Source organism: Clostridioides sp. LIBA-7602 (assembly GCF_056688945.1).
The window spans coordinates 461370-576712 of record NZ_CP196991.1 but is presented as its reverse complement, the minus strand read 5'-3'; the positions used below and the strand labels follow the sequence as shown (position 1 = coordinate 576712).

The window sequence follows — 115343 nt, the reverse complement described above, 5'->3', positions numbered from 1 at the left end:
TACATGTAAATCCTGCTGCAACGCAAAAACCTATTATAGCTACTACAATAGTAGTTAAAGGTTCAAAAGGCAATCCTACAATTGATATTAGTACTATCAATGCAATGTATACTGCCATAGCAATTGCACATGTACCCCAGTTTCCAGACAATTGAGCTTTGGACACTCTTTTTAATTCTTGCCTTGATACCATAAAAAACACCCCTCTCATTTCATATAAAATTTCTTTTAAAAAATACATAAGTAAATTTTTAACGCATAATATAATATTAATATATCATATTTTCGACTATATAACACACAATTATTCACCATGTTTTATCAAGATATCTCATAATTGTATTACTAGTTTTATATAGTCAGTATTACCAAATATATCAAATTAATTTGGCTAATAGTACAATAAAATAATCAAGTAGGTCGTATTAAATACCCTGATAAAATACGTTACCTATAAAATATAATTTATATTTTTAGAATAAAATAAACTATCCTCCAAACATTTTATTATATGTTTAAAAGATAGTTTTTGTGTCTTTAAAATAAATTAAATTGTATATATTCCTTCACATAATGTTTGTATATTACTAGGTGGTTGCCATTTACCATCTTTTTTAGTATATGTAATTAAAGTTGTAACATCCTTAGTTGGCTTTTTATTGTAAAGGTCTATAATCATTTTTGCCATATCATCTTGAACTTCTTTTTCTTTTTTGTTGTAATTCTTTTCATCAGTTACATATGATTTTACTAAATTATTTGCTTCAGACATTACTTTACTAGTATCTAATGCTTTACTTACAACTTTTAAAGTTATCTTATCCTTACTAGAAGAGTCTACTGTTACAGTCTTTTCAACTCCTTGGATTAACTTAACAATTGTGTTGTATATCTTTTCAGCATTTTCTTTACCATAAAGAGGTGTCAATTGAGCTAACATTGAAACCTTGTCCTTGCTATTATAAGTTTGAATTTGCTTATATTCAACTTCTGTTAATGCGTCAGAAATTCCCTTTTCGTCATATTTATACATTTCTAGTGCAGCTAAATTGGCTTCAAAATTTGATTTTACTTTTTCTTCTGCATTAGAACACCCTATAGTTAAAACTAAAACTAGAGCCATAATCGAAGATAATATTAACTTTTTTACCATTTTCATACAAATATCCTCCCTCAACTAAGATAATAAAAAAATTTATTTATCAACATTATAACATAATTTTGTCTAATCATAGACTTATTTTGAAATTTTTACCACTGCCAGTCCATTCCAATACCGTTTTCTTTTGCTTTATCATATATTCTTTTTGCTGTTACGACATCTTGTACACCTATTCCGACAGTTTTAAACACAATTATTTCATCATCATTTTCTCTTCCAGGGATAGTTCCATTTATAACATTACCTAAATCACCGCTAAAATCATCTTTACTTATTTTACCTTCTTCTAATGGAATTAGTATATCTCCTGATTCAGATAAAACTGCATCTGTTGATTCAAAAAATATCTTAGATGCTCTAGTTAAGCAATTTGGGCACAACTCTTGCATATCTGGCATATATGAACCTACTGCACTTACTAAAGCTCCTTTTTTTACTAAGTTTCCATTAAGTACTGGTTGTTTTGATGGAGTAGCTAGAACTATTATATCTGCATTGTCTATAGCTGCATCAGAAGATTCAACTGCAATTATTTTAGTATTATATTTACTTAATTTTAAATTCATTTCTTCAGCAAACTTTTCTCTACTTTCCTTGTTTCTACTAAAAACTCTCACTTCATCCAAAGTTCTAGCTTCTATCATAGCTTCAAGTTGTGGCTCACCTTGTCCTCCTAGACCAATTAAAGCTCCTATCTTAGAATCTTTTTTAGCCAATACATCTATAGCTGCTCCAGATGCTGCTCCAGTACGAATCTGAGTTACATAAGTCCCATCTAAGGCTGCACTCACTTCTCCAGTTTCGCCATCTAATAATAATACTGTTGCTGGAATTACTGGTTTACCTTTTTGAGCATTTTTAGGAAATACAGATACAATTTTTATTCCCCCACATCCCAATTCTTCTACATATCCTGGCATAAATAACATACTAGCATCTTGACTTGGAACTTGTATATTGGTTCTCAAAGGATTTACACTTTTTCCTTCACAATAAATTCTAAAAGCTTCCTTGTCAGCCTCAATTGCATCTCTCATTGTAAATACTTTTTTTATGTCGTCTTTTTTTAAAAGTAGCATTTTTATACCCCCAATTTTAATAAATCTCTATGCTAGATATTATAGCATAACATTTAATTTAAGTTTCTATTTCAAATTAAATAAATCTACATATTCTGGTTTTAACATATAGCTTATTAATTTTTTGTTTATTGAAAATTCTGGTATTCCTGCTGCATATGGAGTTATATCATATAAATCAAAATACATAACTAAATTCTCATCCTGTAAATAAAAGTTTTGATTTTCTTTTATACCTTTGAAATTGTATATTCCGATATTTTCTTTATCCTTTTTTTCCAACTCAGCTATTTGTCTTTTAATTTCTTCATCTATAACTTCCTTATATTTAGTGTTATCTTTAAATAAGTCCATTAGTTCTAAAAATTTTCCTGTTCTCATATCCACATTGTATGCTATATCTTGATAAAATCCATGTGCACCACCACTATAAGTATAATATCTTACTTTTATACTAAGAGCAGAGTCAGTATTCTTTTTAAGTTCAAAATCCACATTTGCAACAAACTTATTTTCTTCATCAGGATTATCCTTAAGATATTGTTTTGCTTCTGTATATGATTTGTTATAAAATTCAAAGATATCATTTTTTATTTTATCATTTGTAGACCTTTCAACAATCTTATTTGAATTTGTTATTATAGGCATATTTATAGTACTTTCTAGATATTCATCATTTTTCACTATTGTTTTACTTCCTATTGTACTTACTGATAAAGTTTGTTTACTCTTTGTGTTATCTTTTGGCAATGATTGATTACTCATAACACTTACTGCTTCTTTATTCCTATTTAGATTAATTGAAGCATCTTTCCCTAAATTATTATATATATGGTCATGTTTAATTGCTAAAACAGCTATTATAGTCAAGGTTAAAACAAATACATATCTTAAAACTTTAGCTTTCATATCGCCTTTAAAAAATTTCATATTATCATTTTCCTCCTAAATATAAATCTCTCTTCTTATATTTGGAGTTTCTAGGGTTTTTTATCCATATAATTTAATAAAAGATTAATTTTTTATTTACAAAAAATTAATCTTTTCGTCTTTAAATATTAAGATGTCTCATCAAACAGTTTGAAATTTCAGCAAGTGGTAATTGTAATATAACAGAACCCCTATCAAAAGCCACCATTGGCATGCCATATACTATGCAAGAACTTTCATCTTGACCAATAGTAAATGAACCACTTTCTTTCATTTTTAAAAGTCCATTTGCACCATCAGAACCCATGCCTGTAAGTATTATGCCTATTGAATTTTTACCTGCTACTTCTGCAACTGAATCAAATAAAACATCTACTGACGGACAATGACCACTTATTCTTTCACCTTTTTCACAAGTTACATAATATCCGTCTTTATTCACATGTAATTTCATCTGATAGCCTCCAGGTGCAATTAACACAGTTCCCCGTTCTACTCTATCATTATTTTTAGCTTCTCTTACATTCATAACACACTGCTTGTCAAGCCGTTGTGCATACATATCAGTAAATATAGCTGGCATATGTTGAACTACAACAACTCCTGGTGTCGATTTTGGTAAGTCTTTTATAATTTCAAGTATTGCCTCTGTGCCACCTACAGATGCACCTATAGCAATTACCATATTATTAAAATGTTCCACATTACCGCCTCCACAAAATCATATATCAAAAATACTCTTTTATTTTTTATAGACAGCAGGTCTTACATATTTATATTTGGTATTGCTTCTATTAATTATCTCTGCATGACCTACAAATAAAAAGCTATCTTGTTTAGTTACACTATAAAATTTATTTATGAGTTCTTCTCTAGTTTTTAAATCAAAATAAATCATAACATTTCTACAAAAAATCAAATCAAAATGTTGATACGAGAAATCGTTCATTAAATTAAATGGTTTAAAAACCACACTTCTTCTAATCTTATCACAAACTTTAAATGTACCATCTTTGTTGTCTATGAAATACTTCTTCTTCCATAAATCAGGAACATTGTTAACATTTAATTCTGTATATGTAGCTCTTTTAGCTTTTTCAAGTGAATTCATTGAAATATCAGTAGCTATAATTTTAATATTCCACAAATCTTTATTATGTCCAAAATAGTCATCTAAGGTCATAACTATTGAATACGCTTCTTCTCCACTAGAACAACCTGCACTCCATATATTCAAGTTTTTTAATTTATTGTTTTCTTCCCAAAAAGGAAGTATATTATCATGTATAAACTCAAAATGCTGGGGTTCTCTCATAAAAAAGGTATGATTAGTACTCAGTCTATTTATTAGGTTTATAGCTTCATTTCCTGTCTTGTCTTTAAATAATAGATTCATATACTGACTAAAAGAACTAAACTTTCTTTCTCTCATTGTATTATATAACCGACCCTCAATTAATGCTCTTTTTTTGCTTAAATCAATACCATATTCTTTTTTTATATGGTTTACAAGAATTATAAATTCTTCATCAGTGAGCTTTATCATGCAAAAAATTCCTCCTGCTAATTTGTCAAAACTAACTACATGTTGTTAATCAAAAACTTTTGAATATCTAAAATTAGTATAGAATTATCTCCAACTTTTGCGATTTCTTTTACATCTTTATTCGTATTTATGTTGTTAGAATCGGTTGTCTCTAATATATTTAATTTCTTTATTTGGATAACATCGACAACTTTATCTACAATAATTCCAACTTGATACTCATCAACCTTTGTAATTATTATACATGTTCTCTCATTATAATCAGTCTCAGGAAGATTGTATTTTATATGCATATTAGTAATAGGTATTATCCTTCCTCGTAAATTAATAACTCCACTTATATACTTTGGAAGACATGGTACATATGTTATTGATTGAAATCTTATAGTCTCAATCACATTTTCTAATTCTATTCCATAAAGAACATCATTAACATAAAATGTTAATACTTGTTTAATAATTTCATCTTTAGACATACTTTAAATCCCCTAATATATTTCCATAATGTTATCTGCATCTATAATCAAGCTTATACTTCCATCTCCAAGTATTGTACATCCTGATAATCCATTGTTTTTCATATTGAACCTGTTAAAATAAACTGGAAATGGCTTTACAACAACTTGTTGATTTCCTATTATTTCATCAACAAAAATACATGCTGCTTTCTGCTCATTTTCAATAATTATCATATTACCATGCATTAGATTAGTTACCTCTGTTTGAATATTATATATTTTATGCAACCTTATAATAGGGATACATGCTCCATATATCATAATTAACTCTCTTGTATTACCTTCTGTAACTATTTGGTTTAAATCTGTGAGTTTAAACGTTCTTCTTATTGATGATATTGGTAAAGTAAATAGCGAATCTCCAACTTTAAACTCCATACCTTCTACTATCGAAAGAGTCAGTGGTATTTTCATAGTAAATGTTGTTCCTTCATCTTGTTTGCTTTTTACTTCAATTGAACCTCCAACCTTTTCAATACTTTTACGTACAATATCCATGCCTACTCCTCTACCAGAAAATTCAGTTACAGATTCTTTTGTAGAAAATCCTGGAGTCATAATCAAAGAATTGACCTCATCATCAGTATATTCATTGCTTGAATGTTTAAGGATACCTTGCTCTTTGGCTTTTGCTAAAATCTTATCTTTCATAAGACCTCTACCATCATCTGAAATACTTATTACGGCTTCTCCACCTAAGTTTTCAGCAGATAGAACTATCTTTCCTACTTCTTCTTTACCTTTAGCTATCCGTTCTTCAATAGGTTCTATTGCATGGTCCATAGCATTTCTTATAAGATGCATAAATGGTTCTGCTAAATTATCAATTACATTTTTATCTACTTCTGTTTCTGCACCTATAGTTATTAATTCTACATTTTTATCCAATTTTTTATTCATATCTCGTACAATTCTATGCATTTTTTGAAATACACCAGCAATTTGAATCATACGCATTGACATTACTATGTCCTGTAATTCATCGGTAAGCTTATGCAATTGTCTAGTTGCTTTATTGAAATTATCTATATCAACACCTGTAGAGTTCACACTATTTACAACCATTGATTCCATAATTACAATTTCTCCAACTATATTTTGAAGTAAGTCTAATTTTTCTAAATTTACACTCATAATACTCTGTTTACTTATTGGCAAATGTTCATTCTCATCACTTAGACTGTACTTTTCTATGTCTACTTTTTCTTTTAAAATATTTTCTTGTGATTCATATTCTGTTGTATAAGTGTTTTGATACTCTACGCTTATTTCCTGATTATTTTTTAATTTATTTTCTATTTCACTATTATCCAAGGTTCTTTTTACTTCTATATCTTTTTCACTAATATTTAGGTATTCTTTTACATAGAGATTCTCTTGTATAGTTCTATAAACTATGCTTTTGTCATCTTTAGCAATAAACTGTATATAAAACCCATATTTTTTAATATATTCTGCTGTTTCTGTATTTGTTTCCACATCTCTAGGATAAAATTCTAGAAATTTACAGTAGTCCCTTATTTCAAATATAAGCATAAAAGCTCTTACATTTTCCATCATGCAATCTTGTTCAAAGATTATTTTTGCTATATCAGAACCTTCTTTATATGAAAAAACTGAATCTATTATTTCTTTATCATCTGTACCTTCTAAGCTTATATTTTCTTTTGGTTCCATAGAGCTTGATATCTCCAAAGTACTTACATAATCTTTAATTGTTTCTATAAAGTTAGAGTAATCAGAAGATATGCAATCTCCTGACTGCAACTTACCTATATCACATCTTATAAAATCCAAAGATTGAAAAACTAAATCAAACAAAAAGTCATTGTCTAAAACTTCTATTTTTTCTTCACGTATGACATAAAACAAGTCTTCTACACTGTGTGCCAAAGCGGCTATGTTGTCTAGCCCCATCATAGAGGCTGAACCTTTTATCGTATGCATTATTCTAAAAGTTTCATTAATATTGCTATAATTAAATACTTTTTCTTTTTCTGTTTGAATCATAATTTCATCTAATTGTTCAAGTAATAGACTTGTCTCAAATATAAACATATCTAACATTGGTCTCATACTCGGTTCAATATAATTCATATTTATCACCTACGGCCTCAAATAATTTTCTATTTTCCGTTATATACAATATCTCATAACTTAAATCCACGATGATTCTCTTATCTCACTTTCTTTTAGATGAAATTTTTCTACTAGTTCTTTTAAAATTTGTGCTTGAGCCGACATCTCTTCTGAAGCTGCTGCACTTTCTTCTGCTGTTGCTGAGTTCATTTGGACTACTATAGAAATTTGTTCTATTCCAGATAAAATCTGTGTAATTGCTACTTCTTGGCTATGTACAGACGAAGAAATTCCGTTAATATAATCAGTAGTTTTTTCTACACCGTTTACCACTAAATCTAACGCTTCTGCAGTCTCTTTAGCAATTTTAACACCATTTTCTACTGTTTTAATGGCTTCTTCTATAAGAATTGCTGTATTTTGAGCTGCTTTTGCACTTTTACCAGCCAAAGACCTAACTTCATCTGCTACAACTGCAAATCCTCTACCATATTGACCTGCCCTTGCTGCTTCAACAGCTGCATTTAATGCAAGAATATTAGTCTGAAAAGCTATCTCATCTATTGTTTTGATTATTTTTGATATTTCACTGGATTTTTCACTTATTTCATCCATTGAAGTCATCATATCATCCATACATCTGCTTCCAAAACTAACTTGTTGTGCTGATTGGTCAGATACTTCACATGCAAGACTAGCACTATCTGCACACTTCTTAATTCCATCTGATATCTCATTAATTGTGGAAGCTAACTCTTCTACTGAGCTAGCTTGTTCAGTAGCACCTTGTGAAAGAGCCTGAGCACCTGCTGCTACTTGTTCAGATGCACTTGCAACTTGTTCTGCTGATAAATTTATTTCAGAAAAATCATTATTAAAAGAGTTTATTATACTTTCTAATGATGTTTTAATTGATTTAAAATCTCCTATAAATTCTTGGTCTATCTCTACTCTTAAATCTCCTTTTGCAATACTAGTCAGTGTACTGTCTATAAGGTCTATATAGTTTAAAAGCATACTTTGCATCTTTTTAACGGAACCAACTAACATTCCTATTTCAGATTTACTTTCTTCAACATCTATACTTGTTCTTAAGTCTCCAGATGCAATTCTTGAAAAGTGTCTTTCTACTTTATTAATAGGAATCACTATCTTTAATTTTATTACTGTATATTCTATTATTGTCAGTATTATTAGTAGAGAAAGTATAAATATGGTTCTTAGTATTAAACTTTGTAATTCTTTTTTGACTTCTATAATTTCATTATTTGAACGAGTAGCTATATCCTCTTGAAATTCATTTATCAAAGAATCCATTCTTTCTTGAGAATTTATATACTCACTACCAAAAATTATACTCTGAGCCATGCTCTTATCGTTATTTTCAACTGCTTTCATAGCACTTTGTTCTGTTGGAGCCAAAGAATCTGATATTTCTTTTGCTTCTAAGATTTTATTAGATTCGCTCTTTGTAAGACCAATTCTTTCTAATTTATCTAAAGCCGACTCTCTTGTTTTTCCATATAACTCTTTTTCATAAATATCTTTATCCTTTTTATCACCTGTAAATACATATCTTCTTAATACATCACTTACTTCTCTCGTTGTATCTTTTATATACTGACTTTGAGTTCTCAAATTATTCATATCATTAATGCTTTTTTCTACTTTTTCGAATGCCTTATAAGATGAAATTGAAGAAAAAATCCCTGCTAGAACAGCCATTACTATAATAATTAGCAATACAATTGCCAATTTAGAAAGCTTTACTTCTCTTTTCATATCTATACTCCTTTATAAAGTAAGTTTATTAAGATATTAGTTTATATCTTTTTTAATCCTTTCATTGTACTTACTACGCTACAATCTTTGCCTAAATTTTTACCCTCATACATTGCTTTATCTGCTAAGGATATGTTTTCTTCTAATGATATATTTGAGTTTACTTCTACTACACCTAATGTAATAGTGCATTTTATCTTGTTTTCTTTATAGTTGAATTCAAAATTTTTTATCTCTTTGCGAATTCTTTCTGAAAGTATTTTAGCACCTTCCATCGAAGTATTTGTAAGCATTATTAAAAACTCTTCTCCACCCCATCTTGAGACCGTATCAATCTGTCTACAATTCTTTTTTATTATACTTGATATTATTGTCAACACGAAATCCCCTGCTTCATGACCATAAGTATCATTGATAACTTTAAAATCATCAATATCGCCTAGAATAAGAGATATAGATGTCTCATTAAACTTATTAATTTTTCTTTGTTCCATAAGTTGATTAATTATATGTCGTCTATTGTAAAGGCCTGTAAGATAATCTCTTACAACGAGTCTATTCAATTTTTCAAGAGAAGATTCCAGCTCATTATTTATTTTTTTTAATTTATCTTGAGATTTCTTTACTTCAAGATGAGCCATAATACGAGCTTTTAATTCTGTCATACTAAAAGGCTTCACCATATAATCTATTGCACCTGCACCAAACCCCTTTACTATATCTGTATCTGCATTTTTTGAAGTTATAAATATTATAGGTATATCTGCTGTGCGAAAATTAGATTTTACTTCCTTACAAAAATCAAATCCAGAGTTATCTGGTAAAATTATGTCAAGTAAAATAATATCCGGTATACATTCTTCAATAAACTCTTTTGCTTCTATTGCATTAAATGCTTTTTTCACCTTAAAATTATCTTTTGTAAGTGTTTTATCTATTAAATCACACATTAGGACACTATCATCAACGACTAAAATTGTTCCTTGTTGCTTATTTTCCATATACAAACCTCTCTTAAACATAATATATTCAGATTTTAATAACTTAAAATTCTTATACTTAATAATTATACCACTACATTCTCAAATGTTCCCATCACAATCTCTTTATAATAACCTTTTAATTATATCTCTGTGCTACATGATAGTGCAATTATATTTATTAACTACTTCATCTATTAAAATTTCTTCTTTATCTGTCAAAAGTTTATCTAAATCTAGTAAGGTAATTATTTTACTCTCTATTTCTCCAATACCACTTACAAAATAATCTGAATATTCAAGAGTAACTCTTGGTGGAAGAGATATTTGACTTTTTTCTAAGCTTATTATCTCATCAACTTTATCAACCATAAATCCAACTAACAAATCTTTTGTTTCAATTACTACTATATATATACAATTAGTAATAATTAAATCAATTTTTTTAAGTCTCAAACGCATATCTATTATTGGAATGATTTTCCCTCTTAAATTTATTATACCTTTAGAATATGTTGGGAGTTCTGGAATAAATATAATTTCTTGATTTCCAACAATTTCTACAACCTTTTCAATCTCAATTCCAAAATCTTGCTCATCTACTTTAAATTTTAGATACTTAATTCCCTCATCAACTAACCTATAATCTAAATATGGGTCATCTGGAAATCTCATTTAACTCCTCCCTCCTAAATATACTCTCAATTAAATCTATATTATATTTTCTTTTTACCTTTATTTATTGAATCTACAAGCAATTCACCTGTCCCAGTACAAAAACGTATTGTCCTTCCATAATTCATACCTGTGTCTTCTGCTATTATTGGAATATTTAGCCCTAGAAGTGTTTTTTTTACTGCTTCAACATTTCTCTGACCTATGCTTGCAATTGATGAATTGCTATTTCCTAAAAACATTTGAGCTCCTCCAGCAATTTTTGCTTTTATATATATTCTATTTGCACCTATATGCTCCATAGACTTGATAAGCTCATTTATTCCTGTATCAGCAAATTTGTATTTATTTTCAATGTTAATGGCATCTTTACTATATGGCAACATAACATGTAACATTCCACCAATTCCTGCTACCTTATCTATCAAACACACTCCTACACAAGAACCAAGCGCATAGGTAACCAAAACATTTGGCTTATAAGCTATCTTCATGTCTGCAATGTTTACTACTATCTCCTTATTCATACTTCTAATCCCAATCTCACCAAGATTTCCTTAAGTGAGCCCATTTCTGGAATCATCAAAATATGACTAGTAAAATAATTACCACTCATTTTGAACTTATTTTCTATAAATAAAACTTTGTCACCAACATCTGAAAATCTTATCATAGGTACATTTAGGACAGCTCCAACCATATCAATACACATATCTGGAACTGAAATACTTATAGTCATGTCTAACATAGATGCTATAGCATTTACATATGAACTTGCCATAATATTTCCTATTTCTTTGATTGCTGAAATTTCAATATCTTCAATCTCATCTAAAATAGATTCTTCTTTATTAAAAAGAGAATTTAGCATAATTTGAGTTATTGATTCATCCAACAAAAACATAAACATTCCATTAATATCACCTTTCATATCTAGTAAAATACATGCTACTTTGTTTTCTGGACCACCAAGCAAATTTGTCGCTTCGTTATATTCAAGTATCTTTACCATTGGTATTAATACTTCTATATTGCTATTTATCATAGATGCAAGTGAAGTAATTGCATTCCCAGAGCCTATATTACCAATTTCTCTAAGAGCATCTATATGAGCATCATCAAGTTCTAAATAATTTATAATATAAACCCCTCCTTTTATTATTGCATTTATGTACTTTTCACTGAATCAGTGCGTATTTACATTCTTATTTTAAGGCATTGTTCACAACTTTGACCAATGTATCCGTTTTAAAGGGTTTTACTATAAAGTCTAATGCTCCAAGTTTTATAGCTTCTACAATCATATTTTCTTGTCCTATTGCAGAACACATCACCACCTTAGCATTTGAATCTAACTTTTTTACTTCTCTTAACACCTCTAAACCATCTTTTTTTGGCATTGTAATGTCAAGTAACATCAAATCAGGCTTTTCATCTTTAAATATATTACAAGCTTCTTCTCCGTCATTTGCTTCTACTAAATTCTCATAACCACTTTTACTCAGAGCTTCTTTAATCATCATTCTCATAAAAATAGCATCATCTACTATCAAAATTTTATTTTCCATAAAACTAACTCCTCCATATGTACAACAATAAATGCCTTTATTTTCAGTTATTATCTATACTATCTGACTATTTTTCGCTACATAATAAATGTATTTCATTGATAAATAAAAGTAATTATTTATGCCATATTATATTCAACCATATTAACACAATTTGTCAATGAAAAAACTTATATATATATTGTAATATATGTTTGGCATTTTGACGAGTTATTAAAAATATAATTGTATAAAACATAAAAGGTTGTCAGAAGTAATCAAATTAAGATAGAAATAACTTTATATTTTTTTATGTTTGTATGAAAAAAAATTTCAGATTCATCAAAATTATTTCTGTCTATTTATTTTTATAGTCTGCCGAATCTGTAATTTATCAAAAACGAAAATAGCTTCTAACACTACTCAAATATTCAATTACAAGTTTATTTGCTCTCTTCCAATATAGCTTCTAGCTTACTTAACATTCAATAAAGAGTTGTTTACTTATTTAATTATATTTCTATATATGTATTATCGATTAAATTGGATTTAGCTTTATAGATTATTTTTTATATTTTTTTTAATTATATATTCATAAATCCAAAACTATTATCTTAATTTGTCCCTATATTTTTTTCTTTTCTATATTAAAAATTGCAAGATACATCCTGATAGTTATAAGTATCTTATTTCAAGTAAAAGTATTAAATATATAATAAAATAACATGTCTATACAAGTTCAAAGTGATATTGCTATTGTGAAGCATAAAAAAAGCAGTAAACCTTTTATAGATTCACTGCTTATAGTTATAAATAATAAAACATCATACAAGCATCATAGCTTTCTCTACTTATCTCTATTAATATAAAGTATAATACTTTAGAGTACTAAATGTATGCTTTTCTATCATTCTTTACTTTCTTTAAAATTCATTTTAGAGTATCTCTGAAAATACATTCTCATAGTCTACATTATGAAAAACACTGCCTATTAGAATATTTCCTATTAGAACATTTCGTCGCCACTCTTAAACCCAAAAGCTGGATGAAAATCAAATTTCACTGCACCTACAGCAACGTTTGGTCCAACAGCCTTTTTAATTCTGTAAATACCTTCATTACCAAAGCCAGCACATAATTCAATAGCTGTACATCCTTTTTCTACCATTTCTTTAGCTACAACTTCTGCTTCATCATAATTTTCCACACCAATAACATTCATATTGATAGTATCAGATGGAATAACTGCTCTTTGCTTCTCAGCACTAAGACCTTTAGCAACATAAATAAATGCACATTCAAACATAGGAAAATCCCCTTTCACAGTTCATGTATAAAAATTTTTCATAAAATTTTCAAACATTCTATTGTCTTGCTTCTAACATTTACTAGTTCATAATAACCCTTCATTTGACATGTGTCAATAACAAATTACATCTACCAAATATAGTACTGGTAAATCTACTTTATTCCTATGTAAATGTGAATTTCATGTTTATTATCATCATATGTATTACCTTGATATTCTTCAAAATCACTACTATAAGTTCTATCAAAATCCATTTGCCAAAATTCAACCCAGAAATCTCCTATCGCTTTGTGAATATCTCCTACTACAGTAAACTTTGCATACTTACCTGCTGGTATAACTTTACTTATAATAATTTCTCCAACAGCATCATTGGTATTTAATTCATCTAAATTATTGTCTTTATCAGCATTACTATTTACTTCACAACATGCAACAAAGTTATATGGATTTGTAAAATCTCCTTGGTAATCTGTATATAGACCTATTGTCTTTTCATTCTTTTTACCTTTTATAGAGTTATATATACCTTTCCCCATAAATTTCTTCCATGACTCACCTATATCTTTTAATGCTTGTCCATCTTGGTTTGTAGTCTCTTTTGATATTCCTACAACTATTTTCTCGCTTATATTTACTATTTCATAATCCATACTTTATACCTCACTTTGTTTTTATTAATGTGTTTTAGTTTTAAACTTATTTAATTCAATTATAATTTATAATATACGACACCTTTATGTCATATTTTTAATATAATTAGACTTAGTGAGATATTATGTAATGAATAAATTTTAAATAACCATTTTAATCCAATTATTATATTATAATGAGTAAATTTTAGACAACTCTTTTAGTCTAGTTATTACATTATCTCTAACTTCTTTAGGTTCAAGTATTTCAACATTATCCCCAAAGGATAAAATATAACCATAAATCCACTCACCAATAGGAAATTCAGCAATCACATCATATGTATTATCTTTGTTTTTAGTTATTAAATCTTTATTAAAATCATCAAACACTCTAAAAAGCATCTTCTCTTTAAATCTCAATTTCAAAGTTATAGTATTTTCCTTAATCACTTTAGAATCATTAAAACATACATCTTCTACTATTTTTCTTGAAAATACGTCTTCTTTTACATCTAAATTTTTTATCCTGCTAATTCTAAATATCCTAAAGTCATCCTTTAATTTGCAAAATCCATATAAATACCAAGTCTTACTCTTATACATAAGTTTCATAGGTTCAACAGTTCTATTTGTCTGACTTGATAGGCTATTTACATAATTAAAATTTATAGTATTACGTCTTAAAATAGCTTCTTTTATTTTTGTAAATTTATCATCTTCATTAAAATTACTTCCCCATTCAGTAAAATCTATTTCAATCCAGTTTGCAAAGTTCTGCTCTCCAAATATTGAACCAATTTTATTTACTACTGAATTTATTTCTGGATACTTTGTTGCCTGTAAAGTTTTGAGTGCCACTATTAAACTCTCTTTATCTTCTTTTGATAATATGGTCTTATCTATAGAATACTCTTCTATTAAAGATATTCCACCTCCCTTACCTTTTGTCATATATACTGGCACTCCTGACATAGACAAAGTTTCTATATCTCTATATATGGTTCTTGTAGAAACTTCAAATCTCTCTGCCAACTCTTTAGCAGTTACTAGTTTTTTATTTAATAGTATTACTATTATTTCTGTTAATCTATTTATTTTCATTCATTACCACCTACTAGAATCATTAAATTTATTTAATCTAAGTTAGTCATACTAATTTTTAATGTTTATTTAAACCTTAAAATACTTTCATTCACTTGAAAATTTCAATTTATCATTTCTTAATTTTATATTATTTATTTTAAAGCTTTTTATCTATTATTCCTACAATATTTAAATAATTTTTCACGAATAAAATATATTACAGTATATTGAAAAATATGTAACATTTTACATTTTTTTCGTTGACAATGTTAAATTTTTGTTTTATCCTTAATTAAGGACATGTTAATGACATTTCTGAAACTTGTTTGAAATAGTTATATATTACATAGGAAAACGTATTACACTTGAGAAAGCGTATTTTTTATTTCAAATAAGTACAATACTTATTCTTTTGGGGAGGAAATCATGGAAAGTAATAAAAAACATTTTATTCAAGTATTTTTAACTTGCTTAATATTAGTAGTAATATGTGAATTTATAGGGCAAAGAACTATAGCTATTGGAAAAGCTTCTATAGTACTATTTCCTATGCTCTATGCAGTTATAATTGGACTTATAATAACACCAGATTTATTAGGGAAAAAAATTAAAGCACTTAAAAAAGCTATTGGGGAAAAAGAAATAAACATTGCTGGGGAAGTTGTTGGAATTGCACTAGTAATGCTTGGTATAAAATATGGTACTACAGTTGGTCCAAACATTGATAAGATAATTCAAGCTGGACCAGCATTCATCGCTCAAGAGTTTGGTCATATACTTGCACCAATCGTTGCATTACCTCTTGCCTTAATATTTGGTATGAAAAGAGAAGCAATTGGAGCTACTGCAAGTATAAGCCGTGAACCTTCTTTAGGAGTTATATCTGAGAAATATGGAATAAATTCTCCAGAAGGTAGTGGTGTACTTGGTACATATTTAATGGGTACAGTTCTTGGTACTATATACTTTAGTGTGCTAGGTTCAGTCTCTATCTATAGTGGTCTTCATCCATATGCTTTGGGAATGGCTTGTGGTGTTGGTAGTGGAAGTATGATGACAGCGGCTGCTGGTTCATTGTCTACTATGGTGCCACCTGAAATGGCAGATACAATACTTGCCTATGCAGCAACAAGTAATATGATGTCCAGTATAACAGGAATTATATTCTTAGTTTTTGTATCCTTACCATTTACTAATCTTATGTACAAGATTTTAGAACCTAAATTTGCTAAAAATAAAAAGACTAAAGAAATTGAAACAACAGAAGGAGAGTGCTAATAAATGTTTGCTAATTTAAATTTAAAGAAAAGTTCATATCAATTATTGGTTATGTCTGTTATTGGAGTTATAATTCTTATAGGGCAAAGAATTAGCGTTGGGACATCTATAGTTACAGCTCTTCCTGGAATGGTCATGTTAATATTAGCTGCTATGGCTGCTATGATTGTAAAAGATTTATTTCCTAAATCAATCTTTCCAGCCTTTGGATTTGCAACTATAATAGGTCTTTTACTTAGTATGCCATATAGCCCAACATCTGAAGTATTCTTAACAAACACTAATAATATTAACTTTATGGCTGTAACTACTCCATTACTAGCTTTTGCAGGAATTTCTGTTGGAAATAAAATAGAATCTTTAAAAGAAATGTCATGGAAAATAGTTATAATATCACTTATTGTTTTCACAACTATATTCTTCGCATGTGCGAGTATAGCTCATATAGTTTTAAGTATTCAAGGTAAAATATAGGAGGAATTTATTATGAACAAAGAACAATTAAAATCTCTAGTAATAAAGACTATAGATGAAAATAGAGAAAAAATATTAAAAGTAGGTCAAGGAATATATAATAATCCAGAATATGGATATAAAGAATTTAAAACTACAGAAGCTGTTTCAAACTTCTTTGAACAAGAATTAAACTTATCTGTAGAGAAAAATATAGCTGTAACAGGATGTAAGGCAGATGCAAATTCTAATAAAAAAGGTCCTCATATATCTATACTTGGAGAATTGGATGGCATATCATGTAAAGAACATAAAGATGCTAATGAAATAGGTGCTTCTCATACTTGTGGACACAACATTCAAATAGCTGGAATGTTAGGTGCAGCTGTTGGTTTAGTAAAAAGTGGTGTCTTAGAACATCTAGATGGTAAAGTATCTTTTATGGCTACTCCAGCTGAAGAATTTATTGAGTTGGAATATAGAGAACAATTGAAAAAAGAAGGAAAAATAACTTACTTCGGTGGAAAGCAAGAGTTAATAAAAAGAGGTTATTTTGATGATATAGATATATCTATGATGTTTCACTCTTCTGATTTAGGAGAAGATAAAGCTTTAGTTGGTCCTGAAAGTAACGGATTTGTCGGAAAAAAAGTTAAATTTATAGGTAAAGAATCTCATGCTGGTTCTGCTCCACATGATGGTATAAATGCTTTAAATGCAGCAATGCTTGCTATAAACAACGTAAACGCACTTAGAGAAACGTTTAAAGAATCTGAAAGAGTTAGATTCCACCCTATCATCACAAAAGGTGGAGATATAGTAAATGTTGTTCCTGCTGATGTCCATATGGAATCATATGTAAGAGCTAGAACTATAAACGGTATGATTGATGCTAATTCAAGAATAAATAAAGCCTTAATGGCTGGTGGAATGGCAGTTGGAGCTGAGGTTGAAATAACTGAAATTCCTGGTTACTTACCAATATTACGATACAAAAATCTTGATAATTTATTTAAAAATAATCTTGAAGATTTGGGTCTAGAAGGAAAAGTTGTTGATGGTGGAGATTTTACAGGTTCTTTCGATTTTGGTGATGTATCTCATATAATGCCTACTCTTCATCCTATGATTGGTGGTGTAAAAGGTGCTCTTCATACAAGAGATTTTGAAATAGTTGATGAAAATTTAGCATATATAATCCCTGCAAAAGCAATGGCACTTACAGTTGTAGACCTTCTTTTTGATAATGCTAAAGATGCTAAAAGCATATTAGATGCCTTTACTCCAGTTATGACTAAAGAAGAATATCTAACATTCTTAGAAAAGCATGATAAAACTTTATAATTATATTTTTCTAATATGAAAGATGGTATACGCTCTAAAAGCTATACCATCTTTTCTTATCTTTCTCTTTATTTGTAGAATACCTTATTACCGACTTTTTACTTTTCAAATAAAGCACGTCTCATAAATCACAACTAAAATAAAACATATTATTCTTAGTAAAATCCTTAATATTATTTAGAAAAAATATAACAAAGATATTGACCCTCACGTATAGTGATAGTATACAGTAGTAGTTAGAGATAGGGTTAATAAGTAAATGCTATTTCTTGCAAAAATAATATTAGCTAGGTCTCAATTACAGAGTATGAAAGAAGGTGAATTAAAATGATGACAGTAAAACAGGTCTCTTCACTAACTGGTATTAGTATACGTACTCTACAGTTTTATGACGAAATTGGTTTATTTAAACCTACAAAAATAACGAGTGCTGGATATCGATTATATGATGAAAAAGCATTAGAAGTTTTACAACAAATTCTATTTTTTAAAGAACTTGATTTTACATTAAAAGAAATTAAAACAATCATGGAAAATCCTAAATTTGATAGGGTAACCGCATTTGAGAATCAACGAGAACTAATTCAAATAAAACGAGATAGATTAAATGCTCTATTAGAGCTACTTGATAAACTTATAAAAGGAGAAAACTGTATGGATTTTAAAGATTTTAATATGAATGAATATTTTCGTATATTAGCTGAGTTTAAAGAGACTCATACTGATGGAATTATCAAGCAATTTGGAAGTGTTGAAAACTTTGATGAAATGATTTCAGAAATGAAGTCTAATGAAAACAAAATAGCTGATATGGCAACTAAACAGTATGGAAGTATAGAAAAATACACAAAAGCTATGGAAAGTAATCTTAAAAATTTTGTGTCTAATGGCCCTACTATAGACCAATCAGAAGTATTCAACCTTATAAAAAAAGGCGATGATATTACAAAAAAACTTACAGAGAATCTAAGTAAAGATGTTACATCTTTAGATGTCCAAGAATTAGTTGGAGAGCTAATTTCCTTTACTGATGAAATTAACAACGGTATTGATATGGGAGATAACTATTGGTTTATTATGTCTGAAAATTATATATCAAATCCTACATTTATTGAAATTAATGATAAGAAATATGGAGATGGGGCATCAAAATTTATTGGGTTTGCCTTAAAAGCATATCTTGAAAAGTAACAACTTTACACTACAGTTATTATTTCATCTTATAAGTTGCTAATCCTATAAAGAATTAGTGCTAGCCCCACAAAACTCACAAAAAAGTAGCATCTGTAGATAATGCAAATATTTACTGGTGCTACTCACTTTAAAACTTTTAAGACTCTGTTGAAGTATAAATATAAGTATGATATATTCTTTCTAACTATACAAATTTCTATTTTAATTTAAGGTGGTGAAAAAATGTTTAATGCAGGAAACCTAATTGTAAATAATTGGTTATACCCTATTCAAGACGGTTTTGTCTTGATTGATACTGGATATGAAAATGGTTTTAAACATTTCAAAAAACAAATATTCAAATCCAACATAAAAATCAAAGACATTAGATACATATTTCTAACTCATGCCCATGATGACCATGCAGGTTTTATAAATCAGATTTTAGAAGAATCTCCTAATACAAAAATTGTCATGCATGATAAAGCTTTAAAAGCTCTGTATAAAGGACAAAACTCTTTTATTGGTGGATGCACAAGTCGTACCGCTTTTCTCTTTTGTCAAATTATGAAACTGTTTGGAAAAGGTGGACATTGTTTTCCTACACTAAAGCAAGAGTTTGAAAAAAGATGTATTCTTATCTCTGACAATAATCTAAAAGAAATTGAAAAAGAATTAAATGGAAAAATCATAGAAACACCTGGACATACTTCTGATTCAATTTCCCTACTACTTAATAATGGTACTTTATTTTGTGGAGATTCTGCAATGAATGGCTTTCCAAGTATTCATAAAATCACCATATTTGCAGAAAATAAAATGGAATTTGCTCAATCTTGGGAAACAATTATAAATACAAAACCCAAGATGATTTATCCTGGACATGGAAAACCATTTGAACATAGTAGATTAGAACAAAATCTTCACTATGCACGTAAAATAAAGTTATATCCTCTGCACAATTCAAAAGATATTCATAGATTTTTATAAAAAATATAAAACACATTACTTTTATTAATCTTTAAACTGTATCTAGATATAATTTTTTATCCCATATATAATCTCAAAAATACGATACTCTTATTTTTAGAGTTATAAAAGAAAGTACACTCTATTAAAAAATAATAAACTTAGATTAAGGAGCTGATACTATGGATATACACAAATAAAAAATCAATTTTGAAATGCCAATCAAAATTGATTTTTTATTTCTAAAGATTCTATACATTTTTGGTAGAATATAGTAAAATATCTAACTAATTTATACGATAGCATCCTTTCCCAGCTTCCTTTGCTGAATAAAGAGCTTCATCTGCTTTACTATACAGCTCCTCAAAATTGATAATGTTTTCATCACAAATAGAGCATCCTAAACTGATATGAAATACATAATTATCCCTTGATAAATCTTCCATATCATTTAATACTTCAAATAATTTTTCAAATCGTATCCTACACTTCTCTTCGTTGGTTAATTCTACAGAATAGATAGCAAACTCATCACCACCTAATCTTAATGCAATACTATCATAAAACACATTACTTATATTTTCAGCCACAGCTTTTAAATAATAGTCTCCTACTATATGACCATAAGAGTCATTAATGTACTTAAAATCATCTATATCAATAAGAATAAAGGCACCATATTTTTTCTTAGACATGAGTTTTTCAATCATCTCAACTCCAGAACCTCGATTATATATACCTGTCAATAAATCAATTTCCGATTTTTCTCGATACTTAATATAGTTTTCTACACTTTCAATACGGTCATTTAGAATAAAGAAATTGACACCAACAGCTAAAAAATAAAATGTAACTAAATCAACTAAGTCTGCCATAAACATATTGATATCCTTTGCTATAAAACAACAGATACCATAAACTATAGCAGTTACTGTTATATAAAGAACTATTCTCCAAGGTTTATCTAATATAAATAGAGGAAGTACACATATAAATACCATGATTGTAATTGATGGTTCTGTTTTATCTAAAAAAGTTCCCATCAAAATACCCATTATCATAACTGGTGTTAATACTCCATAAAAAATATAGGTTATATATCTAGTGTGTTCTTTTAAATAGAATCTACAAAGGATATGAAGAATAATAAAATATCCAAATATAAGAAAAAATTCTGTATTAAATGTAACTACTTCTGATAAAATCAATCCAAATATAAGAACCATAGCTGAAATGGTAAGCCCTACTAGAGATAAGCCACTCAAACTATAGTAATTTCTAAGTCTAATTTCAGATTGATACAAATCCATCTTCTTTGCTCTAAAACTTCTTAATATTGTCTCTAGCATCATATCCTCCTTATACATCACCTACACTTACTTATGAATCATTTAATACTTCTATCAGTACAAATACTATCAATACTCTTATAAATAAAATCTTATGTTACTGATTAATTTAAAAAGTGATTTAACTATAGTATTTTTTATAGTTTAAAGGATTTTTCTAAGAATTTATAATTATAAATGGTTTATATTTCCATTAGACTTTCGATAAAAAGATGCTAATATTAACATATATTTTAGATAAACCTACAAATATCTTAATTTTAATTTAATATTCCTTTACTTATTACTCGGATATATTATATCATTTCAATATACAAAAGTCATCAAAAAGAGACACACAGTAAAGAGATACACTCTCATATAAATTTTATAATCCTAATTTGCATAAATTGTTTGTATAGGTAATCTTTATAATATATATATATTACAAAGAACTAATAATTGATTTTTTCTTTTCAATTTTGAACCAAATCTACACTCTAATTATTCTAATGGCTTAATCTTATCTTAGAGCATTACTTTAATAACTTAATCTTCCACTAGCTTTTTATAAAATTTTGTTTTAAAATTAATTTTAAAGCGTATATATTATTCAAATACATTAGATATAGTTCGTCATTAATCTACTTAAAGCATATTTAATTAACACTACCCATCCAGAAAATTCAGAAAATTGCATTGACATAGTTAAAAGTTTATTTTATACTTTTTTTAGGACATATTGTGGACACGTCTTAAATCGACAATGGTAATTTTAATTATAAGCTTGACCACAATACTTATTTTTTAATTATATTTTTAAACATTAGGGAGGATATTATGAATGATAACGTAGTTAAGAAGAAAAACTTTTTTGACAGAACATTAAACAGAATAGAAACTGTTGGTAATAAACTACCAGACCCAGTTACAATATTTTTAGGGCTATGTGTACTCTTGCTTATACTATCTAGTATAGTTGGCTCTATGGGTATATCAGTAGTTCATCCTGGTACAGGTGAAACTATAACAGCTGTAAATTTACTGACTGTAGAACAACTTCAAATTCTTTTAGGAAATATAGTTAGTAACTTCCAAGGATTTGCTCCTTTAGGACTAGTTTTAGTAACTATGATAGGTGCTGGTGTATGTGATAAAACTGGACTTATGACAGCAACAATCAAAGCATCAGTAAGCAAAATTCCTGAAACAAAAGTAACTCTTGTTGTAATGACTATAGGTATGCTTGCAAATATTGCATCAGATGCAGGTACGATACTATTTCCACCATTGGCTGCACTTGTATACCTTGGTGTTGGTAGACATCCACTTATAGGTTTATTTTCTGGATATGCAGCAGTCTGTCTAGGATTTGCCGCAAATATCATGATAAGTGTCAATGATATACTTGCTGCAAGTTTTACAGTTCCAGCAGCTCAAATGATTGATTCTGGATTTCAAGCTAATGCAACAATGAACTTATTTTTTATGATAGCATCAACTTTTGTTCTAATACTGTTGGCAACATGGGTAACAGAAAAAATTGTAGCACCTAGATTTGGTAAGTATGAAGGAAATGCAGAATTAGATGTTGATGGTAGTCTTAATGATGTAGAAAAAAAAGGTCTTAAAAAGGCTGGTATAAGTATATTAATATATGTAGCAATCATAATAGCTCTTAGTGTAATTGGTAAAAAACCATTCTTAGCTGACCCAGAAACAGGAGATTTACTATCAAATAATGCTCCTCTTATGAAAGGTATGGTACCTATCATAGCATTAGCATTTTTTATACCTGGTGTTGTATATGGAAAAACTATTGGTAAAATAAAGAAGGACAAGGACGTTGTCTCTATAATGGCTAGTGCAATGAGTGATATGGGCGGATATATAATACTAGCATTTGCAGCTTCACAATTCCTACAATTATTTACAAATAGTAATTTAGGTCTAATACTGGCTGTAAAAGGTGGAGAATTTTTAAAATCAGCAGGCATAAATGGGCCTTTATTATTGATAGGATTTATTATCTTGTCTTGCTTTATAAATTTATTTATAGGTAGTGCATCTGCAAAATGGGCTATCCTTGCACCTATATTTGTACCAATGTTTATGATGGTTGGATATAATCCAGCACTTACTCAAATGGCTTATCGTATAGGTGATTGTATAACAAACCCACTTAGCCCATTATTTCCATACTTCCCTATTATACTAGCATTCACGAGAAAATATGATAAAGATGCTGGTATGGGTACTGTAATAGCTAACATGATACCATACTCAATCTCATTCTTAATAGTGTGGACTATATTATTGATATTATTTATGGTATTTAATATTCCATTAGGACCTGGAATACTACCTTCATATAGTATGTAATTTATTTAAATCTTTCTAAAAGGAGAAAAATTTATGTTAGATAAAAATAGACTTATAAATAATTTTATGGATATGGTTAGAATTGATAGTCCATCTAATCAAGAATTAGAAATGTCTAAATGGCTAGTAAACTACTTAAAAGAAAGAAATATAGATGCCATTATAGATGATGCTGGTGAAAAATATGGTGGTAATACAGGTAATGTTATTGCCTATATAAAAGGGGAAGAAGGAAGCCGACCACTTTGTTTATGTGCACATATGGACCAAGTTCAACCTTGCTTAGGTGTAAAGCCTGTACTAGATGGTAATGTAGTTAGAAGTGATGGAACTACTACACTTGGTGCAGATGATAAGGCTGGAATAGCTGCTATACTTGAAGCTTTAGAACATGTTATTACAGAAAAAATACCACATAGAGATATTTATCTTTGTTTTACAATCTGTGAGGAAGCTGGTATGCATGGTGTTAAAAACTTCAACCCTGACAATTTACCTTGTAAAGATATGGTGATTTTAGATTCTGGTGGAGCTATTGGTTCGATAGCATATAAAGCTCCTGCTCAACAATCTATAAAAATCTCTTTTTATGGAAAGAAAGCACATGCTGGTATAGAGCCTGAAAAAGGTATAAATGCTATATTGGTAGCCTCTCATGCAATAAGTAATATGCATATAGGTAGAATAGATTCCTTAACTACTTCAAACATAGGTAAAATAGAAGGTGGTGGGGCTACAAATATAGTAACTGACAAGGTTACATTGACTGCTGAAATTAGGTCTCATATACCTGAGACATTAGAATATGAGCTTAATCATATGGAAAAATGCTGTAAAGATGCTGCATCTAAATTTAATACTACTTATACTTTTGAATATAATATGTCCTATCCTAGTTTTGAACTTAGTAAAGATAGCCATGTTTTCAAGTTGAGTGAAGAAGCAATAAGAAAAGTTGGTGTTGTTCCAAATCCAATGGTAATTGGTGGTGGAAGTGACGCAAATATATTAGCTAATCTTGGATATAATTGTGCTATATTAAGTCTAGGTATGTATGATGTTCACACAGTTAATGAATATGTAAATATAGATGAATTATATGATACTGCTAAAATAGTTTACCATATGATTAAATTATAAATATTACAATACATCTATTTAAATTATAAAACTAAAAACCTATGTATCTTCAACTTTATAAGTTATATCTTAAAAGGTTGTTTTACATAGGTTTTAGTATTTCATATAATAATTTATCACAGTAGTTTATATGGTTTTTTAGAACAATATTTCAGTAATATTTTTTGGTCTTCCTCCACCAATACTAGTTTCTTTAGCACATATTCTACCTAGGTCTGCACTCACTATTTTATTTAATATACGTCTTGCACTTCTTTCGCTTACATTAAGATATTCTGCCAATTCTTTTGAATCATAAATTTTACTTTTTCTATTTTCACTTATAGCAATAATTTTTGCAACTGACTCACAACTCATTCCCGTCTTTTTAGATATATCTATTACTTTTTCATCAGATAACATTAAAGAGTAATTTAACTCATTTTCTGAAGCTAAAGGACCTCTTATGTTTTCATCTTCATCTACTAAATATATGCCAATTTCTTTTGAATCTATAGAATGCCTTAATGCTTTATGTGCATTATTTTCAGCTTGATATGCAGTTACTCCAGTACCAATTCCTATACTAAGAGAAAATCCCATATCTTTTATATCTCTCTTTAGTTTAAATAACTTGTCATAATTATATTCATTATCAGCTACCCCTTTATGAACAAATACAACATAATCATTCCTTCCAAATAAAAATAGGGAACCTTGAATACTTCTCACATAGTTTACTACAAGCTTATCCATATCCGATTTTTTTATCATGTCAGAATAATAGTTATCTATCTTTTCTTTATAATCTATTATACTAAGGATTTCAACAGCAATTTGAGAAAATCTAGCCTTACTTAGAGCATATTCACTCTTTACTTTCTCATAGCTTTCTTTGATTAATTGTATAGTAGCTTGTAGTCGAAATACTGGATAACCTCTTTCTTTTAACTCATTGTATACTGCACCAAAACCAGTTAACATTATGTCTGTTTTCTTTTCTTCAAATAGCTTTATGTGCCATTCTACAAGCTCAGATTCTCCAACTTCCAAAGAAAATGGATTACAAAACACACTTGTAGCTTTAATATCAAATTCTTTAAGTGCATCTTCTACTACATATTTATCTACTACATCTATACTGAATTTATCTAACTTTATATTTACGCTTTTGATTGCCCAAAATGCTTTCATTATACTTGTCCCACTTCTTGGTACAAATGAATGTGGTTTACTTATCTCATACTTAGATTTTATAAATTCATAAACTGCACATCCTGTAAATATAATAGCATCACATTCATCTTCACATTTAGAAATAACTTCTATTGTATCTACCACTTTTTCTCTTACATATATTTTAGTTTCTAAATCACTGTCTATCTGTTTTAAATCATCCTTTATCTTAAAGCCAGAGTCTGAAGGACCTATAATACCCACTATCATAAACTTCGCTCCTAATCCATAGATTTTATACTTTCTAAAAATTATACCCTCATTGCTTTCTCTTTTTATCTAATTTATTATCTCACATTCTATATTTATGGTAAAGAACTTATACACAAACATCTCTAGATAAATTTTTTACTAAAAATTTGAATTTTAGAAATTACAAAATTTGTATATGTTTAAACTTGGATTTGAATTTTAAACACTACAGAGTCTGTACATGTTTAAACTTAAATTTAAATTTTAAATACTACAGAGTCTGCATGTGTTTAAACTTAAATTTGAATTTTAAACACTACAAAGCCTGTACATGTTTAAACTTAGATTTGAATTTTAAATACTACAGAGTCTGCATGTGTTTAAACTTAAATTTGAATTTTAAACACTACAAAGTCTGTACATGTTTAAACTTAGAAATGTTATTTTGTTAAACATATACAGACTATTTTTACAAGATTTTTAGATTCAATTTATTTGAAATATTCTTAAACAATTTACATAAATCGATTATCTTAAGTTATAACCAATTGACTCGCTTGATTGTTATATAATAAATTCTCAAAATCATCACTTGGGATTGGCTTACAATAGTAATAACCTTGGATTATTACACAATCTAAACTCAATAAAAATTCAGCTTGCTCTTTTGTCTCTACACCTTCTGCAACTACATTCATATTTAAATCTTTTGCCATATTTATAGTATGTTTTAAAACTATTTTTTCTCTTTCTGTAATTTCTTCATCATTAAAAAAACCACAGTCAATCTTTAATGTATCAATATTAATATTTTTTAACATGTTTAATGAAGAATAAGCTGAACCAAAGTCATCCATATTTAAAACAATACCATCAGTTCTAAGCTCGGCTATTATCTTAGCAAATAATTTTATATTTTTAATAAATAAACTCTCTGTAAGCTCTAATTCCAAAAACGATATTGGTATATTATATTTTTCTATTAGGGTTAAAACTATTTCTCTAAAGTGTGGATTATGCAAATGCAATCTTGATACATTTACAGATATAGGAACTGGCTCTTCACCTGAATCTATCCATTTTTTAATCAAGAAACATGCTTGTTCCCATACATACATATCCAATTTAATGATAAATCCATTCTTCTCAAATAGAGAAATAAATTTTATTGGAGGTATTATACCTTTTTCTGGATGAACCCATCTAACTAATGCCTCTGCCCCAACAATTTTATTTATCTTAAGATTATACTTGGGTTGTAAATATACTTGAAATTGTCCATCTTCAAGTGCATATTCCATTTCTCTTTCCATCTGTTTTTCTTCAAGTGCATCATTTCTTATAGTCTCATCATAAAACATATAATGATTTATACTCTGTTTTTTTACTTTCTTATGTGCATACCCCGCCATTTCACAAGCATTTGTAATTGGTATATGATTATCTAAAATTCTATAAATCCCAAAACATGGTACTAACATATATTCAAACTTTTTCATATTTAAATTATTAGTAATTTTATAAATTAATTTATGAATATCTCTATCTGAATAACTCTCATAAAATATGTAAAATACATCTGCATACATACGGCAACATATATCATTAGAATCAAGGTTTTTTTGAATCAATTCTGCAATATATATTAATGTTCTATCTCCTTCTCTAATACCATAAATGTCATTGATTACTTTAAATTTATCTATATCCATCATTATAATAGCATACTGTTTATCTGGATATTCTTTGAGTAATAGAGTTGTTTGTTGACAGAAACCTTCATAACTATATAAACCTGTCAACATATCCTTCTGATTTTTATGTATTTGCATAAGATAATCTATGTTTTTAATAGCAACTAAAATATGTGTCTGTTCATCACCTAACTTGTTTTTGTTGGTAATCTTTAGTACACAAATTGATGCCCAATAGTACCTTTTATCTATTCCTAGACGTCTATACTCAAAACTTAACTCTAAATCGTCTTGTTCATTGTTACAGAAATTATCAAGCGACTTTAAAAAATTATTTCCATCAAACAATATTCTATCACCAGGATGGATTAAATATTTTTTAATATATAAAAAAGTTTCCTCCATATTTTCCTTCATAGGGAAACTAAAAATATTATTTTCTGATTGATAAATTTGCGTAATTAAATTTTGTTCTATGGAAATAGCTAAGATTATATCATATGTATTATATGCCAATTTTTTATAAGCCTTAGAATAACCCTCACTCACTACATTATCAAAATACACCTCATTATCTAAGTCTCTATGCTTAAATAAAATATCGTTAGTAGAATCACTTAGATTATTCATTTCCTCTATTTCATTATTCTTCAACTTCTTCTTATTATAGTATCTTTTCTTATCTTGGTACATTCTCTCATCAGCAATTTTAGTCAATCTATATATGTCGATATTATTTTCACTCCAAATACTTCCTATAGCTACACTATATACCATAGTTTCCTTAAATTCTTCACTTAACCAAATTACTAATTCTTCAAAGAGTTGTTTTGAGATATCTTCACATAATACAACAAACTCATCTCCTCCAATACGGTAAACATTATGAGAATGAAAGTATTTTCTTATTGTTACACAAGCTGATACAATAGTAGAATCTCCTCTAGCATGTCCAAAGCTATCATTAATGTCTTTTAATCCATTTATATCTATAAATACAACACCCATGGATTTAACTTTATTATTGTCAAAATTATCTATATATTTAATATATTTATTTCTATTATATGCTCCAGTCAAGAAGTCATAATAACTCATATAATTTAATTTATTTTCTACTTTCCTTTTTTTCATCTCAGTTAATAAGAAATAAGATAGAGATGTTAAAAGAGAAGTGTCTCCAACAGCCTTTTGTGGATTGTCAACTCCAATAAATCCTATTATTTTATTATCTTGTTTTAATGAAGAAGCCATTAAACTCTTAATGTTTTGAGGTTTTAAAATTTCATACTCCATTGGCTGTGTTTCCCTTATACTCTCTATATTATCAATTATCACAAAGCCTTTTTGCTGGAATAATAAAAACCAATTTTTTAATTCATTAATATCAAGATTTTCCAATGATTGCCTCTGTTGCTCAACACCTTCGTTACACCATTCATATGTATTGGTTATTTTTTTTCCATCTTCAGAGACTTCAAAAACATATGCTCTATCAGCTTTGTGGAATTTCCCAATATTACTTAGCACTAGATTTACAGCATCAGAAAAATTAGATTCTGTTATAAGATGTTTAATACATCCAACTAGTAGCTCCTTTATTTCTAATTTTTCTGCTATTGACTTACTTATATTTTCCTTTTCCGTAATATCAAGAGCTATTTCTAATCGTGCATATTTACCTTCCCATTTAATCAACTTATCCTTTAATATAAAATGTCTATTTGTTCGAGTATTTGTATTTTCCCATATATAATATTTATCTTCTTTCAAAATGGAGTTTGTGCAAAATTCGCAAGGAGAATCTTTACCTTGTAATGCTTCATAACACTTTCTATTAGAGATATCATCAAGCCCCATTGTCTTTTTTCCAATTTTATTAATATATAAAAGTTCATATGTGTCCAAAGAAGAAACATATACAATTTCATCCAATTCATCTACTAAGTTTATCATCTTCATTTATGTATAACTCCTTTTATCCAGTTTGAGTTTTTGAAGCTTTAAAGTTTTGCTATACATTTGGTGATGATATTATACTTTTTTATAGTCGAAAATATCATCTTAATAACGTTATATTTTTTGATAAATAGAACGCACCATTATGTTAATTATAGAATAAAGTTTTGTAATACTTAATTTAATACATATATATAGTAATATCTTATATTTAGCTATTCCAAACACGCAAATTATAAATATTTCTATAGAATAAATAGTTTAATCATACAGAAAGATAATACCTTATCTGTTTAAAAATATGCAAATTACTACTACAATTAATAATTGGTTAAAGTACCCAATTATAATAAATTCTCCATATTATTCCTATAGATATATTATATAATATCACAAAGATTGATATAAAAATAAAAAAAATAACTTTTTATATCAATATATATTGTTTAAAAATAATCTATTATGCATAAATAAATTTTCTATAAAAGATAATGTTTATATTAGATTAATCTTCAATTTGAAATGTATTTTATTTTTTTAATATATATATTTTATAATGCAAAAAGAGCTATATATATTTAAGATTAGATAACTTGATTTTATATCTATTCATTATAAAGTATATATAGCTCTTTCTATTCGTTTTAAAATATTTATATTTGCTCAAATGACAAATAATTTTTATCCAATTACTATTCATCTTAATTTAGCAACTATTCATCTGCCATACGATAACCCACTCCAACTTCAGTCAAAATATACTCTGGCTGAGCAGGGTTCTTTTCAATCTTTCTCCTTATACTTGCCATAAATACTCTAAGGGACTGATTTTCACTTTCATAGTAATTTCCCCAAACTTTATCTATTATAAATTTATGAGTTAAAACCCTCCCTGAATACTTAGACATCAATTCGATAATCTTATATTCAATTGGAGTTAAATGTATTTCTTTATCATTAATTGAAACAGTATGATTTTCATAATCTATCTTTAGATTTTTAACTTCAAAATTCTTTGTAACATCATTACTGATATTACCTTGTTGAGCCTTATTTCTAAGTGCTACACGAACCCTAGCTAAAAGCTCTGTTACACTAAAAGGTTTTGTCAAATAATCATCTGCTCCTCCATCTAAAGCCTCAACTTTATCTCTCTCATGTTCCCTTGCTGAAACAACAATTATTTTGTTATTTTTGGCACACGATCTAACTCGTCCAATTACCTCAATCCCATCAATATCTGGCAGACCTAAATCTAAAATTATTAAATCTGGGTCAAGAGAATGTATGAGCGATATAGCTGTCCCTCCATTATCAGTCTCTACACACCTATAGTTTTGAGTTTCAAGAGACACTTTTATAAATTTACAAATTGGCTTATCATCTTCTACAACTAGAACCAATGGCTTTATTTCCACTCGTCTTTCGCCTCCTCTTCATATATAGGTATACTAAATCTAAATGTAGCTCCTCCAGAAGGATTATTGAAAGCGACAATTTCTCCACCATGAGCTTCTACTATAGACTTACATATCTCTAATCCAAGACCAATACCTCTTCTTTCAAGATTTCTAGATTTATTCTTAGTGTAAAATCTATTAAATATATTATCAATATCCTCATTTGGTATTCCTTTTCCATTATCTGAAACTTCAAATATAACTTGATTTGATTCTTTACTTACAGTTAATTCTATTTTAGAATTTTTAGGTGTATGTCTTATAGCATTATCTATTAAGTTTACTAAAACTTGCTCTATTAACAGTACATCCACATGAACTACTATTATCTCTTCTGGAATATTAGTTTGTATATCTCTATTATTGGCAAATTTCTTAACTCTTAGTATGGATTCAGCTATTATCTCATCAACAACCTCTGGTCGTTTTTCAATATCTAACTTGCCTTCATCTATTCTAGTCATACTAAGTATATTCTCTACAGAATGAGTTAGCCAACTTGTATCTTCATATATATTTTTCAATAATTCTACTCTAGTTTCTTTATCTATAACATCATCATTTTCAAGTATAGTTGAAGATGAACCTAATATACTTGTAAGTGGTGTTCTCAAATCATGAGAAATTGACCTAAGTAAGTTTCCTCTTAATCGCTCTCTTTCTGCGTCAAGGTTCGCTTTTTTATTCTTTTCAAATAAATTTTCTCTATCAATTGCCAACGCGACTTGTGTTGAAACTGCTTCTAACAATATCTTTTCATTTTCTGTAATAATATCTATTTTAAAACATGCAATACCTATAACTCCAAGAACATTTGACTCTTGACCCTTTATAGGAAAATAGTATGCACTGCTCCTTTTACAATATTTTGTTCCTATTCCAACTGGCTCGCCTGTCCTAAAAGCTTCTTTTATGGCTTCCTTCTCTAATACTGAATGGAATATGTTCTCACTACCATCATTATTACAAATATAAATACTTGGCTTGCCTAAATTATTATCATCATCTGCAATAGTTACTATAACAGTTCTATTTAACATGTTTACTAAATTAGACCCACAAAATTCAATAATTTGGTTCTTATTTTTTGCTTTAAGTAATGTTTTATTATTCTCATAAAGCAATCTTATCATTTTTTCTCTTTTATGAGAAAGTCTCACTTCTCTTTTTATTCTAGAAGTTAAGGTACTTGTTATAATAGCTGCCATCAGCATAATACAAAATGTTATAGGGTAATCTTTCCTATACGCTAAAAAAGTATATAATGGGTGTGTAAAGAAAAAGTTAAATGATAGCACTCCTATTACTGAAGAAAGTATTCCAAAAAAATACCCATACGTTATACTTGTAGCAAACAGTACACCTAATATATATACCAGTATAATATTAGATTCATTAAAACCTATCTTTTCAAAAACTACTGATATTCCAGTAGCAATTATCATAACCAATATAGTTTTTATGAAGTCCTTAATAATCACCTTTTTACTGAGATAATCATCTTCATCATAATCATACTCTTTTAAGTCTTCATGATGTAGTCGTTCCTTTTTCATCTACTACAATTCCTCCTTATTGTTACTGTTTAAATTGGCTCTATTGTATATAATACAATTTTATCATAATAAATTCAATCAATACATTTAATTAATGTACTTAAATTACTAAAAGGTGCTGTCTTAAAATGAAAGTAAATCTCGATTTCAAAACAGCACCTCTATATATTTAAATTACTAATTTAATTTTACATACTTAAATTACTAGTTTATTCAATTTTATAAATTATAATATCTTAATATTTGATTTCTAGAACATTCTTATCCAACGAGCATAAATATAAAGTGGGCACATATACCTGCACATAAACCACCTATTGTATGTGAAAGTATTGCTTTACCAGCCAATGGTCTTGCTTCTAAAGCATCCATCATACCTATATGTGTACTTAGGTATCCACTCCAACACATACCCATTGCTGTAAATACTGCTATATCGTTAGGAGTTATAGCACCTGATTTTATAAATTCTGGTACTAAAGATATCGCTGCTCCAACAGCTCCTAATGCAGTTACAGGGAATGCTATTGCTTCTGGTGATGTGAATCCAAATAATGGCTCTATTATGAAACTAATTTTATCACCAATAGCAGGTAATAATTTTATACCTTCATATGCAGCACCTGTGTAAACAGCTTGACCTGTAGCAGGGTCTGTAGATGGTCCAAAAGTTAATAACATAACTAATGTACAAACTACTAAAACTCCTGGTATTATAGCCATACCCATTTCAACACCTAGCTTACCACCTTCAAGTATAGCATCTAATCCTCTTTGGAATACATTACCATCTCTTATTTCTCTAAACTCTTCAATTTTTGTACCTTTTTCATTTACTTGCTTTTCAGTATCGCTTTTAGGGTCATAATTATAATACTTTTTAGTAAAAGTCAACATAATTCTAACACTAATAATACTACCTATTATTGCCCCAACATTACCTATTATAGCTGGTAGTACATATTCTTTACCTTGAGCTATCATAAAAGTTGTTACAATAAGCCCCATACCAAAGGCTGTTCCTAAGTTACATAAAGCAGGTATCTGATACTTCTTAAAATATTGTGTAAATGTTTTGTCTTTAGCAAATGGTATAATAGCTGGATTATCAGATAAATATGTTGCAACTACTCCTGCTATACTAGCACCAGGTAAGCCCCATATAGGTCTCATAAGACCTTTAAATATCTTATTAACTAAAGATATTACTCCGAATTCTGAAAGCAATGCACTAAGTGCACCTGCAAGAACTGCCATAGCCATTATTAAAAATACTGTATCTAATAAAAGCGCATGTGCTGTACTCATTATTACTTTAAACATCATACCTGCACCCATGATGCTTCCTACATATCCAAATCCTACCGCCAATAGTACAATAAATACGAAGGTTTCCATACTTACTGCCTTGACTCTTCTCTTATCCGACAGCTTTTCCATCTTGAAATCTTCCCCCTTTTAATTTAAATTAAGGTTTCTAGCATTGGTACAAATTTTTTGGTACAAACTGAACACTAAAACTTACACCCATAATGCAAGTTGTCAGTTTTTTGAAATAAAAAAAAACTATTTCCATAGAATAAGAATATCTTATCTAATTTGGATATTCTTATTCTATTTTATGTTATTATATTATCATCCTTTTACCTAAAAGTCAATTTTTTCTATTTTTGTGGCTTAATTTTATTTATACCCTTCTTATATTTTTCATTTTCTTTTATTTTTGTAAACATTCCATATAAGTTTACTTTTCTAAATACTGTAGTTATAAATACTAGTCCCAACGCAATTGAACTTGCACAGGATAATGTACTTACACCATACTCTACTGCTTTGATATAATTGTTTGTCAAGGCAGAATACATAGTATTATATATTCCATAGCCTGGTACTAATATTATTAAGCAACATACACTTAATGTAGTTGCTGGAGTCATATAAATCCTAGCACATAACTCGCAATATATTGCAAAGCATACTGTAGCTATAAAGAAACATAGATTTTCGGTTACTCCCATATTCAAACAAAATTTATATGAAAACCAAGCGATACTCCCACCTATCCCTGACAGTATCAAATTCTTTCCTTTCATATTAAATAGTACTCCAAAGCTTAAGGCTGTAAAAAAAGCCGCTATTACTTCTATAAATAAATGCATTTATATCCCCCCTAACTTGAAGTACAATCCAAGTACCAAGAACATTCCTACTGCTATAGATACACCTATAAAAAATACTTCTGCCAACTTTGCAAGACCAGAAATCAATTGTCCATCCAATAAATCTCTTAAAGCATTAGTCAGCGCTAGACCAGGGACTAATAACATTATCGCTCCTGCTATCAGATGGTCTATAGTCTTTATAAACCCAAGCTTCAAGATTATAATAGAACAAAGGGCTATAATAACTGCCCCAATTGCATTTACAAAGAAATCATTTAATGATGATTTATTTAAGTACATAGTAACGAACTTAGTCAGAATTCCCACAGTAAATGCGGCTATAAACTCTTCTATATTTCCTCCAAATAGTATAGAAAAAGTTGCTGCTGCAATACCTGCAAAAAATATTGTTATCAAATCTGAATAGTAGTTATCTTCACTTATCTCGTCTAAAATTTTCTCACATAGTTCAATGTCTAAATTATTTATGCTTATTGCCCTTGATAATGAATTAACCTCGTGAACCAGATTTAGGTCTACTCTTCTTGAACTTATTCTTTTAATTGCTGAATGTAATTTTCCATCTACAAACACAGACGCCATTACAGCTGTTGGAGTCGCAAATACGTCTACATGGTCTATCCCAAAAGATTGACATATTCTAGCTATCGTTTCTTCAACTCTATAAGTTTCTCCTCCGCTTTGCAACATAGCTTTACCTGCGTTTGAGGAAAAGTTTAAAATTCTATCTATATCCACAAAACATATCTCCCATTCTTTTATAGTATTATTCATATTTTATTACAAGATGTTGTTTATTTAAACTAGTTTAAATAAACAATATCCAATATTTACATTTTATGAAAAAATTTGTTTTTTATGCTTGTCAAAACTAAATTTTAAAGTTATTTACAGCATAAAATGGCTGAATAATATATAACAAACACTTTCAACCATTGATATAATCTTTTAAATTGTACAAACTTCTCTGCAATAAAACTATCTATTTTTTGATTTTTAAATCTCTATAAATTTTACATCAACGTAATAGCTGTATATTTATAGTATAAAACATCACTCTTATGATACAAAATATAATTTGTAAATTTATCTATGTAAATTATCCATAACTTTATAAGTTACTTTCATATTGCTTCATATATATCTACCATACATCAATAAATGATACTTCATATATTAATTTATGTAACAACATAATATTCTACTTAAATTCATAAAAATCTATATCCAATATAATGCAACTCTTATTTTAACATCATCCATTACACAAAACAACATATTAAAAAGTAAAATACAAAATATCCACTATAAACCTTATTTTAATACTGAATATATATTATAATATATTTAATATAACTTAAATATAACTTAAATATAAAGAAAGGAGGCAATATATGCTAAGAAAAGATAAGGTTCTATTATCACTACATAAATTATGTGAAAATATAACTTTAAAAGACCTTCAATCAGAGAAAATTGGATTTACTACAATAGAAGTTGCTAACCATTCATCTCTTGATAGAAGTAATACCAGTAAAGAATTAAATAACTTATTTAATGAAAAAAAAGTTATAAAGATACCTGGCAAACCCATTTTGTTTTTACATGCTGGAATTATTGAAAATTTAATTGGTCATACTTTAGACAGCTCTGAGTTTTCTATACGTAATTGTAATGAACTGCTTGAATCAAGTAAAAATGATTCAGAAGATATTTTTTCAACATTACTTGGACACGATTCTAGTCTTAAGCTAGCTATAGAAAAAGCTAAATCTGCTATACTCTATCCTCCAAAAGGTCTTAATACATTACTCATAGGACCTACTGGTGTTGGAAAAAGTACATTTGCTGAAACAATGTACAAATATGCTGTAGAAAGTAGTGTCTTTTCTTCTGAAAGTAAATTTGTTGTATTTAACTGTGCTGAATATGCAGAGAATGCTAACTTACTCTTAAGTAATTTATTTGGTTATGTTAAAGGTTCTTTTACTGGTGCTAATAAGGATAAATTCGGGATAGTCACACAGGCTGATGGAGGTATATTATTTTTAGATGAAATACATAGATTACCCCCAGAAGGTCAAGAGATGCTTTTTCTTTTGATGGACAAAGGCATATACAGACGATTAGGAGAATCTGATATCGTACATAAAGCTACTGTTTTTATTGTGTGTGCCACAACAGAAGATATACATTCTTCTCTACTTGGGACTTTTTTAAGAAGAATCCCAGTTACAATTAACCTACCTTCTTTACAGGATAGGTCCTTAAAAGAAAGATTATCTCTTATTAAATATTTCTTTATTATAGAATCTAAATATACTAATGCAACTATAAGAGTTCACAAAGATGTAATTAAATCTTTACTTCTTTATGATTGTTTTGGTAATATTGGTCAACTTAAATCTGACATACAACTTATGAGTGCAAGAGCCTTTTTAAATTATAAGACTGGTTTAAAAGAGAATATAGAAATAGATTTGTCCCTTGTTCCTGATTACATCTATACTGGTCTTTTAAAATTGAATGAAAATCGCAGTAATCTAAATAAATTATCAGAACTTGATTACATGCTTTTTTATGAATTTAATGGTAACAATTTAGAGGTTGAATATACAAAAGAACTGTCTAAATACAATATAGATACACCAAATAATGGGTTTAAATATTCTACAGAGATTCCTTATCTAGAAAATGATATAAGGAGTATGTTTATAAATTACATGGAGAAATACTCTACAAAATTACTTTCAATATCTTCAGTAACTCACTCTGATTATACAAGTAATGAAATTTTTAAGGTAATTAATCCAAAGATTTACTATGCTGTTGAACATTCTTTAAAAGAAGCTGAAAAAATATCGAGAAACAAATATACAAAACAAACTTATATCGCTCTTTCAATGCATATAAGTGCACTTATAGAAAATATAAATCAAGACACATATAATCCTAAGTACAATCTATATAATGATAAAATTTTCTTAGATAAAGATTTAAATATAGCTAAAATAGTTTTAAGTATAATTGAAAACGACTTACAAACATCTTTACCTAAAGATGAGGTAAAATTTATATCCATGTTCCTAAATAGCACATATCTTGAACAAAATAATCAATCTGAAAGTATAGGTGTCATAATACTTGCTCATGGAAATTCAACAGCCAGTAGTATGTGTGATGTAGCAAATTCATTACTTGGTACAAATCACTGTAATGCAATTGACATGCCTCTTGATGTAAAGGTAAGCACTATACTCGATAAAGCTATAGAATTGGTAAAAGAATGTGATGAAGGCAAGGGAGTGCTTCTTTTAACAGATATGGGCTCTCTTATAGCTTTTGGAGAACTTATTTCAGAAAAAACAAAAATTAGAATACGTTCTATTGAGATGGTGTCTACCCCAATAGTTTTAGAAGCAGTAAGAAAAAGTACACTACCAGAAATGACTTTGGATGAATTAGCTAATTCTTTAAGTTCTTTAAATCCATATATTGGACGAGCTGCAATTGACTCAACAGAAATAAATTATCCTGAGAAGTCAAAAGAGTATGCCATAATAACGACTTGTATAACGGGTTATGGTTCAGCTATGAAGATAGCAGATTTTATAAACTCTTCACTTAAAAGTATCAATAAGTACAATATTAATTTAGTTCCTCATAATATAGAGAGTTTTAAAATGTATAGGAATAAATTTAGTAATACTAAAATCTTGGCAGTTGTTGGCAGTGTAGATTTTAATGTAGCTAATACCCCATTTATACGCATAGAGGAACTCCTAAATGGGTATGGTCTAGATATGTTGAACAAGATAATAGAAGGTACATTTAACGCCAATAGTATTACTAATATAAAAGAAACAAATCTATCATATAACAGCTTAATAATAAATTTTATGTCTCAAAACTTAGAGCTTTTAGACTCTGTTAAGTTATTCAACTATGTCAATTCATCATTATTTTCAGTAATAGAACTAATAGATGAAGGTCTAAAAAGTAAGTTTAAGCTAGGATATATACTTCACTGTTCTTTTATGATAGAAAGATGTTTTAAAAATGCAACTTTTCCATATAATAACATTAATGAGTTAATTAGTAAAAATTATGAATTGTATAATTTAATAAATGAGGCCTTTAAGCCAACAGAAGCTTATTTTAATATTTCAATACCAGATGAAGAAATTGCTTATATAATAGATATGATTAATGAGTATCTCTAGATAAATAAAACTTACAGCACCTACTTTGTGCATGTTAATTAATATATGAAACGGAGGATGAGATTTTGAAAAGAAAAATTAAACAGTTAATAGTACTTGCATTAATTTTTATATTTATAACTCCTGGATTTGCGTTTGCAGATACTCCACCAGTACCAAACTCTTCAAGAGCTGCACTACTTATAGACCAGGAAACTAAAAGAATATTATTTGAAAAAAACAGTGATGAAAAGATGCCTCTAGCAAGTTTAAGTAAGATGATGACTTTTTTACTTGCAATAGAAGCAGTCAATAAGAATCAAGTAAAAGAAACTGATATGGTAAAGATAGACAAGTCTACAGCTTCAGTAGGTGGGTCTACTTGTAAACTTAAAGATGGTGATGAAATATCTCTAGGAGAGCTTATGCAAGGTCTTATGCTTGTATCAGGAAACGATGCTGCTATGGCTATAGCAAAGTATGTTGGTAAAACTGAAAAGAATTTTGTAAATATGATGAATAAGAAAGCTGAAGAAATAGGAATGATTGATACGTATTATTTTAATCCAAATGGGCTTCCTATATACACTGACCCAGAGCATAAGGAAGCACCTATTGAGAATATATCAACAGCTCATGATATAGTCGAGCTTGGAAAGTATATGTATGACCATTATGAAAATCAAGTTACTAGAATAACTACTATGCAAGTGTATAATGATACTAAGAAAGATTTTACACACTATAACACAAATCCCCTATTAGTTTCAGTGCCTGGTGTTGATGGAATAAAGACAGGCTATACAGATAATGCTGGTTATTGCCTTGCATTTTCTATGATGGTACCTAAAGACGATAAAAATGAAAGAAATCATAGATTAATAGGAGTTGTTCTTGGTGATGGTAATAAGAAGAATAGAATTTCTTCTTCTGCTACTTTATTGAAGTATGGTAAAGACAATTTCCATTCTAAGAAGATAGCTCATAAGGGGGACATTATAGAGACTCCTTGTGTTGATGGTGTTGATGATTTTAAGATAACGGTTAAAGTTGATAAAGATTTGTATGGGGTTGTTTCCGATAATGAGAATATACACCCTAAGATAGTGTTTAAAAATATGAGTTATCCTATTCATAAGGGAGATATTGTTGGTGTTGCAAAGTATTACAATGATTCTGGCAAGTTTGTTGGTAGTGTTGATGTGAAAAGTGAAAGTAATATAGGATGTATTCCTTTGAAGGATAAGATTAAGATTAAGGTTGCTAAGATAAATAGAAAGCTTGAGGTTAAAAATTCTGTTTGTTTTAAGGCTTAGGTTAGATGAGATTTATGAGAGACTCCACTTTATGGTGGGGTTTTTTGTTTTATACAAAAAATTAAAATAGTGGCAACAATTGAGGATGTGAGGGAGAGTTGCCACTATTTTGTATAGGGTATTATATTATGTTTTTAAGCTAGTTTTACTATCTTCTATGTTTATATAATAACTCTTGTGTGTGAATTTAATAGATAATTCATATGAAAATTATGTGAAGTTTTGCATTAAATTACACTTTAAACATATCTCTTAAATAGTTACTTATATCTCTAGATTTTATAAATTCTTTAATTAATTGTTTTCTTAAAGTATTCATAAAAAATCTCCTTTTCAACATTTGATTATACTTAAACAGTTACCATAAATAAAACTTTTATTACTCTCGAAGCTCAAATTATTTTACATTACTTATTATCCCTTTTACTTTATAGAATAAGTTGTATATACACTTATAAAAAAGCACCTTATACTATAAATTTATTATTTTATAGGAAAGGTGCTTTTATTAATAATTTTTACTATAAACTTGATATATTAGAATTTAAACTAATAATTTAAATTTAAATATCTAATTTATCATAAAATTCAATAGTCTTTGAAAAAGATTTATTGGAGCTGTATATGCTTCTACTTCTACTTCTACTGCTGTTCCTGCATTATATCCTGCTTTCGCTGCATATCTTACTTCATATGTTCCTGGTGATAACCCTGTTATCTCTGTTTCTCCTGTTACTACACTTGTCCAGTCTTGATCTGTTTTTAATTTATATTCCATTGCATCTGTCACACCAGTTATTTTTCCATCATTATCATCCGCTGTTGTTGGTGATGTTGCTGACAATCCTGTTGGTGCTCCTTGTTCTTGGTTTGCTACATATGCTTTTACTTCTACTTCTGCTGCTGTCCCCGCATTATATCCTGTTTTCGCTGCATATCTTACTTGATACACTCCTGGTGATAACCCTGTTATCTCTGTTTCTCCTGTTACTACACTTGTCCAGTCTTGATCTGTTTTTAATTTATATTCCATTGCATCTGTCACACCAGTTATTTTTCCATCATTATCATCCGCTGTTGTTGGTGATGTTGCTGACAATCCTGTTGGTGCTCCTTGTTCTTGGTTTGCTACATATGCTTTTACTTCTACTTCTGCTGCTGTTCCTGCATTATATCCTACTTTCGCTGCATATCTTACTTCATATGTTCCTGGTGATAGCCCTGTTATCTCTGTTTCTCCTGTTACTACACTTGTCCAGTTTTGATTTGTTTTTAATTTATATTCCATTGCATCTGTCACACCAGTTATTTTTCCATCATTATTTGCTGCTGATGTTGGTGTTGTTGCTGACAATCCTGTTGGAGCTTCTTGTTCTTGGTTTGCTACATATGCTTTTACTTCTACTTCTGCTGCTGTTCCTGCATTATATCCTGCTTTCGCTGCATATCTTACTTCATATGTTCCTGGTGATAGCCCTGTTATCTCTGTTTCTCCTGTTACTACACTTGTCCAGTTTTGATTTGTTTTTAATTTATATTCCATTGCATCTGTCACACCAGTTATTTTTCCATCATTATTTGCTGCTGATGTTGGTGTTGTTGCTGACAATCCTGTTGGAGCTTCTTGTTCTTGGTTTGCTACATATGCTTTTACTTCTACTTCTGCTGCTGTTCCTGCATTATATCCTACTTTCGCTGCATATCTTACTTCATATGTTCCTGGTGATAGCCCTGTTATCTCTGTTTCTCCTGTTACTACACTTGTCCAGTTTTGATTTGTTTTTAATTTATATTCCATTGCATCTGTCACACCAGTTATTTTTCCATCATTATTTGCTGCTGATGTTGGTGTTGTTGCTGACAATCCTGTTGGAGCTTCTTGTTCTTGGTTTGCTACATATGCTTTTACTTCTACTTCTACTGCTGTTCCTGCATTATATCCTGCTTTCGCTGCATATCTTACTTCATATGTTCCTGGTGATAGCCCTGTTATCTCTGTTTCTCCTGTTACTACACTTGTCCAGTTTTGATTTGTTTTTAATTTATATTCCATTGCATCTGTCACACCAGTTATTTTTCCATCATTATTTGCTGCTGATGTTGGTGTTGTTGCTGACAATCCTGTTGGAGCTTCTTGTTCTTGGTTTGCTACATATGCTTTTACTTCTACTTCTGCTGCTGTTCCTGCATTATATCCTGCTTTCGCTGCATATCTTACTTCATATGTTCCTGGTGATAGCCCTGTTATCTCTGTTTCTCCTGTTACTACACTTGTCCAGTTTTGATTTGTTTTTAATTTATATTCCATTGCATCTGTCACACCAGTTATTTTTCCATCATCATTTGCTGATGTTGTTGGTGATGTTGCTGACAATCCAACTGGTGCAATTTGATCTTGATCTTGACCATTTTCTTTTATTGTTATTTCTGTTATTGCTCCTGCATTATATCCTGGCTTTGCTGCATATCTTACTTCATATATTCCTGGTGATAAATCTGTTATTTCTGTTTTCCCTGATTCTACTTTTATCCAATCTTGATCTGTTTTTAGTTTATATTCCATTGCATCTGTTACACCAGTTATTTTTCCATCATTATTCGCTTCTGATGGTGCTATTACTTCCAAACTTCCAGGAGCTTCTTGCTCTTGATCTTCTGCATATGCTGGTATTTCTATTTCTTTTATTGCTCCTGCATTATATCCTGATTTTGCTGTATATCTTACTTCATATATACCAGGTGATAATCCTGTTATCTCTGTTTTTCCTGATTCTACTTTTATCCATGCTGAATTTGGTTTTAATCTATATTCCATTGCATCTGTTACACCACTTATTACTCCATCACTATTTGCTGCTGATGTTGGTGATGTTGCAGTTATCCCTGTTGGAGCAGCTTGATTTTTATTACTTGAAGAACTTCCTCCTGATGAACTTCCTCCTGAAGAAGAACCTCCTCCATGTGAACCTCCTCCACTTGAAGAACTTCCTCCTGATGAGTTAGAACTTGGATTATTTCCACTTATAGATGGAGAATTATCTCCCTTAACACTACTTATTGAACCCTTATTATCTATAGTAGTTCCTTTAGAATTATTTGTAACTGTAGTTATCTTTCCACCATTAGTCACTTTTACTTGACTTGCTCCAGATGCTACTGTTAAACTACCAATCTCACCTTTAGAATTATTCTCTATCTTAGCTCCATTTTTATCATTAACCTTTAAGTTAGTTATTTTTCCATAGTTAATGAAAGTTCCGTCTTTAACATCATCTATAACTACATCGTCTACTTTTGCATAGTTATTTACATCCCCATTAGGCATGTTTATAGTTACAGTCTTTGTATATGTACCATTTAAGTTTACTGTTACTGCTTTATCAGTTTGTATTGTAAATGCTTCTTTAACCTCACTAGTTGGTTTAAAGTTTATAACATCATTAGCAGTAGCTTTATCTAAGGCTGATTTTAACTCAGAAATTGTCTTAGCTTCAACTGTGCTTACTTCTTGTAATGATTTCATTTCATTAAATGCTGTCTCATTGCCATTTCCACCAACTTTAGTTATTTTGTCAAAACTCTTAGAGTTAACTAAAGATTTTTGCGAAGCTGATAAATTCTTTCCAACTAGAACTACTGGTGATTGGTTCTTAGCTCCTAATACACCTACTGCTAATGCATCTATAAGTTGGTCTTGTTTAGTCATACCATCTTTAGTTACATATGCATTTTTTAAATCTGTCTTTTTATAGAATTCTTTTACTACCTTTGCATTTGTATCATTTCTATCTGTTCCACCTAATCTTGTACTATTTGGCAGTTTATTTTTAACAGCTTCAGAAACTGAACTCTCCCCACCAACTACATAAGATTGAGTTATTCCTGCATCTTTTATAAATTTATCTGCAGCTGCTGTTCCATTTTTAGAATCAGCAAGTATTACTGGCATGTTGTTTTGAGCAGCTGGTGCTCCCACGCTTACTGCATCTGCAAGTCCTTTTTCGCCATTAACTACAGCTATTTTCTTAACATCACTTATAGCATCTAATCTCTTAGCTAATTCTAAAGATGTTTGGTATCTTTCAGCTCCAGAGATTCTTTCAAAAGATATTTTCAAATCTTTTATTTGTTTTTCTATATTTGTACTTAATACAGAAGTTCCACCTATTAAGTATATTTTTTTAGCTTTTAATCTTTGTATTTCTGCTTTTGTCTTATCATTTAATTTATCTTTACCTGTTAAAAGTATTGGAGCATTTTTTGCCTTTGCAAATGGTGTTGCAGATAAGGCATCTGCTATAGATGAGTCATTTACTACTACTACTTCATCAGCATTTTTCCATCCATCTTGACTTATTTTAACAGCAGTCTCATATCTTTCTTGTCCTGTTAAATTTGTTGCTACAGTTTGTGCACTAGCTATCCCTGCTGTTGAACTTCCAGCTATCATTGTAACTGTAAGCATAGCAGCAATCTTCTTTGGTATTTTCATTATATTTTTCCCCCTTATCCATTTGATAACACTTAAATTTTTCAGCTTTGTTCCCGTTCTAATTCTAAGGGATACTTAATGCCTAATTTTAAAGAGGTTTTCTAACTATAATGATTTCATAATTAATATATAATTTATTTACTATTTTTTTATATTGCAGTTATCATAAAGGAATAAAGAAGTTTTCTAATTAATTGAAAAATTAGTAAATTTAGATTTTAAAGTGAATTTAATTTTTTTGTTAATGAATTGTGGTAAAAAAGAGAATTTTGCACAAAAAAAGTAGCCTTTAGAATTAAAAGTACTACTTTATTTGCAAATAAATTTTATTATTTATACTTGTAATTATATATTAAATAACCAATTTTATCCATATGAAAAATAAATAATTATGATGTTTTTTTAATTATTCTTTATATTTTAATTTAAATTTAAATTACTTTTATAAAGATAATATAAAATTCTATCATTCCATCACAAATTTCAACCCTGTATCCAAAATTATTTTCTTCAAGTATAGTTCTCACTATAGTAAGACCAAGACCCGTGCCAGAAAGTTCTTTACTTCTCGACTTCTCTAAAACATAAAAAGGCTTCCATATATTCTCAATATCATCTTCCATATCATAATCTATACCATTTTTTATAGATAACACAACATTCTCATTCTCTTTAAAAAGATTAATCTCTATTTCATTATTACTAGTATACTTTATCGCATTGCTAATCAAATTATTAAATACCATATCTATACTATCTTTATCTGAACTTATTCTAAGTTCTTTATCATCTATACTACACTTAACTTTTATACTACCTCTATCAATTAAAAGCTCATAATTTTTTAAACTTTTATACAATCTTTCCTTTAAGTCCACTGGATGCAAATTAACTTCTCTTTTCTCATATTTTGCCCAATATAAAAGAGTATTTATTGTATTAGTCATATTTTCTGCCTGCTCAATTATTGTATCAGTATAAGTACCATCATCCAACCCATCTTTCATCCCTATCGCATATGCTTTTATGAGTGCTATTGGAGTTTTCATTTCATGAGATGCATCTGATATAAAAGATTTTAGATTCTTATTTCTCTTATTCAATTCATTATGTGCTTTTTCAAGTTTTACACTCATTATGTTTATACTGTAAGCTAATTCCTCTATTTCATCATTAGTTTTTATTGCTTCAGTCCTAAAATTTAATTCAGATATATCTTTAGATAGAAGCTTTAATTTTTCCATAGGTCTTATAATTCTGTTTGATAATATAAATATAAGTATAGTCATTATGACTACTGAAAAGATTCCCATAATTATATTAAATCTATTTACAATCCCAATAGTTTCTTCAGAATGTTCTATAGGTATAGATATGGCAAACAAGTAATTATCTTTCTTCATAAATTTTACAAGTAAACTATATTTCGTTTTACCCTGATTATATATTTTATTTATACTTTTATTATCAATATTTTTTAAGATATCTTCTTCAATCCAAAATTTATTTAAACTTAGACCTTTCTTCCAAAATTCACTTAACAAATCTTGATTTATTTTATCTATATTATCTTTATCTTTGTAATTCTTATCTAATTCTATATATACAATAGCTGTATTATTTTTTGCTTCAATCGCATCAATATCTGATTTTAATTCATTTATATCTTTATGTTTAATTTTATCTGCAATATTATCCAATACATTTCTTTTCTCGTGTAAATAATATCTATGAATAAACATACTATTTATAGTTATAGACAGTATATAAACAACTACAACTACTATAGATATGCTTATGGACAATTTTTTGTTTAGTTTAGTCATCAAAATCCTCCAGGCTATACCCTAACCCTCTGTAAGTTTTTATTATGTCCTCCCCTATTTTCGCTCTTAACCTTCTTATATGAGTATCTACTGTTCTAAAATCCCCATCATAATCCAAGCCCCATACTAAATCTAAAAGTTTCTCCCTAGATAAAACAATCCCCTTATTATTAATTAAACAACGCATTAATTCTAATTCTTTTTTAGTCAATATCAGCTCTTTATCATTTTTAAAAACTTTATTTGCACCAAAATCTATTTTTAAATCTTTAATATTAATTGTATCTTTATAATTTACTAATTTCTTAGCCCTTATTATCAAAACTCTAGGGTCAAATGGTTTTTTAATATATTCATCTGCTCCTATATTGAGTGCTTCTATTTCATCTTCACTCTGACTTTTGGCAGTCAACATAAGAACTTTTGTATTACTATTTTCCTTTATCTCTTTGCAGACCTCTATTCCATCAATTACTGGCATCATCCAGTCTAGTACTGCTAGGTCTATCTTATTCTCATAAAAAATATCTAATGCTTCTTCTCCATTTTTTGCAGTAAGTACATTAAAGTTTTCCTTTTTAAAATATGCACAAAGTATCTTAAGCATGCTAACTTCATCATCAGCAATTAATATGTTCATCTATTCACACCCCTAAAATTTATTATCATATTTCATATTATATCCATTGCTTCAATTATATAAAATATATGTTACAAGAAGTTTACAATTATTTATAATATATAGATTACATATAATTTCTATACTTTCGAATCAACTTAGAATTTTATATCCAAATAAAAAAGTACCTCATCTAGATTAAAAATCTTTCTGAGATACTTTTTAAAAGATTATATACTCTGTGTAGCTTGTATAACCTTAAAAATCAATCTATTATAAATCTAATTTACCCTAATCACTATACTTTTTACTACTATCTTATAAATTTAATCAATCTATTTATAATCCTCTTTGGCTATATAGCATATATATTTAAAATAATCCCACAATACCTGTAATAGCTCCCACTACTATTAATATAAACATTATTTTTATTGGAGAAAGGCCTTTCTTTAAAGCAAAAAGTACTAATAAGGTAAGCACCAAAGGAATTAATCCTGGGAATATCTTATCAAGTAAATCCGTTTGAAGACTAAACTTAAAATCTCCACTAGTATAACTTATTGGTGTGGATAAATTAATAAATCTACCTACAAGCCCTCCCATAACTAAAGTTCCTAGTATAGAAGCTCCTTCTATAACCTTATTTACTATTCCACCTTGAAGTATACTTTCAACAGCTTTTTTACCATACTTATATCCACTTGTCCACATTCCAAAAGAAATTGAAGTCATTATTACATATTGAGCTATTACAAATAGTATAGGTCCTGCGATTGATGCTCCTCCCTCAGTTAAACCAATACAAACAGCTAATACTATTGGTGTTATAACTCCCTGAGTTAGAGTATCACCAATACCTGCTAATGGACCCATCAGGCCTGTTTTTATGGCATTCATACCATCCCCACTTATCTCATCTGCACCATTAGCTTTTTCTTCTTCCATTGCTATTGTTATTCCATGTATAACACATCCACATATAGGCTCTGTATTAAAAAAAGCCAGATGAGTTTCAACTTCTTGTTTTAACTCTTCCTTATCTGGATATAATTTTTTAAGTACTGGTAACATTGAATGTGAAAATGCAGTTGATTGTAACCTTTCATAATTATAATTAGACTGTGCAAAGAAAAACCATCTTAGCCATGATTTTATTACATCCCTCTTACTTAACGTTTTCTTAGACACTTCACTTTTTGTATCTGACATAATATTTTCCCCCTCTCATGTATTTAAGATGTAGCACTATCTTTTCCGTACTTAATTGAAGTAATCGTAAGAGCAAGTATTACCCCAATAACAGATATTACTATTATATCCACTTTAAAATAAACAGCCATCAATATTCCCAATATGAAAAAGGGCATAGTAAATTTATTTCCAATCAATTTTAAATTCATAGCAATTCCAAGTGCTGGCAACATCGCTCCAATTACATTAAATACATGAAGTACATTCTCATTCATTACTTCCAGCATACCATCTATAGCATTTGGACCAAAATAAACCACTAATAATGCAGGTATAAAACTCATTACAAATAATAATATCTGTGGTGGAACTATATTTATAAACGCTACCTTGTCGACATTACCCTTTTGAACTTCCTTGTCAGCCCAATGTGCAAAAAAAGAATTTACTGTCATTTTTCCAATCCAAAGTACAGTTGCGACAGTACCTAATGGAACAGCTATTGCCATTGCAGTACTTACATCTAGCTTAGACGCTATAGCTAAAGCAGTCCCCACATATCCTGCAAAAGCTGGGTCTCCCATCTGTGCCCCTCCTGCTGATATAAAACCTAAATATATCATATTTATACCTGCTCCTATAATTGCTCCTTGGACAGGGTCTCCTAATATAATTCCTGTTACAAATCCTGCTAACAAAGGTCTATTCCATGTAAAAAATCCAACATAAGTCAGCCATGGACTCCAAGAAAGATAATAAAAAATTGCTATTAATACTGCTTGAATTAGTGAAATTTGCATAGACTTCCTCCTTATTTATTTCTAAAGATTCAAAAGATATTATTTTTATAATAGAGTTCCTACATCAATTTTTTTTGCATCTGGCACTATTTGTATAAAACACTTAATATCCTTTGATATTAGTTCTTTAAATATTTCTTTTTCTTCATCTGATACAGATATATTTTTATAAAAACTTCTTCTCCCAAGTCCAGCTCCCATACCCCCGACATTTAGCTCTTTTAAATCTACTCCATTGTTTACTAGACCCAAAACAGTTTTGGGGTATTTAACTAAGACGATTAAATTTTCATCCCCATTATATGATTTTAATACCTCAGCACCTGACTCTACATCATGTACCTCAACCTTAACAGTTGATGGTGCTGCCATTTGTAAAACTTGAACTATGAATGGGTCTTTTACAACCAAATCATCTACTATTACTATCCTTTTTGCTGATGTAATCTTACACCAAGCAGTAATCACTTGACCATGTATCAATCTATCATCAATTCTTGTTAATGCTATATTACTCATAATAATTCCTCCAGTTTTTAATTTATTTTATATATTTAAAGCTGCTTTTACATCTTTAATCCCTGATACTCCAACTTCTTCACATAGATTCTTTAACTCTATTAACTTCATGTTCTCTCTGTTTAAAAATAATTCTAAAAGCATAGGTAAATTTACACCTGTTAAACATTCCAATTCACATACCTTAGCAAACTTATTTATTACAATCGCAGATGTATTAAATGGAGTTCCACCATAAAAGTCAAGCAATAATAAAACACCTTCATCTTTATATTTTTCAATTTCATTTTCTAATCTTTTACTAAAATCATCTATACTGTCACCATGGTTTAATCCTAAAGTTTCCACTTTTTCCTGTTTACCTACTATTAATTCAGCACTTTCTAACATTGCTTTAGCCATATTTCCATGTGCAGCTATAACTATTCCTGCCATATGAATCATACCTTTCTTAACTAAACTTTTTTATATAGACTATAGATTATTACTCTAGCATTCTAATCTAATTAGCTACATTAATCATTATCTTACCAAAGAAGATATCTCTTTTGTATATTTTTTCAAAATAAGATGGCACTTCGTCCAAGTTTATTCTATGTGTTACCAATTTTTCAACATTCATGTCCCCTTTCTGCATGTGATATAACCCAGCACTCCATTCTTTTCCTGGAAATGGGAATGAATTTCCAAACCAAGTCCCCTTTACAGTTAATTCACTTCTTACTATCTTCTCAAATTGTTCTCTAGTCAAAGCTACATCTCCATATGGTACACCTGCATACAGTACTGTCCCTCCTTTTTTGGCTAACAACAATACTTGACCGCATGTCATTGGAGTTCCTGCTGATTCAATAACAACATCTGCTCCAGCCCCATTAGTTAAATTTTTCACTTCATTTATAAGATTCTTGTCTTTTGCATTTATACAAATATCTGCTCCTAACTCTTTTGCTAGTTCTAATTTTTCATCAAATACGTCCACAGCTATTATTTTTGTAGAACCAAATATCTTTGCCCATTGTATTGAGAATAATCCTATTGGTCCTGTTCCAAGTACCACAACAGTATCTCCAACTCTAGTCTCTGACCTGAAAAGACCATGTCCTGCTATACATACTGGTTCTAAAGCAGCAGCTGTTTCATAGCTTATTTCATCTGGTATTTTTATTAAATTTCTTTCTTTTACCTTTGTATACTCAGCGAAACACCCTCCAAGTTCTTTATTTCCTATTATCGATACATTATTACATCTCGAATATAATCCTTTTTTACATTCATCACACTCAAAGCATGGCATCGCTGGGCAAACAGCAACTCTATCCCCTAGTTTAAAATTTTTTACTTCTGAACCAATCTGCGCTACTTCTCCAGAAAATTCATGACCTAAAATTTCCCCCACCATATGTGGACCTGTCTTTGAATACTTCGATATATCAGAACCACATATTCCAGCTACTTTTACTTTAACTATTACATCATCTTTTTCTAATATTTTTGGTACCTCTACATCTTCAATTCTTGTGTCTCTTATACCATAGAATCTAACTGACTTCACTATTAATCACCCCTATTATTTATTCTATTTAAATATACATTCATTTTTTATATGTTAAATATATAGAGCAATTTCCATGCCAATATATGTAAATACTGTTTTCATGCAGTTTGTCAAATTATCATTAAATGTGTGTTAAAGTGTGTCAAAAATTATTTATATTAAAGCCTATGTGTGTCAATATAAATGACACTCACCTTCTACACTAAGTCTTTTATTATAAAATCTATAAAATGTACTTTTTTTATTATTTTTATAAAAATGTTCGGAAATTTTACTTCTATTTGTGATATAATATTAAATATAAGGTATCAATATAAATTTTCATGCGAATATCAGAACTTTTTTGACACTAATGCCTTATTCAATATAATAATTTAACTTTTTGGAGGTTGTTTATGAAAAAAGTGTATCAAGGAAAGACTAAAGATGTTTTTGAACTAGATAATGGAAATTACTTACTTAAATTTAAGGACGATGTAACTGGTAAAGATGGTGTATTTGACCCAGGTGAAAATAGTGTAGGTCTAAGTATAGATGGAATTGGTAGAGCTAATTTAGAGACATCTGTTAAGTTTTTTGAAATTCTAAACAATGCTGGAATTAAAACTCATTATGTAGGTGCTAACTTAGAAGAAGCAACTATGGAAGTTCTACCAGCAAAAGTTTTTGGTAATGGATTAGAAGTTATTTGTCGTTATAGAGCTGTTGGTAGTTTCTTACGTCGTTATGGTTCATGCGTTGAAGAAGGTGCTAAACTAGATTGTTATGTAGAAGCAACTTTAAAAGACGATGACCGTTGTGACCCACTTATAACATCTGAAGGTTTAGAAGCTTTAAATATTATGACTCAAGCTCAATTTGATTCAATGAAAAGTATGACTCAAAAAATTTCTAATATAGTTCGTGATACTATAGCTGAAAAAGGACTTGAGCTTTATGATATCAAATTTGAATTTGGATTCTACAATGATGAAGTAATATTAATAGATGAAATAGCATCTGGAAATATGCGTGTTTATAAAGATGGTGTAATAGTTGACCCTATGGATTTAACTGCTCTTTTATTAGCAAAATAATACATAGTATATACATATAATTTTCAAATATAATAAACTTATAAAAAAAGCTATGAAATGAAGACTTTTTAAATGTTAATTATTTTAAAATATTTAAAAAATCTTTACTTTCATAGCTTATTTAAATTAATTCATTTTAATTAGTAGACAGTAACTTTAAACCTACAATCCCTACCACAATAAGACCTATACATGCAATTCTAGCTATACTGATAGGCTCATTTAATATAGCAATCCCCACAATAGCTGTACCAACTGTACCAATTCCAGTCCATATAGCATATGAAGTTCCAAGTGGAAGATGTTTAAGTGCTAGTGATAAAAAGTAAAAACTTATAATCATTCCAACAATAGTAAGTATACTTGGAGTCAATCTAGAAAATCCATGCGAATTTTTTAGTTGAAAAGCCCAAAAAACCTCAAACAAACCTGCAATAAATAAAAATAACCATTTCATAAAATAATCCCTCTCCTCAAATTTCTCATTTTTTACAAATAAAATAACCTGAGAAATATTCTAAAATATCTCCCAGGTTTTTATCCTTCCGTGTTCACAGCAAAACTATGCTGTGGGTTTTATCTTGGACCAGACCAATAATTAATAATTGCGGAACCCTATAAAACTCTATTAATTATTCTATTGTATTATAATAATACTATCAACATATATAAGAAAAGTCAATATATGGATACAACCCATAATTATAATAATATCTATGTACTTTTTTAGATATACTTATAAGTTCTTTTCTTACCTCTTTATGGAAATCTAAGAATATCTAATTTTTATTTAATATGTTATAATAACATAAAAATATTGAAAGGAGTAATTTCTATGAATTCTTATAAAATTGCAGTATGCCAGATGATAACTACAGAAAATAAAATTGAAAATATCAATCATGCTGTAGAAATGGTAACAGAAGCTGCCATCAATGGAGCTAAAATTGTGATTTTGCCAGAAATGTTTAACTGTCCATATGAAAATAAATATTTTCCTAAATTTGCCGAAGAATATCCAGGTGAAACAACAAAGATATTGAGTAAGTTAGCCGAAAAACATGAGATTTATCTAGTTTCTGGTAGTATACCTGAGTTAGAAGATGGAAAAATATATAATACTTGCTATGTATTTGATAAAAATGGAACTCTAATTGGAAAACATCGCAAAATGCACTTATTTGATATCGAAGTTACAGGAAAGGTTAGCTTTAAAGAATCAGATACTCTTACAGCAGGAAATGATGTTACTGTAATAGATACTGAGTATGGAAAAGTTGGTATAGCTATTTGTTATGACATTCGATTCCCTGAATTATCACGTTTAATGGCTCTTAAAGGTGCTGAAATCATTATCTTGCCTGCTGCATTCAATATGACTACTGGCCCTGCTCATTGGGAGTTATCTATAAGAATGCGTGCTTTAGATAATCAAATATTCTATGTTGGTGCTGCACCTGCTAGAAATAAAGATGCTTCCTACATAGCTTATGGTAATTCAAGAATTTCAGACCCTTGGGGAAAAATTATTGCTCAAGCCGATGAAAAAGAATGTATCATTTATGCTGATATTGATAGAGATTTAATTCCTGACATAAGACAGCAATTACCATTGCTTAAACATAGAAGAACAGACTTATATGAACTTAAAACTTTGAAATAATAAACATATAATAGAAGAGGCTGTCGCATGAGCAAATTAAATTTGTTCTGCAATAGCTCCTTCTGCTTGTATACTAACAAATACTATTCTCTTCACTACACTTCATAGTTCTAACTTAAAAAATAAATCATTATTTTACTGTCAATTCTATTTACTTAATGACATTTCTATTGATTTGAAGATATACATTTTTTAGGGCATATAAGTTGACAAGCTCCACAGTCAACACATACAGATTCATTGATTATTCTTTTTTCTTCTAATTTTGTTATACACCCAACCTTACATACTCTCTCACAAGAGCCACAACCTATGCAATTAGATTTATTGATTCTTCTTGGCATAATTCTCTCCTTAAGTTTAAAATATGTTTTATAAAGTTTGTTTACAAGACTCAACTGTAATTTCTAATACTCTTGTTAAAAAAGGAAATTTATCTGCCATCATTTTAAAATTACTTCCTTCTTTTAAAAATCTAGCTTTTCCTTCAAGTAAAAAACCTGTTCCCATGTATCTATATCCCATTACTTCGTGACTACCAATAGTTAATTTAACTTTAGAGTTAATATTTATATTTTCCTCTGTTTTAATCATTGCAGCTGCTGGAATTAAAATTTTATTTTCGTCAGCAAGAACTATATAACTATTCCAAGTGTTAGATACATGAGCCTCGCTATTGTTATAAGTTACTATGGAAACTACACCTTCATTATTTAATACTTCGAAAAACTTTTCTGTAAACATCTTATATTTCCTCCTGTATATTAAGAATAATTTTTAAATTGATGAATATTTAAAAGATATATTAAAGATATTTATTATCGCCGATATATCTTGTCTTTAATTATAATATAATAGTTTTTATACTATGTCAATGATAAAAATTATATTATTTTATAAGATTTGATAATAAGGTAATGGGTTGAATGATAATTAATAATAATGTATTATTAAAGATATTATTTTAGAGAAGGAGTTTTGCTGTAATGAAGTTTTCAATAGGAGTAGAATATGCACTACATTGTTTATTATATATGGTAAATTTAGAAGAAGGTAAATCTGTTGGAATCAGAGATTTGGCAACATTTCAAGGAATATCAGAGACTTACCTATCAAAAATATATGCTAAATTAAGTAAATCAGGAATAGTAAAATCTGTTCCAGGAGTAAAAGGTGGGTATACATTAGCTCGTGATGCAAAAGATATAACATTTTGGAATGTTATTGAAGCAGTAGAGGGAAAGGAATCATTCTTCCAATGTGCAGAAATTAGACAAAATAACATATTATTAGATAAGGAAAATTTACCAGATACACATACTAAGTGTCCTTGTTTAATAAAAGTAGTAATGTTAGAAGCTGAAAATGAAATGAAAAATTACTTGAATAATAAGACTTTATCATGGTTATATAATCAAGTATATAATAATATACTTCCTAAAGAGATGGAAAAAGCTACAATAGAATGGTTTAAAAATACTGAAAAATGATTTATTAGAGAGGTTACGTACTAGAAAATAGCACCACACCCTTTTTATAGTATGTAACTTCCATCTTGATTACTAATCTATCCACTAATAAATATATATCATTATCTTATTAAATATCCTTAATATTTTCTTTCATCATACCTTCCAACTTTACATTTGAATTATGAATACTTTATTTGGTGTTATTATAATGCCTAAACAAATATTATTTTTTGTAGATACTTGCTCTTTTAGGCTCATTTAAATTTATTATTCTCTTATTTAGAACTATATAAAACAAAATTAGTTGGTATATCAACTAACTAATGTATATTCATTCGCTTTTATAAGTTTTTATAATTTATCTGATTTTTAATTAATATCCTTACTTCGTTAAATCCTTTTTTTTATATATATCCTACATTATACATATCTGTTTTCCATTTAAATTATAAGGCTTCATCATTTAAAGTTTTACATTTACAAGTATTAAATATAAAATATATCTTCATTTAAAATTACCAACAATCATATGCTTGATTTATTTAATATATCAAAATATACTAACTTTAATGATTAAGTTTTGGAATATCCCTAAAAATTTGAGAATTTATTGAGATTTTTATACTAAAATTAAACATACTTTAAATGCTTGTATTTAGAAAGGAGAATTTTTATGAACAATAAAATACTTGTTGTAGATGATGAGGAAGGCATAATAACACTCTTAAAAGATTACTTTGAAATGAATGATTATGAGGTCTACACTGCTCAAAGTGGAAAAATTGCATTAGAAAAAATATCTATAAACCCAGATATTATTTTACTTGATATAAATATGCCTGAAATAGATGGAATTGAAGTCTGTAATAGAGTTAGAGATTATGTATCATGCCCTATTCTGTTTCTTACTGCTAAGATTGAAAATGCCGATAAGATAAATGGTTTTCGTGCTGGTGCTGATGATTACATTGTAAAACCTTTCGACTTAGATGAACTTGGAGCTAGAGTATCTGCTCATCTAAGACGTGAACAAAGAAAATCAAATCAAACTAAAATTAAATTTTATAATGATTTAGTAATAGATTATGAGAAAAAGTCGATTTCTATAGATAATAATCTAGTCTCCCTTTCAAAGAAAGAATTTGATATAGTGGAGCTTCTTTCCATGAATCCTGGTCAAGTATTTGATAGAGAAAGAATTTATGATAGAATCTGGGGATACAATAGTAATGGTAATAGCGATGTTATAATGGAACATATTAGAAAAATACGAATCAAATTATCAAAATATACTCTTGAAAATTACATAGAAACAGTATGGGGAGTTGGTTATAAATGGATAAAATAAATGATATGTCACTAAAAAAATCTTTCTTTGTTCTTACCTTATCTTCTCTAATTATAGCATCAATACTTACAGTTCTATCATACATTTTACTTAATAATATATATAGGTCTATACAAGATAAATATTTAGGAACACCTCTACATACAGGAACTATAACCATAATACAGAATAATATTAACCAGTTCAGTGATTATGATAAAACATTACTTAATATAATTAATACACTTCAGTTTGTGCTTCCACTTGTATTTTTTATAGGTTTTTTATTATTGGCGGATATAATTTTTTATAAGATAAAATTGAAAACACCTATTGAAATACTCAATAAGGGTGCAATGGAAATATCCAATAATAACTTAGACTTTTGCTTAGAATACAAGAGTAATGATGAATTAGGTAATCTATGCAATGCTTTTGATAAAATGAGGTCAGAACTAAAGAAAAACAATATAAATATGTGGACTATGATTAATGATAGAAAACAGCTTAATACTGCTTTTTCTCATGATTTAAGAAATCCTCTAACAGTTCTAAAAGGTTACTCAAATTATTTAACAAAATACATACCAACAGGAAAACTTACTGACGAAAAAATTTTATCAACTACTCAACTTATGTCTGAACATATTAACAGAATCGAATGTTATGTGGAAAATATGAGTAGTTCTCAACGATTAGAAGATTGGGTTGTTTCAAAATCTTTATCAAGTATAGACAAGTTTATAAAAAACTTAGATAGAAATCTATCTATTATTGCTGAACAAGAGAAAAAATCTTTTACACTTACAAACAAAATAAATAATATAAACCTATTGTTTGATGAAAATATTATTCTTAGAGTTATTGAAAATATAATATCAAATGCTTTTAGATATGCGAAAAATAATATATCCATACTTATATATCTTGAACAAGAGCTCCTTACATTTATAATTGAAGATGATGGTATAGGATTTAGTGAAGAATCTCTAAAATCAGCCTTAAAACCTTTCTATAGAGATAAGATTTCAAATAACAACAACATGCACTTTGGTATGGGTCTTTATATATCTAAAATATTATGTGAAAAACATGGTGGCTCTATTTACGTTGAAAATAACTCAGCCAATAGTGCTAAAATTACAGCTAAATTCTCAACAAAAAATTAAAGCAATTTTATAAGATTATTACTTCTCTTCTATAAATTTTGTTAATTAGAATTTATAGAGGATATCCTTTTGAAATAAACTCTTAAATAAATAAAATTAGAAAGTTGAGAAAAAATTGAGTTTTAAAACTTACACTCTTCTTATATAGAAAAGGAGAGTGTTTTTTATGATTATAAAAGCAAAGCAATTATCAAAGATATATGGTTCTGGCAACAATAAAGTTATTGCACTTAATAATGTCAATTTAGAAATAAAATCAGGTGAATTTGTTTCTATAATTGGACCTTCTGGAAGTGGAAAAAGTACGCTTTTACATATTTTAAGTGGTTTAGATAACCCTACCTCTGGGCAAGTGTTACTTGATGATAAAGATATATATAAATATAGTGAAAAAGAATTATCTGCTCTTAGAAGAAAGTCCTTTGGATTCGTTTTTCAGCAGTTTAATCTTTTACCTGTTCTTACAGCATCTGAAAATATTTCAATGCCTGTACTTCTAGATAAGAAACAGCCTGATAAAAAATACTTAAATGAAATCTCGTCATTACTTGGAATCACAGATAGGCTTCACCATCTTCCTCATGAGCTTTCAGGAGGTCAGCAACAAAGAGTTGCAATTGCTAGAGCACTTATTGCAAAACCAAATATAGTATTTGCTGATGAACCCACAGGAAACTTAGACAGTAAAAGTGGTAGTGAGGTTATGAATCTTCTTATCAAAACTTCAAAGCAGTTTGGTAAAACTTTAGTAGTAATCACCCATGATGATAGAATTGCAAAACTTGCTGATAGAAGACTTTCAATTATTGATGGTGTGCTTATGGAGGTGGAATAATAATGAAGAGTTACCTTTCACTTTCAATAAAAGAATTAAAAAACCAAAAACTTATGACTACACTTATTATTATAGCAATAGTACTATCAACCATTATGACGACTGTGATTGGGCAGTCAATTGCTATACTTCAAAATTTAAGAATTGAACAAGCTCGTTCTTTTAATGGTGATAGACATGTATCCTTTCACCAACTTACTAAAAATCAAGTTGATAAAATAAAGAAGGATAATAGAATTTATCAAGCAGGTACTTCAGTAGCCCTTGGTACTAGTAAAATAAAAGATTCTGGCATCTCTGTACTTGTAAAAGAATATGATAAAACGGGACTTTCCAATTACCCAAAGTTAATGAAATTAAAATCTGGAAATCTTCCTAAAAATGAGAATGAAATAGCTTTAGATGAAAATACACTAAAACTTATGGGCATAAAGCCAAAACTAGGTATGACAATACCTATGAATTTAGATATTTCACTTTTAAAGGACACTATACCAGCATATAATTACACGGCCAACTTTAAATTGAGTGGTATTTTAGAAGATGATTATACTGGATATGCAAGTGGTACAGTAAATGGTATTGTAGGTAAAGGTACATCAGAAAATTTTCTGCCTAAAAGATATACTTTATCCTCATTGGATTTTAAAATAAAACAACAAGACAAGTTCCAAGAAATAGTAAATCAATTAGCCAAAGATATAGGTCTTTCCCACAATTCAATTCAGTATAATTGGATTTATTTAAATGCACTTGGAATACAGTTTGAAAAAGATAATTCTGACAATGACGGTATCTCTATTATTATATTGGTGTCTTTATTCATTGCTTTATTAGTTTTATTGGCTTCGGGACTTGTAATCTACAACATTTTAAAAATATCTGTTACAAAGAAAATTAAGGAATATGGAAGTCTAAGAGCGATAGGTGCTGAACCAAATCAACTATATAAGATTATTATTTTACAAATTTTAATCTTATGTGCTATTGCCATACCTATTGGAGCTATAGTTGGAATTATATCTTCTGAGGGCATAACTGGAATGGTAACTAATATCTTAAACCCAGATATACTTCTAGCAAATAATAGTAAAGAAATAACTGAGCTTATACATAAAAACTCAACTGCTTATCTATTCCCATTATTATTAAGTGCTAGTATGTCATTGATTTTTTCATTTATTTCTGCCTTACCATCAGCAATATATGCTTCACATGTCTCTCCAAAAATTGCTATGGCTGGTAGTACTACTAAAATCAAAAGAAAGATTAAAAGAGAAAAAACAATAAAAAACTTTGAAAGGCATCTCGCATGGCTAAACTTAAAAAGAAATAAAGGAAGAACTATAATAACTATACTCTCTTTATTTATGAGTATAACAGTATTCGTCGCACTGAGTGAGTTTTCCAATGTATTAGATGTATCCAAGTCAGTAAGCAATTTAAAAGAAGGAGATTTTTCCTTAACAAGTGAAGTATCTGGTTTTGATAAGTCCACTCTAGATAAAATAAAGAGCATAAAAAATATCGACCGTACTTCTTTTATAAAATACTCTGAATATAAACAGGGAGAAATAGATACAAATATCCATTTTGAAAATAGTGGTGAGATGTTAAAAATCATTGGAATTGATGAAAGGACTTTAAAAGACTCAATACCTTCTATTACAAATTCCACATTAGAAGATTTTAAAAATGGCTCCATCTGCTTTATAAAAAATCCAGTTGCTATTTCTACACCAGGTGTAAAAACTAAATATACAAATCTAAAACCTAAAGATAATATTACAATCAATAAAAATCAACTAGAAATATATAGTACAATAGATAAAATGTTTTTTTTACAAGGTAATGGTTGGTTAAATGGTGTTGATGTTATTGTATATGATTCTGTTTATGACACCTTGACAAATAAAGACAAGTTTAATCAAATAAATATTTATGCTAAAGATAAATCAGATTTAGAACAAATAAGATTATCTATAGAGCAGATTTGTAAAAACAATCCAGGCTCTCATTGGATATCATACATCGAATCAGACAAGCAACTTAAAGAGAGTTTTAAACAAATAGAATTTCTAGCATGGGCAGTAATACTGTTTGTGGGTTTGATTGGTACTTTAAATATAATTAACACAACTAATACAAATATAAATACTAGAATTAATGAGATTGGAGTTAAAAGAGCTATTGGTATGAGTAATAGTAGTCTATATAAGATGTTTTTATGGGAAGGTGCTTACTATGGAATTTTTGCATCCATATTTGGCTCCATTGCTGGATATGCCAGTGCTGTTATCATAAACATGGCAACTATAGAAAAGCTTGATTTTACTAATATACCAATTCTTTCAATTTCACAAGTTACACTTGTTTCTATACTTGCATGTATAATAGCTACTCTTATTCCATTAAGAAAAGTTAAAAAGATGAATATAATTGATTGTATATATATTAATTAAAATTTAAGAAAGAGGAGGCATAATAGCCTTCCTCTTTTGATTTAAAATATATAAGTTAAATTCATAAATCTTTTAAGTAATTAAGTACCATGCCAAAATGTCACACATGCTCCACCTGATTTTGAATTTTCTATTTTGACAGAACCTCCAAGCTGTTCCACTAATTGCTTTACAATATAAAGCCCAAGACCAGAATGACCACCTTTGGTTTGTCTAGCTTCATCGCCTCTATAAAACTTATCAAGAGCCTTTTTCAAATCTTTAGAGCTAAACCCACTACCAGAATCGCAAATCTTATAATAGATACAATTTTTTTCAGACTCTACACTGATGTTAATACTACCACCTACTGAAGTGTATTGCAGACTATTGGATATAATATTATCAAAAATTCTAGTCAATCTATCCACATCTATTTGAATTGGAAACTGCATATTACCCTGCATTTTCAGGACAAGCTTTATTTCTTTTTGATGAGCCTGTAATTCATAGTCTTGTACCTTTTGTTTCAAAAAATCAGGTAAATTTACAGGGACAAGGTTTAATTGTATATTCGATTTTTCCAAATCAGATGTGTATTGCATTTTCTGAACAAGAGAAGCACTTTTTTCTGTATTTTCTCTTATAACTGTAAGATACCTGTGTAATTTTTCGTTACCATCTAAATTATTATCAATAAGTGCATCTGTATATCCCAAAATAACAGAAAGGGGAGATTTCAAGTCATGCGCTAGAGCTTCTACCATTTCAACACGTTCTTGTTCTATTTTCCACTGTACAGATAAAGATTTTTTTAGTTCATCTTTCATTTCAGAAAAAGCACTGCAAAGTTTTCCAAGTTCATTATCTGAATAATAGTCGATTTCAAAATCAAGGTCTTTTTCTCTTATCTTCTTGGACGCATCAATTAATAAATGTACTGGTTTATTGATATTTTTTACAAAGCGTTTAGAAAACCATACAGTGAACCCAATAATATATAAAAATGGAGAGAATAAAGCTATTACAATAATTACACCTATAAATCTTCCCCTATTATTTGCAAATGTCACTTTTACTTGATAGGACAGAATAACCGCTCCTTCAACCTTTCCATTATCATCTTTAATAGGAATAGTATAGATGTAACCTCCTTTACGAGCAATTTTTTTGCTAAAATTGCTAAATAGTTCTTCTTTTGTCTTGAATGGTTTTCGTGAATTAGTACTATACAATACATTGCCATTATCATCCACAACTTGATATAAAAGCCCATCTCCATGAATAATACTTTTTAATTCTTTTTCATTCGATTGAGATAACCAGTCTATGTTTTTTTCATTAATGTATTTTTCAATTCCAGGAACTTGTCTCTCATAATAATTTGATTGATAAATATCCTTATCTGCTGAATATATAAACAAGTAAATAGCAAAGACATAAGTAATTATTGTGGAGACTATACTAGCTATTATAATGAAAATAAAGGTATGCCTGAACTGGGTCGTAAGTGATTGATTTTTCATTTAATAATTTCTCCTCCCTTACATTTTGTTCCACTTGTATCCAATTCCCCAAACGGTAGAAATATATTCTTTTTCTGGCATCACAGCGGCAAACTTAGCTCGTATTTTTTTGATTCGTTCAACAACAGTTGCAGAATCGCCCTCAGAATCACATCCCCATACTTTTTCATAGACCTGTTCTCTGGAAAAAACTTGTCCTGCATGAAGTGCTAGTAGTTCAACAATATCATACTCTATTTTTGTTAAGTCAATATCCTTGCCATCAATTTTAACTGTACGCTCTCTCATATATAGGCACAACTTTCCAAAATACAATGTAGACCGTTTATTTTCTTCATTGATATACTGTGACCGTTTTTCTCTACGCAGATTGGCTTCAATTCTTGCCATCAATTCACGCAATCCAAAGGGTTTTGTTACATAATCGTCTCCTCCAAAAGTTAATCCTTTGATTTTGTCAGTTTCCGATTGCTTTGCACTCAAAAATATAATCGGACACAAAACATCATCTCGAATTGCCTGGCATACCTCAAAACCATCCATTTTAGGCATCATAATATCCAGTATAATAAGGTCAGGCTCCATTTTTGATAACTCTATACCTTTCTGCCCATCAGAAGCTACCAATACTTCATGACCTTTTTCTTTCAATTCATCTTCAAGTAACATTACTAAGTCTATTTCATCATCAATAATCAATATTTTGCTCAATATAACACCTCCTTTATATTATGAGAAGTTAGTTATTAAAGCAATATCCATCTACTCGTAGCTTTTCCTTCCCTCCCATATTTTAAACCAAACAACTCCTCCTATCAAGAATATAATTAGACCTATTGCCACTGCTACAAAATGTATAGTAGCTGATTGTATCATTCCAGAATAAATCTCTTCAGTTGGAATAGTTCCATCTCCTTTAATAAAGTAAGTTCCTGGAAGCATACCCAATTTTACTGGCCATGTCCATGGAACAAATGGGCCAACTGTTGAACCAATACTTGTTAACCCAAGTATTGCAGCCATTAAAATCCCACCAACACTAATACCAATAGATGCACCCATTCCCCATGCAAAACTCACCCAAAGGTGAATAGCTAATATTGGAAGTGACCCGATTACCACAAGAGCAGCTGCTGCCATAAATAGCCCTATTGGTGCACCAGATGGCACTGCAATATTCATGCCTATGCAAAGTATCAATGTAGCAATAAATGTACATACAGCTAAACAAAAAAGGAGAAAAAGAAATTTTCCAAGATATAATCTAACACGAGAAATACCTATACATAAAAAACCATTAAAATTTCCAGCAAGTTCTTCCTCATACACTATAAATCCTGACAGAATACCTACTCCAATAGGAATAATGAATACAGTCCATACTGTGAAAAACCCTTCAAAAGCAAATGCTTGTGTACTTCCAGATTTGATTGCAAGATAGGCAACCACACATAATGAAAAAATAACAGGCATAAAAAGAGTAAGCCATCGGACAGCTGTTCTCTTTGCTCGAAGCCATTCTGATGATAATAGTTTTATCATTTGTCATCCCTCCTACTAAACCAAACTGCAGTAAGTGCTGTTAATACTAGAAACACAACCAAAGAGACAACAATACCAATAGGAATTACTGAATTATTCAAAAGAGGGTCTCCAGCTTGTAATATAGTACCATTAGGATGTATGTTAATGATTGGACACACCATTCTAACTGCCCAACTCCATGGTACCGCAATCCAAAATGGTTGTGTCGCAGCAAGGACACCCAATATCATTCCTAAAAATCCAACTCCCATGCTTAAGAACATACCTTTCCACGTAGCAATCAATAACTGAATTGGAAGTATAGCAAGAGAGACAACCCAACATACAATACTTGCCCCTATAATCTGTCCAAAAGGAATTGGTCCAGCTTTCAATATTAAACCAGTTATAATTGTTACAACTATTAAAATTAATGTTGAAATCAAACTGTAGACTGCCATAGCTATAACTTTATTAATCCAAAGTACCATAGGAGATACATTGTGTGTACGTAAAGCACGATAATTTCCAGCTTTTCTTTCCTGTGCAGCTACTAAAGTAGCAAACAATGCAAATCCAATAGTCAAGAACATAAATGACCACCAGTTAAAAACTAATGCTAAAAGATTTTGCCACTCCCAAGAATCTGATTGGGACAATGGATTTTGCATAAGTGTTCCTTGCATTATAAGTGCATATGCTGCAAAGAATACTGGAAAAAAAACAATCAGTTTCCCCATAAATGTTCTTTTATATTTTAAAAGTTCAGATTGTAGACTATTCATCTTTTTTTCCCTCCTTTATTTGCCCTCCTTTAAGAATAACATTTGAAAAGAATTCTTCTAGATTTTCATTAGGGTCAGGTGCTCCTTGAAATAGTAGTCGTCCTCCACTTATAATCCCAATATTATCTACAACTTGAGCAACTTCTGACAGAATATGACTAGAAAGAATCACAGTTATACCTTTTTTTGGAAAAGAAGCAATCAACTCACGAAGTTCTTGAATTCCAAAGGGGTCAAGCCCATTAGTTGGCTCATCCAGTATCAACAATTCTGGGTCACTCAAAAGCGCAATAGCAATTCCCAACCTTTGTTTCATACCCATAGAGAATTGTGAAGCTCTCTTTTTACCTGTATTTTTCAAGTTGACTATTTCTAGCACCTCATAAATTTTATCTTTAGGTAATCCCAAAAGTTTTGTATGTACTAGTAAATTTTCTTCTGCTGTAAGGTTTCCATACAAAGAAGGGGATTCTATTAAGGCACCAATATTTGCAAGAGACTCTCTTTTCCAAGGTTTCCTATCAAAAATAATACGCCCATGTGTTGGACGAAGAAGACCAACAAGCATTTTAAGTGTTGTCGATTTTCCTGCACCATTTGGTCCCAAAAGTCCATAGATACTATTTCGTTCAATTTGCAGAGAAACGTTGTTAACCGCCATTTGTTCTCCATATTTTTTTGATAATTTTTTTGTTTCAAGAATTAAATCTTTCATGTATATTTCTCCTTTCTTGTAATGCATTAAATTCTATTACTAAGAAAATACTAACATGAAAAAATAACAATTCTATAACAGCTAGAAATTTTAATGAAATATAAAATTAAAAATAGAGTTACCAATTTTATTTTGGCAACTCTATTCAAGTTTACGCTTCTTTATGCTTCATATTTATATTAGATTTAAACTTAGTTGTATTAGACTTAAGCTGATATTTCATAATTATACTGGCTTCAAATTTATTTTATAATCTTTAATTCATATACTAATCTATTAATTCATATTTCTTTAGACATCTAACATAGTTTGCTACTAAATAATAATTATTTATATCATATTTATCTAATCCTTTAAATGCAGTTATCTCATCATTAAGCTCATCACTACCCTCTACAAATACACATCCTGTTTCAAACTCCATCCCAACAATAATTGGACAACCACTATACACTTCCTCTTGTGTATCATATAATTTTTTTGCATTCCCTTCATTTTGAATTATAAATGCAACAGGTTTTAATTCTGCATTATTGGGGATTTTTTCTGATAAAGGTTTATTTAATTTAATATTATGGATAATTACATCCTTGAATTCTTCTGAAGTTTCTTCTTTTATTGTATAGTTTTGTTTTAAAAATTCTATTACTTCTAAAATAGGCTTAGAATTTACTTTTAAGATATCTTTATATTTTTCATATACAGATTTCCACTGCTCAATTTTTTCTTGAGATACTTCTTGAGTATACGTGCTTACTTTTTCTTGTGATATTTTTTTCATTTAAATTTCTCCTTCAATATCTATATAATCTCATTTACACATTTTCTTTAAACTCTACATCTGAAACTTATTTATTTTATTACTAGTATAATACTCTTAAAAACTTTACAAATCAATTTAATTTTGCTACCTTTTATTTATAACAACTTATAGTCCTTTTCTCCTCTAATTTCGATAAATTACTTTTACAAGGAGGTTGTCTTTATGATTTTAAATAGAACTGAGCTTTTCCGAGGATATTCTTTAGATAGATTTAATGAGATATGCAGTATATTATCAGTAAACAAAATTAAATATAAGTATAAAGTGAAAAACAATAATTACTCTAAAAGACCTTTTTCCAGTAAAATGATTCTTGGAAATTTAGGACAAAAGGAAGATTTTTCTTACGAGTATTCAATTTATGTACATAAAGATGATTATGAACAAGCAGATGCTCTAATAAATTCTAAGTTTAGATAATTTATCAATCAAACATGACATTCTGTTGTCATGTTTGATATGTTATTATATTTTTAAAACTACATGCTTTAAGACTATTTTTTAGAGTACTTAAAGCTTCAAACTAAGGAGATTTATCATATGAAAATAAATATAAAATCAACTTTAAATGAATTTATTAAGCAGAATAATCTTTTCGATGAAGACAAAGTAGTATCATATCTTCCCAATATAACAATAGACACAGACTCCATAAAAACTATAATGATTAATGAGGTTGTACCAAATAACCCCAATGACGATTTTTATAGTATAAATGAAGATGCAGATTACTTGAAAACTACTCTCCCTTTATTTAACAATGCAGGCATAGAAGTATCTAATATAAATGATATATTAGATATGGGTATCTATGTAACCAATGCAGTAAAACTTCCTAAATCAGAATATACAATAACTAGTGATACAATTAGACTGCATATGCCTATTTTAGAAAAGGAAATTCAATTATTTAATAATCTAAAAGTAGTAATGTTGATGGGAGATGTTGCAAAGAAATCTTTTAATATGATTACTAAAAAACATACAAAAAAGAATGCTATCCCTTCTATCTCAACATATAAACTTCGTAACAATGAACTTTATTATGATAAATTAAGAATATTTCCATCGTATATCATGACTGGTGGAAATATATTGATTGAAAAATCAAAGTTTGAAATGGCATCAGATGATATAAAGAAAATGGTTGAACTTATAAAAGGATAGATGCTAGGTTAAACAAATAATAAGTGCCTCAAAAATTTTTATTTATGAGGCACTTTTATTTTTATATTAATATCACTATATATTTATTTATTATTATTTTTAATCTCTAATATACTTAGTATCATTACATATTACTCTTTACAATATTTCCATAAGATTGCTATATGTTTCTCTCTATTGCTCTAAAATTTTATTTGATAAGATAATTATTAATACAAATAAAATATATCTATTTATATAAAAATATATCCTTAACAGTAACATTTGGATGATGATACTTCTTTCTATCTGTTAAAAATGATTTTTTTATATTGATAGCCTCTTTTGGACACCAGTGAAAACAAGCTAGACATCTTTCACACTCATTACCCCACTTTGGCTTTTTATCGACTATACTTATATTATCTACAGGACAAACTCTTTTACATGTCCCACATCCATTACATTTGTTTTCTGCAAAAAATTTAGTAGTTGCAATTTGCATATTCTTTCCTACCAAACGAAGCATAAAACTATCTACATATGACTTCAAATTATTTTTCCCCTCTATACTTCCCTTCTCCAAGTTATTGATACATTTTGCGACCTCATATACTCTATCAGTTATATTTTTCAATCTTTCTTCTTCAACATCTAGAGGTGTTGTCAAAGCATTTCCAGGCATATCAATTATAAAACCAGCAGATAATTTTTTACCCTTTTTCTTAAGTAGTTTATCTATAGTAAACAAACTATGTCCAGCTACTCCATTACAAGTGGCTATAGCGTATATATGAGTATTATTATTGAAATTTAATTTCTCTACAAAAAATTTTACTATCTCAGGAGCATCAGCAAAGTAAACAGGAAAAACAATTATTAATATATCTTCATTTATCTCTATATTTTGCTTTTTTCTATGTATGGCTAAAGGTATTATTTCTTTACTTTCATTCAACATTTCTTTTAAAGTCTTTGAAACTACTAGAGAATTCCCTGTCCCAGAAAAATAATAAATCTTAGAACTCATTCTTATCCCTCTTTCTATCATTTTGTATCATTAATAGTTAAAAAGACTTCCCAAAATAGAGTTTGTATTTACTTGCCAATTCTATCTAAAATATCGGCAAACAAAGGTAACTCTTCATCAGAAATAGATTTAAATGTCTCTACTGCGTATATACTTGCAATTTCATTTAAAGGTTCTTCTAATTCTCTACCTAAATCGGTCAAAAATATTTGAAATTTACGTCTATCTTTAACATCTACTTTACGGACAATCAATCCTTTATTTTTCATAACATCTAAGATTCTTGTCGTATTAGATTTATCCTTACATGATTTTTCACATAAATCTATCTGAGAAATTCCATCTTGTTCCCATAGAAATCTTAATAACGCATAATGATCAGCTGTTATATCATATCCATTTTGTTTAAACATTTTTTTCAAATCATCTTTTACTTTCAACGAAGTACTTACTAACTTATTTGTAACCTCATATAGTTTCTCAAAATCTTTCATTTTACCTCCATTTAAATAATCCCTTGCGCCTCCCATCTATCAATTATTCCTTTATACTGCTCAATATTTTTAAATGTCATTGGCTTTAAAAAAACATTCATAGCAATAAAGTTATAAATTTGAGAAAACACAGGTGGATTTTTCTTTTCCTCTATGCAATAAATAAATTTTTTAGATACCTTTTGTATCTTTAATTCTACATTTTCAGTTATAGGATTTTGATTAAATCCAATTTTTATAGATAAATTACCACAAACGTAACCTCCAGAATCTAAGACCATTGATTTCATAAAAGAAATCGCTTTTGAACCTCGAGCATTTTCATATGTAGTAACTGCTATACATGGCTTACAGTACAATAACCTTTCCAACATCATATGTGCTCTATCTGTAAATACCTTGAAAAGCCCAGTTACACTGCTTCCATAAGTCGGGCTACCAAATATAACACCATCACTCTTAGTAATTATATCATGAATATACTCTACTTTATCACTTTGATTAATACATTTCCCCATTTTATAACAATTTAAACAACCAATACAGTATGATGGATTGACTTCACTTAAATCGAAATAATTAATTTTTACATTTGGTATTAATCTTTCTATATCTTTATATAAATAAGCCAAAACTTTTGATGTAGCTCCGTTTTTTCTAGGACTCCCATTTATAACTGTAATTATCATTTCTATACCTCCTTATTTTAGTTGTTATATCAACAATAAGTATATCAACTATATTTTTAGCTGTCAATATAAATTCTATTTAACTTAAATGTGTATTTATACAGCTTAATTAATAATTCTATTTAACTATGTGCACTTGCTTAAACAACTATAAATGAATTATCTTTATGAATTGACAAACCAAATTAATGATAATATACTTTATATATTACAAATGTAAGTATAAGGAGGTATATCATGAAAAAATTACCACAAATTTCAGAAGCAGAATATCAAGTGATGAAGATTATTTGGAAATATGCTCCTATTAGCACTAATGAAGTAATTGAAAAACTAGTAGAAATAAGTACATGGAGTCCTAAAACAATTCAGACAATGTTGTTAAGATTAGTTAAAAAAGGAGCTTTGACATATGAAAAAAATAGTAGAGTGTTCGTTTATACTCCACTTGTTGAGGAAGAAGAATATGTAGCTAAAGAAAGTCGTTCTTTTTTAAATCGTTTTTATAATGGTGCTCTTAATTCTATGGTACTAAACTTTTTAGAAAATGATAAACTCTCTGAAGATGATATTGAGGAATTGAGAGAGATTTTAAACAAAAGGGTTACTAAGGAGGATAAGTAAATATGTATGCTCCATTCTTTATCCGATTCTTATTTAGTACATTAACCCTATCATTGTTGATTATTGTAATTTTATTTACTAAAAAAATATTTAATAAGCACATTTCTGCAAAATACCAATATAATATTGGATTTATATTGCTTATAACATTAATAATTCCATTTATACCTCTTAAATATATTAATCTCGGAAATATGTTTAACTATCTACATGGCTTTACCCAATTTGAAAACAATACTGCTAATACTTCTATAATAAAAAATAGCTCAAGTAGTATTATTAATAATTCAAATGCATTAAAAGATTTTTCAGTATCTCTGAATCAATCTAATTTTGACAGTTTAAATATTTTATTATTAATATTATGGATAGTTGGTATTTCAATAATGATAGTTATTGCTATTCATTGTAATTTTAAAATAAGAAATATAAAAAAATCTGCACAAATTTTAGAAGATGATGAGATAGTTTCAATATTTCAACAGTGTAAAAAAGATATTGGGATAAATAGGAATTTTATATTATGTAAATCCCACATCATAAATACACCCATTACATTTGGATACTTTAAACCACATATTATATTACCAAATGAGTCTATATCTAAATTATCTTTAAATGATATAAAATATATTTTACTTCATGAATTACAACATTCTAAAAACAGAGATATATTGGTAAATTATATAATGTGCTTCTTCCAAATATTGTACTGGTTTAATCCTCTTGTGTGGTGTGCACTTAAAGAAATGCGAGTAGACCGTGAAATTGCATGTGACATTTCAGTTTTGAAAAAACTTGATAAAGAAAATTATATAGAATATGGACAAACACTAATAAATTTTGTAGATAATATTTCAAGACCATATAATCTCACACTTACATCAAATATCAGTGGGTCAAAAAAACAGATAAAAAGAAGATTATTAAAGATAGCAAATTTTCATGCTGAATCAAAAGCTTTAAAGTTTAAAAGCATTTTAATTTTTACATTGATTGCTTTAATTGTATTTGGAAATAGCCCTACACTATCCATTATGGCAGATGTTAATGAAGAATATAAACCTATAAATAATCAAACTATGTATGAAGACCTAAGTAACTACTTTGAAGGTTTTGATGGTAGTTTTGTTTTGTATGATTTAAAATCCAATCAATATCATATTTACAATGAAGAAAAAAGTAAAAAAAGAGTTTCTCCAAATTCTACATATAAAATATATAGTGCTTTGTTGGGATTAGAAAATGGGATAATAACAAGAAATAATTCATATATTCCTTGGGACGGAAAACATCATTCTAACAGCTCATGGAATAAAGACCAAGACCTATTTTCTGCTATGGAAAACTCTGTAAATTGGTATTTTCAATATATAGATAAAAAAACAGGAATAAAAGATATACAAACTTATCTTAAACAAATTAAGTATGGTAATTACGATGTTTCAGGAGGCATATCACGCTTTTGGCTAGAATCTTCATTAAAAATCTCACCTATTGAACAGGTGAAATTACTTAAAGATTTTTATACAAATGAGTTTAAATTTAAAGACAAAGATATAAAAACTGTAAAAGATTCATTACTAGTATCAAAAAAAGATGGAGTATCACTTTCTGGTAAAACAGGCACTGCTACTATAAATGGAAAAGATGTAAATGGTTGGTTTATAGGTTATGTAGAAAAAAATGAAAATACTTATTTCTTTGCTACAAATATTCAAAGTAAAGATTATTCTAATGGTAGTTCAGCAGCTAAAATAACACTATCTATATTAAATGACAAAAAAATCTATAACTCCTAATACATTTACTATAAAGTCCAAAAACTTCACATAATTTTCATATGAATTATCTATTAAATTCACACACAAGAGTTATTATATAAACATAGAAGATAGTAAAACTAGCTTAAAAACATAATATAATACCCTATACAAAATAGTGGCAACTCTCCCTCACATCCTCAATTGTTGCCACTATTTTAATTTTTTGTATGAAATCAAATACATTTTCATCATTTCAACAATGAAAAAGAGGCTCTTCTCTATTTTGAGACAGCCTCTTTATTTATTTTAAAATTTACCAACAAATTCGAAAATAATACATCTAAAATACTATCCCCCAAGCGAATTAGATTAATCTTCAAATTGAATAAAATTAATCTTCAAATATTGATTTAACAATAGGTATAACATAATGGCTTCCTCCACGATTCTTTACGTCTTCAACCATAGCAATTGCCATATACTGTTTATCACTGTTTTCATCTACAGTAAAAGCATTGAACCATCCAAGTTCTGTCCCTGTAACATCATCTTTAGATTCTTTAATTTCTGCTGTACCAGTTTTCCCAGCAATAGTAATTCCCTTAGTCACAGCACTATGACCTGTACCATTAGGACTTTCAACAACTTGAATCAAGTCATCACGAATAATTTTTACAGATTCCTTAGAAAACACACCTTTTTTCCAAAACTCAGCATGTGGATTCTCTTTAAATTCAAGGTAAGGCTTTATCATGTCTCCCTCATTAACAAAAGTTGAGTATATTGATGCCATGTGTACTGGATTTACAAGAACCTTACCTTGCCCATATCCACTATCTGCTAATTGTATCTCAGTATCAAATTTATTGTCCGTACCAAACCTTGAAGAAGATAATCCAAATTCAAATGGCATGTTTTCCTCAAATCCAAGTTTTAACAACTCTTTTGATAATACATCTCCACCTATTTTTAATGCTGCTTTAGCAAAATAAATATTGTCAGAATAAATTAGCGCATTCTTCATATTTACAGTATTCCCATAATCTTTTAATGTGGTTACCTTATAACTCCCCCAACTAGAATCTTTTTGCCAACTAAGACCACTATGCCCAAAGTTTTCATTTGGATTAATCTTTCCTGTTGTTATACCAATACCAGCAGTAACCGGTTTAAAAGAAGACCCAGGACACAATCGTGCTTTAAATCTATTGTACATTGGCTTGTTTTCATTTTCATTGACTTCCTTCCATCTATCTCCTGACATCCCCAATATAAACTCATTTGGATTATACGATGGACTACTTACAAGTGATAAAATCTCTCCTGTTTTAGGATTCATAACTACTGCACAACCTTTATCATTTTTCATTTTCTCATATAATTTACTTTGTAGTTTTGAATCTATAGTTAGCTTTACATTTTCTCCATCTATTTTAGGCTCAGTTACTAGAGTTTTTTTCTTATCTCCATATCTATCAGCTATGATAATCTCATATCCATCAATACCACGTATCCTATCTTCCAATAAACTCTCTAAACCAATCTTACCAATTATACTATTAGAATTATACCTCTTTCCTTCTTTTTCCTTTAATATCTCTGCGTTTACATTTTGAACATATCCTGTTAAATGACCAGCTTTTTCACCCAATGGATACACCCTGACTTCTGTATTAGATATCTTAACTCCAGGAATACTAAGAAGTGAGTCTTGCAACTCTTTATCCTTTTCTTTTACAGTTCCATCTGTATTTTCTTCTATTTTTTCAATGGTTTTTATAGGTACCATTGAATTTTCTTTTACCCAAGATGCCTTTAATTTCTTTTGAATTTGTTCAACTGGTACATTTAGTAAAGCAGACAATTTTTTTAAGTCCTCTATATTATCACTCATTTTTTTAGGAACTAACCCTACCATAGATGCAAGACCTTGACCAGCAATCATTACACCATTTCTGTCTAAAATGCTTCCTCTCTTAGCTTTAAGCTTTGATATTCTTACAGTATTATCTTCTTCAAGTTCTGGAAATATAACATCTGACTGCCATTTTATTCTATAATTTTTATGTCTATCTCTAGTTAGTAGTACTTCATTTGAAAATGAAATTTCTCCTGCCAAAGTATCCATCTTCGAATCATATTTTATTATTTTGTCATTACCTTTTTCTTTTTTAATATTATTAATCTTGACACTCATATTGTGTGAGTTAATTCCTTCATATATCTTTTTATTTCTTAAAATAAAATCTTCTTTTTTATTTTCTGACTTACTCTTTTCATCTAACAAATCATACATTTTTTCATATTTTCTTTCATTTGCAAAAGATATATATTGCTTAAACACTTCATCTGGTTTGCTTTTATTGAGTCCATTTAATATAAATTTCGCTGAAAAAGCAACAATAACTGTAAATAGACAAATTAGAAAACCGAAAACTATCATTCTTCTTGTTTTTTTATTTTTTCTCATACAAACCACCTTTACCATTTAATATATTACACATGTAAGCTTTAAATTTAAAATAATCTTATGAACATAACTGCTCTATGGTTTTATTATGTTTTAATTATCCATCAAAATATATAAGCAGTATATAATTAATAGTAACTTATATATTACACACGTAAGTTTTAAAAGTCAATAATATTATTAGTACTTAATTACTCTTTACATCAATTTAAAAGTAAATCAATCCTATTGCATTGTCCAGTCATTTTATAAATTAATATTACAGTATTATCCAGTGATTTTAAAGTGAATAAATTTGCATTGACAAAACGACACAAGTGTCTCATAATTAAAAGAGACACCTGTGTCGTTAAAAAGGAGGTACAAGATATGTCAACAAAAGGAGAGCAAACCAAACAATTTATCATTGATACATCAATAATGTTATTTTCTGAGAAAGGATACAGCAATGTAACAATGAAAGATATTTGTGAAGCATGTAACTTAAGTCGTGGTGGACTATATAGACACTTTAATTCAACAAAAGAAATTTTTATCAGTATATTAAATACTCATAAAGATAATTCTCAAAGTTTATTAGATAAAAGTATCAAAGAAAATACATCAGCTAAGCATATGTTAGAATATTTTTTACAACAACAAAAAAATGATATAAATAATAAATATTGTGGTTTAAATTTTGCAATACATGAATTTGCTTTTGTAGAAAAAGACCAACGTTATTATATGAATAAAAGATATAATTCAGCTATCACAATGCTTTCAAATTTAATCGATTATGGACAATCTAAAGGTGAATTTAAAAAATGTGATTCTAAAAAAATTGCAATACACATAATGTTTTTATTTGATAGTATGAAAACATCTTCTCCTGTTTTGAAGCTTACAAATGAAGATATTGATAATCAAATAAATATTATAAAGGATATGGTGATTTTATATGAGTAAACAAGAATTCCATAAAATTGATTTACAAAACTGGGAACGATATACACATTTTTACTATTTCTCAAAAATGACGAATGTAGGATTTGATTTGACTATAGAAATAGATATTACCAATTTACTTAATGAAACGAAAAAAAGAAATATTAAATTTTATCCAGCATATTTATACATAATAACAACTTGCCTAAATCTATATAAAGAATTAAAAATTGCATATGATGAAAATGAACTTGGCTATTGGAGTACATTAACACCATTCTATGCAATTTTTCATGATGATAATAATACTTTTTCATCAATATGGACAGAATATGATAAAGATTTTTCGATATTCTATGAAAATTATTTGGCAGACATTAAAGAGTACGGAAAAAATCATGGTTTTCTAGCAAAACCAAATCCACCAAAAAATTGCTATACAGTTTCTTGTATTCCGTGGATTAATTTTAAGAGTTTTACTGTACACAATCATGGTCTTGAAAATTATTTTTTCCCTACAATTGAAGCAGGTAAATACTATCAAAAAGATGAAAAAATACTTCTACCTCTTTCTATAACCGTACATCATGCATCTACTGATGGATACCATGTAAGTTGCTTTATTGATGATATCCAAAAAATGTGCTTTGATACTAAGTCATGGTTATACTAAGAATTTATATTCTATTATTTTAAATTAAACAAAAGGCCTAGATACAATACTAAAAGCCAATAACTTTTAAAAATTAAAGTTTATTGGCTTTTTTGTATTATACAAAGTTTTATATTAGTCAATTATTACGACTTAAATACTTACTTGTTTGAGTAAGTTTCATAGCTAATAAAATTAAAACTATTATCATGAATGTTAAAATATAAATATAATTCATATTGAAAAAACTTCCTTTTCTCTCTTCTACATAAGTCACAAAACTGATAAACCATCGCATTGGACTTATAATACTAATTTTTTGTAACATTGTTGGCATTTTCTCAATTGGAATAAATGAACCACCAATAAGTGATAATATAAGTGATATACATGTAGAAAATAAATTTGCATACATCTCTTTATTGAATAAAGAAGATACAAATGTTCCAAAAGAAGTTGCTAAAGCTGATATCCACACCCCTATAAAAATTAGTTCTATATAATCCATTCCAATATCAATATTAAGTAACTTAATTATGGATATTGAAACTATGTATTGAAAATATGTTATTGTAAAGTTGTATAACATATTCCCTAACACATATCCTTTTATATTTTGCGGAGAATAGAGTATTCTTGTAAATATACCTGAATTTTTATCTTTAATAATCATAGATGCTGTTACAGTGGATGTTATCATTAAAAACAACACAATAAATGCAATTATTCTTTGTAAAGCTCCTAAAGAAATTTCTTGTAGTTTATTTATATCTATAGTCGTTGGTTCTTTTTTATATCTTTCTATTAAATACTTTAATGTATTATTTGTATCTTTATCTTTTATAGAGTATAATTTAAAATCATTTTTATTAAAATGTATAACAGCTGAATACTTTCCAGTTATAATATCAGTTTTAACTGTTTTAAGGTCTGCAGTCTCTACATTTATTCCTTGAGTATTTTTTAGAGCTATTATTGTATTTTCATATATTCTTTTTTCAGATGCATTTAGAATTTGTTCGTTTTTATAGTCATTTAAAATACCAATATTGAAAGATGGTTTACTTATGTAATTTGCCAATACCCCAAGAATTACTACAATTATAGGAAATAAAATTGTAACTAGAAAAACCAATCTTTTATTCATATTCCTTCTTAAATTATTCTTAAAAATATTTATTAAATTCACTATATAAAGACCTCCTTCTTAAAAAACTTAATTGTAAATATAGTCATCAATATACTTATGATTATAAATATACATGATATATTAAAAAGGAGATGTAAATTATTATCATAGATACAAGCAACTATAGCTCTATTAATCCATGTTAATGGTGATATATGGATTATTAATGAAATGACTGAATTTAGAGAGCTAACTGGAAAAAATACTCCTCCCAAAAAACCAAAAATCACTATTGGTATATTAATGATATTACGTAACATATCTAAATTTTTACAAACAAGTCCCAAAAACAAACCTATAGATGATACTACAATTGATTCACACATTAATAGAAAAATAACAGCTAAAAAATTTCCTCCAAAACTCATCTTAAATATACCTCTTAATAACACCAAGGTTAGCAAATTACATAGTGAAAGTACTATTGTGCAAGAGAAAAGTTTTGAAAGAACTAAATCTGCTATTGAAATAGGAGAAATCATATAACGATATGATGTGCTAGAAATTTTTTCATCTTGTGCTGCATAAGATACACTAATGATTCCCATAAGGACACAAAATGGTATTGTGACAATAGTATAATAGTTATATGATGTAAAATCCTCACCATAAGATTTTGATGTCAAATAGCCTAATAACACTATAATTATTATTGGAAAAACAATATTGTAAAATAAAACAAAAAAATCTTTACTTCTTCGTTTCACTCCTAATTTGAATAATGGTAAAAAACATCTCATCTCTTTATCCCTCCAAGTCTCTTAAATCTGTACCTGTAAGATATAGAAAAATATCTTCTAATGTCTTACAACCAAATTTTAAATATTTATTTTTATATAAACTCTTATCTAAATCTTCTATAATCACCCCTTTATCTATTAAAACAATTCTATTACATAAAGTTTCAATCTCTTCCATATAGTGGCTAGTATATATAACTGTTGTGCCACTAGCATTAAGATCTTTGATTGTTTGCATAATTTTGTTTCTTGATTGAGGGTCGATGCCTACTGTTGGTTCATCCATGATGAGAATTTTTGGGCTATGTGCAATTGCACAAGCTATATTTAGCCTACGCTTCATTCCGCCAGAGAATTTTGTTGGAAACTCCTTATATCTATCCCATAGTCCAACAAACTCCAAAGCTTCTTTAGTTCGACGTTTAAGTTCACTACCTCTAAATCCATATAACGAGCAGAAAAATTTAACATTATCATATGCACTTAAATCTTCATATATAGCTAATTCCTGTGGGACAACACCAAGTGAACGCTTAAAAGTATTTTGTTGATTATCAATATCTTTTCCTTTATAATATATATTTCCAGTGTCTGGAGATACAATTGTAGTAAACATATTTATAGATGTACTTTTACCTGCTCCATTTGGTCCAATAAAACCTAAAATATCTCCTTCCAATACCTTAAAACTTTCTCCTGATACAACTTCTTTATCGTTATACTTCTTACATAAACTTTCAATCTCTAACAATACATTACTCATTTATAAAATCCTCCTCAATTTTTAACCAATATTATATATCCAACGTTGTATATATTACTTTTTTAAAACACGAGTATTGTACTCGTGTTATTATAATAAAATTTACTGCTTATTTTGCAATTTTAATATTATTTTATCTATGTTTTCTATAGCTTTATCTGGATTATCAATTATTTCATCCCTAAGTTTCTGAACTTCAAGTAACTCATTTGTTGTTTCAGATGTAAATAAAAAATTTTCTTCTATATTGGAAAAGTCTATAGATTTAATTATGTTCTGCGTTTCGCAACCAACAGATATATACTTATCAAGATTATTTAGTATTTCTTCATGCCATAGTATTTGATAATTTAGATTGTCTATTGTCATATCAAATGCAATTTTTTCTGTTACAAGACTCTTGCTATCAATTTTTTTAATCTCTTTCCAATTTTCCCAATACCTCTTCTGCTCTATCAAATATTTTATGTGTTTTTCAAGATTTTTTTGTAAAGTATCCTTAGGTAATATATCCAAAATATTATGTAACAGGAATTTATTTGAACCTGTTGGAACTATTGGCATCTGAAGTTCTTTTTGTGTCTCTTCCTTTAATTCTAGTTTGCCACTTTGAGTAATCTCATAAATTTTACGAATTCTAGCACCAGTTTTTTCTTCTCTTAAAACTCTAACTGCTCCATCTTTTTCTAATTTTGTCAACGCATAATATATTGACCCAGACTGTATTTTAGTCCATCTATCTGCACCAGACACCTGTAGAAATTTTTGAATCTCATACCCATGCGTTGGTTTAATATTTAAATAGTATAAAATTAAAGTTCGTATCATAAAATTCACCTCCTATACTCTATCTTGGATATTATATTATCACCAATGTTGGATATAGTCAATAGATAATATAGGATATAGGATATATGTTATAAATTGCTATTTTTTATTTAATACAAGGAGTCCCATGAGACATACATATCCATTTGTATTTTAAATTATCTAACTCTTTTATAGATTTCATCATCTTTTTAGAATCCCAATTCCAAAGATTAGGATAAGGAATTATACTGCCATTCTTATTTTTAACTAAATCCCCTGCAAATAATACGTCTTCAAAAATCATACATACATGTCCTGGAGTATGACCAGGAGTATGGATAATTTGTATATTTCCAACCTTCATATTTTCTCCATAAGGTTTAATATCCTTAATAATTCTTCTAGAAATTGTCTTTCCAATAAACTTTTTGAATCCAAGTCTATCCTTCTCTCCTGTAATAAAAGGTATATCTTCTATATGAGCCCACACTTCTGCTCTTGTATGTTCTTTTAATAACTTAATATTAGATATGTGGTCAACATCATGATGTGTTAGTAAAATGTGCTTAATATCTGTAAGTTGAATCCCAAGTCTTTTTAATTCTTTAATCATATTATTACCCATAAAAGGAAGTCCTGTGTCTATAAGAGTAATTTCTTCATCAAACACAATAAAACAATTTGAGCCACGAGTACTATCCAACATTAATACATTTTCTGTTATTTTCATAAATAAATTCCCCCTATTTAGTATTTTGCCTATATAATTAATTAGTGAAGTTATAAATATCTATACTCCCTGATATCAATTTTATTTTTATAAAAGTATACCATCGGTATATAAATATATTACAGTTACATAAGTATACCATCGGTATACATTATTATCAATAGAAAGGAAGAATTTATATGTCAGAATTATCAAGAAGAGATAAAGAAAAAATACAAAAAGAAAATGATATTATTAATAAGGCAGAAATATTATTTTGTCTTAATGGATTTGATAATACAACTATGAACGAATTGGCAAAAGAAGTCGAATACACTAAACGCACCATATATAAATATTTCTCATGTAAAGAGGATTTATTTTTTGCGGTTGTTTTAAGAGGATATAAGAGACTTTGGGATAGTATTGAAATAGAGAGTGCAAAGGGTAAAACAGGTTTTGAAAAAATAAAGTTTTCATACTTTGCATTTCATAAATTTTACTGTACGGAACCATCCCTTCTATCCCTTATGGGAATGATTGGTATTATAAAATCTAAAAACTCAAATACAGAAATGCCATTTAGGAATAAGTTTTTTTCTTTTAATAAATTTATGTTTAATGAAATTCAAGAAATGTTTGAAGTTGGGAAAAATGATGGAAGTATTAGGTATGATATTGAAATACCTACTCTCATGTATTCATCAATATTTACACTTACAGGATTTTTTAATTTATTATCTGTCACAGGAAAATCATACCTAAATAATTTTAATATAGATGAGGATAAATTTATTGAAACAACACTTTTTCTTTTGATAGATTCACTTAAAGCTTAGACTTAAGTTTGTAAAATAAATTTTATATTACTTAAATGATATTTTTCCCTATTTCCAGTATGATAAAATATTAAGTCTAAAGCTACTAATTTAAACTAAGAAAGGATTTAAAGTAAATGGCTAAAATACTACTTCTAGAAGATGATGATACAATTACATTTGGGATAAAAACTTCTCTTGAAAAGAAAAATCACACAATATGTTGTTATAATACAATTGCTGAAGCTAAGAAAAACTTTGATAAAACTATTGATTTGGTTCTGCTTGATTTAAATTTACCTGATGGTGTTGGATATGAATTTTGTCAGTATATCAAAAGTATAGAAAATACTCCAGTAATATTTTTGACAGTCCGTGATGATGAAAAAGATATTATACATGGATTGGATATGGGAGCAGATGACTATGTGGTTAAACCATTTTTGCTTTCAGTACTCCAATCTAGAATTAATGCAGTTCTTAGACGAACTCATTCTGAAACTAACAATACTATTACATGCGAAAATATAAAATTAAATAAAGTTGAAGTCAAAGTATATTTAGATAATGTTGAAGTACTTTTGACAGCAGGAGAATATAAACTTCTTTTGAGCTTGATGGAAAATAAAAATAAAGCTATGACTCGCACAAAGTTACTAGAAATGTTATGGGATGTAGATGGCAACTTTGTCAATGACAATACTCTTACTGTAACAATAAAGCGTCTTAGGGAAAAATTAAAAAATCCACCTTGTATAAAAACATTAAGAGGAATAGGATATAGAATGGAGGACAGCTAGTGAAAACTCCAAAAAATATCAATAATACATTTGTTTTTATAGTATTCTGCTTAGCTATAACTATTTTGTTAAGTGTAATTCTAACAACTGTAACTTCTTTTGATGAATATAAGATGATGTCTAAAGCTATTGGTGCATCATACGAGTTAAATCCTAAGTCTACAGAATATATACTAAAATCTCTAAAAGATTCTGGTAACAATGACTTTAAAATAGGAAATGAGATTTTATTAAAGTATGGATATTCTAAAAATACATTTTGGAGTAAAAACTTTTTTTACTTTTTAGGAGTCTCATTTATTATAATTTCAACAATAGCTCTAGTAGTATATATAATTAAATGTAGGCAAAATATACAAAAAATGAATAGAATAAACAATCTTACTAGATACTTAGAAGAAGTAAACTCAGGAAAAGAGTCTTTGCTTTTACGATGTGAAGATGAATTTTCTCACCTTGAAGATGAGATATACAAAACAGTAGGAGAGCTTCGTTGTTCAAAGGAATTTGCTTTAAAAGAAAGGCAGACCCTTTCTGATAATCTTGCAGATATTGCACATCAGCTTAAGACTCCAATTACTTCTATGTCACTTATGGCACAACTACTTTCAGAAAGTTGCTCTGATGAGGAAATAGATTATATTCATAGGCTTACAAATCAAATCTCAAGACTTGAGAGATTGGTTTCATCTTTACTTATATTATCAAAATTGGATGCAAGTACTTTAATATTTGAAAGAAAACTTATAGATATATATTCTCTCCTTACTTATGCAGTTGAGCCTATAGAAGATTCTTTAAAAGAAAAACATCAAACACTTTCTATCGAAGGTTCCGATTCAGTAGAATTTGAAGTTGATATTAATTGGACGTTAGAAGCTCTTTTGAATATTTTTAAAAATTGTAGTGAACATATAGAAGATGGTGGACATATTATTGCTTATTACAGCAAAAACCCTCTATATGCTGAAATTATTATAGAGGATAATGGTAAGGGATTTTCTCAGGAAGAACTCCCATATATCTTTAATAGATTTTATCGTGGTAAAAATGCTCATAAAGACAGTATTGGTATAGGACTTGCTCTATCAAGGTCTATTATAGAACGTCAAAATGGAACTCTACATGCAGAAAATTGTCATAATGGTGGCGCAAGGTTCATAATTAAATTTTACACATAAAAGACTGGATTATAGGCAAAATCCTATAATCCAGTCATATTTATTATTCTATCTATTATTTAAACAATATATTTCTATTTATATTTCATACTTTATTAAATAAATCAGATTTTATTAAATAAATAATAGAACCATACCTATACTTATCAATAGTCTTAAGGTGTTATCCTTAAATTAATTCAGATAACTTTTATTTATATTGTTTCATTTTTTATAGATTCTACTATATTTTCATTCTTTAATTGCTTATATCCTATCATATATGATGATATTACAATAAAAAGTATCAATACAGTAAAACCTATTATTGTAGATAAAGGTGCAAATGGTAAATACTCTATAAAGTGTATTTCATTTATACGCAGAAAAGTATACACTATTGCTATTTGTACAGGAATACTAAGTAATAATGGTGTAACTCCTAAAAATAATCCTTCTAAAGCAAGCATCTTTTTTATACCATCTGGTGATAATCCAACAGAACGTAACATGGCAAACTCTTGTCTTCTGCTTCTAAGATTTCCTGACACTGTGGCCAATACATTAGATAATCCAATCATAGCCAACAATCCTGTAATGAAGCTTACTATTAAATTCATAGTCTTTCTTCCACTATCACCTTTTTCTTCATTTTCTACGACATCTTCAATACTATAATCTCCAGACCCATAAGCTTTATTGTAAATAGACTCTAGCTTTTCTCTTACTTTTGGAATATCCTCACGATTATCTACTTTAAATAATCCCATCATATTATTTGAACGTAATCTACCTTCTTCATTATAATTTTTAGATATTTCGTGTACTATAGACATTGGTACTATTTGAATTAATGTATATCTTGAATTAGTATTTATTATTTGAGGAAGGGTATTTGTAATAGCTCCCACTTTCATATTAAAAGTATAATCGCCTTTATCTTCATCAGATATTCTTTCATTTAATTTAAGATTGTCTCCTATTGAAAGATTTAAATAATCTATATATACTTTATCTCTTCGTGTACTACGATTAATATCCTCCTCTTTATTATATACAATTGAAGTTGGATTTTCTGTATCGTAGAATAGCTTTGGGTCTACAGAAATTTGTCTACAGTATTCTGTAAAACTATCATCATCAAGCCCAATTATAGCTGAGTATATACGAAACTTTCCATCACGTTCTATAGGATAGTATTTTTTAGATGAAACTACATCTTTAAATCCACCATTTTCTGCAAGCTCTTTTGAGGCATCTTTTTCAGTTAGCCAAGTAGTAGCAGACATTTTAAGATAATATAATGAACTCTTTACACCTTCTGTCTTACTTAACTTTTCAATAAAAGTAGGCTCTACAGATTCACCATTTGCTAAATGGATTGATATATCCCTCTGTTCTTCATAGACATCACTTCCATAGACGGCTTCTGCTCCTTCTTGATTTGCGATTATATGCAAAAATCCTGTAAGCAATAGAAAAGATAGTGTTAAGGATATTGTTGCAGTACGATAGGATTTTTTGCGTGCATAAAGTGCATTTATTGCAAGTTCTCCTTCTATACCAAATATCTTTCCTAATGAATATTTATGTGATTTTTTTGTTTTAATACTATCTCCTTGTCGTATTGCCTCTATGGGAGATATCTTTGATACTTTTCGTGCTGGTATAAGTGCAGAAATCCAGACTGTTATTATTGTAAGTAAAACTGCTGGTAAAAAAGCAGGAATACCATAAGTATATACTACACTTTGAGTACCTGTAGAAGAATTAATTGAATTAATATAAATTATGAGCCTATCACACAATAACCAGCCTAAAAATAAACCTATTGGCAAAGGTATAATAGTCAATAAAAAACCTTCAAATACCACAGATTTTTCAATTTGTTTTGGTGATGCACCAATACTAGATAATATCCCTAATTGAGTAAGCCTAGCATTTGCTGATAATGAAAATGCATTGTAAATCACCATTACAAACACTGCTACTGTAAAAATTGCTATTGTAAAGTACATAATTGGAGTTGCAAATTTTTCTATACTATTCATGGATGCTTTCTGTTCTGGAGAAAAGACTAACATCTTTAAAAGATAATTGCTATTGTATTTAAGATTGTATTTTCCATATTCGTTAGTTTTCCATCCCAATGACTTAGCAAGCTTTGGGAGTTCTTTATATGTATCTCTTATATTTTTAAATCGTAAGTACACAGTTATATTATCATTTGGTTTTATATTTGTTTTGTCCAAATATCCAAGAGCTGTATATGCAGGTACAACTGATGATGTTGCAACATCCATTTTTCCTACTATTGTTAATGTAACTTCTGAAGTTTTTTTAAAACTCTCGCTTTTTGATTTTGGAGCTACGGGTTCAAGAGAATTTCCATTTAAAGTTCTATCTCCTATTGGAATAGTAATTTTATCACCAATTTTTGTACTTGGATTACTTTCAAAATACTGTTTTGATAGTGCAATTTCATTAACATTCTTTGGTTGACGACCTTCTAGTATAGTGTCTTTTTCTGGCATGGAGTTCCAGTATTCTGATGTAGCATTTCTATAAATTATATAATCTCTTTTATCATTATTAATTTTTCCTACATACCATTGACCTTTTACCATTACATCATCAACTGAAGAAAAATTTTCAATTAATGATAGGTCGCTTCCATAGGTAGTATCAAATAATTCACCATGCCAGTTACCTTCTTTCTCTATTGAAAGTCTTACGAAATCACTCCACATAGTATACAACAATCCACATAAAGAAGACATCATTGTTGTAGTAAGTAATATGGCTAGCATTATAGCTATACTACTGCGTTTATTACGTCGTACAAAGTCTAAGGTGTATTCTTGAAGAATATTCATTTCTTCACCACCTTTTCAGAGACAATCACACCATCTTCCATAGTTACAATACGATTTGCTTCTAGTGCTATTTTCTCATCATGAGTAATAAGAAGTATTGTCTGATTAAATCTTTTATTCGATAAGTTTAGTAAATCTACAATTTCTTCTGAATTTTTTCTATCGAGATTACCTGTTGGCTCATCTGCTAATAAGATAGCTGGTCTATAGATTAAACTTCTAGCTATAGATACTCTTTGTTGTTGTCCACCTGAAAGTTGACTTGGAAGATGATTTAATCTATCAGATAATCCCAATATAGATACAATTTCAGAAAATCTATCTTCATCCACTTTTCTTTTATCAAGTAACATTGGTAATAATATATTTTTTCTAACATCAAGAGTTGGTATAAGATTATAAAATTGATAGATAAGACCCACTTTTCTACGTCGGAAAACTGCAAGAGCTTCTTCTTTTAAGCTTGCTATTTCTGTATCTTCAATATAAATTTTACCAGATGTGGGTCTATCTACTCCTCCAAGCATGTGTAATAATGTAGATTTACCAGAGCCAGATGCTCCTACAATGGATACAAAATCCCCTTTTTGAACTGATAAATTCACATTATTTAAGGCTGTCACCCTAGTTTGATTTGAACCATATATTTTTGTGAGATTTTCACATTTTAGTATTTCCATATACAATCATCTCCTTTATGGTTAAATTTTATCAACCTAAAATGACATTATAGTGACACAAATCTAAATATAAACAACTATTAAAATACCTGCTTTAATTAGGCAAATTATATTTTATAAACACATTTATATTTTTAATTATTTTTAATCAGTCTAAGTCACTTTTGCTCAAAAAATCACTCTTACTCAAGTAATATAAATCATTTTCTTCATCGTATTCAAAATTATTCGTTCTTAAAGAATTACAAGAAGCAAGATTTTCTTTTTCTGGCTTCACTACTATTCTCTCAGCTTCTGTTTCGTTAAATATTTTATGTATAAGTAATTTAATGATTGCTTTTCCAATACCTTTCCTTAAATATTCTTCCTCTCCAATTAAATAGTCTATACTAAATGTACCTATAATTGGTATGTCAGGGTGAAAAACTTCATTAGCACTAAGACAGTCATAATATTGGCAAAAGCCAATTGGCATATTATCATGCATAACAATAAAGTGTTTTACAAATCTAAATTCTCCAAATCTAGCTTTAATTTCTTTTATCCATTCTTCAGAACTTTTAAACCATTTAAGTATATATTCTTGGTTAATCCAGTTTTCTATCAATTTAACATCCTCATCACATACAGGTCTGATATATAATAGCCTATCCATAACATTCAGCTCCTTAAAATATTATTTTATTTTTTAATCTCATTTATTATATTTTTGTATATTATTTAAGATTATAATGTAAAATAAAAACTATGCAACATATTTTATTTATACTTTTAATACATTGCATAATCTCTAAGAGATATTAACATTTATTTTAATATATATTAGGATTTATTTTATTACTCAATAGCAAATATTTTATGTACTATAGAATTTATACTCTATCTATGTTTAACTTAGTAAAATTATTTAATAATTAAATAGGATATACCCGCAAATAAAATTAAGTTTATTTTGTGACATTATAGTATTTCTTAATTATATTAATTGCAATCTCTTTTACCTTTGGACCTGTAACTTCTTTATTGGAATCATCTGATTTAATAGCAAAATAATAAGTATCATCTTTAATTTCTACCATACCAACAAACCATGCATCTGTACGTTGATTTTTTTCATCATATCCTGTCCCAGTTTTTCCATACAAATTTATATTTTTATCATTTACATCTATTTTCATAATATCTTTTAAAATATTAATATGCTCTTTTTTAAAGCTTGTATCTCCTTCAAATATCCTTGCTACTGTTTCCGCTTGTTCTTTTGGAGATATTTGTAATGAAGATTCTAACCAAAACCCATTTAAATGTCCCTTTCCATTTTTTAAATCTCCTTCCCATTCACTAATATCGCAGTTACCATATTTTAAATCATCTAGAATTTTTTGAACAGATTTAGAGTCAACTTGATTTAATAATTTTTTGTAGTACCAAACACAAGATTCCTTAAATGCCTCTTCTAAATTAAGATTTCTATTCCAATTTTCATTTTTATAAATTGTACCATCATATCCCATAACTGATTCTTTTGAGTTTATTACCCCTTTTTCTAGACCAATTAGAGTTGAAATTATTTTAAAAGTAGAACATGGTGACCTTCTTGTTTCAATTAACTCTTTGTTATATATATTATATTCTTTATTTTTACTGTTATAAAAAATAGCTCCTCCACTAATATTTTCAAAACAATAGCTATAATCAACTATATTAATTTTTTCCTTTTTATTTTGATTATTGTTTTCAATTTTGGATTTATTTAATTCAGAGTTTATATAATTCTTATCATGTTTTTGTTTTGTATTGTTATGCTTTTTTCCTACATAATATACTCCTATAGCTATAACAATCAATAAGATAACTGCCCAAATAAAATTATTTTTTCTTTTCATACTTTATACTATCTCCTCTATATAAGTTATAGTCCACCTTTAAAATAATAGACATTATTTGTAATATGCTCCAATCTAGGAGCTTGAATACTTCTGTTGATAAAATCTAATTTTGGTTTAGCATCTTTCAAGTCTTTAACAATTACAACTCCATCAACAGATTGTAATTCGGCTCCAAAGAAAAAATAGACTAAATTTTTATCTCCAGAGATTTTAACTACATTTAAATTTCTATTTAATTTTTCTATTTTTTTTATTACTTCTTTAGAAAATATTTTCTCCAATTCACTTGTATCATATTTAATATAAAAATTACATTCATCGCTTAACTTTTTTTCATCATAAGCTTTTAAAATAGCTTTAGCTACTACATTATAATCTTCTTCATAAAGTTTAAATCTAAAACTTTCACTTGGACTAGAAATAAATATAGTACCTATACTTATAAAGATACTAAATATACATCCAATCATTTTTCTTTTATTTAGAGCTTTTTTATAGTAAAGCTTAACCATATGTACACAAATCCATATAAATGCAATTAACATCAATGGTATTGCAAATAAACCTATAAATAGTAGAACTAATCCTCCCCTAAATATGATGTTTCCACACAAAAATAAAAAATCACTAACAATAAATAGGATTAAAGGGATAGCAATGTCTCTTATATTTTCTTTACCTAATATAATTATTTTGATTGAAGTTATGATGAAGATACTTAATATAACTATTAATATCATTATGTCCTCCTTTCAGTTTGTGAGGTAATAATTTATTCTTTTTTAAAACTTACTATTGTAATATTTAAATATTACAATAGTAAGTTTTAAATGTCAAGTCGTTTTAATTGTATAAGTATCTTTATATTTATCCAATTATGAGTATCTATTATGTACTCTTTTATCTATTATCAACTACTATTTATTCAGATTGTGTAAGACTGTTTAAACTTAGAAATACTTTCTATAACATAGCAGAATATATCAAGAAAGTAGCTTTTAATTTTATTATAATATGCTTACACAATAAAATTACTTTACTAAAATATACTCAGAAAGGATTTAACATTCATGTCAAATATTATAATAAAAGGGCTTACACAAAATAACCTAAAAAATATATCATTTAAAATTCCTAAAAATAAAATTGTTGTTTTTACTGGGGTTTCAGGCTCTGGAAAATCCAGTATTGTATTTGATACAATTGCAGCAGAATCACAAAGACAGATGAATGAAACATATTCTTCATTTATCAGAAATAGACTGCCTAAATATAGAAAACCTCAGGTAGAGCTGATTGATAATTTAACTGCTTCTGTAATCGTAGACCAAACTCCTCTTGGTGGCAATGCACGTTCCACAGTTGGTACTATAAGTGATTTGTATTCATCATTAAGACTATTATTTTCTAGAATTGGAGAACCCTATATAGGAACAACTTCACATTTTTCTTTTAATGACCCCAATGGTATGTGCAAAAATTGTTCTGGAATTGGTAGGGTTAAAGTAATCAATATTGAATCTATTCTAAATATTGAAAACTCATTGAATACAGGATGTATAAATGACTCTTTATTTAAACCTAATTCATGGTATTGGAAGCAGTATGCAGAGTCTGGACTTTTTGACTTAGATAAACCTCTAAAAGATTATTCTTTAGAAGAATATAATTTATTGCTTTATGGCTCAAAAAATAAAAATGGCAAACAGGAAAATCCCAAAGTAGAAGGTATTTTTAACAAATATAATCAAACATATCTAAATCGAGATATTAGCAATATGAGTAAACACACAAAAGAAAAATCAGAGAGACTTATAACAGATGAAGAATGTCCTATCTGCCATGGAAAAAGATTAAATAAAGAAACTCTTAACTGCACTATCTTAGGATATTCGATTGCAGATATGTGTGATATGGAACTTACCGACCTTTATGATTTATTGTTACAAATAAAAGATAAAAGAGTTGAAACTGTAATAAAAACTCTTGTTGATGGTTTAAAAAGGATGATTGATATTGGACTTCCCTACCTACACCTAAATAGAGAATCATCATCTTTATCTGGAGGAGAAGCTCAAAGATTAAAACTTGTGCGATATATGGGAAGTAGCCTCACAGGTCTGACTTATATTTTCGATGAACCTAGTACTGGTATGCATCCACGAGATGTACATCGTATGAATCAGTTATTAAAAAATCTTAGAGATAGAGGAAACACTGTCCTTGTCGTAGAGCATGATAAAGATGTTATATCCATAGCAGATGAAGTTATAGATATTGGCCCAAAAGCTGGTACACATGGTGGACATATTGTGTTCCAAGGCTCTTATGATAAGTTACTTCTAACAGACACTCTTACTTCAAATGCAATGAATCTATCATTACCTATAAAAACTAATGCTCGTCAGTCAAAAGGTATTCTTCCAATTAGAGATGCTTGTATAAATAATCTAAAACATGTTGATATAGACTTACCAGTTGGAATTATGACTGTTGTTACTGGAGTAGCTGGTTCTGGCAAAAGTACTTTAATTTCTCATGTTTTTGCACAAAAGTATGAAAAAGATGTTATTAAAATCGACCAGAGCCCTATTACAGCTACAAACCGCTCTACACCTGCTACATTCCTTGGTTTCTTTGATGAGATAAGAAAAACATTTGCTAAAGAAAATAATATTGAAGAAGGTCTATTCAGTTTTAATTCAAAGGGTGCGTGTCCTGTTTGTGATGGTAAAGGAGTACTTGTTACAGAGCTTGTATTCATGGACCCTATTATTAATACATGTGAAGCTTGTAAAGGTACTAGATATAGTAAGGAAGTTTTGTCAAAATTATATAAAGACAAACATATAGTTGATGTACTATCTATGACAGTAGATGAAGCTCTTGAATTTTTTACAGAAAAGAAGCTTTGTAAAGTCTTACAAACTATGAAAGATGTTGGCTTATCTTATATGACCTTAGGTCAACCACTTAGTACACTATCTGGAGGAGAGCGTCAAAGAATTAAGTTAGCTAAAAACCTCAATAAAAAAGGTACTATCTATATTTTAGATGAGCCAACTACAGGACTCCATGGGTCTGATATTGAAAAGCTTATGCTGATTTTTGAGCATATAGTAGAGAAAGGTAATACTGTAATTATAATTGAACATAATTTAGATGTATTGAAACAAGCGGATTGGGTGATTGATATCGGTCCTGATGGTGGTAAAAATGGTGGTCAGGTCGTATTTGAAGGTACTCCAATAGAAATGGTGGAAAAGGGTCGTACTATAACATCAGATTTTCTTAGAAAATCAATAAATATATAGATAATATAATACCAACATTGAGAAATTAGGAACTATTATAGATATATTGCTATTTCATTCTAATTTATAAACTCAAATTGCAACTTCATTTTGAGATAAATTAACATTATAAAAGCTATAAATTATAAAATTTTAAATATGATTTATAGCTTTTATTTTTTATACGTTTTTTTTATTGATTTATTAATGAGTTTTAGCAGTAAGTTACATTTATAATACATAAACACATATAATGAATAAACATATAATCTACATACCTATAAGTTGAGTTAATTTACCAACATATGTTAGTTTAAGTTTGTGCATAGCTCGTGTACAAGCAATATACAACAAGCTTCGGTCATAATCACTATAATACGTTTTATTATTTACTGAAGGTACAATAACTTCATCAAACTCTAGGCCTTTTGACATTTTAACAGAAGTTATGGATACTCCTTTTGTAAAACTAGAACTTTCAGAAGATATTAAGTGAACACTATATTCTTCTCTTAACACATCATATATAGCTTTAGCGTCATTATCTGTCTTTAATATAATGCCAAGAGTAGCATTATCACTCTTTTTAAATTCTTCAATTTCTGTTTTTATCTTATTTATTTCATCTTGTTCGTTATTACATTTTAATAAAGCTGGTTCTTCTCCATATCGTTCAATAGGCTCTAATGAAGATATGTCTTGAATTTTTTTTGCAAAGTTAATAATCTCAAAGGTAGAACGATAACTTTTGTTTAATGTAACTAATTCTCCATCATTATATAGTTGTCTCATATCATCTAGTGTATGAGTATGATTAGGGTTAACTAATTGTCCAAAGTCTCCAAGAATAGTTTTTTTACACTTAAAAAGTAAGTTTATTACAGCGTATTGAATAGGCGTATAATCCTGCATTTCATCAATAACAATATGTCTTATAACCTTGTCTTCTTGTATTCCTTCATACGCAGCATGAATATATATAAATGGGTATACATCTGACCACTCAAGAGTTTTCTTTGATGCCATCACAAACATATTTGATATATCCATTTGTTTAAAAAAATCCTTATATAACGTAAGAGTATTTTTTATTGTCAACATTCCATTCAAGTTCTTAAGTATGCTTTTTACTCTTGGTAAATCCTCTTCCATAATATTATCTGTTTCAAATCTATAATGAATATCTTCAGCTACTTTCTCTAGCCTTCTCTTAACTGGATATTTATTATATGCCTCAAATCTATTCTGTATCCAATCACTTTTAGCTATGAAGCTTCCAAAAGTATAATCCTCTGGAATAAAAATCTTATTAGGCATCTGTTTTATATAATTATCCATAAGTTTTACAAAATCGAGCGTAGACTTAAATCGCACTCTTTCAGTCCATTTATCATCATTTATTTCTAATGGGTCTCTTTCACTTTCAAAATTAATAACTCTCTCTAATTGTACTTCTGCTATATTTTCAAAACTTAATTCACATAATGGTTCTTCTCCAAGCTCTGGCAGAACGTTGGAAATATAGTCTCCAAAGACTTTATTAGGTGATAAGATAATCACATTGTTTGCTTCTATTTTGTCTTTAAATCTATAAAGAAGAAATGCAATTCTATGTAATGCTATAGATGTTTTACCAGAACCAGCCACCCCTTGAATAATTAATGTATCAGCTTTATCGTTTCTAATAATTTGATTTTGTTCTTTTTGTATTGTTGAAATAATAGACTTCATTTTTTCATCTGAAGTATGACTAAGCTCCTTTTGAAGAATATCATCTTGTATATTAATGGAACTTTCTAATGCATATTCCAATTTCCCATTTTTAATTTTAAACTGTCGCTTTCTTGTTATTTCTCCGTCTACCCATCCTATTGGTGCATCATATCCTGCTTTCCCTATTTCATAATCATAAAACATACTGGCAATTGGAGAACGCCAATCAAGTATTAACAGTTCATCTTCGTAATCAAATGCAAATCTACCTATATAGTACTTATATTCATCACCCATATCTTTCAATCTAAAATCTATTCTAGCAAAGTATGGCGAATCTTTAATCTTATCAATCTTATCTCGAACTTTCACCATAAAAGCTCCATAATTATCTATTTGTTTTAGTGATTGTTCATTTTGAAACATCTCATGTGGGTCTATTTCTCCCCGATTTTTTACCATATACATTTTGGCTTCCATATAGTCTCTATCAAGTTTTCCAACAAGATTTTCAGCTTTCTTAAAAGCATCTTCTAACTTGTTATTTATATCTATTAGATGTACAATCTCATCTGGAAAAAAAGTTAACAACCCTGTATCATTTTCATATATGTTATGTTCATAATCAGATGCAATAGAATCATAATTTACTACCTGTTTATTTTCAGACATTTAAATCCTCCTTGTTAATTAAGTACTTGTATTGAATCATTATACTTAATTGTGTTTTGGAGTTTTTAATCATTCTTGCTATTTATTCTCCTTTTTATCTACAGAATTCAGGATAAATTTTTGAGTAGGATATCCAAACTCCACAAGTAATTCTGCCTCTGCAAAACCCAACTTCTTTATCATATCTCTATGCCCTGTATCAGCCTTGTCACCTTCTCGAAATGTAGTAATTGAGATATCTGTATCTATCAAGAAATCTTCAATAACTTTCTTCAAAAACACTTGTGCAATATCTGAATTACGATATTGTGGATGTACCCCAAAAAAATCAATACTTCTAGTTTCTCTATTAAATACCATGTTGGCAATAGCAGTGTTATTAAGCTTTAATATCAAAGCTCTTTCTTCTAAAATATACTGTTCCAATTGAGAAATATATTCTTCCTCTTGCAAGTTTGGAAATCCATCTATGACTAATCTCACTAAATTCATCCATAATGGTATATCGGACTTATTTGCAAGTTTAATTTCTTTTTCTAACTCTAGCACATTTTTTGAAAATAAATTGTCTCTTTTCAAAACAAATCTTAGCTGCAAAGGATAAAATTCTTGTTCTTTTCGATATTTATTTGGAGATTTTTTGTACATAGCTTTAAATATAGAAGTGAATGCCTGTTGACTTTCATATCCAGCTATTAACGCAATTTCAATTATTGGTTTCTTTGAAAATACCAATAGTTTTGCTGCTTCTGTTAATTTTCTTCGCTTTATATAATCATGCATCGTCAAGCCAACAGAAGATGTGAAAGTTCTATGTAGATGATATTTTGAATAATGAACAGCATTAGCAACTATATCTAAATCCAATTTTTCTGATAAATGTTCTTCTATATAGTCAATAGCTGTTATGACATTAATTACTTTATAAGACATTGCAGCTTTCCTCCTTTTATCCATGCAACATTATATCAATCATCACTTAATCAGATTTAATGAATCTTGCTCTTTTTCAAACAAATTTATTTTTATATGTACTTTATATTTACTATCATATACTTTATAATTCATATACTTGATAATTTCCTTATATTTTTTCCACTCCTGATAATAATTATTTCTAAAATAATGTCTTAACCTCATAAATAATGTCTTAACCTCATAATAAATTTTTAGTTCAAGAGTTTAATATAACTTTTACTTTTTAATTAAAGACTCTAACCCTTTAATTTTCAATAACTTTTCATTTAGTAAATCTAAAAAATTATTTATTATTTCCGTCTTACTAGATTCCTTAATTAGGTAGTAAATAAATCTATCTGGAGGTGCATCTTTTATATAATGTATTTCAATATTTGATATTTCTTTAAGATGATATGCCACTGACACTGGTACAATAGCCCATACATTCTCTTGTCTCATAAAGTATTCCAAAAGTGACATCTGGTCTAGAAATACTTTAGGCTGAAGAGTTGAGCGGAACCAAAAATTATGCCATAAATCATATTCAGGATTCCACGGAAGCCTTATCTCATCAGCAACATCCAAAATAGACGGATGCAATTCTCCCTTGTACTTTGAACCATAGCTTGTTACTAGTAACATAGCTTCTTTAAAGATTGGTATTGTCTCTATATTATTAAAAAACATATCATCAGAAATAAGTGCTATATCTACTTCTCCCTTTGAAATGTAATCATATGCTTCATAAGAATGATAGTGGTAAAAGTTTATATTATATTCTGGATATGTGTTCATAAAGCATGAGAATACATCTGGAAGTATATATGAACTTACACTCCCTATAGAGGATATGTTTAGAATTTTACTCCTATCCATTTTAGTTATAGCCTTGGCTTCTTGTAAAAGGCTTTTATATTTTTCTGCAATTGGAACAAATGCCTTTCCCTCTTCTGTCAACTCTGATATTCGTATGCCTTTTTTTCGTCTAATTAATTTATATCCTAATTCTGTTTCTAACGCATTTATTCTTCTACTTAATGCTGGCTGAGTAACATATAAACTTTCAGCAGCGGCAGAAATACTTCCTAACTTTATAACAGTCAAAAATGCTTGTATTTCAAGTTCTGTCACAGACTCACCTCAATTCATAATATAAATATTTATTTATATTATATGGCTAAAAACGGCATTTTACAATTATTTGATATGACTGTAAACTAGTTGTATCTTAAAATTTAACGAGGTGCTATTATGAAATATACAACTAACTTAACAGAGGGAAACATAAAAAGAGAATTATTCATACTTATGCTCCCATTACTTTTAGGAAACATACTTCAACAGCTTTACAATACTATTGACGCAATTATAGTTGGTAGATTTGTAAGCCAAACTGCTTTTGCTGCTGTAGGTGTAGCAGGTACTATTATGAATCTTTTTATATTTATACTAAGCGGAAGTTGCACAGGTATTTCAATTATCTTTGCACATTTTTATGGTGCCAATGACTTATCTTCATTTAGAAAAGAATCTTTTTTAGCAACTATTTTCGGAGCTACGCTGACTTTTATATTAAGTATATTCTCAATACTTATACTCTCTCCACTACTAAACATAATTAATACTCCACATGAAGTTGCAAGTATAGCAACATCTTATTTAAATATTATTTTTTGTGGACTCATTGCAACATATTTTTATAATCTGTTATCAGCAACTTTGAGAGCTGTTGGTAATACCAAATCGGCTCTTATTATCTTAATGTTTTCAATGATAATGAATACTGTTTTAGATTTAGTTTTTGTTGCAGTATGCAATTTTGGAATTCAAGGAGCCGCCTTTGCAACTGTATTATCACAGACACTTGCATCACTTCTTTGTTTTATTTATATAAGAAAAAATATCTCATTTCTTTTATTTAAAAAAGAAGATATGAAGTTTGAATGGAAATTATTAAAATTGACTATCTCTTATAGTTTAATATCTGCTCTCCATCAATCTAGTTTATATATTGGAAAACTACTAGTACAAGGTGCTGTAAATATAATGGGAACAGATATGATTACAGCATATACTGCCACAACAAGAATTGAAGGTTTTGCTAATTCTTTTGGAGATAGTGGAGCTGAAGCCATATCTATATTTGTTGCACAAAATACTGGAAATAAAGATAGAAAGAGGGCAAAACAAGGATTTTATACAGGATTGATTATCATGGTATGTCTGGGAATTGGTTTATCTTTAATAATGTACTTTTTTTCAGAAACTGCTATTGGGTTTATGATGAGTAATACAAATAATGAAATTATGAGAAATGGTGCAGAATATATGCAAACTATCGCTATTTTCTATGTCTTATGTTTTATAGGAAGTGCCTTTGTTGGTTGGTACCGAGGAAGTGGAAAGGTAAACATCCCTGTAATTGGAACTATATTACATATATCAATTCGTGTAATTCTTTCTTATTTACTTATTCAAAGATTTGGTCTAAAGTCTGTAGCATTTGCTACTGGAATAGGTTGGATTTTTGTTGTATTATTTCAGTACATTATTTTCTATCTCTCAAAAGAATAAAAAGGTGAACCCTATATAAAGTTCACCTTTATGTAATAACTTTCTATTCTATTTTGAGTACACTAATTTGATTTATAATATATTGAAACTAAAAGTAACAAATTTGGCTTGTCAATATAGATTATAATTAGTTGTTTATTGACAAAGTCTATTTTTAACTAATCTTTTTTTGTATGTTGAACATATTCTACAATTGTACCATCTGGATGTTTTACTGTCATATTATATCCTGTAGGAACTTTTTTCTTATCTCTTATCAGAACTGCTCCATTATTTAATAGATAACTTCTCCATTCATCAACAGAGTCAACCATAAAAGTAGATTTTGTTTCTATAAATGGTTTGAGAGCATCATCAGAACCAGATAATAATAATACATTTCCAACCTGCGCTAGCTCCAATCCAACTTCTTTATAAGAAAAACGTAAAGAGCATTTTTCTTTTAAAAGATTCTCATAAAAAGATATCGCTTTTTCTATATCTTGAATATAAAAACGTGTTAATATATCATATATCTCCATGTTGTTCCTCCTGTATCTACTTCTCTTATTTATCCTAAATTATACCACTCTATAAATTGTATGACAATAAATCAAGTATTATCTCCTAACCATCTTAAGTACAATATGTTATTGATTTTATACGGCAGAACATCATAAATTATATAAAATACAAAACCATACTTAAAAGTGAAATAATCTATATCAATCTTCTAATCAGATACCATACGAATACAATAAGATTAATAAATTTTTAATACTGTTACTTCTCTACGAATTTCAATCTAGACCCCATTCTACTCAGCAACTCATTTGCTATGCTACCAGAAGCATCTGCAACTTCAGGAGCAGATAGTTCAGACAAATCATCTTTTCCAATTAGTGTTCCTACACTCCCAACCTCTACACTAGGAATATCTGTAACATCAACAATAAGTTGGTCCATACAAATTCGTCCTATTATTGGTGCAAAACACCCATTTATTATTACATTACTTTTTCCACAAGATAAATTTCTAGGTAACCCATCAGCATAACCTACAGATAGTACTGCAATTATACTATCTCTATTTGCAATAAAAGTTCTTCCATATCCCACACTTTCACCATTTTGTATTCTCCTAATAAGGACAACTTGTGATTTTAAAGATAAAACAGGACGTAAATCAAGCTGTAGCTTAGTTGTATCATTTGGAGAACTTAGTACCCCATATAGTGCAATTCCAATCCTTGCATAATCACACTTAAGTTTAGGATAGTTTAAAAATCCATAGCTACTTTGAATATGTATTTTAGGAATTTTTATCTCCCTTTTTGATAGCAAATCAATTAACTTATAAAAATATTCAATTTGTCTATTTGTAAAGTTTATGTCTTCTTCTATCATACTGTCAGAAACACACAAGTGTGTAAATATACCACAGACGTCTAAATGTTTCAACTCAAATGCTTTTAATATTGATACAATGTCATTAGCATCAAAACCAAGTCGGTGCATACCTGTGTCAATTTTGATATGTGATTTTATATAATATCCTTGCTCATTTAAGCATACAGCATGATTAAGGTCAACAATGCTCTGTATAAGATTGTATTTATGAAGCTCCTTCGCTCTTATTGGATTAGTATATCCAAGAATTAATATCTCTCCCGATATTCCATAATGTCGTAGTTCAATAGCTTCATCTATTGTTGCTACTGCAAATGATTTTACACCCATTTGATTTATATGAGTTGCTACTTCAAAAACGCTATGTCCATACGCATTAGCCTTCATAACTGCCATCAATTCACAATTTTGTGGCATAGCTTTTTGTAATACTCTTACATTATGTTCCAAATTATTTAAGTCAACTTCAATCCAAGCTCTGTTAGTATTTACATTTCAAGTCTTTCTATGTTTTCCTTTTTTCCCTTTTATCCTGTTGAGAATCAATATAATTATTATTGAAGTTATAAAAGATGCTATACTTACCACTATATAATTAATAATACTATTGTCAACCAAGACTGTTTGTATTCCAAGTATTTTAGAAAACATACGAATAATAACAATCATCATAGGATGTATAATGTAAATAATTAATGATGATGTTCGTAAAAATCTGACTCTATTACCCTTAAAAAACGTTAAAGCTGTAAATAAGAAATACATACATGGTAGTAACATAATATACATACTATCATGACGCTGTACGCCTAGATTGTGTAAAATAATACCCTCACAAAACATAAGAGTAAATGATATAAGAAATCCAATCAAGCTATTTTTAGATGATATACTGACAGATTTATTTGCTATTATGGCACCTAGTATGAAAAATACTGGAGCAAAAAACACACCATTTCGTGTATAGTCTGAAACTTCAAAAATATATCCATAAAAATTCTTTAATAATGGTAATTTTTCTAAAAAACCATAATAACTGTCACCAAGCATACCAATTATGTAAAGGATAACAGAAATTATAAATGACCACTTTATACCCAAATTTTTTACAAGAAAATATGCAATACTTGCACCAATAATTGAAGCAGGAAGATACCATAAATGATATAGAGTTCCATCAAATACAATATCCTTAATAACATTTGGTAGCAAATTATCCATAGAAAAATATCCATTGTAAATATTTAATGGAATATAAATAAAGATAGCTATACCATAGATAAATACTGTATTTTTTAGAAAAACTTTCAGCTTATCATAATTGTAATTATGTCTTGAAATTAGAAAAAAGCCTGATATCATAAAAAAGAATGGCACAGCAATACGAGCAATTATACGAGTCAGTATAAAGTCACTCATTTTACTATACGATAATAATGGTGATGTATGAATTGCAATTATAAGCAATGCAGCTATAATCCTAAAATAATCAAGTCCTGCATAGGATTTATTCTTAATCATTCTTGTTCCTCCAAAGTGTCATAATAAAACCATCACTATTGTTACCTGACATTTGATAATCATATTGTCTAGGTATAGAAAATTGTATCTCTTCTTCATTATCAAGAGGTATATAAAAAATCTCTATAATTTTTTCATTATCTTCTACCTTAAAACAATCTTCATAAGAAAATCTCTTAATATATTCTATGTATTCTTCAAGAGCTAAATTCATTTCACTGATAATTTTAGAATGGGGATACCCAACATAACGAAAATGCCATGGCTCTTGAGATATTCCTGTTATCTCTTCTTTTTTATACTGATAACGCTCTATAAAACCATAATGTGGAGCTACTTTACGAAACTCATTACAGATACCATCATAAGGAAATTCTGGACAAATAAAATCTATAACATCTTTCTTAAGACCTAAATCAATAGCAAGCCCTGTCTGATGCTCACTGCAATTTGGAAGTGCTACAAACTTTTCAGTAAACTCTTTTCCATTATCACAAAGAGAGTTTGAATATATATATTTTTGTTCATTTGCAGTACGATATCCACTTACTGGCACTATCTCATTTGTACTTCCTATATTTTTCAAAATATTTTGTAAAGCATTTACAGCTTCACATTTCATAAGAATACTTGGAAATTTTGTATCTACAGGTATTAACTCCGCATTGAAAGATATTTTAATTGGTAAAAAAGCATTTACAAGAATTAGATTACCATCATAAACTTTATCTTTAGTTAGTGAAATAGTATTCATCACTTTAGATTCTTTATCTTTGATTAATAAAATATTATTCATTATTTTGCATGCACCTCAATTATTTTGTCTAGGATTTCTTTAAAAGACAATCCAATACCTTTCATCATATTTGGATAACGGCTATGAGAAGTAAATCCTGGAATTGTGTTTACCTCATTAAAAACAATTTCACCATATGGAGTCAGAAACATATCTACTCTAGCAAATCCTGAACATCCAAGCGTTCTATAAATAGTTTTTGCCGTCTCTTGTATTTTTTTCTCACAATCAGCATTAATTCTAGCTGGCATATGAATTTTTGAGCTTTTTAATGTATACTTTTCTGTATAATCAAAAAATCCTTTTGATAATTCTATTTCGTCTACTCTTCCAACTAGTAAATCATCAATTCCTAAAACTGCACAACCTACTTCAAATCCATCAATATTTTCCTCAATTATTACTTCATTATCATGTTCAAAAGCTATGTCAACTGCTATTTCTAACTCTTCTTTCTTATAAATTTTACTAATTCCAAATGATGAGCCTGCACGCACAGGTTTAACAAATAATGGACAAGTTAAATCTTTTGACAATTTAATTACGTTAGATTTATCTGAATGTTTTAATATGATTGATTTTGGTACTTTGACACCTTCTGCATGGACAAGTTTATGCGACTTATCTTTGTCCATACATAACGCTGAAGAAAGAGTACCACATCCAATAACCTGTATACCTGCTAATTCAAATAACCCTTGTACTGTACCATCTTCTCCATTCTTTCCATGCAATACAGGAAATGCAAAATCAATTTTAGTATATTTAATATGGTTTTTATAGAATTCAATAATACCATTTTGTACACGATTATGAGATACAGCAACAGGAATTAGATAAGTGGAATCTTCACACCAAGTGTCATTTTGGATGTTTTCATAATTTCCTATATAACGATACCAATTACCATCTCTTGTAATTCCAATTGGCATAATATCATATTTATCTGCATTTAAATTTTCAAGTACTGCAAAAGATGATTGTAACGATACATCATATTCTGTTGAATTTCCACCAAATATAACTGCAATTTTTTTCTTATTCATAGTCAATTCTCCTTTGTCATTGATATAATTACTGTATTAAAACAAAGCACTCTTGTTTTGATACAGTAATTATATCAATGACAAGAGTGCCTTTTATCTATTTATCCTGAAGGATTTCTTATTTTTTTATACGTAAATTCTTAATATTTTCTTAAATTGGGAATAATAACTTCAAATACAATGATGTTATCCTTACTATATGCTGTTATTATCCCATTATGAAGCTCAACAATTTCTTTTGATATAGCAAGCCCCAAACCAGCTCCACCATTATTTGAACTACGAGATGCATCTAATCTATAGAATTGTTCAAAAATACGATTAATTTTTTCTTCTGGTATTGTATTACCATAATTCATAAACTTTAGATTTATGTTTTTTTCATCCTGCATAGCTGTTATTTCAATAGTAGTACCTTCATAGCTATAATAAATAGCATTGCGTAATAAATTATCAAATACACGCTGCATTTTATTGACATCGCATTTTATCATCGTATTTGGAGCTACATTCAATGTATATTTTAGATTTTTACTTGTTAAAATAGGGGTAAATTCATACGTTAATTGTTCAAGCATACGTGTTAAGTTTACCTCACTGTATTCAAGAGTTATACTTGATAGATTAAATCTTGTAATTTCAAAGAATTCATTGATTAAATCCTCAAGACGTTCAGCTTTATCTAGTGAAATAGATAGATACTTATCTCGCAATTCTTTAGAAATCTGATTTTCATCTCGAAGCAATGTTAAATATCCTATAACTGAGGTAAGTGGTGTTTTTAAATCATGTGCTAGATAAACAATAAGGTCATTCTTACGTTGTTCTGCAATTTGTGTATCAGACTTACGTTGTTCAAGTGTATGTTTAATTGAATTTATCTTTTTTTCCACAGCAGAAAGCTCTGTAGATAAAGTAACTTCTTTAATATCCTCTTTAATAAGCGAATCAATACCTTGATTAATTTCACTAAAATATTTTGTAAACCAATTTAAATATAAACGGAATATTATAAAAAATACAATCGTGATAGCTATTATTATAAAAATCTCCATATTATTACGAAAAATCTGCTGATACAAATTTAAAGCTGCTTTATATTCCATACGAAAAACTTTTACAAAAAAAGATACTACCCATTCAGAGAAATTCCTATATAATATAAAAGAATATAAAATCCAAATAAATATGGTTGATATAAATGCCATTACAGCTGTTTTTATAAAAATTTTATTCTTTACTTGAGCAAAGTCAGAATTCTTCTTAATATTTTTATTTTTCAATTGTATAACCTACTCCCCATACAGTTTTTATAAATTTTGGATTTCTAGAAGGTTCATGTAATTTCTCACGTATACGTCCAATGTGAGACATAACTGTATTGTTATTGTCGAAATATTTTTCCCCCCATACAGCTTCAAATAATACTTCAGAAGGAATAACTTTCCCTTGATGTTTGCATAAGTACCATAGAATAGAAAATTCAATTGGTGTTAGTAATATTTCTTTACCAAATAAACTACATTTATGTGTTTCTTTATTGATAATTAGTCCTTTAATATCATATTCATCAACAGTTGTCGTCTGCTGTTCAAAAGAATTATTATATCTCATATATCGTCTTAGCTGTGTTTTCACTCTTGCAACAACTTCTAAAGGATTAAATGGCTTTGTTATATAATCATCAGCACCTATAGTTAAACCCATTATTTTGTCTATGTCTTCAACTTTAGCTGTTAGCATTATGATAGGATAGTAGTATTTCTCTCGGATTTTTCGACAGATATGAAAGCCATCAGTATCTGGAAGCATAATGTCTAAGATAGCCATATCTAAATTTTTAGATTCAATACATTCTAGAGCTTCTTTACCTGTGTAAAACTTGTATACAGTAAAACCTTCATTTTTTAAATATACTTCAATTAAGTCGGCTATTTCTTTTTCATCATCTACTATTAAGACATTTTCGTTCATATATTATTTTTCACTCTCCTTTTAAACACAACTTATCTAGTATGTCCTTGTTATTATCGCATAACATATAGTAACTTTCAACTTTGTGTGTATAACATACTTACTTTTTGACTCTATTCTATCATGAATACTACTTTTAAAAGGCATACTTAAATACAAGGAGGTAATATATATTGATAATTGAAGATAATATAGAATTATTTGACTCCATAAAAAGAGGTCTAAAAAAACAGTTTTGCACAAACGTTCCCAATGCAGTAGTTTATGGTAGAGAAAAAACCTTTATAAATCAAAAGAAAAATGCCCTTTATTAAATAATCAAGGAATTTTATTGAGTGTTAAATAATTAAAATGCTTATATATTTTAAATACACAATAAAAACCTACATTTATTATCTTGCAAACAAAATAAAATTAACCTTCGAATATAAAACTCAAAAAAAGCTACAAGTAGATTTTTATAATAACAAATTTACTTATAGCTTTTTTATCATATAATTAGTATCAGACATCAAAATTTAAACAAGTTTCAGGTTCATCTTCTATTTTTGCTACTTTAAATTTACATGCAATTAAAACTAGAGATACCAACGGATTTATAATATTTAATAATGCATATGGACCATATGTTAATGCTGATACACCTAATGTTGCTGTTATATATGCTCCACATGTATTCCATGGGACTAACGGAGAAGTTAAAGTTCCACTATCTTCTAAAGCTCTTGATAACATTTTAGGATGTATACCTCTTTTTTTATATTCCTTATTATACATTCTTCCTGGTATAACTATAGATAAGTATTGTTCACCTGCGATTATGTTGGTAACTGTACAAGTTACCATCGTACATAAAACTGTTCCAAATACACCCTTTGCTAGTCTTAATAAAGAAGATGCTACTACTTCAAGCATACCTGTTTTTTCTAAAATACCTCCAAGAGATAGAGCACATATTGTTAAAGATACAGTAGACATCATATTCATAATACCACCTTTAGATAATAGGGCATCTACCTCTTCTATTTGTGTCGATGAAACGTATCCATTTTGTGCTGCATCCAATATTGTACTCATAGATTCTCCTTGGAAAACTACTGCAAACAATACTCCTAATACAGCACCTACTATAAGTCCTGGTATAGCAGGTACTTTAAATACAACTAATCCAATTACTACTACTGGAGCTAATAATAATACTGGTGATAAAGTATTAAATGTAGAATCTAATGTAGACCTAATTAATTCTATCTGCTTTATATCTAATGCTTGACCTGAATACTTCATTCCAATTACACCATAAATTACTAAACAAATTAATAATGATGGTATAGTTGAATATAACATATATTTTATATGTGTAAACAAATCTGTCCCTGCCATTGCTGGAGCTAAATTAGTAGTTTCAGATAAAGGTGATAATTTATCTCCAAAGTAAGCTCCAGATATTATAGAACCTACTATCAATCCAACTGGCATACCTAAACTTTGACCAATTCCTAAAAGAGCTACTCCAACTGTCCCCATTGTGCTCCATGATGAACCAGTTGCAAGAGACACTATTGCACAGACTAGTGTTGATGCTACTAAAAAAATATTTGGTGATAAAATTTTTAGTCCCCAGTAAATCATACATGGAACTACTCCACTTACTATCCAAGTTCCTATAAGTACGCCTATTATAATTATAATTAAGATTGCTTGCATTGCCATCTTTATACTATTAAACATACTTAACTCTAAGTCTTTCCATTTAAATCCAAGCCTATATACAGCTACAATCCCTGCTACTGCTGCAGCTCCTATTAATGGTACATGAGGTGATGAACCATATATCAAGACTCCTAGACTTAAAAATAATATCAAACAAGTAATTGGTATCATTGCATCAAACAGACTTGCTTTTCTACATTCTCGCTCTTTCATAAGGTAATTTCCTCCTAATTATTTGAACACTACACTATAATTTTTTTTGAAACATATTCACTCGTACTAGATGACATGATACCTCCATAAGTTAATAAGAATTCCACATTATCACCTACTTTATAATCATGTTTTGTGTTACTTACATCTAATATCATGTGGTCTGAACTTGCCCCTAATATTTTTATATAAGTGTCTATTGGAATTAAAGAGTCAATATTTATATCCTGTTTACCTATAGCTATGATTGCCCTTTTTAAGATTCCTTTATCCTCATAAACAGGTTTATTTCTAAAAGCATCAACCCCTATTTCTCCAATGGGAACTGATGGCTTTTCTTTACATTCAATTATTTGACATACTAATTTAAATGCATCTTGATATGTTCCATGTATATTTTTACCGTACGCTGTTTCTCTACCAAGTATAATAGATTCACCTATCCTCAAATTAGTAATACCTTCTGGCATAGTATTACTCATAATTAGATGCATAGAACTTGAATTACCTCCAGATACTATTTCTGTATCTATCCCAAATTTTTCTTCCATTTTTCGTGCTATACTTACTAATCTTCCTGTATTTTCCATAGATGGTATAACAGCTCCATAACAAGTTAAGTTTGTAGCTATACCAATTATTTTAATATTTTTTAATTTTACTATCTCTTTTACACTATTAAAGAAATCTTCTTCATAAAAATATCCTTCTCGTAAATCTCCTAAGTCAAACATAAGAACTATCTTATGAGTAATATTTTTACTTTCACACAATTCATTTAGTTTCTTTATGATTTCCAGTTCTGAATTAAGGCTAATATCACAATAATTGATAACTTCTTCTAGTTCACTTATCATGGGTATTCTAATCAGCATTTTAGGCAAATTTATATTTTGTAATTTTTTTAAGTTTTGTATCCTCGAATCTGCTATATGGTCTATTCCTTCACAACATACTGATTCTACTACCTCTTTTTGTGCACAAAATGATTTAGTTACAAAAGATACCTTAATATTTCTTTCATGACACTTCTGTGAAATTATTTTGACATTATGTTTTAACTTCTCTATATATATTTCTAATCTAGGGTACATAATCTTTCCTCCTTGAAGTTTAAACTTTTTAATAGGAGCTTAAGAGATGCTTCTTCATATTTTTTAGATAAAACACCCATAGATGCCATAATATAGTCATTATCTATCAATATTTTTGTTTTTTCCTTTGGAAATAGTAATTCTTTATTTTTATTGTATTTAAGCATATTGTTTAATATTTTAATTCTACTAGGGAGCCTAGTAAGTGCTCCCCCTGTACCAACTATATATCTTACTTCTGTTAAATCTTTTCCTTCTGCAATTTTGACTTTTCCAGTTGTTCCATAAATATTTCTTATTTTCCCGGAGTGTCTTAACATAGCTTTGATAACAGCTTCTGTTGTCAGTCTCTCAACAAATAAAATTTCTTCTTTTGATTTTGGTATTGGTGGATAATTATCTATTATTGAATCAATGTCTATAGATAATTCATTTTGTAAGTTTTCTTTACCTATAACTTCTACTATATTTTTCATATTTACATATACACCTAAATCCCCCTCAACACTTCTCTTCGCTAGAGGCTCAGGATTAACTAAGATTTTATTGATATAGTCACTTCCATCTGTAACAGAGTGTACATCAGTAGTTGCTCCACCTACATCCAAAGTTAATAAATCTCCAATATTTTTATATAAGAGTTTAGAAGCTTCCATCACAGCTCCTGGAGTTGGAGTAATATTTTCATTAACCATTTCTTTAATATACTTCATTCCTGGAGCTGTAGTTATGTGGTCTTCAAATACACCTTGAATAATTTTTCTTGTAGGTTCTATATTCAATAAATCTATTTTGGGGTATACATTTTCTGTTACATAAAGCTTATAATCTGTATCTTCGAATATTAACTTTACTTCCTCTTGATTTTCAATATTTCCAGCATATATAACTGGTATGCCTAAATTCATAGAAGCTATCATTTCGGCATTATAAATAGCTGTATCTCTTTCTCCATAATCAACTCCACCAGCTATTAAAATTATGTTTGGATTTATTTCTTTTATTTTATTTAAATCAGTTCTTTTAATTCTACCTGATGTTACTTGACGAATAACAGCTCCAGCTCCTAGAGCAGCTTCTTTAGCTGCTTTTACTGTCATATCATAAACTAAACCATGAACAGTCATTTTTAATCCACCAGCTGCACTAGAAGTTGCAAACATATCATTATACTTTACATCCTCTACAGATAATTTATTAGCTAAATCCTTAATAGCACCTGACAAGCCATTTCTTACATCGCCACCTTCAAACACTGTTGTTGGAGCTTGACCTTGACCTAAAAACACAGGATTCTCAGTATCAATATTATGGAAAGCATTTACTACAGTAGTAGTACTTCCAATTTCAGCTACCAACACATCTATTTTCAAAGAAATTTTTTTATTTTCCATTACTCATTATTCATTTCTCTTCTTTTTTCAACTAAGAAAGTGGCTACATGAATACCTTTGCTGTTTCTTCCAAATCCAGCATCTATTCCTTGTTCAATGGCTATTTCAGGTGTTACTTGTGTTCCTCCACAGGCTATCATTACTCTATCTCTTATACCTTTTTCCACACAATAATCATGTAATTTCTTCATGTTTTTATAGTGAATATCATCATGACTTATTATTGTAGATGCAAGTATTGCATCTGCATTTAGTTCAATTGCTGCATCTACTAATTTTTCTACAGGCACAGAAGTCCCTAGATAGTGACATTCTATACCATATTTTTCTATACCACCATGTTTTATATCTATTATTTCCCTTAAACCAACTGAGTGTTCATCTTCTCCAACTGTAGCTGAAACTATTTTCATAGGTCTTTCTTCTATATCAGCTCTTATTTCTTCATCAGTCAGTACTTTAGGCTCTTCTGGTATTACTAAACTGTTTAAATCTACATCAAATGGAACTTTTCCCTTCACTTCTATTCTAGTACCTTCAGATTCATGCATCACTTCTCTACTTATAACTTCAACTTCTTGCAAGTTCATTTTCTTTACAAATTCCAAAGCTGCAAACTCAGCGGTTCTTTTATCAGTAGGTAACATCATAGTTATCATTACAATTCCATCTGCACACCATTCCATTTCAGGCTTGATTTTATCTCCATTTCTGTATTCTTCTGATTCTTTTAGTCTGTTTTTCACATTGTCAAAATCATCAAGCTCATCAATATATATGATTTTATCTGGATTTTCAAATGTGCATCCATCTATTAATATTGACGGATTATCTATAGCATTTTCATCATACTGAGCTACATTGTTGTATCCAAAGTGAGCAGTTACAGGTGCTAGATAATCTTCTTCTCTTTCATAAACAGTACCTTCTCCAACTCCGCCTTTTATTTTTCTAGATATACCATCACCATTTCTTTCTGGATAATTTCCAGAATCAACGAAAAATCCTTGTTCTACAGACTCAAAATATCCACCAACTTCAAATATTTCTTCCATATATAATACAGCTCTTTCTTTAAGCTCTCTTGCTTTGTCTCTCAATTCACCAATATCTTTAAGTTCTATCATATCCATAAGACCATCCATACCAACCAAAGCTTGTTTTGCTGTATCACATGCTTCTATGTTGTATATATGCCAAGGTACATTTCTACCTTCGTCAGGTGTTATAGTTGATTGTATGTCTGCTCTAGTTAGTACTGATGTCAATAAATTTAATACATGAGTAACTGTTGCTTCTCTAGTTGATGATTCCATATATTTAGTATTCATTTGGGCTCTCATCTTATAATCACTAAATAATTCTCTAAGTGCAACAGCATAAGGTAAGTCTATTCTTAAACATGGTGCTGGAGGGGCTGTTGGTGGAACTGTTGATAAACATATATTACTTTTATCTATTCCTATTCTCTCAGAGAATATAGAGTTTAAAGCATGTTGAACCATAAGTTCAGGCATTACCTTCCACGCTTCTCTAGCAGTAGCATTAGCATTATGTGCTCCATCTATTTGAGCTATGTTTGCAAAAGCCATTATTTTTTTAGCTTCACAAGCATCTACAAAAGACCTTATCATATTTATATTTCTATATAGAACATTGTATTGTGGGTCTTGGTGTGCTCCATTGACTCCTTCTTCAGCAAACATTACTGCTACTTCAGGACCAGCAACACCACTTACATATGAATGGTAATTAATAGGTCTGCCAACTTCTTCTTCTATAAAATCAAGAGCTTTTCTTTGAGCTCTTACTTGTTTTCTTGTTATTGGAACTCCACCTATACCTTGAGGAGTACCTTCTATAAGCCCGTCAAAATGTGATTGTCCAGCAGTTCTAATAACCATTAAATGGTCAGCACCATGATGAGCTGCCATCCTCATTCTTCTTATATCATCTTCAAATCTACCAGAAGCTATTTCAGTAGTAATAACTGGGCTTGGTTGAGGGTCTATATTGTTAAAATATTTAGATGATGGTAACCCTACACTCTTATTTAAAGGTTTTGTACAGTCTTTATATTCAAAAGGTCCCATTTCAAGATTTTCCAAATGCTCTCTCCAAACCCAACCTCTTCTTTTTGGTTTATATTTATCCAAATCTTTTAATATATAGTCTATATCTAGTTTTTTATTTTCCTTTAACATGATTCTACCCCTTCTCTAAATAAACATGTAACTTCATCCCAGTATTCACCATTAACTAATAATAAACCAGCTTCTCTAACTGTTATATTTTTAGATTTAGCCAACTTATAAACTACATGCCCTGCCCCTTTACCTATAAGACCTCTTTCCATAACACCTTCTAAAATAGGTTTTACTTCAAGAGAAGAAAATCCCATTCTTAACAAAACAGACCTTTCTATTGATGGTGTTGTGTTCTTTTTGCCAAGGTCTATCATTGGCTCTACTATTTGGGTAGCTAAACTCCAAAACCTTTCTTTTAACTCATCATCACTTAGTTCTTGAAGATGTTTTCTTCTAACTTCAAAATCATCCTCTCTTTTTTTCATGAACATTCCCCCCGTTCGTATAAATTTAATTGAATTTTCCGATTATTTATTTTGTATTAAATTGAAAATTAGTCATTATTATAAATTATTTAACGTATCAATAACAAAATCTCTTGAACTTTTTACTTCTTCCATTAAAAACTCTATATCTTGATTACTTAAATTATCAACATTATCAATGTTATTGTTAGATATACAATTTTTTATAAATGATTTTCTTATTTTATTCATATCAATATCAACACATTTTAATAATTCTGGCCTTTCTGGTAATATTAAGTTTACTCCTGCAATTTCTTCTCTTGCATTTCCAAATTTTATATCTATTCCATTTTCTCTTGCAAAAGTAAGCTGTGGACATATATGTTTACCTGCTCCTGTATACTCTGTTTCTTGTACTACTACAACTTTATCCTCATCTAATTCTTGAGCTAAAGAGAATGCTGCTGCTAAAGATGTATTTCCTGCAGGACCTCTTTCTATTCCTTCTAGTTGTGCCAATAATTCAGTTGTATAGAAAACTTCCCCTTGTTTTACTAATACATATCTATCCATATATCTAAGTGGTCTAGCTGCAGACCTAGGTACATCTGACCTATCAGGCCACGTACAGAATGGTATCCCAAAACCTGTATGCCCTGTTGTAAATGATTTTTTATTAAATTGATTGTCACTAGCCATGTGTAATCCTTTTAAGTCAACACTTGCTCCTACTACTTTAGTATTAAGACAACCAGCTTTTATCAATCCCCTTGCAGTTCCAGTGAGATTACCTCCACCTGCATTTGTACAAACAACTACATCAGGGTCTTTTTTATATTTTTCTCTAAATTGAATAGCTAACTCATATCCTAAAGTCTCTACACCTGCAATTCCAAATGGTGAATATAATGATGCATTAAAATAGCCTGTTTCTTCTAATAAAACTAAGAATGTGTAAAATAATTCTGGACCAACTGTTAATTGGATAACTTCTGCTCCATATGCCTCACATTTTCTTGCTTTTTCTATAATTTCGGGTTGACCTACACCATTAGAATCATAACATTCTTGAACTATTATACATTTTAAACCCTGCATAGCTGCCTGAGATGCTACAGCTGCACCATAGTTACCACTAGTAGCTGCTATTACGCCTTTATATCCCATTTTTTTAGCATGATATACGGCAGTAGCTGCTCTTCTTGCTTTAAAGCTACCAGATGCATTCATTGCTTCATCTTTTACAAATATTCTAGCTCCTTTACCTTCTGGAGCACATTTTCTAGCTAATTTAGTCAAATTTTTAAGTTCTATTATGGGAGTATTCCCAACAGCATATTGTGATTGAATCGCTTCGATATCTTGTAATGTATATCCTGTTTCACCCATCATTTTTTCATAATCAAACCCTATTCCTTCTTGTTCAAAAGAAGAGTAATCCAATCCAATCGCATTTTTCATTATTTCATTATTTCTTCCCATAACAGCTTGATAGCTCATATCTTTCATTGATGCTGTATTATTCATTATATACACCTCCAAATAATATTTCTTTAGCCTGTATCCCTATTTGGAGTAACTCTGGTATACATTTACCATAGTCATGAGTATAATATGGATTTACTTTAAGTAAGTTACCTTTTACAAGTCTACCTGTAATTGTTTTAACTTCTACTAAATCACCTATAGAAGCATCTTTTTGTATAAATCCTTTAACCCACATTTCTAAGGATACTTTCTTAGTATCCTCTGGAACTTGTGGAGCTCTTTCTTCTGGAGTCAGTACTATATTGTGTATAATAACCCAATCATTAACTTTAGCATCCATTTTTTCATCTCCTTATTAACTAGCTATTATTTTATTAATTGGCATTTGATTCTTCCTCTAATTTAACTTCAATCTGATTTCTTACATCTCCCATTATTGCTCTAGGTACTGGTATATCTAACATAGTTTTAAGACCCGGTCTAGCATTTATTATTAATGGAATAGAGTTTACTATCATTGCATAAGTACCTACTCCTCCAGGTATCTCAGGATTTATTTGTAAATCAATGTTTGGTATACCTTTTATTGATACATAGTCTCCTGTTTTAATGCCTTCTGCTTCAGGTATTATCTGTTGTGGATGCTCCATTTCAATCAAAACATCTCCATTTACATATCCATATCCACATTGTCTACAACCAGCAACATTTCCAGCCAATGCCTCTCCGTACTTAGATTTTCTATCTACTGTAGTCATTATTGGCTCTTTTGTTTGTTCTATCTTATCTAGTTTCCATCCTAATCCATCAGCTATCATATTTATTGATTCTACAAATCCTACATGACCTGCTATAGTATTATTTTCTACACCTTTTATAAATTCCTCTCTTGTTACTCCTACACCTTGTTCTACCATAACAGATTTTCCAAATGGTGATAAATCATTTACTCTCTTAGCTTTTATACTAGTAACTTCCTCACAAGTCCCTGAAAGAGCTAATACTAGTAAATCCAACACAAATCCTGGATTTATTCCTGTTCCAAGTATACTTACTCCATTCTCCTTTGCAACTTCATCCATTTTTTTAGCTAAATCTGAATCATCAGCTTGTGGATATGCCATTTGCTCTGCTGTTGATATAACATTTATTTTTCTATTTAATAAGAACATTATTTTATCAAA

At 28.9% G+C, this 115343-nt stretch carries 100 protein-coding genes, 1 pseudogene and 1 riboswitch (2 of these 102 cut by a window edge); of the genes and pseudogenes, 28 read left to right on the top strand and 73 right to left on the bottom strand.

The window, feature by feature from the left end:
• From ACTG45_RS03010 to ACTG45_RS02930, 17 genes are all read right to left on the bottom strand, one after another.
• A protein-coding gene (locus tag ACTG45_RS03010) for a DUF975 family protein (RefSeq protein WP_021383181.1) crosses the window boundary here: on the bottom strand, positions 1-193 show its beginning. The gene continues 587 nt to the left of window position 1, outside the view; the window shows 193 of its 780 coding nt (coding positions 1-193); it begins with the start codon at positions 191-193; the stop codon falls past the left edge of the window.
• Between the two features lie 354 nt (positions 194-547).
• Complete coding sequence (locus tag ACTG45_RS03005; protein WP_021383193.1) at positions 548-1159, bottom strand: DEAD/DEAH box helicase family protein; 612 nt, start codon at positions 1157-1159, stop codon at positions 548-550.
• 92 nt (positions 1160-1251) lie between these two features.
• Entirely contained in the window at positions 1252-2241 is a 990-nt protein-coding gene (locus tag ACTG45_RS03000) for an ornithine cyclodeaminase family protein (protein WP_021383161.1), read from the bottom strand.
• Positions 2242-2307: 66 nt separating this feature from the next.
• Positions 2308-3171 carry a DUF3298 and DUF4163 domain-containing protein gene (locus ACTG45_RS02995; RefSeq protein ID WP_021383164.1) on the bottom strand — a complete coding sequence of 288 codons (864 nt, stop codon included), beginning with the start codon at positions 3169-3171 and terminating at the stop codon, positions 2308-2310.
• Positions 3172-3292: 121 nt separating this feature from the next.
• Entirely contained in the window at positions 3293-3874 is a 582-nt protein-coding gene (locus ACTG45_RS02990; RefSeq protein WP_044212594.1) for a CheB methylesterase domain-containing protein, read from the bottom strand.
• 39 nt (positions 3875-3913) lie between these two features.
• On the bottom strand, positions 3914-4717 hold the full coding sequence (locus tag ACTG45_RS02985) for a CheR family methyltransferase (RefSeq protein WP_479919787.1): 804 nt from the start codon (positions 4715-4717) through the stop codon (positions 3914-3916).
• Positions 4718-4752: 35 nt separating this feature from the next.
• Positions 4753-5193 carry a chemotaxis protein CheW gene (locus tag ACTG45_RS02980; RefSeq protein ID WP_021383177.1) on the bottom strand — a complete coding sequence of 147 codons (441 nt, stop codon included), beginning with the start codon at positions 5191-5193 and terminating at the stop codon, positions 4753-4755.
• A gap of 12 nt (positions 5194-5205) precedes the next feature.
• Complete coding sequence (locus ACTG45_RS02975; RefSeq protein ID WP_479919786.1) at positions 5206-7332, bottom strand: chemotaxis protein CheW; 2127 nt, start codon at positions 7330-7332, stop codon at positions 5206-5208.
• 60 nt (positions 7333-7392) lie between these two features.
• A complete protein-coding gene (locus ACTG45_RS02970; RefSeq protein WP_021383187.1) occupies positions 7393-9096 on the bottom strand; it encodes a HAMP domain-containing methyl-accepting chemotaxis protein in 1704 nt (567 codons plus the stop codon).
• Between the two features lie 41 nt (positions 9097-9137).
• Positions 9138-10097: a GGDEF domain-containing response regulator gene (locus ACTG45_RS02965; RefSeq protein ID WP_021383159.1), complete on the bottom strand. Its 960-nt coding sequence runs from the start codon at positions 10095-10097 to the stop codon at positions 9138-9140.
• Positions 10098-10232: 135 nt separating this feature from the next.
• The gene (locus ACTG45_RS02960) at positions 10233-10751 is read right to left on the bottom strand and encodes a chemotaxis protein CheW (RefSeq protein ID WP_021383195.1); all 519 of its coding nucleotides are present in this window, start codon (positions 10749-10751) and stop codon (positions 10233-10235) included.
• Between the two features lie 41 nt (positions 10752-10792).
• Entirely contained in the window at positions 10793-11278 is a 486-nt protein-coding gene (locus tag ACTG45_RS02955) for a chemotaxis protein CheD (RefSeq protein ID WP_479919785.1), read from the bottom strand.
• Positions 11275-11859, bottom strand: a complete 585-nt coding sequence (locus ACTG45_RS02950; protein WP_479920278.1) for a chemotaxis protein CheC — start codon at positions 11857-11859, stop codon at positions 11275-11277. Before ACTG45_RS02950 ends, ACTG45_RS02955 begins: the two co-directional genes overlap by 4 nt.
• A gap of 97 nt (positions 11860-11956) precedes the next feature.
• Entirely contained in the window at positions 11957-12319 is a 363-nt protein-coding gene (locus ACTG45_RS02945; RefSeq protein ID WP_021383186.1) for a response regulator, read from the bottom strand.
• Positions 12320-13304: 985 nt separating this feature from the next.
• Entirely contained in the window at positions 13305-13604 is a 300-nt protein-coding gene (locus ACTG45_RS02940; RefSeq protein WP_021383155.1) for a DUF6506 family protein, read from the bottom strand.
• Between the two features lie 155 nt (positions 13605-13759).
• Positions 13760-14260: a GyrI-like domain-containing protein gene (locus tag ACTG45_RS02935; protein ID WP_479918083.1), complete on the bottom strand. Its 501-nt coding sequence runs from the start codon at positions 14258-14260 to the stop codon at positions 13760-13762.
• Between the two features lie 171 nt (positions 14261-14431).
• Positions 14432-15343: a helix-turn-helix transcriptional regulator gene (locus tag ACTG45_RS02930; protein ID WP_021383170.1), complete on the bottom strand. Its 912-nt coding sequence runs from the start codon at positions 15341-15343 to the stop codon at positions 14432-14434.
• A 408-nt stretch (positions 15344-15751) separates the two neighbouring features.
• On the opposite strand from ACTG45_RS02930, the gene ACTG45_RS02925 reads away from it, so the two are divergent.
• The 5 genes from ACTG45_RS02925 to ACTG45_RS02905 all read left to right on the top strand — a co-directional run bounded on the left by ACTG45_RS02925 (position 15752) and on the right by ACTG45_RS02905 (position 20563).
• Complete coding sequence (locus tag ACTG45_RS02925; protein ID WP_479918082.1) at positions 15752-16603, top strand: DUF3100 domain-containing protein; 852 nt, start codon at positions 15752-15754, stop codon at positions 16601-16603.
• A 3-nt stretch (positions 16604-16606) separates the two neighbouring features.
• Entirely contained in the window at positions 16607-17077 is a 471-nt protein-coding gene (locus tag ACTG45_RS02920; protein WP_021383183.1) for a hypothetical protein, read from the top strand.
• 12 nt (positions 17078-17089) lie between these two features.
• Positions 17090-18400, top strand: coding sequence for a M20 family metallopeptidase (locus ACTG45_RS02915; RefSeq protein ID WP_021383156.1), 1311 nt, complete (start codon positions 17090-17092; stop codon positions 18398-18400).
• 327 nt (positions 18401-18727) lie between these two features.
• Positions 18728-19591, top strand: coding sequence for a MerR family transcriptional regulator (locus tag ACTG45_RS02910; protein ID WP_479919784.1), 864 nt, complete (start codon positions 18728-18730; stop codon positions 19589-19591).
• Positions 19592-19816: 225 nt separating this feature from the next.
• Positions 19817-20563: an MBL fold metallo-hydrolase gene (locus ACTG45_RS02905; protein WP_479919783.1), complete on the top strand. Its 747-nt coding sequence runs from the start codon at positions 19817-19819 to the stop codon at positions 20561-20563.
• 266 nt (positions 20564-20829) lie between these two features.
• Here ACTG45_RS02905 and ACTG45_RS02900 read toward each other — a convergent pair whose 3' ends face one another.
• A complete protein-coding gene (locus ACTG45_RS02900; protein ID WP_479919782.1) occupies positions 20830-21891 on the bottom strand; it encodes a GGDEF domain-containing protein in 1062 nt (353 codons plus the stop codon).
• 819 nt (positions 21892-22710) lie between these two features.
• Between ACTG45_RS02900 and ACTG45_RS02895 the strand changes: the two genes are divergently transcribed.
• Together ACTG45_RS02895 and ACTG45_RS02890 are read left to right on the top strand one after the other, a co-directional pair.
• Positions 22711-24252: an AbgT family transporter gene (locus ACTG45_RS02895; protein WP_479918078.1), complete on the top strand. Its 1542-nt coding sequence runs from the start codon at positions 22711-22713 to the stop codon at positions 24250-24252.
• Between the two features lie 33 nt (positions 24253-24285).
• Positions 24286-25392 (top strand): M20/M25/M40 family metallo-hydrolase, encoded by a 1107-nt coding sequence (locus ACTG45_RS02890; protein ID WP_479919781.1) that lies wholly within the window; start codon positions 24286-24288, stop codon positions 25390-25392.
• Between the two features lie 138 nt (positions 25393-25530).
• Here the strand turns inward: ACTG45_RS02890 and ACTG45_RS02885 are convergent, their stop codons facing one another.
• The 7 genes from ACTG45_RS02885 to ACTG45_RS02855 form a co-directional block, all read right to left on the bottom strand.
• Positions 25531-26817, bottom strand: a complete 1287-nt coding sequence (locus ACTG45_RS02885; protein WP_479919780.1) for a transcriptional regulator — start codon at positions 26815-26817, stop codon at positions 25531-25533.
• 515 nt (positions 26818-27332) lie between these two features.
• Positions 27333-30455 carry a bifunctional diguanylate cyclase/phosphodiesterase gene (locus ACTG45_RS02880; protein WP_479919779.1) on the bottom strand — a complete coding sequence of 1041 codons (3123 nt, stop codon included), beginning with the start codon at positions 30453-30455 and terminating at the stop codon, positions 27333-27335.
• 710 nt (positions 30456-31165) lie between these two features.
• Positions 31166-31870, bottom strand: coding sequence for a response regulator (locus tag ACTG45_RS02875; protein ID WP_021383194.1), 705 nt, complete (start codon positions 31868-31870; stop codon positions 31166-31168).
• Positions 31861-33468 (bottom strand): ATP-binding protein, encoded by a 1608-nt coding sequence (locus ACTG45_RS02870; RefSeq protein ID WP_479919778.1) that lies wholly within the window; start codon positions 33466-33468, stop codon positions 31861-31863. The genes ACTG45_RS02875 and ACTG45_RS02870 overlap by 10 nt, the downstream gene beginning before the upstream one ends.
• Before the next feature lie 261 nt (positions 33469-33729).
• Positions 33730-34908, bottom strand: a complete 1179-nt coding sequence (locus ACTG45_RS02865; protein WP_021383178.1) for a CD0519/CD1768 family membrane protein — start codon at positions 34906-34908, stop codon at positions 33730-33732.
• A 224-nt stretch (positions 34909-35132) separates the two neighbouring features.
• Positions 35133-35627, bottom strand: a complete 495-nt coding sequence (locus tag ACTG45_RS02860; RefSeq protein ID WP_021383197.1) for a threonine/serine exporter family protein — start codon at positions 35625-35627, stop codon at positions 35133-35135.
• Positions 35628-36389, bottom strand: coding sequence for a threonine/serine exporter family protein (locus ACTG45_RS02855; protein WP_065388354.1), 762 nt, complete (start codon positions 36387-36389; stop codon positions 35628-35630).
• A 656-nt stretch (positions 36390-37045) separates the two neighbouring features.
• Between ACTG45_RS02855 and ACTG45_RS02850 the strand changes: the two genes are divergently transcribed.
• Positions 37046-39874 (top strand): sigma-54-dependent transcriptional regulator, encoded by a 2829-nt coding sequence (locus ACTG45_RS02850; RefSeq protein WP_479919777.1) that lies wholly within the window; start codon positions 37046-37048, stop codon positions 39872-39874.
• 65 nt (positions 39875-39939) lie between these two features.
• Positions 39940-41169, top strand: a complete 1230-nt coding sequence (locus ACTG45_RS02845; protein WP_479919776.1) for a D-alanyl-D-alanine carboxypeptidase family protein — start codon at positions 39940-39942, stop codon at positions 41167-41169.
• Positions 41170-41740: 571 nt separating this feature from the next.
• Here the strand turns inward: ACTG45_RS02845 and ACTG45_RS02840 are convergent.
• The 8 genes from ACTG45_RS02840 to ACTG45_RS02805 all read right to left on the bottom strand — a co-directional run bounded on the left by ACTG45_RS02840 (position 41741) and on the right by ACTG45_RS02805 (position 52174).
• A complete protein-coding gene (locus ACTG45_RS02840; RefSeq protein WP_479919775.1) occupies positions 41741-45661 on the bottom strand; it encodes a cell wall-binding repeat-containing protein in 3921 nt (1306 codons plus the stop codon).
• A gap of 431 nt (positions 45662-46092) precedes the next feature.
• Positions 46093-47487 (bottom strand): HAMP domain-containing sensor histidine kinase, encoded by a 1395-nt coding sequence (locus ACTG45_RS02835; RefSeq protein ID WP_479919774.1) that lies wholly within the window; start codon positions 47485-47487, stop codon positions 46093-46095.
• The gene (locus tag ACTG45_RS02830) at positions 47480-48127 is read right to left on the bottom strand and encodes a response regulator transcription factor (protein WP_479919773.1); all 648 of its coding nucleotides are present in this window, start codon (positions 48125-48127) and stop codon (positions 47480-47482) included. Before ACTG45_RS02830 ends, ACTG45_RS02835 begins: the two co-directional genes overlap by 8 nt.
• Positions 48128-48478: 351 nt before the next feature.
• Complete coding sequence (locus tag ACTG45_RS02825; protein ID WP_479918068.1) at positions 48479-49318, bottom strand: PTS system mannose/fructose/sorbose family transporter subunit IID; 840 nt, start codon at positions 49316-49318, stop codon at positions 48479-48481.
• Positions 49319-49341: 23 nt separating this feature from the next.
• Positions 49342-50100 (bottom strand): PTS mannose/fructose/sorbose/N-acetylgalactosamine transporter subunit IIC, encoded by a 759-nt coding sequence (locus ACTG45_RS02820; protein ID WP_479919772.1) that lies wholly within the window; start codon positions 50098-50100, stop codon positions 49342-49344.
• 45 nt (positions 50101-50145) lie between these two features.
• Complete coding sequence (locus ACTG45_RS02815; protein ID WP_021382910.1) at positions 50146-50619, bottom strand: PTS sugar transporter subunit IIB; 474 nt, start codon at positions 50617-50619, stop codon at positions 50146-50148.
• Between the two features lie 27 nt (positions 50620-50646).
• Positions 50647-51054 (bottom strand): PTS sugar transporter subunit IIA, encoded by a 408-nt coding sequence (locus ACTG45_RS02810; protein WP_479919771.1) that lies wholly within the window; start codon positions 51052-51054, stop codon positions 50647-50649.
• Between the two features lie 67 nt (positions 51055-51121).
• Positions 51122-52174 carry a galactitol-1-phosphate 5-dehydrogenase gene (locus tag ACTG45_RS02805; protein WP_479919770.1) on the bottom strand — a complete coding sequence of 351 codons (1053 nt, stop codon included), beginning with the start codon at positions 52172-52174 and terminating at the stop codon, positions 51122-51124.
• Between the two features lie 398 nt (positions 52175-52572).
• Between ACTG45_RS02805 and ACTG45_RS02800 the strand changes: the two genes are divergently transcribed.
• A complete protein-coding gene (locus ACTG45_RS02800; RefSeq protein ID WP_021382918.1) occupies positions 52573-53253 on the top strand; it encodes a phosphoribosylaminoimidazolesuccinocarboxamide synthase in 681 nt (226 codons plus the stop codon).
• Between the two features lie 136 nt (positions 53254-53389).
• On the opposite strand, the gene sugE is transcribed toward ACTG45_RS02800, so the two are convergent.
• Entirely contained in the window at positions 53390-53710 is a 321-nt protein-coding gene (gene sugE, locus ACTG45_RS02795) for a quaternary ammonium compound efflux SMR transporter SugE (protein ID WP_021382962.1), read from the bottom strand.
• 67 nt (positions 53711-53777) lie between these two features.
• Positions 53778-53883: riboswitch (guanidine-I (ykkC/yxkD leader) on the bottom strand.
• A gap of 205 nt (positions 53884-54088) precedes the next feature.
• On the opposite strand from sugE, the gene ACTG45_RS02790 reads away from it, so the two are divergent.
• Positions 54089-54916 (top strand): carbon-nitrogen hydrolase family protein, encoded by an 828-nt coding sequence (locus tag ACTG45_RS02790; protein ID WP_479919769.1) that lies wholly within the window; start codon positions 54089-54091, stop codon positions 54914-54916.
• Positions 54917-55083: 167 nt separating this feature from the next.
• Here the strand turns inward: ACTG45_RS02790 and ACTG45_RS02785 are convergent, their stop codons facing one another.
• Together ACTG45_RS02785 and ACTG45_RS02780 are read right to left on the bottom strand one after the other, a co-directional pair.
• On the bottom strand, positions 55084-55260 hold the full coding sequence (locus tag ACTG45_RS02785) for an indolepyruvate ferredoxin oxidoreductase subunit alpha (protein ID WP_479919768.1): 177 nt from the start codon (positions 55258-55260) through the stop codon (positions 55084-55086).
• 28 nt (positions 55261-55288) lie between these two features.
• A complete protein-coding gene (locus ACTG45_RS02780; protein ID WP_169468378.1) occupies positions 55289-55660 on the bottom strand; it encodes a pyridoxamine 5'-phosphate oxidase family protein in 372 nt (123 codons plus the stop codon).
• 242 nt (positions 55661-55902) lie between these two features.
• Here ACTG45_RS02780 and ACTG45_RS02775 point away from each other — a divergent pair, with 242 nt between their 5' ends.
• The 5 genes from ACTG45_RS02775 (at position 55903) to ACTG45_RS02755 (ending at position 62181) form a co-directional block, all read left to right on the top strand.
• Complete coding sequence (locus tag ACTG45_RS02775; RefSeq protein ID WP_021382933.1) at positions 55903-56406, top strand: Rrf2 family transcriptional regulator; 504 nt, start codon at positions 55903-55905, stop codon at positions 56404-56406.
• A gap of 655 nt (positions 56407-57061) precedes the next feature.
• Positions 57062-57736: a response regulator transcription factor gene (locus ACTG45_RS02770; protein ID WP_479918065.1), complete on the top strand. Its 675-nt coding sequence runs from the start codon at positions 57062-57064 to the stop codon at positions 57734-57736.
• A complete protein-coding gene (locus tag ACTG45_RS02765; protein WP_479919767.1) occupies positions 57724-58884 on the top strand; it encodes a sensor histidine kinase in 1161 nt (386 codons plus the stop codon). The genes ACTG45_RS02770 and ACTG45_RS02765 overlap by 13 nt, the downstream gene beginning before the upstream one ends.
• 166 nt (positions 58885-59050) lie before the next feature.
• Positions 59051-59719, top strand: a complete 669-nt coding sequence (locus ACTG45_RS02760; protein WP_479918063.1) for an ABC transporter ATP-binding protein — start codon at positions 59051-59053, stop codon at positions 59717-59719.
• 2 nt (positions 59720-59721) lie between these two features.
• The gene (locus ACTG45_RS02755; RefSeq protein ID WP_479919766.1) at positions 59722-62181 is read left to right on the top strand and encodes an FtsX-like permease family protein; all 2460 of its coding nucleotides are present in this window, start codon (positions 59722-59724) and stop codon (positions 62179-62181) included.
• A gap of 80 nt (positions 62182-62261) precedes the next feature.
• Here ACTG45_RS02755 and ACTG45_RS02750 read toward each other — a convergent pair whose 3' ends face one another.
• The 6 genes from ACTG45_RS02750 to ACTG45_RS02725 all read right to left on the bottom strand — a co-directional run bounded on the left by ACTG45_RS02750 (position 62262) and on the right by ACTG45_RS02725 (position 67491).
• Complete coding sequence (locus tag ACTG45_RS02750) at positions 62262-63584, bottom strand: sensor histidine kinase (RefSeq protein ID WP_479919765.1); 1323 nt, start codon at positions 63582-63584, stop codon at positions 62262-62264.
• A 120-nt stretch (positions 63585-63704) separates the two neighbouring features.
• Positions 63705-64397 carry a response regulator transcription factor gene (locus tag ACTG45_RS02745; protein ID WP_021382947.1) on the bottom strand — a complete coding sequence of 231 codons (693 nt, stop codon included), beginning with the start codon at positions 64395-64397 and terminating at the stop codon, positions 63705-63707.
• A gap of 51 nt (positions 64398-64448) precedes the next feature.
• Entirely contained in the window at positions 64449-65228 is a 780-nt protein-coding gene (locus tag ACTG45_RS02740; protein ID WP_479919764.1) for a lantibiotic immunity ABC transporter MutG family permease subunit, read from the bottom strand.
• Positions 65225-65995: a lantibiotic immunity ABC transporter MutE/EpiE family permease subunit gene (locus tag ACTG45_RS02735; protein WP_479919763.1), complete on the bottom strand. Its 771-nt coding sequence runs from the start codon at positions 65993-65995 to the stop codon at positions 65225-65227. Before ACTG45_RS02735 ends, ACTG45_RS02740 begins: the two co-directional genes overlap by 4 nt.
• On the bottom strand, positions 65988-66710 hold the full coding sequence (locus ACTG45_RS02730; protein WP_021383015.1) for a lantibiotic protection ABC transporter ATP-binding protein: 723 nt from the start codon (positions 66708-66710) through the stop codon (positions 65988-65990). Before ACTG45_RS02730 ends, ACTG45_RS02735 begins: the two co-directional genes overlap by 8 nt.
• 268 nt (positions 66711-66978) lie before the next feature.
• Entirely contained in the window at positions 66979-67491 is a 513-nt protein-coding gene (locus ACTG45_RS02725) for a hypothetical protein (protein ID WP_479919762.1), read from the bottom strand.
• 204 nt (positions 67492-67695) lie between these two features.
• Between ACTG45_RS02725 and ACTG45_RS02720 the strand changes: the two genes are divergently transcribed.
• Positions 67696-67953 carry a hypothetical protein gene (locus tag ACTG45_RS02720; protein WP_021382953.1) on the top strand — a complete coding sequence of 86 codons (258 nt, stop codon included), beginning with the start codon at positions 67696-67698 and terminating at the stop codon, positions 67951-67953.
• A gap of 120 nt (positions 67954-68073) precedes the next feature.
• A complete protein-coding gene (locus ACTG45_RS02715; RefSeq protein WP_479919761.1) occupies positions 68074-68700 on the top strand; it encodes a uracil-DNA glycosylase family protein in 627 nt (208 codons plus the stop codon).
• A 229-nt stretch (positions 68701-68929) separates the two neighbouring features.
• On the opposite strand, the gene ACTG45_RS02710 is transcribed toward ACTG45_RS02715, so the two are convergent.
• From ACTG45_RS02710 to ACTG45_RS02700, 3 genes are all read right to left on the bottom strand, one after another.
• Positions 68930-69709: an EFR1 family ferrodoxin gene (locus tag ACTG45_RS02710; RefSeq protein ID WP_479919760.1), complete on the bottom strand. Its 780-nt coding sequence runs from the start codon at positions 69707-69709 to the stop codon at positions 68930-68932.
• Between the two features lie 68 nt (positions 69710-69777).
• A complete protein-coding gene (locus ACTG45_RS02705) occupies positions 69778-70203 on the bottom strand; it encodes a MarR family winged helix-turn-helix transcriptional regulator (RefSeq protein WP_479919759.1) in 426 nt (141 codons plus the stop codon).
• Positions 70204-70214: 11 nt separating this feature from the next.
• Positions 70215-70892 carry a flavodoxin family protein gene (locus ACTG45_RS02700; protein ID WP_479919758.1) on the bottom strand — a complete coding sequence of 226 codons (678 nt, stop codon included), beginning with the start codon at positions 70890-70892 and terminating at the stop codon, positions 70215-70217.
• A gap of 237 nt (positions 70893-71129) precedes the next feature.
• Here ACTG45_RS02700 and ACTG45_RS02695 point away from each other — a divergent pair, with 237 nt between their 5' ends.
• A complete protein-coding gene (locus ACTG45_RS02695; protein WP_021382959.1) occupies positions 71130-71516 on the top strand; it encodes a BlaI/MecI/CopY family transcriptional regulator in 387 nt (128 codons plus the stop codon).
• Between the two features lie 2 nt (positions 71517-71518).
• Complete coding sequence (locus tag ACTG45_RS02690) at positions 71519-73318, top strand: BlaR1 family beta-lactam sensor/signal transducer (RefSeq protein ID WP_479919757.1); 1800 nt, start codon at positions 71519-71521, stop codon at positions 73316-73318.
• Between the two features lie 355 nt (positions 73319-73673).
• Here ACTG45_RS02690 and ACTG45_RS02685 read toward each other — a convergent pair whose 3' ends face one another.
• The gene (locus ACTG45_RS02685) at positions 73674-75752 is read right to left on the bottom strand and encodes a penicillin-binding transpeptidase domain-containing protein (protein WP_479919756.1); all 2079 of its coding nucleotides are present in this window, start codon (positions 75750-75752) and stop codon (positions 73674-73676) included.
• Between the two features lie 369 nt (positions 75753-76121).
• Here ACTG45_RS02685 and ACTG45_RS02680 point away from each other — a divergent pair, with 369 nt between their 5' ends.
• Together ACTG45_RS02680 and ACTG45_RS02675 are read left to right on the top strand one after the other, a co-directional pair.
• Positions 76122-76700 (top strand): TetR/AcrR family transcriptional regulator, encoded by a 579-nt coding sequence (locus ACTG45_RS02680; protein WP_479919755.1) that lies wholly within the window; start codon positions 76122-76124, stop codon positions 76698-76700.
• Positions 76693-77352 (top strand): CatA-like O-acetyltransferase, encoded by a 660-nt coding sequence (locus ACTG45_RS02675; protein WP_479919754.1) that lies wholly within the window; start codon positions 76693-76695, stop codon positions 77350-77352. The genes ACTG45_RS02680 and ACTG45_RS02675 overlap by 8 nt, the downstream gene beginning before the upstream one ends.
• 118 nt (positions 77353-77470) lie before the next feature.
• On the opposite strand, the gene ACTG45_RS02670 is transcribed toward ACTG45_RS02675, so the two are convergent.
• The 5 genes from ACTG45_RS02670 to ACTG45_RS02650 form a co-directional block, all read right to left on the bottom strand.
• A complete protein-coding gene (locus ACTG45_RS02670) occupies positions 77471-78520 on the bottom strand; it encodes an ABC transporter permease (RefSeq protein ID WP_479919753.1) in 1050 nt (349 codons plus the stop codon).
• Positions 78520-79260: an ABC transporter permease gene (locus tag ACTG45_RS02665; protein ID WP_479919752.1), complete on the bottom strand. Its 741-nt coding sequence runs from the start codon at positions 79258-79260 to the stop codon at positions 78520-78522. The genes ACTG45_RS02670 and ACTG45_RS02665 overlap by 1 nt, the downstream gene beginning before the upstream one ends.
• 4 nt (positions 79261-79264) lie before the next feature.
• Positions 79265-80023, bottom strand: coding sequence for an ABC transporter ATP-binding protein (locus ACTG45_RS02660; RefSeq protein ID WP_479919751.1), 759 nt, complete (start codon positions 80021-80023; stop codon positions 79265-79267).
• A 102-nt stretch (positions 80024-80125) separates the two neighbouring features.
• Positions 80126-80851, bottom strand: a complete 726-nt coding sequence (locus ACTG45_RS02655; protein WP_479919750.1) for a PadR family transcriptional regulator — start codon at positions 80849-80851, stop codon at positions 80126-80128.
• Between the two features lie 106 nt (positions 80852-80957).
• Positions 80958-81563 (bottom strand): MBL fold metallo-hydrolase, encoded by a 606-nt coding sequence (locus ACTG45_RS02650; protein ID WP_479918047.1) that lies wholly within the window; start codon positions 81561-81563, stop codon positions 80958-80960.
• Between the two features lie 179 nt (positions 81564-81742).
• On the opposite strand from ACTG45_RS02650, the gene ACTG45_RS02645 reads away from it, so the two are divergent.
• From ACTG45_RS02645 to ACTG45_RS02635, 3 genes are all read left to right on the top strand, one after another.
• Complete coding sequence (locus ACTG45_RS02645) at positions 81743-82381, top strand: TetR/AcrR family transcriptional regulator (protein ID WP_479919749.1); 639 nt, start codon at positions 81743-81745, stop codon at positions 82379-82381.
• 116 nt (positions 82382-82497) lie between these two features.
• The gene (locus tag ACTG45_RS02640) at positions 82498-83160 is read left to right on the top strand and encodes a response regulator transcription factor (RefSeq protein ID WP_479919748.1); all 663 of its coding nucleotides are present in this window, start codon (positions 82498-82500) and stop codon (positions 83158-83160) included.
• A complete protein-coding gene (locus ACTG45_RS02635; RefSeq protein WP_479919747.1) occupies positions 83160-84341 on the top strand; it encodes a sensor histidine kinase in 1182 nt (393 codons plus the stop codon). The genes ACTG45_RS02640 and ACTG45_RS02635 overlap by 1 nt, the downstream gene beginning before the upstream one ends.
• Before the next feature lie 194 nt (positions 84342-84535).
• Here ACTG45_RS02635 and ACTG45_RS02630 read toward each other — a convergent pair whose 3' ends face one another.
• From ACTG45_RS02630 to ACTG45_RS02610, 5 genes are all read right to left on the bottom strand, one after another.
• A complete protein-coding gene (locus ACTG45_RS02630) occupies positions 84536-87196 on the bottom strand; it encodes an ABC transporter permease (RefSeq protein ID WP_479919746.1) in 2661 nt (886 codons plus the stop codon).
• Positions 87193-87876, bottom strand: a complete 684-nt coding sequence (locus tag ACTG45_RS02625; RefSeq protein ID WP_021382952.1) for an ABC transporter ATP-binding protein — start codon at positions 87874-87876, stop codon at positions 87193-87195. Before ACTG45_RS02625 ends, ACTG45_RS02630 begins: the two co-directional genes overlap by 4 nt.
• A gap of 148 nt (positions 87877-88024) precedes the next feature.
• Positions 88025-88531, bottom strand: a complete 507-nt coding sequence (locus ACTG45_RS02620) for a GNAT family N-acetyltransferase (protein WP_479919745.1) — start codon at positions 88529-88531, stop codon at positions 88025-88027.
• Between the two features lie 292 nt (positions 88532-88823).
• Positions 88824-89762, bottom strand: coding sequence for a CDD family class D beta-lactamase (gene blaCDD, locus ACTG45_RS02615; RefSeq protein ID WP_479919744.1), 939 nt, complete (start codon positions 89760-89762; stop codon positions 88824-88826).
• A gap of 26 nt (positions 89763-89788) precedes the next feature.
• On the bottom strand, positions 89789-90505 hold the full coding sequence (locus ACTG45_RS02610; RefSeq protein ID WP_479919743.1) for a hypothetical protein: 717 nt from the start codon (positions 90503-90505) through the stop codon (positions 89789-89791).
• 330 nt (positions 90506-90835) lie between these two features.
• On the opposite strand from ACTG45_RS02610, the gene ACTG45_RS02605 reads away from it, so the two are divergent.
• Positions 90836-93079, top strand: coding sequence for an ATP-binding cassette domain-containing protein (locus tag ACTG45_RS02605; protein WP_479919742.1), 2244 nt, complete (start codon positions 90836-90838; stop codon positions 93077-93079).
• A gap of 249 nt (positions 93080-93328) precedes the next feature.
• On the opposite strand, the gene ACTG45_RS02600 is transcribed toward ACTG45_RS02605, so the two are convergent.
• The 3 genes from ACTG45_RS02600 to ACTG45_RS02590 all read right to left on the bottom strand — a co-directional run bounded on the left by ACTG45_RS02600 (position 93329) and on the right by ACTG45_RS02590 (position 97534).
• Positions 93329-95443, bottom strand: a complete 2115-nt coding sequence (locus tag ACTG45_RS02600; RefSeq protein ID WP_479919741.1) for a HelD family protein — start codon at positions 95441-95443, stop codon at positions 93329-93331.
• A gap of 78 nt (positions 95444-95521) precedes the next feature.
• Positions 95522-96376: a helix-turn-helix transcriptional regulator gene (locus ACTG45_RS02595; protein ID WP_479918037.1), complete on the bottom strand. Its 855-nt coding sequence runs from the start codon at positions 96374-96376 to the stop codon at positions 95522-95524.
• 261 nt (positions 96377-96637) lie between these two features.
• The gene (locus ACTG45_RS02590; RefSeq protein WP_021382909.1) at positions 96638-97534 is read right to left on the bottom strand and encodes a LysR family transcriptional regulator; all 897 of its coding nucleotides are present in this window, start codon (positions 97532-97534) and stop codon (positions 96638-96640) included.
• A gap of 120 nt (positions 97535-97654) precedes the next feature.
• Between ACTG45_RS02590 and ACTG45_RS02585 the strand changes: the two genes are divergently transcribed.
• The gene (locus ACTG45_RS02585; protein ID WP_479919740.1) at positions 97655-98977 is read left to right on the top strand and encodes an MATE family efflux transporter; all 1323 of its coding nucleotides are present in this window, start codon (positions 97655-97657) and stop codon (positions 98975-98977) included.
• A 158-nt stretch (positions 98978-99135) separates the two neighbouring features.
• Here the strand turns inward: ACTG45_RS02585 and ACTG45_RS02580 are convergent, their stop codons facing one another.
• From ACTG45_RS02580 to vanR, 6 genes and pseudogenes are all read right to left on the bottom strand, one after another.
• A complete protein-coding gene (locus ACTG45_RS02580) occupies positions 99136-99498 on the bottom strand; it encodes a VOC family protein (protein ID WP_021382950.1) in 363 nt (120 codons plus the stop codon).
• A gap of 241 nt (positions 99499-99739) precedes the next feature.
• Positions 99740-101887 (bottom strand): annotated as a pseudogene (gene vanT, locus ACTG45_RS02575) (serine racemase VanT catalytic subunit).
• Positions 101880-102683: a M15 family metallopeptidase gene (locus ACTG45_RS02570; RefSeq protein ID WP_021382973.1), complete on the bottom strand. Its 804-nt coding sequence runs from the start codon at positions 102681-102683 to the stop codon at positions 101880-101882. Before ACTG45_RS02570 ends, vanT begins: the two are co-directional and overlap by 8 nt.
• A complete protein-coding gene (gene vanG, locus ACTG45_RS02565) occupies positions 102683-103729 on the bottom strand; it encodes a D-alanine--D-serine ligase VanG (RefSeq protein WP_021382963.1) in 1047 nt (348 codons plus the stop codon). The genes ACTG45_RS02570 and vanG overlap by 1 nt, the downstream gene beginning before the upstream one ends.
• Before the next feature lie 140 nt (positions 103730-103869).
• Complete coding sequence (vanS, locus tag ACTG45_RS02560; RefSeq protein ID WP_479919739.1) at positions 103870-105012, bottom strand: vancomycin resistance histidine kinase VanS; 1143 nt, start codon at positions 105010-105012, stop codon at positions 103870-103872.
• The gene (gene vanR, locus ACTG45_RS02555) at positions 105002-105703 is read right to left on the bottom strand and encodes a VanR-ABDEGLN family response regulator transcription factor (RefSeq protein ID WP_021382980.1); all 702 of its coding nucleotides are present in this window, start codon (positions 105701-105703) and stop codon (positions 105002-105004) included. The genes vanS and vanR overlap by 11 nt, the downstream gene beginning before the upstream one ends.
• A gap of 173 nt (positions 105704-105876) precedes the next feature.
• Here vanR and ACTG45_RS02550 point away from each other — a divergent pair, with 173 nt between their 5' ends.
• Positions 105877-106017 (top strand): hypothetical protein, encoded by a 141-nt coding sequence (locus ACTG45_RS02550; protein ID WP_479918031.1) that lies wholly within the window; start codon positions 105877-105879, stop codon positions 106015-106017.
• Positions 106018-106207: 190 nt separating this feature from the next.
• On the opposite strand, the gene nhaC is transcribed toward ACTG45_RS02550, so the two are convergent.
• From nhaC to ord, 8 genes are all read right to left on the bottom strand, one after another.
• On the bottom strand, positions 106208-107629 hold the full coding sequence (gene nhaC, locus ACTG45_RS02545) for a Na+/H+ antiporter NhaC (protein WP_021383003.1): 1422 nt from the start codon (positions 107627-107629) through the stop codon (positions 106208-106210).
• 29 nt (positions 107630-107658) lie between these two features.
• Complete coding sequence (gene orr, locus ACTG45_RS02540) at positions 107659-108723, bottom strand: ornithine racemase Orr (protein WP_479919738.1); 1065 nt, start codon at positions 108721-108723, stop codon at positions 107659-107661.
• The gene (locus ACTG45_RS02535; RefSeq protein WP_479919737.1) at positions 108708-110117 is read right to left on the bottom strand and encodes a GlmL-related ornithine degradation protein; all 1410 of its coding nucleotides are present in this window, start codon (positions 110115-110117) and stop codon (positions 108708-108710) included. Before ACTG45_RS02535 ends, orr begins: the two co-directional genes overlap by 16 nt.
• Positions 110117-112321: a D-ornithine 4,5-aminomutase subunit OraE gene (gene oraE / locus ACTG45_RS02530; RefSeq protein WP_479919736.1), complete on the bottom strand. Its 2205-nt coding sequence runs from the start codon at positions 112319-112321 to the stop codon at positions 110117-110119. Before oraE ends, ACTG45_RS02535 begins: the two co-directional genes overlap by 1 nt.
• Entirely contained in the window at positions 112315-112689 is a 375-nt protein-coding gene (locus ACTG45_RS02525) for an ornithine aminomutase subunit alpha (protein ID WP_021382945.1), read from the bottom strand. Before ACTG45_RS02525 ends, oraE begins: the two co-directional genes overlap by 7 nt.
• A gap of 78 nt (positions 112690-112767) precedes the next feature.
• A complete protein-coding gene (gene ortB, locus ACTG45_RS02520) occupies positions 112768-114198 on the bottom strand; it encodes a 2-amino-4-oxopentanoate thiolase subunit OrtB (protein WP_479919735.1) in 1431 nt (476 codons plus the stop codon).
• A complete protein-coding gene (gene ortA / locus ACTG45_RS02515; protein WP_021382991.1) occupies positions 114191-114499 on the bottom strand; it encodes a 2-amino-4-oxopentanoate thiolase subunit OrtA in 309 nt (102 codons plus the stop codon). Before ortA ends, ortB begins: the two co-directional genes overlap by 8 nt.
• Positions 114500-114533: 34 nt before the next feature.
• Positions 114534-115343: the 3' portion of a 2,4-diaminopentanoate dehydrogenase gene (gene ord / locus ACTG45_RS02510; RefSeq protein ID WP_479919734.1), read on the bottom strand. It continues 258 nt past the right edge of the window; 810 of the gene's 1068 nt are visible here — the last part of the coding sequence; the start codon falls outside the window, past its right edge; its stop codon occupies positions 114534-114536.

What these genes read in the sequence shown, in the direction of transcription:
- ACTG45_RS03005 (WP_021383193.1), bottom strand. Translation starts at nt 1,159, where the DNA reads ATGAAAATGGTAAAAAAGTTAATATTATCTTCGATTATGGCTCTAGTT.
- ACTG45_RS03000 (WP_021383161.1), bottom strand. Translation starts at nt 2,241, where the DNA reads ATGCTACTTTTAAAAAAAGACGACATAAAAAAAGTATTTACAATGAGA.
- ACTG45_RS02995 (WP_021383164.1), bottom strand. Translation starts at nt 3,171, where the DNA reads ATGAAATTTTTTAAAGGCGATATGAAAGCTAAAGTTTTAAGATATGTA.
- ACTG45_RS02985 (WP_479919787.1), bottom strand. Translation starts at nt 4,717, where the DNA reads ATGATAAAGCTCACTGATGAAGAATTTATAATTCTTGTAAACCATATA.
- ACTG45_RS02980 (WP_021383177.1), bottom strand. Translation starts at nt 5,193, where the DNA reads ATGTCTAAAGATGAAATTATTAAACAAGTATTAACATTTTATGTTAAT.
- ACTG45_RS02975 (WP_479919786.1), bottom strand. Translation starts at nt 7,332, where the DNA reads ATGAATTATATTGAACCGAGTATGAGACCAATGTTAGATATGTTTATA.
- ACTG45_RS02970 (WP_021383187.1), bottom strand. Translation starts at nt 9,096, where the DNA reads ATGAAAAGAGAAGTAAAGCTTTCTAAATTGGCAATTGTATTGCTAATT.
- ACTG45_RS02965 (WP_021383159.1), bottom strand. Translation starts at nt 10,097, where the DNA reads ATGGAAAATAAGCAACAAGGAACAATTTTAGTCGTTGATGATAGTGTC.
- ACTG45_RS02960 (WP_021383195.1), bottom strand. Translation starts at nt 10,751, where the DNA reads ATGAGATTTCCAGATGACCCATATTTAGATTATAGGTTAGTTGATGAG.
- ACTG45_RS02955 (WP_479919785.1), bottom strand. Translation starts at nt 11,278, where the DNA reads ATGAATAAGGAGATAGTAGTAAACATTGCAGACATGAAGATAGCTTAT.
- ACTG45_RS02945 (WP_021383186.1), bottom strand. Translation starts at nt 12,319, where the DNA reads ATGGAAAATAAAATTTTGATAGTAGATGATGCTATTTTTATGAGAATG.
- ACTG45_RS02940 (WP_021383155.1), bottom strand. Translation starts at nt 13,604, where the DNA reads ATGTTTGAATGTGCATTTATTTATGTTGCTAAAGGTCTTAGTGCTGAG.
- ACTG45_RS02935 (WP_479918083.1), bottom strand. Translation starts at nt 14,260, where the DNA reads ATGGATTATGAAATAGTAAATATAAGCGAGAAAATAGTTGTAGGAATA.
- ACTG45_RS02930 (WP_021383170.1), bottom strand. Translation starts at nt 15,343, where the DNA reads ATGAAAATAAATAGATTAACAGAAATAATAGTAATACTATTAAATAAA.
- ACTG45_RS02925 (WP_479918082.1), top strand. Translation starts at nt 15,752, where the DNA reads ATGGAAAGTAATAAAAAACATTTTATTCAAGTATTTTTAACTTGCTTA.
- ACTG45_RS02920 (WP_021383183.1), top strand. Translation starts at nt 16,607, where the DNA reads ATGTTTGCTAATTTAAATTTAAAGAAAAGTTCATATCAATTATTGGTT.
- ACTG45_RS02915 (WP_021383156.1), top strand. Translation starts at nt 17,090, where the DNA reads ATGAACAAAGAACAATTAAAATCTCTAGTAATAAAGACTATAGATGAA.
- ACTG45_RS02910 (WP_479919784.1), top strand. Translation starts at nt 18,728, where the DNA reads ATGATGACAGTAAAACAGGTCTCTTCACTAACTGGTATTAGTATACGT.
- ACTG45_RS02905 (WP_479919783.1), top strand. Translation starts at nt 19,817, where the DNA reads ATGTTTAATGCAGGAAACCTAATTGTAAATAATTGGTTATACCCTATT.
- ACTG45_RS02900 (WP_479919782.1), bottom strand. Translation starts at nt 21,891, where the DNA reads ATGCTAGAGACAATATTAAGAAGTTTTAGAGCAAAGAAGATGGATTTG.
- ACTG45_RS02895 (WP_479918078.1), top strand. Translation starts at nt 22,711, where the DNA reads ATGAATGATAACGTAGTTAAGAAGAAAAACTTTTTTGACAGAACATTA.
- ACTG45_RS02890 (WP_479919781.1), top strand. Translation starts at nt 24,286, where the DNA reads ATGTTAGATAAAAATAGACTTATAAATAATTTTATGGATATGGTTAGA.
- ACTG45_RS02885 (WP_479919780.1), bottom strand. Translation starts at nt 26,817, where the DNA reads ATGATAGTGGGTATTATAGGTCCTTCAGACTCTGGCTTTAAGATAAAG.
- ACTG45_RS02880 (WP_479919779.1), bottom strand. Translation starts at nt 30,455, where the DNA reads ATGAAGATGATAAACTTAGTAGATGAATTGGATGAAATTGTATATGTT.
- ACTG45_RS02870 (WP_479919778.1), bottom strand. Translation starts at nt 33,468, where the DNA reads ATGAAAAAGGAACGACTACATCATGAAGACTTAAAAGAGTATGATTAT.
- ACTG45_RS02865 (WP_021383178.1), bottom strand. Translation starts at nt 34,908, where the DNA reads ATGGAAAAGCTGTCGGATAAGAGAAGAGTCAAGGCAGTAAGTATGGAA.
- ACTG45_RS02860 (WP_021383197.1), bottom strand. Translation starts at nt 35,627, where the DNA reads ATGCATTTATTTATAGAAGTAATAGCGGCTTTTTTTACAGCCTTAAGC.
- ACTG45_RS02850 (WP_479919777.1), top strand. Translation starts at nt 37,046, where the DNA reads ATGCTAAGAAAAGATAAGGTTCTATTATCACTACATAAATTATGTGAA.
- ACTG45_RS02840 (WP_479919775.1), bottom strand. Translation starts at nt 45,661, where the DNA reads ATGAAAATACCAAAGAAGATTGCTGCTATGCTTACAGTTACAATGATA.
- ACTG45_RS02835 (WP_479919774.1), bottom strand. Translation starts at nt 47,487, where the DNA reads ATGACTAAACTAAACAAAAAATTGTCCATAAGCATATCTATAGTAGTT.
- ACTG45_RS02830 (WP_479919773.1), bottom strand. Translation starts at nt 48,127, where the DNA reads ATGAACATATTAATTGCTGATGATGAAGTTAGCATGCTTAAGATACTT.
- ACTG45_RS02825 (WP_479918068.1), bottom strand. Translation starts at nt 49,318, where the DNA reads ATGTCAGATACAAAAAGTGAAGTGTCTAAGAAAACGTTAAGTAAGAGG.
- ACTG45_RS02820 (WP_479919772.1), bottom strand. Translation starts at nt 50,100, where the DNA reads ATGCAAATTTCACTAATTCAAGCAGTATTAATAGCAATTTTTTATTAT.
- ACTG45_RS02815 (WP_021382910.1), bottom strand. Translation starts at nt 50,619, where the DNA reads ATGAGTAATATAGCATTAACAAGAATTGATGATAGATTGATACATGGT.
- ACTG45_RS02810 (WP_479919771.1), bottom strand. Translation starts at nt 51,054, where the DNA reads ATGGCAGGAATAGTTATAGCTGCACATGGAAATATGGCTAAAGCAATG.
- ACTG45_RS02800 (WP_021382918.1), top strand. Translation starts at nt 52,573, where the DNA reads ATGAAAAAAGTGTATCAAGGAAAGACTAAAGATGTTTTTGAACTAGAT.
- sugE (WP_021382962.1), bottom strand. Translation starts at nt 53,710, where the DNA reads ATGAAATGGTTATTTTTATTTATTGCAGGTTTGTTTGAGGTTTTTTGG.
- ACTG45_RS02790 (WP_479919769.1), top strand. Translation starts at nt 54,089, where the DNA reads ATGAATTCTTATAAAATTGCAGTATGCCAGATGATAACTACAGAAAAT.
- ACTG45_RS02785 (WP_479919768.1), bottom strand. Translation starts at nt 55,260, where the DNA reads ATGCCAAGAAGAATCAATAAATCTAATTGCATAGGTTGTGGCTCTTGT.
- ACTG45_RS02780 (WP_169468378.1), bottom strand. Translation starts at nt 55,660, where the DNA reads ATGTTTACAGAAAAGTTTTTCGAAGTATTAAATAATGAAGGTGTAGTT.
- ACTG45_RS02775 (WP_021382933.1), top strand. Translation starts at nt 55,903, where the DNA reads ATGAAGTTTTCAATAGGAGTAGAATATGCACTACATTGTTTATTATAT.
- ACTG45_RS02770 (WP_479918065.1), top strand. Translation starts at nt 57,062, where the DNA reads ATGAACAATAAAATACTTGTTGTAGATGATGAGGAAGGCATAATAACA.
- ACTG45_RS02765 (WP_479919767.1), top strand. Translation starts at nt 57,724, where the DNA reads ATGGATAAAATAAATGATATGTCACTAAAAAAATCTTTCTTTGTTCTT.
- ACTG45_RS02760 (WP_479918063.1), top strand. Translation starts at nt 59,051, where the DNA reads ATGATTATAAAAGCAAAGCAATTATCAAAGATATATGGTTCTGGCAAC.
- ACTG45_RS02755 (WP_479919766.1), top strand. Translation starts at nt 59,722, where the DNA reads ATGAAGAGTTACCTTTCACTTTCAATAAAAGAATTAAAAAACCAAAAA.
- ACTG45_RS02740 (WP_479919764.1), bottom strand. Translation starts at nt 65,228, where the DNA reads ATGATAAAACTATTATCATCAGAATGGCTTCGAGCAAAGAGAACAGCT.
- ACTG45_RS02735 (WP_479919763.1), bottom strand. Translation starts at nt 65,995, where the DNA reads ATGAATAGTCTACAATCTGAACTTTTAAAATATAAAAGAACATTTATG.
- ACTG45_RS02730 (WP_021383015.1), bottom strand. Translation starts at nt 66,710, where the DNA reads ATGAAAGATTTAATTCTTGAAACAAAAAAATTATCAAAAAAATATGGA.
- ACTG45_RS02725 (WP_479919762.1), bottom strand. Translation starts at nt 67,491, where the DNA reads ATGAAAAAAATATCACAAGAAAAAGTAAGCACGTATACTCAAGAAGTA.
- ACTG45_RS02720 (WP_021382953.1), top strand. Translation starts at nt 67,696, where the DNA reads ATGATTTTAAATAGAACTGAGCTTTTCCGAGGATATTCTTTAGATAGA.
- ACTG45_RS02715 (WP_479919761.1), top strand. Translation starts at nt 68,074, where the DNA reads ATGAAAATAAATATAAAATCAACTTTAAATGAATTTATTAAGCAGAAT.
- ACTG45_RS02710 (WP_479919760.1), bottom strand. Translation starts at nt 69,709, where the DNA reads ATGAGTTCTAAGATTTATTATTTTTCTGGGACAGGGAATTCTCTAGTA.
- ACTG45_RS02705 (WP_479919759.1), bottom strand. Translation starts at nt 70,203, where the DNA reads ATGAAAGATTTTGAGAAACTATATGAGGTTACAAATAAGTTAGTAAGT.
- ACTG45_RS02700 (WP_479919758.1), bottom strand. Translation starts at nt 70,892, where the DNA reads ATGATAATTACAGTTATAAATGGGAGTCCTAGAAAAAACGGAGCTACA.
- ACTG45_RS02695 (WP_021382959.1), top strand. Translation starts at nt 71,130, where the DNA reads ATGAAAAAATTACCACAAATTTCAGAAGCAGAATATCAAGTGATGAAG.
- ACTG45_RS02690 (WP_479919757.1), top strand. Translation starts at nt 71,519, where the DNA reads ATGTATGCTCCATTCTTTATCCGATTCTTATTTAGTACATTAACCCTA.
- ACTG45_RS02685 (WP_479919756.1), bottom strand. Translation starts at nt 75,752, where the DNA reads ATGAGAAAAAATAAAAAAACAAGAAGAATGATAGTTTTCGGTTTTCTA.
- ACTG45_RS02680 (WP_479919755.1), top strand. Translation starts at nt 76,122, where the DNA reads ATGTCAACAAAAGGAGAGCAAACCAAACAATTTATCATTGATACATCA.
- ACTG45_RS02675 (WP_479919754.1), top strand. Translation starts at nt 76,693, where the DNA reads ATGAGTAAACAAGAATTCCATAAAATTGATTTACAAAACTGGGAACGA.
- ACTG45_RS02665 (WP_479919752.1), bottom strand. Translation starts at nt 79,260, where the DNA reads ATGAGATGTTTTTTACCATTATTCAAATTAGGAGTGAAACGAAGAAGT.
- ACTG45_RS02660 (WP_479919751.1), bottom strand. Translation starts at nt 80,023, where the DNA reads ATGAGTAATGTATTGTTAGAGATTGAAAGTTTATGTAAGAAGTATAAC.
- ACTG45_RS02655 (WP_479919750.1), bottom strand. Translation starts at nt 80,851, where the DNA reads ATGATACGAACTTTAATTTTATACTATTTAAATATTAAACCAACGCAT.
- ACTG45_RS02650 (WP_479918047.1), bottom strand. Translation starts at nt 81,563, where the DNA reads ATGAAAATAACAGAAAATGTATTAATGTTGGATAGTACTCGTGGCTCA.
- ACTG45_RS02645 (WP_479919749.1), top strand. Translation starts at nt 81,743, where the DNA reads ATGTCAGAATTATCAAGAAGAGATAAAGAAAAAATACAAAAAGAAAAT.
- ACTG45_RS02640 (WP_479919748.1), top strand. Translation starts at nt 82,498, where the DNA reads ATGGCTAAAATACTACTTCTAGAAGATGATGATACAATTACATTTGGG.
- ACTG45_RS02630 (WP_479919746.1), bottom strand. Translation starts at nt 87,196, where the DNA reads ATGAATATTCTTCAAGAATACACCTTAGACTTTGTACGACGTAATAAA.
- ACTG45_RS02625 (WP_021382952.1), bottom strand. Translation starts at nt 87,876, where the DNA reads ATGGAAATACTAAAATGTGAAAATCTCACAAAAATATATGGTTCAAAT.
- ACTG45_RS02620 (WP_479919745.1), bottom strand. Translation starts at nt 88,531, where the DNA reads ATGGATAGGCTATTATATATCAGACCTGTATGTGATGAGGATGTTAAA.
- blaCDD (WP_479919744.1), bottom strand. Translation starts at nt 89,762, where the DNA reads ATGAAAAGAAAAAATAATTTTATTTGGGCAGTTATCTTATTGATTGTT.
- ACTG45_RS02610 (WP_479919743.1), bottom strand. Translation starts at nt 90,505, where the DNA reads ATGATATTAATAGTTATATTAAGTATCTTCATCATAACTTCAATCAAA.
- ACTG45_RS02605 (WP_479919742.1), top strand. Translation starts at nt 90,836, where the DNA reads ATGTCAAATATTATAATAAAAGGGCTTACACAAAATAACCTAAAAAAT.
- ACTG45_RS02600 (WP_479919741.1), bottom strand. Translation starts at nt 95,443, where the DNA reads ATGTCTGAAAATAAACAGGTAGTAAATTATGATTCTATTGCATCTGAT.
- ACTG45_RS02595 (WP_479918037.1), bottom strand. Translation starts at nt 96,376, where the DNA reads ATGTCTTATAAAGTAATTAATGTCATAACAGCTATTGACTATATAGAA.
- ACTG45_RS02585 (WP_479919740.1), top strand. Translation starts at nt 97,655, where the DNA reads ATGAAATATACAACTAACTTAACAGAGGGAAACATAAAAAGAGAATTA.
- ACTG45_RS02580 (WP_021382950.1), bottom strand. Translation starts at nt 99,498, where the DNA reads ATGGAGATATATGATATATTAACACGTTTTTATATTCAAGATATAGAA.
- ACTG45_RS02570 (WP_021382973.1), bottom strand. Translation starts at nt 102,683, where the DNA reads ATGAATAATATTTTATTAATCAAAGATAAAGAATCTAAAGTGATGAAT.
- vanG (WP_021382963.1), bottom strand. Translation starts at nt 103,729, where the DNA reads ATGAATAAGAAAAAAATTGCAGTTATATTTGGTGGAAATTCAACAGAA.
- vanR (WP_021382980.1), bottom strand. Translation starts at nt 105,703, where the DNA reads ATGAACGAAAATGTCTTAATAGTAGATGATGAAAAAGAAATAGCCGAC.
- nhaC (WP_021383003.1), bottom strand. Translation starts at nt 107,629, where the DNA reads ATGAAAGAGCGAGAATGTAGAAAAGCAAGTCTGTTTGATGCAATGATA.
- orr (WP_479919738.1), bottom strand. Translation starts at nt 108,723, where the DNA reads ATGTACCCTAGATTAGAAATATATATAGAGAAGTTAAAACATAATGTC.
- ACTG45_RS02535 (WP_479919737.1), bottom strand. Translation starts at nt 110,117, where the DNA reads ATGGAAAATAAAAAAATTTCTTTGAAAATAGATGTGTTGGTAGCTGAA.
- oraE (WP_479919736.1), bottom strand. Translation starts at nt 112,321, where the DNA reads ATGTTAAAGGAAAATAAAAAACTAGATATAGACTATATATTAAAAGAT.
- ACTG45_RS02525 (WP_021382945.1), bottom strand. Translation starts at nt 112,689, where the DNA reads ATGAAAAAAAGAGAGGATGATTTTGAAGTTAGAAGAAAACATCTTCAA.
- ortB (WP_479919735.1), bottom strand. Translation starts at nt 114,198, where the DNA reads ATGAATAATACAGCATCAATGAAAGATATGAGCTATCAAGCTGTTATG.
- ortA (WP_021382991.1), bottom strand. Translation starts at nt 114,499, where the DNA reads ATGGATGCTAAAGTTAATGATTGGGTTATTATACACAATATAGTACTG.